Genomic DNA, 113,109 nt, shown 5'->3' on the forward strand with positions numbered 1-113,109 from the left:
ATTTCCCGCCCCGGTGGCTGAAGCTCTACGCCGATGAGTACCTGGTGGAGGCGACATCATGAACAAGATCCCGGACAACCGCGCCTGGTGGCTGGTACTGCCAGTATTGCTGCTGGTGGCTTTCTCGGCGCTGGTGCCGCTGATGACGGTGGTGAACTATTCGGTACAGGACATTTTCGGGCCAGGCAATGCCTACTACGTGGGCACCGAATGGTTCCGCGATGTGCTGCGGGATCAACGGCTGCAGGAGTCTCTGCTGCGGCAGTTCGGCTTTTCCGCTGCAGTGCTCGCCATCGAGATACCCCTGGGTATCGGTGTCGCGCTGCTGATGCCCAGAGGCGGTATTCGCGCCTCACTATGCCTGATTCTGCTGGCCATTCCGTTGCTGATTCCCTGGAACGTGGTGGGCACCATATGGCAGATCTTCGCCCGTGGCGACATCGGTCTGTTTGGCTGGGGGCTCAACGAACTGGGGTTCAGCTACAACTACACCGGTGATCCCGTGGCCGCCTGGTTTACCGTGCTGCTGATGGATGTGTGGCATTGGACACCCCTGGTGGCGCTGCTGTGCTATTCCGGCCTGCGAGCCATCCCGGAGGCCTTCTATCAGGCGGCAGAGATCGACCGCGCGTCTCGCTGGGCAGTATTCCGCTACATCCAGCTGCCGCGACTGCGCAATGTGTTGGTGATCGCGGTGCTACTGCGTTTCATGGACAGCTTCATGATCTACACCGAGCCCTTCGTGCTCACCGGCGGCGGCCCAGGCAGTTCCACCACCTTCCTGAGCCAGACACTGACCACGATGGCGGTGGGGCAGTTCGACCTGGGCCGGGCCGCGGCCTTCTCACTGGTGTACTTCCTGATCGTGCTGCTGGTGTCCTGGCTGTTCTTTACCGCCATTACACACATGGATAAGGAGCGCTAGGCCATGGCGATGCAGAAAACCTCCGGCGCCCGGGGCCTGGGCATGACGGTGTTCATCATCCTGCTGCTGACGCCCATCTACTGGCTGGTGAACATGTCGTTCAAGACCAACCGGGAGATCCTCAGCGGCCTGACCCTGTGGCCACAGAACTTCACCTTCGACAACTATGTGGTGATCTTTACCGACCCCAGTTGGTACTCCGGCTACATCAACTCCATGATCTACGTGGTGATGAACATGGCCATCACCCTGGTGGTGGCCCTGCCGGCCGCCTATGCCTTCAGTCGCTATCGGTTCATAGGGGACAAGCATCTGTTCTTCTGGCTGCTGAGCAATCGCATGGCGCCGCCAGCGGTGTTCCTGTTGCCGTTCTTCCAGCTGTATTCCTCCATCGGCCTGTTTGACACCCATGTTGCCGTGGCCCTGGCCCACTGCCTGTTCAACGTGCCCCTGGCGGTTTGGATCCTTGAAGGTTTCATGTCCGGGGTGCCCCGGGAATACGATGAGATGGCCTATATCGACGGCTACTCCTTTCCCCGTTTCTTCGTGAAGGTCTTCATGCCCATGATCAGCTCAGGCATCGGTGTGACGGCCTTCTTTATCTTCATGTTCTCATGGGTCGAGCTGCTGCTGGCGAGAACGCTGACGTCCGTGGACGCCCAGCCCATAGCGGCCATCATGACCCGGACCATGGGCGCCAGTGGTATTGACTGGGGGGTGCTGGCGGCCGCCGGGGTGCTGACCATCCTGCCCGGGGTTCTGGTGGTCTGGTTCGTGCGCAACCACGTGGCCCGGGGCTTCGCCCTGGGGCGGGTATAGGAGGTCGCCATGCTGGACTGGATGAACTGGACCCAACCCGTTGCCATCTTTTTTGCCGTGATTGCCACCATCCTGGTGGTGATGACGGTGTTCGAAATCGTCGCCCCCTGTACCGAGCGCAAGGGGTTCCTGCCCATCGCCACCACCCGTGGCGACCGGTTGTTTATCGGTCTGTTGTCGGCGGCCTACATTCACCTGGTCTTCCTGGGTGTCAGTGAGGTGTCGCTGTGGATCGCCCTGGCTGTTTCAGTTTTGTGGGGGCTGGTCCTGCTGAAATGGGGCTGATATCCGGCGATTGATACTGGAAAAACAATGAACAGGGAGGATCTGCCTATCGTGACAATTGAGCGAACCGGACTGGGGCGGTGAACCAGCTGCGCCAGACCAAGACGGCGGCGGGCCCAGGCCACGCCATGTGCAACAGGCGGTGTCAGTACGCAGTTGCTGACTTGTCGCCAACACGAACAACAAACGAGGTTGGATATGTTCAATAACAACAAACAGCCAAGGACCCTGTTGCTGGGGACCGCTCTGGCGGTTCTCACCGCGGGGCCATTCACCCTGGCCCAAGCAGACCAGTATGAAGACGCGGCCCGCAAGTGGGCCAAGGAGTTCTCTACATCCACGCTTGACGAGGAGCAACGACTGGAAGAGCTGTTGTGGTTCGCCAGAGCGTCGGAACCCTTCCGGGGCATGGACATCAACGTGGTGTCGGAAACCATTGCCACCCACGAGTACGAAGCTAACACCCTGGCGAAGGCCTTCCAGGAGATCACGGGTATCAACCTGACCCATAACCTGATCCAGGAAGGCGACGTGATCGAGAAACTGCAGACCCAGATGCAGTCGGGCCGCAATATCTACGACGCCTACATCAATGACTCGGACCTGATCGGTACCCACTGGCGCTACGGCAAGGTGGTGCCTGTGTCCGACATGATGGAAAACGAGGCCAAGGACCTGACCCTGCCAACCCTCGACCTGGACGATTTTATCGGCCTGGATTTCACCACCGCTCCGGACGGCAAGCTCTACCAGTTGCCGACCCAGCAGTTCGCCAACCTGTACTGGTTCCGGGCGGACTGGTTCGAGCGTGAGGACCTGAAGAAGCAGTTCAAGGAAATCTACGGTTATGAGCTGGGTGTGCCGGTCAACTGGTCCGCCTATGAGGACATCGCCGAGTTCTTTACCGAGCACGTCAAGGAAATCGACGGCGAGCGGGTCTATGGTCACATGGACTATGGCAAGAAAGACCCGTCCCTGGGCTGGCGCTTCACTGACGCCTGGTTCTCCATGGCCGGCGCCGGCGACAAGGGGCTGCCCAACGGCCTGCCGGTGGACGAGTGGGGCATCCGGGTCGAAGAGTGTCACCCGGTGGGTTCCAGCGTTACCCGTGGGGGTGCGGTCAACGGCCCGGCGGCGGTTTATGCCACCACCAAGTACCTGGACTGGATGAAGCAGTACGCGCCGCCGGAAGCCCAGGGCATGACCTTCTCAGAGGCAGGCCCCGTGCCGGCACAGGGCAACATTGCCCAGCAGATCTTCTGGTACACCGCTTTCACCGCCAGCATGATCGAAGACGGTCTGCCGGTAGTGAACGAGGACGGTACCCCGAAATGGCGCATGGCGCCGTCGCCCCACGGTCCCTATTGGGAAGAGGGCATGAAGCTGGGCTATCAGGACGTGGGTTCCTGGACCTTCTTTGATTCCACCCCGGAGGAGCGTCGTCTGGCTGCCTGGCTCTATGCCCAGTTCACGGTGGCCAAAACCGTCTCCCTGGAGAAGACCCTTGCTGGCCTGACGCCGATTCGGGAGTCTGACATCAACTCTGACGCCATGACCGAAGCGGCTCCGCGACTGGGTGGCCTGGTGGAATTCTACCGCAGTCCCGCCCGGGTCCAGTGGAGCCCCACCGGCACCAACGTACCGGACTATCCGAAACTGGCCCAGCTGTGGTGGCAGTATATCTCCCAGGCCGCCAGCGGTGAGGCCAGCCCCCAGGAGGCCCTGGACGGCCTGGCGGAAGCCCAGGACAACATCATGATGCGCCTGGAGCGCGCCAAGGTAATGGAAACCTGCGGGCCGAAGCTGAATGAGCCGAGGGAAGCCCAATACTGGCTGGACCAGCCTGGTGCTCCCAAGCCGAAGCTGGATAACGAGAAGCCCCAGGGTGAGACAGTACCTTACGACGAACTGCTGAAAACCTGGGAGGAAGACAGGGAAAGCTGAGACTTTACCGGGAAAACAAAAAGGGGGGAGGCGCCAGGCCTCCCCCCTTTTTTTGTCACTAGGTTTCTTAACTGGCGGCTTTCAGCGCCTGGTCGATATCCGCAATGATGTCGTCCACGTGCTCGATGCCGATGGACAGCCTTACCAGATCTTCACTGACGCCGGCACTGCGGAGTTCGTCAGCGTTCAGCTGGCGATGTGTCGTGGTGGCCGGGTGACAGGCCAGGGACTTGGCGTCACCAATGTTCACCAGGCGGTAGATCAGCTGCAGGGCGTCGATAAATTTCGCTCCCGCCTCAAGACCACCCTTGATACCAAAGCTCAGAATGCCGGAAGCCTTGCCGCCGCAGATTTTGTCGCAGGTGGCCTTGTAGGGGCTGCCGGGCAGGGCTGCGTAGTTCACCCATTCCACGAGAGGGTGATCCTGCAGATACTGGGCGACCTTCTCGGCATTTTCGCAGTGGCGTTCCATGCGCAGGGCCAGGGTTTCCAGCCCCTGCATGATCAGGAACGCATTGAACGGTGACAGGGCGGCGCCGGTATTCCGCAGGGGCACCACCCGACAGCGGCCGATAAAGGCGGCTTCGCCCAGGGCCTCGGTGTAGACCACGCCGTGGTAGGACGGGTCCGGTTCGTTCAGCATTGGGAATTTGTCAGCGCTGGCCTTCCAGTCGAACTTGCCGGAATCAACCACGACACCGGCCACTGTGGTGCCGTGTCCGCCAATGTACTTGGTCAGGGAGTGCACCACGATATCCGCGCCATGCTCGAACGGACGGCACAGGAAGGGCGTGGCCACGGTGTTGTCCACGATCAGCGGAATGCCATGGTCGTGGGCGATCTTCGCCCAGGTCTCGATATCCACCACATTGCCCGCCGGGTTGCCGATAGACTCGCAGAACAGCGCCCGGGTGTTCTCGTCAATGGCGGCAACAATATTGTCGTAGTCGTCGTGGGCCACCATGCGGCAGTTGATACCCTGGTTGGGCAGCGAGTGGGCAAACAGGTTGTAGGTGCCGCCGTAGAGCTGGCTGGTACTGACGATGTTGTTGCCCACCTTGCAGATGGTCTGCAGGGCGTAGGTGATGGCTGCCATACCTGAGGCCACCGCCAGGGCACCCACGCCACCTTCCAGTTGCGCCATGCGCTCTTCCAGCACCCCATTGGTGGGGTTCATGATGCGGGTATAGATATTGCCCTGAACCTTCAGGTCGAACAGGTCGGCACCATGCTGGGTATCGTCAAAGGTGTAGGACGTGGTCTGGTAGATGGGGGTAGTGGCTGCGTGGGTGGTGGGGTCGCCACTGAATCCTGCATGCAGCGCTAGGGTTTCGGGTTTCATGAGCATAGACTCCTTTATTGGTCTTTTGGGGTGCCTTGGGCATGGTTAGTCTGGGGCAAGAGTATGGCACAGAAACGGGTCAGAACGAGATTGGAGCAGCCTCAGAGCATCGTAGAACCGATTGTCTTGCTCACGTATAGTAGCCGATGAATTCGGTAAGCCGGATTCCTACAAAAACAATTGCAGGAGTACCCCCAAGATGAGCACAACCAAGATAGGAGTTGCACTGGCGATAGCAGGCGGCCTCTCGACTCTGTCAGCCCATGCCACAAACCTTACCTTTGCCTCAGGTTATCCACAGGGTAGCATCACCAGCGATGCCCTTGCTGTATTTGAGAGCCGTCTGGACGAGCTGTCCAACGGGGAGCTCGGAGCCCGGGTCTTCGAGCTGTCGCTGTTGAACCTGCGTGAGACTCCGGCTGGCATTCGTGACGGCATGGCCGACATGGGCGTAGTGCTGACCCCCTATTTCCCCGCCGATTTTGCCCACACCAACATGGTCGCTGAAGTGTCCATGTCCATTGAACTTACCGACGGTGGTTCGGACCAGGCAGGGCTGGTCTACACGGGAGCCATGTCCGAGTTCATCTTCCTGAACTGCAAGGAATGTCGTGATGAGTTCTCGGCTCAGAATCAGCTGTTCCTGGGCAGTGCTGCCACGCCGCCGTATTCACTGCTGTGTCGGGAAAAGGTGGATAGCCTGGAAGCGCTGGAAGGCAAGAATCTGCGCACCTCCGGGGCGCAATGGGCCCGATGGGCTGAATCAGTTGGCGCCAACCCGATTACTATGTCTGTTAACGAAATCTATGAAGGGCTGAGTCAGGGCGTGGTCGACTGTTCGGTTCAGTCGACCTCCGAGCTGTCTGTGTTCAATCTGTTCGAGGTGGTGGATGACATCACGGTGAACTACCCCAGTGGCGTTTTCAGCGGCGTGGGGTCGGCCAATATGAACCTGGATACCTGGCGTTCGCTCACCGATGCCCAGCGTCAGGCGTTGCTGGAAGCCACTGCGATACTGTCTGCGGAGTTCAGTTGGGGTTATGAGAAAGGAGCTGTCGACAATGAGGCAACCGCGCGGGATCAGGGCATTGGCATTACCCAGGCAACCGATGCCATGAATGCCGATAACCGCGAGTTCATCGAGGCTGACCTGAAGACTATTGCCGAGGCCTATTCCGAGCGCTACGGCATTGAGAACGCCGAGGCAAAGATCGCGACCTTCCGTGAGTTGCTTGGCAAATGGCAAGGGTTGATTAACGATGTGCAGAGCAGCGAAGAGCTGGCCGACATCTACTGGAAGGAAGTCTTTTCCAAAGTCGACGCCGCTCAGTACGGGCTCTGATTATAGGCGGAACAGGGCCATTCTGCGGTCCTGATGTCCCCCCTGGTGCCACCATGGCATCAGGGGGGTATCACGCTCAGCTCCCGAGGCCAGGCAGGAATAGCACGACTTCAGGGAAGGCCATCAATACGAACAGCACCAGCAGGTCCATCATCAGGAACCAGAATATGCCCCGGAACACCTGACCGGTTGAGACCAGGTTGCCGACCACACTCTTGATCACGAAGACGTTCATACCTATGGGCGGTGTGATCATGCCTACCTCCAGAAGTTTTGTCAGCACCACACCAAACCACAGCAGACTCAGGCCGAGATCGTTGATGATGGGCAAAACGATAGGCAGTGTCAGAAGCATCGCGCCAATCGGCTCGAGAAACATTCCGAGTAGAATGTAGATCACCACGATGGCCAACAGTATCACGACGACCGAGGCATCCATGCCGATGATCAGTTCGGACAGGTAAACACCCGCGCCGGAGAGAGCGAGGAATCGCGTCAAAAGGCTGGCCCCGACAGCGATGATGATCAGTGCGCTGGTCGTGAGCAGAGTTTCAAGAATGGCGTTCCGGAATCGCTCCCAGGTGAGACTGCCTTTTATCGCGGCCACAGCCAGCGACAGGGAGGCACCGACGGCGCCGGCTTCCGTTGGGGTAAACACCCCGCCAAATAGACCCCCGAAGATTCCGACCATGATCATAATGACCGGCCAGGTGTCTCGTAGAGCCCAAACCTTGTCGGAAAGCGGAATGGTTTCGTTGGTGTCAGGCGCCAGGTTCGGATTGATCTTGACGCGGATAAGAATAACCAGGATATAGCCGATGGCCGTTAATATGCCTGCGGAGATACCCCCCAGAAACAACCCGCTGATCGACTCCTGGGCGATGATGCCGTAAAGGATCATGATGATTGATGGCGGGATGAGAGCGCCAATTGTGCCAGCGACGGCCACTGTGCCGGTGGCAAGTTCCGGGTCGTAGCGATACTTCACCATTTCCGGAACGGCGATACGTCCCATGGCGGCTGAACAGGCCACTGATGAACCCGACACAGCGGCAAAGCCGGCCGAACCGAATACGGCCGCAATGGCCAGTCCACCAGGAACGCCGGAAAGCCACATGCGCGCGGCACGAAACATTCCTTGTGTCAGCTGCGTGTGATAGCAGATGAATCCGAGCAGCAGGAACATGGGAACGGAACTGAGTACCCAGTTGGCTGCAAACTGATAAGGGACAATCCCCAGCGATCCCCAGGCAACGTTGAATCCCATCAGGTACCACAAGCCGCCAAAGGATACGCCGATCAGCGACACGCCGATAGGAATCCGCAGGGCTATCAGAGTCACCAGAAGGACGAGTCCGGATAAACCAATCTGTACATCTGTCATTGTGTGCCCCGCTCTTCAGTCCTGTTGGTCGATGTCGTCAGCCTGGGCCCTCTCGGTATCCAGGCCGGTTTCCTGAGGCAGAAAGCTGCTGATCAGTTTGTAAGCGACTACCAGGACCATCAGGAGGCAGCCCAGCGGCAGGACGAAGTAGGTCAGCCAGATTGGGATCTCGGAATTGCCCTGGACGATGGAGGCACCAGAGCTGAACTTTCGTTGTGCCTCCAGAAAGGAGCGAACCCCCAGAAAACCAAACACCGTCAGTGAGCACAGGAGCGCAAGCCGTTCGAGATTGTGCTGCATCCATCTGGGCATTCTTTCGGTGATGACCTCCACAGAGATGTGGGCGTCCTTTTGCTCGGCAAAGGCGAGGGGGATAAAGGCCGCGATCGACATGTAGTAGTAAGAGACCACGGTGATGGTTCCCGGCATCGGTGAATCAAAAATATAGCGCCCGGCAACATCGGCAGTGATATGGAACATCATCAGAGCGATGGCGAGGCCACCGATGATGGAGACAAAGTTGGTGATCTTTGAGAGATACTTTCCTATGGCAAACATGGGTGCACCTATGAGCTGTCTGACCGGTCGTTCGCGCTGGCGAGAGACCGGTTTGAACGATGTATTCCGGAAGCGGTACGTCAGGACGCTACTTCATCGTAAAGCGCTTTCTTGGAAAGCTTGCCGACCGGTGTCTTTGGCAGTTCATCGCGCACTTCCATGTCGCGGATCATTTCATGCTTGCCAAGCCGCGATTTGAGGAACGCCTGGAGTTCCTCGAGAGAGGGGGCATTGTGCTCATGTCTGATGGTTATAAAAGCTTTCGGGCTCTGGCCGCGATAGTCGTCCGGAATGCCGATAACGGATACCTCTTCAATCGCCGGGTGCTCATGAATGGCTTCTTCGATGTTGCGCGGATAGACGTTGTAGCCGCTGCAAATAATCATGTCCTTGGTGCGGTCCACGATGTATATGAAACCGTCCTCGTCCATGTAGGCAATATCACCCGTGCGGAAAAAACCGCTGCTGGTCATTGAATCATCGGTGGCATCATCGCGTTTCCAGTAGCCCCGCATCATGTTGGAGCCCTTGATACAAAGTTCGCCCCGTTCCCCGGTGCCCAGCAGGGTTTCCTCGTCGTCCAGCGACAGGATCTGCAGGTCAACGCCAGGCACTGGCAACCCGCATGAACCCGGGGGTGGTGTGACGCCTTTGGGTGTAATCGTTCCGACTGAACAGGTCTCGGTCATTCCCCAACCTTCCTTGACCGGGCATCCGGCCAGATCAAGGAAACGTTGCTGCAACTCGACCGGGAGCGGGGCGCCACCAGAGTTGCAGAGTTTCAGCGAGCTCAGCCGGTATTGCTCCAGCTCAGGGTAGGTGAGCAGAGCCGAGAGCATGGTAGGTACTGCGGGGAAAACGGTGATTTCTTCCGTTTGAATCAGTTCCAGGGCCTCTTTCGGGTCAAAACGCATCATCTGGTAGAGGGTGGCTCCATTTCTGAGGCCCAGAAGCATGTTCACCACGATGGAATAGATGTGAAAGGGGGGCAGTACGGCCAGAAGTCGTTCTTCCCCCGGGATGATGGTGGAGCTCAGTGCTGCGCCATATTGGTCAGCGGCGTCAGCGATACTGCCGTGCGTCAGAATGGCACCTTTGGGGGCGCCGGTAGTGCCGCCGGTGTACTGAAGTACTGCCAGGGTCTCGAAGTCCTCAGCGTCCGGGTAGGCATGATAGCCCCCGTTATTGTCCAGCAGCTGGGCAAATGACGAGATCCGTCCATCGGATTCCTGCCAGGTGGCTGTTTCACCCGCCTGGTCGAGGGCGTTCTTTACCGACTCGGGGGAGCCTGACATTTCTTCCACAGACCCCACGACCAGCCGCTTCAGGCGGGTCGTTTCCAGCAGGTCAATCATCTGGGGCAGCAGGGCATTCAGTCCAAGGGTGACAACCATGTCGGTGTCACTGTCCCCGATCTTATGCTCAAGCGTCTGCGGGGCGTCGAGAGGTGAATAGTTGACCACCACACCGCCCGCTCTGAGCACACCAAAAAAAGCAATGATGCCGTGAGGCGTGTTTGGCAGATAAAGGCCAACATGCACGCCGGGCCTGACGCCCATCGACTGAAAACCGCTGGCCGCTCGGGAGACCAGGTCGTTCAGATCTTGGTAGCTGATGCTTCTGCCCATGAAGGCGATGGCACTTCGTTGAGGCCATCGTTTTGCCGAGTTCTCCAGCATGCGGTGAACTGGCATGCCAGACAAATCCGGTGAACCCGGAATGTCGGCGGGATAGGATTTCAGCCAGGGCATAGAGCTTGTTGACATTATTGGACTCCATTGGGGGTTGTTTTTGTGTTTTGTGTGCAGAATGATAAATTTTTTACATTCAATGACGTACCAGGGCTCGCCATCTTCTGCATCATTTAGTTATTGTGGTGCATTATTCAACAAAAAAGGGAAATGATGCAATCTCGCACGCCGCTGTCTAACGCTCTGACAACGAATGAAATGGTGAGTCAGGTGACGCCTCTGGATGCGCTCAGAGTTGGACGCAGGCTGTGGCTTGATTGCGAACGAATCCACATGAGTGCCCTGGCCAGTGAGTTGGGTATCAATCGCGCGACGCTGTTTCGTTGGGTGGGCAACAAGGATTTGTTCACGGGAGAGGTGATCTGGTCCTTCTATACGGAGTCGCTGGAAAAAATCCGGGATGAGGCGACGTTCGAGGGTGCCAGTTACCTTGTTTTCGTCTGCGAGCAACTGGTGTCGCGGATGATGAAGAGCCGTCCTTTGCATCACTTCATTTCGCAGGACCCGGAATACGCCATCCGCATACTGGCCTCCAAGGATAGCGTGGTTCAGGCCCGTTCCATTAACGCGATCGAAGAGCTCATGACTGAGCAGGAGAAAAAGGGGACATGGCAACCGCCGCTACCCATCAAAGACCTTGCCTACCTCACTGTACGCATTGCCGAATCGTTCCTCTACGGCGAGGTCATCAGCGATCAGGAACCGGGTATTTCTCATATTGGCAAGGCATTTCGCCTGATCCTGGCGGACCGCCGCTGAGTCTTTCAGGTCACTTGCTCAACGCTGCTTTGCCGGTAAGCATCTGGTCCATCATCAGGGAAGAGTGGGGGGGGGGCGGGAAGCGACCATCCATCCGGATGGGCGCTAAAGACTGAAGTTTCGCGTTGGCCGCTGACAGGATAGCCAGGGGTGCCCACCGACACCTCGGCATTATGGCTTGGGTCGATGCATCTGGAACTTCTGGTCCGGCCCCACCGTAAAGTAGTCCGCCGGCCCGCCACCACGAAGCACCGGCTCCGCTGCGGCGGTATCGTAGATGCCATCGTGGATCAGGTGCCGGGCGATGTGAACGCCGACCACTTCGCCGAAGACCATCCAGGTGTCCACCTTCTGCCCGTCGGCGCCGGCAAGCTGAAGTACCTGGGATGTGCGACATTCCAGGGCCACGGGACTCTCCGCCACATGAGGCGCGGAGATGACACGGGATGACTTCGGCGTCAGCCCGCCCAGCGTGAATTCGTCCACTTCTGGCCCGACATGGGCACAGGTTTCGTTCATGGCCTCGCTCAGGGCACGTGTCACCAGGTTCCAGCAGAACTCGCCGGTTTCCTGGGCATTGCGGACCGAGTCCTTATAGCCGATGCTGGAAAAGCCGACGATGGGCGGGTGGTAGTTGAAGGCATTGAAGAAACTGTAGGGGGCCAGGTTCAGCACACCATTCCCGTCCCGGGACGAAATCCATCCGATCGGCCGTGGGGCCACCAGGGCATTGAAAGGATCGTGAGCCAGGCCGTGGCCGTTGGCGGGTTCATAGAAGTGAATATTATCGGTCATACAGCGTACCTGATCATGAATGTCACGGAACGATACGATGGCAAGCACCGTTCCGGTCAACCGGCAAACAGACCGATCAAATATAGCCCAGAAGGCCCATTACGCCGAAGATAATCAGGTAGCCGGCGATGATGTAGTTCAGCAGGCGCGGAAACACGAGGATGCCAACACCGGCGGCGATGCTGATCAGGGGAGCGAGTTCAAGGTGAAGCGTCATAGTTGTTGTCTCCCGGGACAATGATGGGTTCGTATGTCTGGCATGCATGGGTATGACAGGCCAGATCAGAGAATGAGTCGCAACCAATTACGGTTATAGACTAGCAAAACAATGAGCTATCGACAGTTCGGTATGCAGGAATAGGCGTTCGAGCTGACCCGATTTGACGGGGCGAAGGAAGGGCAAGGGGCGTTCGATGACTGACCTGTATGTGGTTAGCGCCAGCCATTAAAAAAGCCCGGCTCTTGCGAGCCGGGCTTTTCGAATACTGGTAGCAAGGGGCGGAGTTGAACCGCCGACCCCGGCATTATGAGTGCCGTGCTCTAACCAACTGAGCTACCTTGCCATTTCGGCCAGGAATGCGTCCTGAACGAGGCGCGTATTTTCAGTATTTGGGCCCTTGGTGTCAAGGCTTCGGGCCCGATTTTCCTGAAAAATTACACGTTGAAACGGAAGTGGATAACATCGCCATCCTGCACGATGTAGTCCTTGCCTTCCAGGCGCCACTTGCCAGCGTCCTTGGCCCCCAGCTCACCGTTATACTGGACGAAGTCTTCGTAACCGACCACCTCAGCGCGGATGAAGCCCCGCTCGAAATCGGTATGGATCACGCCGGCGGCCTGGGGCGCGGTGGCACCGATGCGCACGGTCCAGGCGCGGACTTCCTTCTCGCCGGCGGTGAAGTAGGTCTGCAGGCCCAGCAGCTTGTAGCCGGCGCGGATAACCCGGTCAAGGCCGGGTTCTTCCATGCCCATCTCGTCCAGGAACATGGACTTTTCGTCGTCTTCCAGTTCTGCGATCTCGGCTTCGATCTTGTTGCAGATGGGCACCACTACAGCGTTTTCCTCGGCGGCGATCTCCAGAACCTTGTCCAGGTGGGGGTTGTTCTCAAAGCCGTCCTCGCTGACGTTGGCAATGTACATGGTGGGCTTGACGGTCAGCAGGCACAGCTCACGGATCAGGGCCATCTGGTCATCGTCCAGGCTCATGCTGCGAACCGGCTTGCCTTCGTTCAGCACTGGCAGCAATTGTTCGAACATCTCCTGCTGGGCCTTGGCGTGCTTGTCGCCGCTCTTGGCAACGCGCTGTACCCGCTTGATGGCTTTCTCAGCGGTGTCCAGGTCGGCCAGGGCCAGTTCGGTATTGATGATCTCGATATCGGAGGCCGGGTCAATCTTGTTGGCCACGTGGATCACGTTCTCATCCTCGAAGCAGCGCACCACATGGGCGATGGCATCGGTCTGGCGAATGTTGGCCAGGAACTGGTTGCCCAGGCCTTCGCCCTTGGAGGCGCCTTCCACCAGGCCCGCAATGTCCACGAACTCCATGGTGGTGGGGATCGTTTTCTGGGGCTTCACAATCTCCGCCAGCTTGTTCAGGCGCGGGTCCGGCATCGGCACCACGCCAGCGTTCGGCTCGATGGTACAGAAAGGGAAGTTCTCGGCGCCGATTTCCGCCTTGGTAAGTGCGTTGAACAGGGTGGATTTGCCGACGTTGGGTAGGCCGACAATGCCGCAATTGAATCCCATGGAATGCCTCTGGTGGAACAAAAATGTGTGCGCGGATTATACCGGGGAGCGCTAGCAGGTGCGAGGGGCAGGCAGCACATGAGTCCTCCGGAAAAAGTTATGCTTGTGAGCAGACGCTAAGCCGGCTCTCTGTAGCTAGATCCATCAAATGGTGTCGGTGCACCCGCTGCTGTTATCTTTCTTTGGCGGGGGCGGGGCAGGCATGGATATCCATGTATTTCAACTGTTTCCAGGGATTGTGAACACGGGTTTTCAAGGAGCTAGTGATAGTGCGGATGGTTTTCTTCAGTCTGTGCCTGATTGTTTCCGCTCAGGCCTTGGGGGCAAGTCTGGTAGCTCAGTTAGAGGTTTTCGAGGCGGGAGAGTACCGCTTGACGGTTCTGGATCGAACAGGTCTGGATGTCGGTTCCTACCTTCTACCATTCGGCGACAGGGCGTTTTTGTATTCAGAACAGTCTGAGCGTCTTGAATGCCGAGACGAAACGTTCAATGTTATTCGTGTCCATGGGTTTCAGGGTGAGGCCGACAACTACGATCGTCGGGAGCACTTCCTGATATTTGGGGTTGAGGGAGAGCTAAGGACGTATTTGACGATTCCCGAATCGGTGGTCGATGAATCTGGTTTTCTGACCGAAGGAGGTGAGGTTCGATCTGAGATTTGCCCGGAGATTGATTCATCCAGTGAGTATGAACTACCACGTCCTGAACAGGAATCCGCTGACGCTCCAGGGGTAGCCGATTTGTTGAGGATAGAGGGCCACGAGTATTTGTTGTACTTTTCAGGGCTCTCCAGTCCGAAAATTCTTGTGCAGGCTGATGGAGGCGCCGAGTTGAGGTTGATGGATTCCCGTGGATTCCAGTGTGGTGGCAGGCAATTAGTGGCTGTGCCGGTTATGTTCAACCTTCCGGCCCAAGGTGGCACGAAGTTCTATCGTTACTTTATCTTCCATGACAAAGGCGAGGCACTCCAGGTAAAAGGAATGCTGATGGCGACGGATAAAGTCGAGTGTGCAGAGATATGTGCCAGGATCGATACTCTGGATCCTGTGGAGACATTGTGAGGGTTCTGGTGGAGCTCGATGGCTCGCAGGCAGGTCGCTATTCGGCCGGCCTGAAGCTGTGCAACCGGTTCATGGCTGCGGGCAGCTTTCCGGTGGCTGCATCCGGCAGAACCCGGATGATCTCTTCGATAACCGCATTCAACTCTTCGGTTTCCTGCTTGCCGAGTCTGCCCAGCACATAGCCGGTAACCTTGCGGCTGTCGCCGGGGTGGCCGATGCCAATGCGCAGGCGCTGAAAATCGTTGGTGCCCAAGTGGGCAATGGTGTCCCGCAGGCCGTTGTGACCGCCGTGGCCGCCGCCTTTCTTGAGCTTGGCGGTGCCGGGGGGCAGGTCCAGTTCGTCGTGGGCGACGAGGATCTGGTCCGGGGTAATCTTGAAGAAGTCCGCCAGTGACTTGATGGATAGGCCGCTGCGGTTCATGAAGGTGGTGGGGTTCAACAGGTGCAGGTCGAGACCCTGCCAGTGGATGCGGGCGTAAAGCCCATGATACTTCCTTTCGGGGCGGAGCGTCTGGCCCGCGTGGCGGGCCAGCGCTTCGACGAACAGGGCGCCGGCGTTATGACGGGTATTCTCGTAGTCGGCCCCGGGGTTACCGAGGCCCACCACCATGACGATATCCTGTGCCATAAACGCCAACTCCCCCGAGTGTCCCGATTGGTCGACTAGCTGACCAATCGGGATACTAAGGATTACTCCTTGTCTTCGCCTTCTTCCTCGCCGCCTTCTTCGGCGCCTTCGTCATCCGTCTTCGCGCCACGTGGCAGGTGAACGGAAGCGACCGCCTGGTCATAGTCCTCACCGTGCTGCAGGGCAGCGGAGCGAACGCCTTTTGGCATCTGCAGGTCGCTCAGGTGGATGGTCTGGTCCAGTTGCAGGTCCATCACGTCGATTTCGATGAACTCGGGCAGGTCCTGGGGCAGACAGATCACTTCCACTTCGTTCAGCTGGTGGGAGATGATGCCGCCCTGCAGCTTGACGACCGGAGCCTTGTCTTCGTTCAGGAAGTGCAGCGGTACGTTGACGTGGATCTCGTGGTCCTTGTCGACGCGCTGAAAGTCAGCGTGGGTCAGGATCGGCTTGTACGGGTGGCGCTGCAGATCCTTCAGGATAACGCTTTCTTTCTTGCCCTGAATGTCGATGGTCAGGATGTGAGAGAAGAAGGCCTCGTTTTCCAGGTCTTTCTTCAGCTCGTTGTGCCAGATGGCGATAGGCGTAGCTTCCTTGTTGCCACCGTAGATAATGGCAGGAATCTTACGCTCCTCGCGACGCAGGCGGCGGCTCGCACCCTTCCCCTGGTCGTCGCGAGGAAATGCTTCAATCACGAATTCCTTCTTGGACATGGTTATTACCTCGTTCAATCATCCACCGGGCCCGCGACCAGGCTTGCGGCGATGAGTGTGGTGAAGGCCGGTTTGCCCGGCACTTAAATAAGAACTGGAGCCCCGCAAAACAGGGCTCCAGTTCCGGATGCTTCAGAGTATTTCTCTGGATGTCTGGCGTTACCCTCAAGCAGGGAAACAGGGGCTCAGACGTTCTCGAACATGGCGCTGATGGACTCTTCGTTACTGACACGACGAATGGATTCGGCCAGCAGTCCCGCCATTCCGAGGGGGCGGATTCTATCACAATTCTTTGCTTTGTCACCCAGCGGGATGGTATCGCAGACCACCAGCTCGTCCAGTTGTGACGCATTGATGTTATCAATGGCCGGGCCGGACAGTACCGGGTGGGTGATATAGGCAATGACCCGGGAAGCGCCGTGTTCCTTGAGGGCGTTGGCCGCCTTGCACAGGGTGCCGGCGGTATCGACGATGTCGTCCACCAGGATGCAGGTCTTGTCTTTGACATCACCGATGATGTGCATGACCTGGGATACATTGGCCTTGGGGCGACGTTTGTCGATGATGGCCAGGTCGGCGTCGTCCAGGCGCTTGGCAACGGCCCGGGCGCGAACCACGCCGCCCACGTCCGGTGATACGACAATAAAGTTCTCGAAACGCTGCTTCTCGATGTCTTCGAGCATGACCGGCGTGGCGTAGATGTTGTCCACCGGAATGTCGAAGAACCCCTGAATCTGGTCGGCGTGAAGGTCAACGGTCAGTACCCGGTCCACGCCGATGGAGGAGATCATGTCTGCCACCACCTTGGCGCTGATGGCTACCCGTGTGGAGCGCACCCGACGGTCCTGGCGCGCATACCCGTAATAGGGGATAACGGCGGTGATTCGCGTGGCGGAAGCGCGGCGCAGGGCGTCGGCCATCACGATCAGTTCCATCAGGTTGTCATTGGTGGGGTAGCAGGTGGGCTGGATAATAAAGACGTCGTGACCGCGGACATTCTCGTTGATTTCGACAGTGGTCTCACCGTCGCTGAAGCGGCCTACGGTCGCCTGTCCCATGGGGATATGAAGTTTCTGGGCAATGGCCTTGGCAAGTTCCGGGTTGGCATTGCCGGCGAAAATCATCAACTTGGACACGGCGGTATCCTTCTGTAACTCAGCTTTGGATTCAGAGGAAGAGGAAGAAAGGTGGCTGGGGTGGCAGGATTCGAACCTGCGCATGACGGGATCAAAACCCGTTGCCTTACCACTTGGCGACACCCCAGTATCGTGCTGCTCTTTCGGCATCATGTCAGCTCTGTCAGCTTTTTGTGAAGTGGTGAACGATTCACCCCTCTAGCTACGAACCCCGTGATGCCGGTGGGTTTTTCCGCCCAAACACTCCGGGCTTCAGCTTCTGATGGGAAACGTCCGAAGATGCAAGCCCCGGTCCCGGTTAATCGTGCGGGTCCGAATCTGCTCAGCCAGTCCAGGCTGCTTTTTACCTCTGGATACAACTGCTTGACGACGTCTTCGCAATCGTTTCGGTAACCGGAGGCGTCTCCCTCAAAAGCGGGCGCTATTGTGATTCGGGGGGTATTTCTTGTCAACCCTGGATTCGAAAAAATATCTGCAGTGCTGATCTCAACCTCTGGTTTCAGTACCACAAACCAGTCCTCCGGTGGTGTCGCAGGGGTCAGTTTCTCGCCCACACCTTCGCCCAGGGCGGCGCGGCCCCGGACGAAAACGGGCACATCGGCACCCAGCGCCAGGCCCAGTTCAGCAAGCCGCTCTTCCGTCAGTGCGGTTTGCCACAGGTGGTTCAGCCCCAGCAGGGTGGTGGCGGCATTGGAGCTGCCGCCGCCCAGGCCTCCGCCCATTGGCAGTTGTTTGTCCAGGGTGATGTCGGCACCCAGGCTGGTGCCGGTGGCGGCCTGCAGGCGCTCGGCAGCGCGGATGATGAGGTTCTGGCCATTGGGTACGCCGGGCAGCTCGGGTTGCAGGCTGATAAGGCCGTCATCGCGCAGGCGAAAAGTCAGGGTGTCGCCGTAGTCGAGGAACTGGAACAGCGTCTGCAGCTCGTGGTAGCCGTCTGCCCGTCGCCCGGTGATATGCAGGAACAGGTTGAGCTTGGCCGGCGAGGGGAGTGTGATTTCTGTCATCAGGGCGGTCCGCTGTATTCAGTTGTCGCGACGGGATTGCCAGGAAGACACCACCAGGCGCACCAGCTTCTCGCCTTTGCGGGCGGTCAGGCGGGCCGGCAGCGATGGCTGTCCGTCCACGAAATCCTGCCAGCGCTCGTAGCGGATAGTCCAGCCTGCCTGCTCGATCTGGGCCAGATCACCCTGTGGGTCAAAGGCCAGCCGGAAGTCACCTTCGGGCGATGGCAGACCGCGGACCCACCAGACCAGGGCATCAATGGGCAACTCCCAGCCGGTGGCGGCGTAGATCAGCCCCTGGGGATCACTGGACGAATAGGTCTCGCCGTCAGGCAGTTCCAGCGTGATGAAGCCGGGAGACCCCTCCAGTCGGGTGCTGCCCATGCCCAGAAAGCTGGAGGACAGGGCCAGTTGGTACTGTTCACTGTCCTGAAACCACTGGTTAATAACGGCAGAGGCGCTTTCACCCGGCTGGCGAACGGCGAGCTTGCCGGCCAGCTGCCACTGGTCAAAGCGTTGCAGGCTGGCCTGTCGATCGGCCCAGTTCGCCGGTGGCTGCTCGGTCAACCCGGCTGGCAGCGGTTCCTGACGGATTGTGGCGCAGCCAGTCATGGCAAGTGCGACCACCATGGCCAGTAGCGGTTTCCAGTTAGTGGTGGTTAACGTGCTCACAGGTCGTCAATGCCCAGCCGGTCCAGGGTTTCGAGCAACAGTTCATGGTCTGGTGCTTCGTCCACGGCGCGCTCCCATACCACACGGGCCTGGGCCCGCTGGCCGGACGTCCACAGCACTTCACCATAATGGGCGGCAATCTCCGGATCCGGGTAGATCTCGTAGGCCCGGCGCAGGTAGTTCAGGGCGCCTTCGTTGTCGCCCTGGCGAAACAGTACCCACCCCATACTGTCCAGTATGGCGGGGTTGTCCGGGTCCATGGTCAGTGCCTCTTCTATATAGCCGCGAGCCTCGGACAGCCGGTCGGTGTGAACGGTGAGCACATAGCCCAGGGCATTCAGCGCCGTGGGGTTGTCCGGCTGCAGCTCCACCATGCTGCTGAGGTCTGCCAGTGACTGGTCAATATTGCCCAGGCTTTCATGGCTCATGGAGCGGGCATAGAGCAGGCTCTGGTTTTCCGGGTGGGCCTGGAGCGCCTTGCTGGCGGCCTCGACGGCCTGCCCGTGCAGGTCCAGTGCCTGGAACAGGTTGATCTCGGCCAGCCAGAGGTTGGCGCCATCGTCCGGATTGGTCTCACGGGCCGAGCGGATTTGCGCCAGGGCGGAGTCCAGGTCGCCTTCCCTGGCTCGCAGTTCAGCGGCACGGGTCAGTGCCGGATAATAGAGGGAGCCTTCTGATACCTGCTCGTACAGTGTGATCGCCCGGTCGGTATTGTTTTGCTTTTCAGCGATCTGTCCCAGGTAATAGTTGGCCTGGCTTTGGTACTGAGGCAGGTTGGTCAGGCGTTGCAGTTGCTTGCGGGCAAGATCCAGTTCGCCATTCTCAGTGGCTACCAGAGCCCAGGACAGCCGCAGGCCATGCTCCTCGGGAAAGCGTTCCACCAGCCGGGCGAATTCGTCCTGGGCGGCCCGCAGTTCGTCCTCACTGACCAGCACCCGGGCATAGAGAGTGCCTAGCTGACGATTGTCCGGGTAGCGTCGTGAACTGGTTTGCAGGTGTTTCAGGGCTTCAACGATTCGGCCCACCTCATGGAGCAGCTCGCCCTGTAGTACCAGTGCGGGCTGGAACTCCGGCTCCCGCTCCAGCAGCGGGGCCAGCGAATCAAGGGCGTCCTCCGGAGAGCCGCTCAGTTTCTGGAGCAGAGCGGTGCTGTAACGGATCTCTGCGTTGTCCGGATGGCGGTCCTGCATTTCCCGGAACAGGCGCAGCAGTTCCTGTTGCTGGTCGGGCGGCATTCGGGGTGCCATGGCCGCCAGACTGTCGAAATTGGCATCGCCACCGAGGTTCAGGATCTGCTCAAGCTCGGTCAGGGTCGCTTCCATATCGCCGTCACGCAGGGACTGGATAGCGGCGGCACGCCGGGCGTCCTCGCTGTAGGGGGCGACTTCAACCCAGGTGTCGGTCAGGGTGCGTACGGCACGTTCGCTGTTCAGGGATTCGGCAATCAGCAGCGCGCGCCGGATTACGCCCACATCCCGTGACTGGTGGGCGGCCTCCACATAGTTGGCCAGCGTGATGTCGTACTGGCCACGTTGGGCGGCAATCTCGCCGGTGAGCAGCAGATAGAGTTCTTCTGGCCGGAAAGACCTCTCCTCTACCACCGGTGTCGCCTCGGACAGCTCCGGTTCCGGGGCGGGGGCGGTCTCTGTGGTGGGTTCCGCCGGTACCGGTTCGTCCCGGTCAAGGCTGGCGCAACCGGTGAAGGCCAGAATACTGATGGCGAGATACAGGGCTTTTCTTGGCATTAGGCTTCCTGACGTCTGGGGCATGGACACGCTACCTGTGCCGCTGATTCCGGAGCCGCCGGAAAATGCCGGGTTCGTCACGGGGTGAGAAGGCATGCATGAGCGGCTCTTTGGTCTATGATGGCACAAGCCGTTCATGGGCCCAAGTTATCGAGAGCGTTGCCGGGATTGCCGCCCGTTTCAGCAACCTTTCAGGCCCATTCAGAAGATATTCCTCACAGAGTAAGGGGATATACCTCTCCTGTCGGGTGGCAGTACTCCGGTTGCGCCGGTAAAATGACCGGTACGACTGATTATTCCCGGCTTTTTTCCGGCTTCGGAGCTTCCCCGCTGACTATGGCACTGATAACACTGGGCATTAACCACCGCACAGCGCCACTGGAGATCCGTGAGAGGGTCGCCTTCACGCCGGACCGCATGCCGGACGCATTCCGTGAGCTGCGGCTGGCGACAGGCGCCACCGAAGCGGCCATCCTGTCCACCTGCAATCGGACCGAACTGTACCTGGCTGGTGATGATGACTGTGCCCCGGCCGTGCTGCGATGGCTGGCCGGTTTTCACGAGGTGGCGCCGGCGGACCTGGAGAACTCCATCTATGTGTTCCGTGACAGCGAAGCCGTCCGGCACATGATGCGTGTCGCTGCCGGGCTGGACTCCATGGTGCTTGGCGAGCCGCAGATTCTCGGTCAGCTCAAGGATGCCTACGCCCTGGCGCGGGAGCATGAGGCCAGCGGTTCGTTCCTGTCGCGTCTGTTCGAGCACACCTTTTCGGTGGCCAAGCGGGTACGGACCGAAACCGCCATTGGGGAGAACCCGGTGTCGGTGGCCTATGCGGCAGTCAGCATGGCCCACCACATCTTTTCCGACCTTTCCCGCAACCGTGCGCTGCTGATCGGCGCCGGCAAGACCATCGAGCTGGTGGCACGCCACCTGGCGGACGCCGGTGTAAAAGACTTCATTGTTGCCAACCGCACCGTGGAACGGGCCCAGGCACTGGCGGAGGTTCACGGAGGCAGGGGGATTGTGCTTTCCGAGATTCCGGATTACCTGCGGGAGGTCGATATTATCATCTCGTCCACGGCCAGCCCGTTGCCTATCCTGGGTAAGGGCGCTGTCGAGCGGGCGCTGAAGAAGCGCAAGCACCGTCCTTTTTTCATGGTGGACATTGCCGTTCCCCGGGATATTGAACCGGAAGTGGCCCGGCTCGACGACGTCTACCTGTACACGGTGGACGACCTGCGTCAGGTGATCGAGGAAAACCTGCGCTCCCGAGAGGGCGCGGCCCGGGAGGCCGAAAACCTCATCGTGGCCGGCACCCAGGATTTTCTCAGCCAGATCCGGGCTCTGGATGCAGTGTCCACCCTCAAGCAGTACCGTCAGCGTGCCGAGGACCTGCGCGACCAGGAAGTGGCCAAGGCGGTCAAGGCTCTGAACAATGGTAACGATCCGGAAACTGTCCTGCGGAGCCTGGCCCGGGGCCTCACCAACAAGTTATTGCATGAACCTTCGGTGCAGGTGCGCAGGGCCTCCGCCGAGGGGCGCCCCGAGGTGGCGGAATGGCTGCGGGAGCTACACCAGCTGGAAGCCCTTGATCCCCGGGACGCACCTATCACTCTGGAAAAACTATGAAAGCATCCATTCAGGCCCGCCTCGAACAGCTGGTTGACCGCTTCGAGGAGGTCAGCGCGTTGCTGAGCGATCAGGGCGTGATTGCCGATCAGAAACAGTTTCGTGAATTGTCCAAGGAATTTGCCGAGATCGAGCCTATTGTCCATTGTTTCCAGGCGTGGAGAGGCGCTCTGGACGACATTGCCACCGCCGAGGAACTGGCCGGCGAAGGCGACGCCGACATGCGCGAGATGGCGGAGGAGGAGATCGAAACCGCCCGCCACAAACGCGATGAACTGGACGAAGAGTTGCAGCGCCTGATGCTGCCCAAGGATCCGGACGACGGCAAGAACGTGTTTCTGGAGATCCGCGCCGGTACCGGTGGCGACGAGGCAGCCCTGTTCGCAGGCGACCTGTTCCGCATGTACAGCCGTTACGCCGAAACCCGTCGCTGGCAGATCGAGGTGATCAGCGCCAGCGAAGGTGAGCATGGTGGCTACAAGGAGATCATCAGCCGGGTAAGCGGGGATGGCGTCTACGGCGCACTGAAGTTCGAATCCGGTGCCCACCGGGTGCAACGGGTGCCGGAAACCGAATCCCAGGGGCGTATCCATACCTCGGCGTGTACGGTGGCGGTAATGCCCGAAGCCGATGAGGCCGAAGCCATCGAGATCAACAAGGCGGATCTTCGCGTTGATACCTTCCGGTCTTCGGGGGCTGGTGGCCAGCATGTCAACAAGACCGATTCGGCGATACGTATTACCCATATTCCCACCGGCATTGTGGTGGAGTGCCAGGAAGAGCGTTCCCAGCACAAGAACCGGGCCAAGGCCATGAGTTTCCTGCAGTCCCGCCTGAAGAACATTGAGGCGGAGAAACAGGCCCAGACCAAGGCCGCCACCCGCAAGAGCCTGGTGGGCAGCGGCGACCGGTCCGAACGTATCCGCACCTATAACTTTCCCCAGGGGCGGGTCACCGATCACCGCATCAATCTGACCCTGTACAAGCTGGATGAAGTGATAACCGGCGATTTGTCCCCGGTTATCGGGCCCTTGCAACAGGAGCACCAGGCCGACCTGCTGGCCAGTCTGTCGGATGAGTGAGTCGTCACTGACCTGTGGGGAGGCGCTGGCTGAGGCCTGTGCCCGGATTGATGGGGAATCTCCCCGACTGGATGCCGAGCTGTTGCTGACGGAAGTCACCGGCTGGCCCCCTGCCCGTTTCCGCGCGTTTCCAGAGGCGACGCTGGAGCCCGGGCAGGTGGTGGCGTTCCGGCAGATGGTTGAGCGCCGCTGTGCCGGCGAACCGGTGGCTCACATCCTTGGCCACCAGGGCTTCTGGACGCTGACGCTGGAAGTCACTCCCGATACCCTGATTCCCCGCCCGGACACGGAATGCCTGGTTGAGGCAGCTTTGTCACTGCCGCTTCCGGACAAGGCTCGGGTAATCGACCTGGGCACCGGCACCGGCGCGATCGCCCTGGCCCTGCTCAGCGAACGCCCCGACTGGGAAGTGCAGGCGACGGATCTGGTGCCCGAAGCCGTGGCCCTTGCGCGCCGCAATGCCGAACATTGTGGCTTGCCCCTGACGGTGACCCAAAGTCACTGGTTTGCAGGCCTGGCGCATCAGCACTTCAACCTGATCGTTTCCAATCCGCCGTATATAGAGGAAGGTGACCACCATTTGGCCAGTGGTGATGTCCGTTATGAGCCTGATTCGGCCCTCGTATCAGGCTCGGACGGTCTCGACGCCATACGCCACCTGGTGCATAAAAGTCAGTACTGGCTTACCCCCGGTGGCTGGCTGGTGCTGGAGCATGGCTACAATCAGGGTGAGGCGGTACGGTTGCTGTTCCGGGCAGGGGGCTATTCCAATGTCGAGACCCGGAAGGATTATGGTGGTAACGATCGCCTGACCTTGGGGCGCTGGCACTGATTTTTTTGCCACTAAATTCACGAAAGAACACTAAAAAATGACAACTAACAAACAGTCTTTGGTTTTTAACGTTCGTGTTCTTTCGTGGATTTCGTGGCTAAAAGTCTTTTCATCTTTTCCTTCCGTGTTTTTCCGTGGATTCCGTGGCTAACAAGGAGTCATTTTTATGCTCGACGACAACGAACTCCTCCGATACAGCCGTCAGTTGTTGCTGCCCCGTTTTGATGTGGACGGCCAGCTGGCCCTGAAACAGGCCCGGGTGTTGGTGGTCGGCAGCGGTGGGCTGGGGTGTCCGGTTGCCCTCTATCTGGGCGCGGCGGGCGTGGGCGAGTTGGTGCTGGTTGATGACGATGAGGTGGAGCTGGCGAACCTGCAGCGGCAGATTGCCTTCGACCAGCAGGCTATCGGCCAGTCAAAGTCGGAAACGCTGGCAGCGCGGATTCGTGCAATCAACCCGGATATCGCCGTGACGGCCCGAACGGATCGCCTGGAGGGTGAGGTGTTGATGGAGGCGGTGGCCGGAGTGGATCTGGTGCTGGACTGCACGGATAACTTCAACACCCGTTTCGCCCTGAACCGGGCCTGTGTCGCAGCGAAGGTGCCGTTGGTGTCCGGCGCGGCGATTCGTGGGGAAGGTCAGGTGACCGTCTACGATTCACGTGATGAAGCCAGCCCCTGTTATCACTGCCTGTATCCGGAGCAGGGCAATGAGGATCTGACCTGTTCCGAGGCCGGAGTGATTGGTCCTCTGGTAGGCATGATAGGCGCCACCCAGGCGATGGAGGCCATCAAGGTGATTTCCGGAAAGGGCCGGACGCTGGTAGGCAGGTTGTTGATTCTGGATGCCTGGCAGATGGAGTGGCGGGAGATGAAATTGGCGCGGGATCCGAATTGTCCGGTTTGTTCTTGAGTTTTTTGATCTCGAATCTTTGAGAAGGTGATGCCGCTTACGACGCGAACAGCACCGCAGATCGAGCGCGTGAGGTGATGCCCTTTTCCGGGACCTTCAAAAACAGGGACGTTTTTGAAGAGCCTACAGGGATGTATTCACGGCGTGTCCCGGAAAAGGGCATCGCCTTGCGCGCCAAGCAAGGAGTTGAAGTCCTACAGGAATGCTGACTCCGTGGGTGGGCCCGTGGTGCGATATCTTTTTCCGAGACACGCCCCGCAAGTACATCCATGGCCGATTTTTGCTCCTGCAAAATCGGCATTTCCGCCATCCATGGCGGTAATAGATCTCGACGAGCGCCGTCCATGGCGCTCGACGGTCTCGGAAAATGATCTCACCCCACGTGCCTCGAACCTTTGTGCTACTCGCTGGATAGCAATCGTTCTTTTAATCAGAATTTTTCAATGCCTGAAATTTCGCAATAGCCTCTTTTCGGCTTTCCTTAAGATCCACAATCGGTCGCGGATACCCCCCGGGAATAACCCCACCCACACCAGGATTATGAATCCGTTTGTTGTCCAGCGTCGCCAGCTCAGGCACCCAGCGGCGGATGAATTCCCCCTTCGGATCAAACCGCTCACTCTGGGTCACCGGGTTGAACACCCGGAAATAGGGCGCCGCATCGGTGCCGGTGGAGGCACTCCACTGCCAGCCGCCGTTATTGGACGCCAGGAATCCATCCACCAGATTCTGCATGAACCAGGCCTCGCCCTTGCGCCAGTCGATGAACAGATTCTTGGTCAGAAACATGGCCGTCACCATGCGCAGGCGGTTATGCATCCAGCCGGTTTCCCGGAGCTGACGCATGGCGGCATCCACAATGGGAATGCCGGTGCGGCCCTCCTTCCAGGCCTCGAAATGTTCGCCTGCAGGGTTCCAGCGAAGCTGCTCCGTTTCAGGCTTGAACGCCTTGTGCATGCTCACTTGCGGGTAGTGGTAAAGGATATGGATGTAGAAATCCCGCCAGGCAATCTCATTCACCCAGGTGGCGAAACCCTCCTGATTACCGCCCCTCCCCTGGGCCTCGCGGGCGGCCAGCAGGCACTGGCGACCGGAGAGAGCGCCAACGGCAAGATAGGGTGACAGGACACTGGTGCCATCCACGGCCGGAAAGTCTCGCTGGTCCTTGTAGTCACCACAACGCTCGTCAAGGAACAGGTCAAGCTGGCTGTGAGCAGATTCCTCGTCAGGACTGACCAGTTCTGGCGGAGGCGTGCCGAAACCAAGATCCGCTGCCGAGCCATTGTATGGTGTCCACGATACCGGCTTCGCCACTGCTTCCGGTATTGGCAAAACGGTCGGTGAAGTTTCATCCACCCACTGCCGCCAGCGGCGGGCGAAAGGCGTAAAGACCGAGTAGGGCTCTTCCTTTCCCGTGCGGATACTGCCAACGGGCGCTACCGTCTGATCCCGGTACTTGCTGACCTGAATGTCGCTCCGGGCAAGGCTGTCACGAATGTCCCGGTCCCGGCGCCGCTCGTTGATGCCGTATTCGTCATTGAAATGGACCCGTCGGATGCCATGCTTGTGGCAGTGATCCTCAAGAACCCTGATGCTGGCGGCAAAGTCATCGCTTTCGACGATATCCAACGCAATGCCCAGGCCGGCCAGTTGGCGGCCGAGGTCATCAAGGTGACCGAGCATCAGTTGTACCCTGGCGGGCGACCAGTCATGTTGCCGCCACTGCGCGGGCGTGGTGAGAAACAGTGCCCTTACCGGCTCACCCTGACCACAGGCAGCGGTCAGGGCCGGGTTGTCAGCGGTGCGAAGGTCGTTGCGAAACCAGACCAGTTGGGTCATGAACAATTCCTGAAACGGTGTGGCTAATGGGTTTGGCTCCCATTTATTCGCCGCATAGGCAGAGCTGGATTATAGTGAGTGTAGATTATTGATTCATTGATGGTTCCGGGTTGGCAATTATGCGTATTGAGTGCACGAGCTTTGCCACTTCTAATGCGCCCCACGTAAAGAGGGGTGCGAACCGGTTACCACCAGAGAGGAGCCAGAATAATGCCCGGAAACGTTGCACCAGAGCCGGATGCTGTCGAAACACCCAAGCAGGCCCCCGGCGAGGGCGTCAGCAAGCGGGTTCCCCTCGGCTGGCGGGAGTGGCTGGCACTGCCCGACCTGGATATTGCGCTGATCAAGGCGAAAGTGGACACTGGGGCACGTACCTCCTGCCTGCATACTTTTCGCACCGAGCCTTACACTCTGGACGGTCAACGCCGCGTGAAATTCTGGGTGCATCCGGAGCAGCACAACCTTCACCAGGTGGTGGCGTGTGATGCTGAGGTGATTGACGAGCGGTCTGTCACCGACTCTGGTGGCCACAAGGAGTTGCGGCTGGTTATAGAAACGCGGGTGCTGTTGGGTGACCAGATCTGGCCCATTGAAATGACCCTGACCAACCGTGACACCATGCGTTTTCGTATGCTACTGGGTCGCACGGCCATGGCCGGCCGTTGCACCGTATTGCCTGAAGCCTCCTACCTGGCCGGAAATCCGGCATTAAGGACTGTTGAATGAAAATAGCGATTCTCTCCCGTAACAGGCACCTGTATTCCACACGTCGCCTGGTGGAAGAGGGTATTAACCGGGGTCACGAAGTGCGGGTGATCGACGCCCTGCATTGCTCCATGAACATCACGTCTGCCAAACCGCAGATTCATTACCATGAAGAGGTGCTGGAGGATTTCGATGTGGTAATCCCCCGCATCGGCGCCTCGGTGACCTTCTACGGGACGGCGGTGCTGCGCCAGTTCGAAATGATGGGCGTGTTCCCGGTGAATGAGTCCGTGGCGATCACCCGCTCCCGGGACAAGCTGCGCTCACTGCAACTGCTGGCCCGCAAGGGCGTGGGCATGCCGGTTACCGGTTTTGCCAACAAACCGGATAACGTGCCGGAACTGCTCAGCATGGTGGGTGGTGCACCGGTGGTGATCAAGCTGCTGCAGGGTACCCAGGGCATTGGCGTGGTGCTGGCGGAAACCCGCAAGGCCGCCGAAAGTGTGATCGAGGCCTTTATGGGCCTGAAGGCGGACATCCTGGTGCAGGAATTCATCAAGGAAGCCGGTGGTGCCGACATCCGCTGCTTCGTCATTGGTGACAAGGTTATCGCCGCCATGAAGCGCCAGGGCGCCGAAGGGGAGTTCCGCTCCAACCTGCACCGTGGTGGCACCGCCTCGCTGATCCGAATCACGCCCGAAGAGCGCCGCACCGCCATCATGGCCGCCAAGTCCATGGGGCTGAACGTGGCCGGTGTGGATCTGCTGCGCTCCTCCCGCGGGCCGCTGGTGATGGAAGTCAACTCGTCGCCGGGCCTGGAAGGGATCGAAAACGCCACCGGCAAGAACGTGGCGGGCATGATCATCAACTGGACCGAAAAGAACCAGCAGCCCTGGAAAACCCGAACCAAAGGAAGAGGCTAGACATGGCCCGCGCGCCGTTCACTATCGCGGACACCGAGATCAAGGCAGGCACCCGCCAGACGGTGGAAGTGCCCGTTGCCAAGCTGTACACCCATACCCCGCTGCACATCCCGGTGGAAGTGATTCATGGCCGTCGGGATGGCCCTGTGCTGATGGTGTGTGGTGCCATTCATGGTGACGAGATCAATGGGGTGGAGATCGTTCGCCGTGTGCTGAAGAACTCGGCCCTGCGCCACCTTCGGGGTACCCTGCTGGCTGTACCTATCGTCAATATTTTCGGCTTTGTACAGCGTACCCGCTATCTGCCTGACCGCCGGGACCTGAACCGGTGCTTTCCGGGTAGTGAAAGCGGTTCCCTTGGCGGTCGTATCGCCTACCTGCTGCGCACCCAGATCATGGAGAAGGTCACCCACATTATCGACCTTCATACGGGGGCGATTCACCGCTTCAACCTGCCGCAAATCCGCGCTGAGCTGAAAAATCCGGAAACGGTGCGCATGGCAGAGGCCTTTGGTGCGCCCATTATCCTCAACGCCGGTCTGAGGGAGGGCAGTTTGCGGGCCTATGCCGATTCCCAGGATATTCCGGTGATCACCTTCGAAGGTGGGGAGGCGTTACGGTTTGACGACGTGGTCATCACCAGTGGTGTGAAAGGTGTGGTCCGGGTCATGCGGGCACTGGAAATGATCCCCAGCAAAAAGGGCCCGAAAGCTCCCCGCAAGCGCTCGGAAACCGCGGCCATGTCCCTGTGGGTTCGCGCCGATATCGACGGCATCATGCGCCCGGTTGCCAGGCTCGGCCAGAAAGTGCGCAAGGGCCAGCGCCTGGCGATGGTGGCGGACCCGTTTGGTGAAACCGAGGTGAGCGTGCTGTCTCCCATTTCCGGCATCGTCATCTGCGTCAACAACCTGCCGCTGGTGAACGAAGGCGAGGCGATCTACCACGTGGCCCGGTTTGATGAACTGGGTGAGGCCGAAAAGGCGATGGACTATTTCCGCTCGTCCCTCGACCCGGAAGTGACCGAGGCGGTACTACCTGTGCATCCATGGGATAATGACTCCAAGTAAGTTACTTTTGCTGATAGCGGCAGTAATGGTTGGCGGTAACTGAAGGGCCTGCTCGGCTGGTGTGGCGGGACAGGTTTTCGTAGCAGGGCCAGGGACACGGCCCGGAGCAAGGCGGGCGCCAGGGATGGCCCCTGAATTGCGGCGAAGAAAACCTGTCCCGCCACACCAGCCAGCCCCCGGAACCAAAAACACGAAATTCACCAGGCTTATCAGGAAGGACCCAAAATGATCTGGGACCAAACAATGATCCAGCTGCAGGAATACCCCCGTGGCGTTCACCTGATCACCAATGAAGTGCTCTCCAATGGCCCGGAACTGGTGAACTGCCAGGTAGGCCTGCTGCACCTGTTTATCCAGCACACCTCCGCCTCCCTGGCCATTAACGAGAACGCCGACCCTGATGTACGCGGCGATGTGGAACGCCACCTCAATGTCATGGTGCCGGAAAACGCCCCCCACTATGAACACACCCTCGAAGGCCCCGACGACATGCCGGCCCACATCAAAAGCATCCTTGTCGGCCCCAGCCTGACCATCCCCGTCAGCGACGGCCATCTGGCCCTGGGCACCTGGCAGGGCATCTACCTGTGTGAACATCGCAACCGGGGCGGCGGCCGCCGGATTGTCGCCACCCTGCAGGGGCGCTGGTAAGCGCCTCTGGATGCGTACCAGTGCCTTGAGCTGATCCCATGGTGGATTACAATAACGCCTCGCCATGACAGGAGGCAGTTCCGTGGCTCAGTCACAACAAACAACAAGACCCGATCCGACGCTGATTCAACGCCTGGCGATGAAGCTGATCAACCTGGCCGGCTGGCGCGTACCCCCATTTCCCGACGTGGAAAAAGCCATTGTGGTAGGCGGCCCTCATACCTCCAACTGGGACGGTGTCATTGGTCTTAGTGGTGCCGTCGCCCTGGGCCTCAATGCCCGCTTCCTGATCAAGCACAGCGCGTTCAGGGGACCGCTGGGTTGGGTGCTTCGCAAGCTCGGCGGCATACCGGTAGACCGGAGCAAGGCCGGCGGCGTGGTGGGACAGGCGGTTCAGGAACTCCGGCAGAGCGAGCGGCTGATTCTGGTGGTCACCCCGGAAGGCACCCGCAGCAATGCCAGCCAGTGGAAAACCGGCTTCCATCGAATCGCCCGGGAAGCCAGTGTACCTATTGTGGTGACCGTAGCGGACTACGGCACCCGGGAGCTACGCTTCCCGTTGGTTCTTGAGGCTACCGGTGACCTGGAATCGGATCTTGAGCAACTCTACGATTGCTTTGCCAGCGTGACCCCGAAACACCCGGAAAAACTGTCTGCCCCCGTGCGCGAGAGGTTTGTGTCCCGCCATTCCAACTGAACTATCGATGCCTGAAATGTGATCTGGTGGGCATTTTAGGTGAGCGCCAATCCGTACTATTCCCGGGTTCGTTACACGGACGTCATCCCATCAAACTCAAGGAGATAGAGAGTGAACCTGAACACACGTCTTTCCGTTGTCAGTGGTGTCGTTGCCTCCCTTATGCTGGCGTCAGCCGGGGCCCAAGCCAGCTGTGAAATGCCCAACGTTGGCCACATGTACATGTCTTTCGTCAAGCAGATTACGCTGGAAGACAGTCCCGCCGAGGCGTTCAAGGCGGCCAGGACAGAGCTCCGGGAGCTGGCCGAGGCCCAGAAGGTGGAAAACTTCGCCATTACCTCCTCCGACATGTCCATTGGCGCCGGAGGCTACGGCAGTCGCGGCCTGAGCCTGCACATTTCTATTGGCGCCCAGATGGCCCCGAATCCGGACGTGATTGACGTCGTCTTCCGAGAAACTCAACCTGAGAGCTTTTCCTATTCGGAATCTGTTTGCGTTGACTACGAGGCGGAACAGGAATCCGGGGAGTCGGCTACCGAGACCCAGGCTAGCTGATCCGTTGACCGCAAAGGATCCGGCACCATCCCGGTGCCGGTGAATCGTCCATGACCGAGCACAAGCAGCCCATCCCGGCTGAACAGGCCTACCTGGCCGCGCAGGATCTCGAGGTTGCCGGGCGTACGGAAGAGGCGCTTGCGGCCTACCAGTCCATCATCGACGACAACGGCTCATCCCTGTGGTCGGATTCCGCCGCACAAGCCATGAACCGGATTGCCGAGGGTGTTCCTCTGACGACGAGTCTTAGACAGGCCCGTGACCCTTCATGCAAACGCTTCACCCGTTCCCTGTCACCAGGGCATGCCCTTATCACCGCAGTGATTGTCGCCCTGATGGCGGCAGCGGTCGGGCCGCTCGTTGCAGGTAGCTGGGTGGTCCTGGTGACAATGGATCTCATGCCGGTGCCCGTGATTTACATGGTGGGAGCCATGCCCGCCGGGCTGGCGGGGCTGTTATTCGCCGCCTGGGTATTGGGCCACTGCCATCTCAAGGGGTATATGCCGGAGCGGGTCAAATTGGCAGGCACCATTTGTGGCGCGCTGGCAGTCGCTGTATCGGGCTGGGTGCTGGTGCCGATGGTGTCTGCCCACTCCCTGCCTGACGGGGCAGTCGTGTTCCTGATCGTCCACGGTATGGTTGGCGGTATGTTCATGGGCTGGCTCGGAGGAAAGCTGGTCTGGTATCGAGTGGATCGAGATGCTCCCCCTTATTCAACGAGGCAGAGTCGATGAGTGCAAGAAAGTACTGCCCCACCTGTGACCATGCGCCCCTCAAAGTCCATGACTTCCACGGTGAAGAAGTGGATGTGTGTCGCCGCTGTCAGGGCGTGTGGTTCGAAAAGAGTAACCTCGACAATATCATTGCGGCCAAATGCGACCAGGTGGAAGAAGCGGATTACACCGACAATCTCGGTTCACATCAGCGTCCCGCCCGCTGTGACTGTCCGGACTGCGGAAAACGGCTTCAGGTCTTTCATCTGCTGGAAGACTATCACCTGGACCTCAAGGTGTGTGTGGCCTGTGCCGGTGCCTGGGCACCCGGTGAAACCGTGTCCAGGGTGGCGAACTCCTCGGCCATCAAGCTTGCCCTTGAGGACATGAACCAGAGTACTTCCTGGAAGACCTGGGTATTCGAGTTCTTCCTGCGCATGCCGGTGGAGTACAACATGCGCCCCCGGCGCCTGCCCTGGGTCACCTACGCCCTGATCCTGATCAACACCCTGATATTCCTGGGCTACTTTTTCGATGAGCGCCTGACCTGGCTGGCCATCGACCACTTCGCCGCGATGCCGGCGGAGATCCAGTCGGGCCAGTCACTGTGGACCCTGGTGACAGCCACGTTCCTTCATGGCGGCTGGCTCCATCTGGCCGGCAACATGTACTTCCTCTGGATGACCGGTGACAACCTGGAGGATGCCCTGGGCCACTGGCGCTTCCTGGGGCTTTACCTGCTGTGCGGCATCCTGGCGGGGCTGGTCAGTGTACTGGCCAACCTGGGCGGCACCATTCCCTCCGTGGGTGCCAGCGGGGCCATCGCCGGGCTGTTCGGCATGTACCTTCTGTGGTTCCCCAATGCCAGCCTGACCTTCATGTTCTTCTTCTGGCAGAAGAAGCTGGCGCCCGCCTGGTACTTTGCCCTCTGGCTGGGGTTGAACTTCCTGGGCATGCTGCTGGGCGAGCAGGGTGTGGACTACTGGGCCCATATCGGCGGCTTTGTTGCCGGGCTGGCCATTGGTGCAGCCCTGCGGGGCAGGGTGTGGCGGTCCAACCCGCTGCTGGCGCATCTGGCAGGTCCGGAAGTCCAGGTTCGGCGCTAGTGCCTGATCGGGGCCCGTGCGTGTCTGGCGGGTTCGCTGAATCGTGACTCAGTCCGTTCCGGCGGTTGGACAAAATTCCATGTGTAGTCAATAGTTCCCTACAGGTGGTCGGTGTGCTTCACGGACCACCGCAACTACAAAAACAACAGAAATACTCCACCTGCAGCAACGGCAGGGGAGTGAGGGAGAAACGAATGAAGCACTTTCTGTCCCGCCTGACGGCCGTCGGGCTGGCGGGTTTGTGCGCGTTGTCGGTGCAGGCCGGGGATGCGGACGATAACCCTGCCGCTGGAATCGATACGGCCGCTATCATCGCCAACGACAATACCACCCGAAACTGGCCCAGTTACGGCCTCAACTACTCGGAAACACGCTTTTCCCGCCTGGACCAGATCACTGCTGATAATGTCGGCAAACTTGGCCTGGTCTGGTCTTACGATCTGAAGTCACGCCGGGGAGTGGAAGCGACCCCGCTGGTGGTGGACGGTGTGATGTATGTGACTGCGTCCTGGTCGGTGGTCCACGCCCTGGATGCGGCCACTGGTGAGCCGCTCTGGACCTACGATCCGGAAGTTCCCCGGGAATGGGGCGTAAAGGGCTGTTGCGATGTGGTGAACCGGGGCGTGGCCATCCATGATGGCAAGGTTTATGTCGGCGCCTTTGATGGTTACCTCCATGCCCTGGACGCCGCCACCGGCGAACGCCTCTGGAAGATCGACACCCTGATTGATCGTAGCAAGCCCTACACTATTACCGGCGCGCCCCGGGTCATCAATGACCGCGTCATTATCGGTAACGGCGGCGCCGAATACGGCGTGCGCGGCTACCTGACGGCCTATGACGTGGAAACCGGCAAGCAGGCCTGGCGCTGGTTCTCGGTGCCAGGCAACCCGGATGAGCCGTTCGAGAATGACAGCATGAAGAAAGCCGCCGAGACCTGGGATCCCGCCGGAAAATGGTGGGAAGAAGGGGGCGGAGGCACCATGTGGGACTCCATTGCCTATGACCCGGAACTGGACCTGATGTATGTGGGTACCGGTAACGGTACCCCCTGGAACCAACTGCAGCGCAGCCCCGCCGGCGGTGACAACCTCTACCTGGCCTCGGTGGTAGCGCTGGACCCGGACACCGGCGAATACCAGTGGCACTACCAGCATACGCCCGGTGACTCCTGGGACTATACCTCCACCCAGCATATTATCCTGGCGGATCTGGACATCGACGGTAAGACCCGCAAGGTGCTGATGCAGGCGCCAAAGAATGGCTTCTTCTTCGTCATTGATCGCACCGACGGCGAGTTCATCTCGGCGGAACCCTTCGTCCAGGTAAACTGGGCCGAAGGCTATGATGATAATGGACGCCCCATCGAGGTAGCCGGCGCGCGCTCACGCACCGATCCATGGGAGACCATCCCGTCTCCCTATGGCGCCCACAACTGGCACCCCATGTCCTTCAACCCGGACACCGGCCTGGTCTATATCCCGGCCCAGGGGGTGCCCCTGGTGGTGCAGAACAACCCCGGTTACGAGTACAACAAACCCACACCCGGCAGCCCCAACGCGGGTCTTGGCTGGAACACCGGGTACTTCTTCGCCAACGTGGCGCCGGAAGCAACCCCTTTCGGCACATTGCTGGCCTGGGATCCGGTGAAGCAGGAGGAAGTCTGGCGCGCGGAATACGTTTCGCCCTGGAACGGCGGCACGTTGACCACGGCTGGCAACCTGGTGTTTCAGGGCACCGCTGATGGCCGCTTCCTCGCCTACGATGCCAGCACTGGCGAACTGCTCTGGCAAACGCCGGTAGGCACCGGTGTGGTGGCGGCACCGTCCACCTGGGAGTACAACGGTAACCAGTACGTCTCCATTGCTGTTGGCTGGGGCGGGGTTTACGGTATCACCCAGCGTGCCACGGACAAGATCGGCCCTGGCCGGGTGTTTACCTTCCGCCTGGGAGGTGAGGCCAACATGCCCGAATCCATGGTGCTCCGGCAGCCCTCCGACTTGCTGAAGGGGGTCAGTTACGATCCGGACGACGTGCCTGCCGGTGGTGCCCTGTATATGACCAACTGCCTTCTCTGCCATGGTGTGCCGGCGGTGAACAATGGCGGCAACCTGCCCAACCTGGGCTATTCCCATCCTGAGGTGATCCGCAATATTGAGGACATCGTGTTCACCGACGCCCGTGCCGCTCTGGGCATGCCCAACTTCAAGGGCAAACTGACCGAACGGGAAGTGGAGCAGATTCAGGCGTTTATCCAGGGCTCCGCTGATGCTGCCCGGGCGGCGATGGCGGAACAGTCGAAGGCTGCCTCATCCGGGGAGTGAACGGGAACGTCCAAAAACAGGGCGCTGGCGCACCGCTCGTGTGCGCCGGCGCTTTGTTCTGCCCCTACCTGGTGCGCGCCGGTGTGCTTTACAGGGAACACAAAGCGTCGCAATTGCCCTGATTGACGACGTCAGGCTCAGTTGGAACCGTTCTTGCAGCCTTATAGCCGTTCAAGAAAACCGGTTACGGCTGCTGGCAATGGTGTCACCGCTGAAGAACTGACGCCTGCCAGCGTCTCCGTAACAGCCTCCAACCCCTTCAGCGTGATGCCTATTGCTGCCTGACCGGAGATCGTTCATCCGTTTACAGGGCAGGTTTATGTCAGAACAGGCATTTCGCTTTTTCTCCTTTCAGGGACGCACAAGAATTCTCCACCTCAGTTGGGTGGCCTTCTTTATCAGCTTCCTGGTGTGGTTCAACCATGCGCCATTGATGTCCGCCATTCGCGAGCAGTTCGGGCTGACCACCTCGGAGGTCAACACCCTGCTGTTGCTGAACGTTGCCCTCACCATCCCCGCCCGCATCCTGATCGGCATGGCGGTGGATGCACTGGGGCCCCGGCGCGTTTACAGCCTGGTGCTGGTGTTATCGGGGATCTTATGTCTCGCCTTCGCCATGGCCGATTCCTTTGCGCAACTGGCGGTTACCCGATTCCTGCTGGGGTTTGTCGGCGCTGGCTTCGTGGTGGGCATCCGCCTGATCAGCGAGTGGTACCCGGCCCGTGAGGTGGGCTTTGCCGAAGGCATCTACGGCGGCTGGGGCAACTTTGGTGCCGCCTTTGCCGCGCTCTCGCTGCCGTCCCTGGCGCTCGCTTTTGGCGGCGACGATGGCTGGCGATACGCGGTGGGCAGCACCGGTGTCATTGCTATCCTGTACGCCGGTGTGTTCTACCATCAGGTGCGCGACACGCCCAAGGGATCCACGTACTTCAAACCCAAGAAGGGCGGGGCCATGGAGGTCACCTCGAAGGGGGATTTCCTGCTCTATGGCGTGATGAACCTGCCGCTCTTCCTGGCCCTGGCACTGATCGTATGGCAGCTCAGCCCGGCCCGTCTGGGCCTGCTGGGGGATGTAACCTCCTTTGTCCTTTATGGTGTGGTGCTGGTGATGGCCGTCGTGCAGTTCCTGCGAATCTGGCAGGTCAACGGCCATGTGTTCACCGAAACGGTTCCGGAGTTCGATCGGTATCCGTTCAAGCAGGTAGCGCTGCTGAACCTGGTCTACATGGCGGCCTTTGGTTCAGAGCTGGCGGTGGTGTCCATGCTGCCGCTGTTCTTCCTGGATACTTTCGATATTACGCCGCTGATGGCCGGTGCCCTGGGCGGCACCTTCGCGCTGATGAACCTGATTGCCCGGCCCGGTGGTGGTTATATTGCCGACCGGTTCGGCCGCAAGTTCACTACCGGGTTGATGCTGTGTGGTATCTGTGTCGGTTATGGCGTGATGTCCCGCATCGATGGTAGCTGGCCGCTGCCGCTTGCCGTTGCCCTGGTGGTGGTCTGCTCGCTGTTCGTGCAGGGCGCCTGTGGCTCTGTCTATGCCTCGGTGCCGCTGGTCAAGCGGCGGCTGACCGGCCAGGTGGCCGGCATGACCGGAGCCTACGGTAACGTGGGTGGGGTGGTCTTCCTGGTAGTGCTGGCGGTGGTGACGCCGGCCCAGTTCTTCCTGGTGCTCGGTGGTATTGCCTTCCTGATCCTGTTATTGGTATCCATCTTCATGGAAGAGCCGGGGCCCCAGACCAGTGAGGTCATGCCTGACGGCACGGTTCGTATGATCGAGGTACCCTGATGGATCTGGTTCGCCCCCAGCCTCACACCCCCACACTGGAAAAACCGGCACAACCAGACCGGATGCTGGTCCGGTATGGTCAGTATACGGACGCCGGCCGCAAGGCGGACAATCAGGATTGCCTGGGCGTCCATATCCCCGAGGGCGATACCATGCGCATGAAGGGGCTGGTGGCGGCTATCGCCGATGGTGTCAGCGCCGCGGAGGCGGGCCGGGAAGCGGCGGAAGCCTGTGTGCGGGGCTTTGTCAGCGACTACTACAGTACCCCGGACTCCTGGACCGTGGAAACCTCCGCCAGCCGGGTGCTGGGCGCGCTTAACCGGTGGCTCCATGGTCGCGGTCATCAGCGCCATGGGGATACCTCGGCGCTGGTGACCACCTTCTCGGCGGTGGTGATCCGTAACCGCATTGCCTACCTGTTCCATATCGGTGACAGCCGCATCAGCCTGGTGCGCAATGGCCGCCTGGAACGCCTGACCCGTGACCATCACGCTGCTCTTGGCAACCAGCGCTTTGCCCTGGCCCGGGCCATGGGCGTGGAGCTGAACGTGGAGATTGACGTGCACCGGGTCACCCTGCAATCCGGTGACCGCCTGGTGATGACCACGGATGGCATTCACGGCGTTCTGGATGACAAAGCCATGGTGCGGTTCGGTGGTGACGGTGATCCGGCGCAGGCGGCGGAGAGCCTTGGCAAGGCAGCCTACCGCCGTGGCAGTGACGACAACCTGACCGCCCTGGTGCTGGTGGTGGACGAGCTGCCCCGGGAGGATCTGGCCTCCCACTATGAACGCCTGACCAACCTGCCGTTCCCGCCCCTCCTCAAGCCCGGTCACGTACTGGACGGGTACCGTATCATCCGCGAGATTCACGCCAGCACGCGAACCCAGGTCTACCTGGCAGAGCCACCGGGTGGCGGCGCCACCGTTGTCCTCAAGACGCCATCCCCCAATTATGTGGACGACCCGGCCTATATCGACCGTTTCCTGAACGAGATCTGGGTCAGCCGCCGGGTCAACAGCCCCCATGTGGTCCAGGGCCTGGCGTTGCCCGATGACCGCCAGTGCCTGTATGCCCTGACCGAACACGTCCAGGGGCAGACACTGCGGGAGTGGATGCAGGATAACCCGAAGCCGTCCCTGGCGCGGGTCCGGGATCTGGTCAGGCAGATTGCCCTGGGTCTGCGGGCCCTGCACCGCCTGGAGATGGTGCACCAGGACCTGAAGCCGGAAAACATCATGGTCGACCAGCGTGGCACGGCCAGGCTGATCGACCTGGGATCGGTGCGCATACGGGGTGTCGAGCAGATCGCCGGTCCCTGGGCCAACGGTGCCTGGGCCGGTACGGCCAGCTACGCCGCGCCCGAATGCCTTAATGGTGAGCCCGGCACTCCGGCGTCAGACCGGTACTCCCTGGGCGTAATAGCCTACGAGATGCTGACCGGGACGTTGCCCCGCCAGACATCCGACAGACCTGGTCGCCGGCGCCGGCCGGATTATCGCAGCGCCCGGGATCTCAATCCGGGAATCCCGCCCTGGGTGGATGCCTGCCTGCGCAAGGCGGTCGCGGAACGTGCCGCCAACCGCTACCAGGCCCTGTCTGAATTCCTGCAGGACCTGGAACATCCGAACCCGGAGCTGATGCCGTCATCCAGTGCGCCACTGATTGAGCGGGTGCCGTCGGATACCTGGTGTTTCGTGGCCACCCTGTCGATTCTGCTGAATGTTGTCCTGTTGATGATCCTGTTTCAGACCTGGCCGTGAGGCTCCCCTGCCAGTACTGAAGTACCGTTGTCGCGGGCGATCTCCACGGAGTCTGGCAACGCAGGTTGCTCCCGGATCAGCCATTCGTCCAGATCATGACGGATGTGGGTCAGCCAGGCCCGTGATGGCGAGATGTCCGCGATAATCTCCAGTGCCAGTGGCCAGTCATTGTGGCCCTGCGGTTCCGGACGGGGTGGGAAGGTGCAGTCCAGCGCCAGCCCATGGGGGGGCTGTTGACGGAGGAATTCACTGGTCTCCGGCGGCAGTCCACAGGTGTCCGTCAGGTAGCTGAAACGCGCATGGTCCAGATCCTGGAAGTGGTAACCGAAGGTGGGTTTGGAGTGGGCCAGGGGCACCGGGGTAATGGTGAGTGGGCCAATGCGAAAACCGGCAAAGGCTTTTTGTGGCCTGAAATCCAGCAGGCCCGGGTGCTTGAAAAGATCGGAAAATCCTTCCTCGTCCGGCGGAATGAATACGGGTATCCGCTCACCGCGTCCCCAGCGTATATGGAGTAGCCCCTGGACATGGTCCGGGTGGAAGTGGGTCAGCAGGATCGCATCCAGATCGCCGGGGTTGAATCGACGATGCAGATCCATAAGCCCGGCGTCGATCAGTATCCGGGTATCGCCGGACTCAATCAACGCTGAGCAGGGTTCACGGCGGTAGGCGTCATCGCCGGTCGCACGCTTGCAGGCAAGGCAGTCACAGCCGAATAGCGGAACGCCGCCGGCGGCAGCGGTGCCCAGAAACGTTACTCGCATAGCCATCCCCCTGTGTCAGTCTCACCCAGTAGATCAGCGAATGAACCAGACGGGCCACTGGTCACCCACTGACCAGTACCCGGTCCGACAACTGGTTATTGATTACCGCCAGCAGTTGATGAGTGGCATATGCCAGAGTGCCGTCGTTACGGATCGTGATAAACCGGTCCTCCATGTCTGACTGAAGGCGCCGGGACCGTTCAATACGGGCGTCTATCTCTGCCGGGGTTTCCCTTCCGCGGTTGAGCAGGCGTTGCCGCTGGTTTTCCGGGTCAACGCAGATCAGCACCGGTACCACCAGGTCCGCATAGCGTTCCAGGGCCTGGTCCAGACGGGCCCGTGAGCCATTCACCAGCACCACATCGCCGTCTGCCAGCCACTGGTCCACTTCGGTACCAATGCCATAGTGCTGGCCGTTGGCCTGCCAGTGCAGGGCAAAACGACCGCTATCGCGATACTGCCGGAAGGCCTCCGGGGTCAGGGCGATATGGTCCTCACCCACCGAGTCCTCCTGGCGGGTGATATACCGGGGCGCGATTCGCAGCCTGTGGCCGGCCACCCGCCGGCCCCGACAGGCATCCAGCAGGGAGTCCTTGCCGGCACCGGAAGGCCCCATCAGGTAGAACAGGCGTCCACCACTATCCTGTTGCTTTGCAGCTGTCATCAGTAGACCCGTTGCCCTTTGCTCCACACGGTATCAATCACCGGCAGTTGGTCCCGTACCGCAACCAACACCAGGTCCGCTCGCTTGCCTGTTTCAATAGTGCCCCGGTCTTCCAGATTGGCACAGCGGGCCGGGGTGGCAGTGACGGTGGCGATGGCCCGGGGCAGGTTGTAGTCATTGTCTTCCATGGCGGCCACACGGAAAGCCGCGTCCAGCATACTGGCAGGATAGTAGTCGGAGGAGAGGATATCGAGCACCCCCTCCCGGGCAAGCTCCGCAGCGGCAATGTTACCGGAATGGGAGCCACCCCGGACAATATTGGGGGCGCCCATCAGCACGGCCAGGCCATGGTCGTGGGAAGCCCGGGCGGCTTCCCGGGTGGTGGGAAACTCGGCAATGCTCATGCCGAAGCCGGCGGATTCGGTGACGTGTTCCAGGGTGGCGTCGTCGTGGCTGGCCAGGGGAATACCACGCTCCTGGCAGATGCCGACAATCGCCTTGCGGTTACGTTCACTGTGTAGTCGGGCGGCCTCCTTACGGTCGCGAGTGAAGGCAGCCATTTCCTGGTCGTTCAGGCCGTATTTACCCTGGTAGTACTCATGGTACTTGTCCTCGTTCACGAACTGGCGCTGGCCGGGGGTATGGTCCATCACCGAGACCAGTTGCAGCATGGGGTGGTCCACCAGCTCCCGGAAAAGGTCCAGGGTATCCGGATGGCTCACCTCGCAGCGCAGGTGCAGCAGGTGCTGGGCCCGCAGCAGGTCCTTGTTCCGTGTGGCCGCCAGGGCCTCGAGCAGGGTCTGCAGGTGCTTGATGCGGGTGCTTTCGGTGGCCACATCACCCACGCTCAGGGCGTCAAAGACAGTGGTGATGCCGGAGGACACAATGTGCGCGTCGTGGGTAATCACCGCCGGCTGGCTCGGCCAGATGACACCGGGGCGGGGTGAGAAGTGTTTCTCCAGGTTATCGGTGTGCAACTCCACCAGGCCGGGGATCAGGTAACGGTCCTGGCAGTCGTGGGCGCCGGGCAACTGGCTGCGGCCGCGGTCGACACTGTCGATCAGGCCGTCCTTCAGCCTGACGGTACCGGAGAAACTCTCGTTTTCGGTGACGATGCGGGCATTGGTCAGCACCTGTTCCCGACTGGCCGTTACAGGCGGTTGCCGGGTCAGTTCGGCGGTGGTCATGCGGCATACTCCCTGTTGCTGTTGCCTACCGGGATGGTCCGGTCGGCCAGGTGATCGCGAACGTCGGCGTCGTGGAAGATGCCAACAATGGCGGCGCCTCGCTGCCGGGCCTGGTGGATCAGGGTGATCACCACGTCCCGGTTCTGGGCGTCCAGCGAGGCGGTTGGTTCGTCCAGCAGCAGTACCGGGTAGTCCACCACAAAACCCCGGGCGATATTGACCCGTTGCTGCTCGCCGCCGGAGAAGGTCGAGGGTGGCAGGTGCCAGAGGGTTTCCGGTACGTTCAGCTGTTGCAGCAGGCTGGCGGCCCGCTGGCGGCAGGTGTCCCGGTCCACGCCCAGGTTACGCAGTGGTTCCATGACCACCTCCAGGGCAGACACCCGGGGGATCACCCGCAGGAACTGGCTGACGTAGCCCAGTGTCTGCCGGCGGATGGCCAGCACCTCCCGGGCGCTGGCCGTAGTGAGGTCGATCAGGGCGCCCTGGTGCCGCATTCGGATGTGCCCGGACTGGGGCTTGTAGTTGGCATAAAGTGAGCGCAGCAGGGTGCTCTTGCCGCTGCCCGAGCGACCGTCCAGTACCACGCACTCGCCGGCGTTCACCTCGAACGAGACATTGTTGAGCACGGGGTAGGACACGCCGCCCTGGTTGTGGAGGGTGAACCGTTTGTTGAGGTTCTCCACCTGAATCATGACAGTCATCCTGGATCTCCTTTCGACGTGTCAGGGTGTCAGTACTGACGACACCAGCAACTGGCTGTAGGGATGCTGGGGATCATCCAGCACCTGGTCGGTCAGGCCCTGCTCGACGATCCTGCCGCCCTTCATCACCATCAGACGATGGGACAGCAGCCGTGCTACGGCCAGGTCGTGGGTGACCAGGATCACCGACAGGCCCAGATCCATCACCAGGTTGCGCAGCAGGTCCAGCAAACGGGCCTGTACTGACACGTCGAGGCCGCCGGTGGGCTCGTCCATGAATACCAGCCGCGGCCGGGTGACCAGGTTGCGGGCAATCTGCAGTCGCTGTTGCATGCCGCCGGAGAAGGTCCGGGGCAGGTCATCCATGCGACCGAGGTCGATTTCGACCGCGTCCAGCCAGTTCTCACCGGCCTGGCGCAGGCGACCGTAGTGGCGCTCGCCCACGGCCATCAGCCGCTCCCCGATATTGGCGCCGGCACTGACCGACATCCGTAAACCATCCCGCGGGTTCTGGTGAACCACGCCCCACTCGGTGCGCAGTAGTTGCCGGCGATGGCTCTCGGAAAGCTCGTAAAGTGCCAGCGGCTTCCCGTGTTCACCGAGGTAGCGGATCTCGCCGCTGTCGGGCGGCAGCAGGCCGGACAATGTCTGCAGCAGCGTGGTCTTGCCAGAGCCGGACTCCCCGACGATGCCCAGAACCTCGCCGGGCCAGAGTTCGAAATCCACACCGTCGACCCCCTTGCCCGGGGCGTAGAGCTTGCGGAGCCCGCTGACGTTCAGCAGTGGCTGATCCACCGCTGTCTCGATGGCGTGTGCGTGTGCAGGCTGGTTCATAAGGCCTCCTGGTTGTAATCGGCACTGGCAGCCAGCCGCTGGCGGCAATAGTCGGTATCGGAGCAGACGAAGATGCGGCTGCCCTCGTCGTCCACCACCACTTCATCGAGGAAGGAATGGTCGGAACCACAGAATTCACAGGTCTCCTCCCACTCCTGTACCTCGAACGGATGGTCCTCGAAGTCCAGGCTGGCCACCCGGGTGAATGGCGGTACCGCGTAGATGCGCTTCTCACGGCCGGCCCCGAACAGTTGCAGGGCCGGGCTAAGGTCCATCTTGGGGTTGTCGAACTTGGGGATGGGCGAAGGATCCATCACGTAGTGGCCGTTCACCAGCACCGGATAGGCATAGGTGGTGGCGATGTGGCCGAAGCGGGCGATGTCTTCATAGAGCTTTACGTGCATCACCCCGTATTCCTGAAGGGCGTGCATCTTACGGGTCTCCGTCTCCCGGGGTTCGATAAACCGTAGCGGTTCGGGGATGGGCACCTGGTAGACCAGGATCTGGCCCTGCTCCAGGGGCGTTTCCGGAATCCGGTGACGGGTCTGGATAACGCTGGCTTCGGTGGTGACCTCGGTGGTCTCGACGCCGGCGGTACGGGCGAAGAAACGGCGGATGCTGACCGCATTGGTGGTGTCGTCGGCGCCCTGGTCGATCACCTTGAGCACATCGTTCTCGCCGATGACCGCGGCCGTCACCTGCATGCCGCCGGTGCCCCAGCCGTAGGGCAGGGGCATCTCGCGGCCACCAAAGGGCACCTGGTAGCCGGGGATGGCAACCGCCTTGAGCAGGCTCCGGCGGATCATCCGCTTGGTCTGTTCGTCCAGGTAAGCGAAGTTGTAGCCCGTGGCGGTGGGCTGTTGTTCCGTGGTGGTTGTCATGCCTGACGGGCCTCCTGTGCCTGCTGAGCATCTTGCTGAGGGTGCTCCGATGTCTGCGCCTGTTGCCGGCGTTGCTCATGCTCCCGCCGCAGCCGTCGCAGCAGCACCAGTTCCGACTGGAAGTCCACGTAGTGGGGCAGCTTGAGATGCGAGACGAACCCCGAGGAATCCAGGCTGTCACAGTGGGCCAGCACGAATTCCTCGTCCTGGGCCGGTGAGGTCTGGTCCTCGCCCAGTTCCCGGGCACGCAGGGCCCGGTCCACCAGCGCCATGGACATGGCCTTGCGTTCGCAGTGGCCGAAGGTGAGGCCGTAGCCCCGGGTGAAACGGGGGTCCAGTTCTTCATTGCCGGCGAACTGGTTGATCATGTCGCATTCGGTCACCGCCAGGTCGCCGATGACCACCGGGAAGCCCAGTTCCTCCGGTTCGATTTCCAGCGCCACATCGCCCTGGCGGATTTCGCCGGCGAACGGGTGGTTGCGGCCGTAGCCACGCTGGGTGGAGTAGGCCAGGGCCAGCAGGAAGCCTTCATCGCCCCGGGCCAGGGCCTGCAGGCGCAGATCCCGGCTGGCGGGGAATGACAACGGGTCGCGGGTCAGGTCTGCCGGTTCCTGCTCCTCCGGTTCCTGCAGGCCGTCGGGCGCCTCGATCAGGCCCTCCTGATCCAGCATGTCCAGTACCCGGGGACAGGGCTGCACCGGCTCGTCGGCTGCATCCACACCGGAGCGGGGTTCGCCGTCGGCCATCAGGGTGAAGTCCAGTAGCCGGTGGGTGTAGTCGTAGGTGGGGCCGAGAATCTGGCCCCCGGGCAGGTCCTTCCAGGTGGCCGAGATGCGTCGGCGAATGGCCATGTTGCTGGTCTGGATGGGGCAACTGGCCAGAAACCGGGGCAGGGTGGTGCGATAGGCCCGTAGCAGGAACACGGCCTCGACCACATCGCCGCTGGCCTGCTTCAGTGCCAGGGCTGCCAGTTCCGGGTCGTAGAGGGAGCCCTCGGTCATTACCCGGTCGACAGCCAGTCCCATTTGTTGGCGGATCTGTTCCACCGTGAGTTCGGGCTGGTCCGGATTACCCCGGCGGGTTTCATCCAGCCATTGGTGCGCCTGGTCGATGGCTTTCTCGCCACCCTTGACGGCTACATACATGATTCCACCTCCACGAGGGTTGTGCGGGGGAGCCCCATCAGTGAGTTACCGTCGGTCAGCAGCAGGTCGACCCCCAGGGGAAAGCTGGCCCGATTGCTCCGCAGCCAGGCTGGCCAATGATTGGCGAGACCTTCGATGCCTACCTGCTTCGGTTGCTCGATGCCGGGACCGGAGAGCCGCCAGGGGCCGGTGCTGTGAAGGTGATCGACCTGCAGGATGACCGTGGTGGAGCGGTCAGGGTATTCGTGGCTGCCCGGGCTGAAGCCCGCGATACTTTCGAGGTCGCCGGGAGACGCAACGGCAAAGATGGCTTCCTCGCGCCGGTGGGTAACCCGACAACCGCAATGGAACCGCAGGCTGTTGAGTAATGAAGGCGTGGCCAGGCTGTCAGAAACCCACAGCGGGGTATCCGCATCCAGCAGTGCCAGGCACACCTGATAGGCGGCGCTGTGTATGCCCTTTGGGGCGGGCACTGGCGCCAGGGTCAGCCGGGTGCCGGGTTCCGACAGGGCGGTCAGCACCTGCCGGAAGATCTGCTGTGACTGGCTCACCGGCTCGGCAAGCCCGGTGCAAAGCTCATCCAGGGGTAGCCCGGAGCGGGTCTGTTGATTCAGGTTCTCCACGGGTCAGCTTCCTCTTACCATGGTCATGAAATCCACGCGGGTGGCGGCGGCCTTGCAGGCGGCTTCTTCACGCTGCTGCTGCCAGTGTCGATGCAACGGGTCGATCAGGGCCGGGCCATGAACATCCGGAGACTCCTGCATGAGAGCATCTAACAGTGCGGCCAGCTCGGCGTGCCGGCGGCTGCGGCCGCGTACATAGCCGAACCCCCGGGTGCCTGAGGACAGTTCAATCACGCACCGGCTCAAGGTTACCTCTCCCAGGTTGAACGGCGTGCCGGTGCCGCCGGTGCGTCCCCTCACCATGGCCAGCCCGGTTTCAGCAGCCCGCAGGCAGCGATAGTCCGGCCTTTCCGGCAATTCAGTGCAATAGTGTTGGAGTGCCTCCTCTTCAGCCCTTGCCAGTACGGCCATCCAGTGCTGGCGTTCACTGACGGAGGGTGAGGAGGTTTGGGGCGATGGCTGGGTCATGGCGCGAAGCCTCCTTCATCGGTACGGTTGAGATGCGGCTCAATGCGGAATTCAAAGCAGTCGCCGCGACTGCGTGACACGCTGTATTCCAGCACCTCGTCGGTATTGGCCAGCACGTTGCGGGAGCGAATCACCAGCACAGGCATGTGGCGGGGCTGGCCCAGCAGTTCGGCTTCCTGCTGGTTGGGCAGGGTGGTGCTGATCAGCGCCTCGCGACGTTCCAGTAGCAGGCCGTGGTGCTGTTCGATATGGCTGTGCAGGGAGCCACTACGGTAGTCCCGCTCCAGGCCCGGCAAGCGCTGCCGCTTGAGGTAGTGGCTGATGATGGTCACCGGGCGGCCGTCCATGTGTCTCAGGGTGTCCACCTGCAACAGTGCGGTTCCCGCCGGAAAGCGGCTCTTGCTGGCGAAGGCTTCATCGGCCACCAGCACCCGGCGGCTGATCACGTCACAACAGGGTTCATGGCCCTGGGCGGCCAGGGATTCACTGAAGCGGGCGCGGGCGCCAATGTTGTATTCCATGGCCTGTTCCACCACCAGTGTGCCCTTGCCCTGCTGGCGCAGCAGCATGCCGGCCTCCACCAGCTGATCCACCGCCCGGCGGAGGGTATGGCGATTAATGGCAAAGCGCCTGGCCAGTTCCGCTTCCGAGGGCAGGTAGTCACCACAACTGAGGGTCTGGCGGATCTCCTGTTCCAGCGTATGGGCCACATCCTGATAAACGGGCATTCTCGTTCCTCTTGTCTAGACAACCTGTTGCTCAAAAAAACGCGGCCAGGCCGCGCGATCAGATAAAGCGTTTACGGATCCACTGGGAGGCAAGGTCGAGGGCGGTCACCACCAGAATGATCACAATCATCACCGCACCGGTCTGGTCGAACTGGAAGCCACGGATGCTCTCCCAGAGGATCACACCGATGCCGCCGGCCCCCACCATGCCCACCACCGTGGCGGACCGGACATTGGACTCGAAACGGTACAGTGAGTAGGAAATCCACAGCGGCAGCACCTGTGGGATAACCCCGTAGATCACCTCCTGAAGGCCACTGGCACCGGTGGCCCGCACGCCTTCCACCGGGCCGGGGTCGATGGCTTCCACCGCTTCCGAGAACAGCTTGGCCAGGACCCCCGTGGTATGGATGAACAGGGCCATGACACCGGCAAAGGGCCCCAGCCCCACCGCCACCACAAACAACATGGCGAAGACCATTTCGTTGATCGCCCTGAACGAATCCATCAGGCGACGAACCGGCTGGCATACCCACCAGGGCACCAGGTTTTCGGAGGACAGCACTCCTAACGGAATGGCCAGCAGGATCGCCAGCACGGTTCCCCAGACGGCAATCTGGACAGTGACCACCATTTCCGTGAGGTAAAGGTCCCAGTGGCGGAAGTCGGGCGGGAAGAAGTCCGCCGCAAATTCCGCCATATTGCCGCCGTCGGCGAACAGTGCTGCCGGGTTCATTTCGGCACCCTGCCAGGACCAGGCCAGCACGGCGCAGGCCAGGCCCCATGCCGCGAGGGAGCCCCAGTTGCTGACCAGAAGCGACCGGGCACCGGTGGCCTGGGGTGATTGGGTGGAAGCGGTTTGCATGGACGAACACCTGTCGCTGAAGGTTTATGCAGTGGGAGGTGCCCGGCGGGTTGACCTCCCACTGACCAGGGTGATGGTTATTCGGCCTTGGCCTTTTCCTCATCGATGGCTGCCATGCGCTGGTCCAGTGCGGCCAGCTTGGCATCGATCTCCGACATCAGTTGCTGCTTCTCTGCCGCGGAATAGCTGTCGTCGGCCTCAATCATGGAGCGTTCACGGAACAGCGCCAGCTGGCGGATGGGCAGCAGCTGATCGTTGCTGGACTCCCGGAATGGTGCCCACTGAAGGTCGGCCAGGATCTGCACTTCCCGCTCGTCGCCGGTGGTGCCGTAGGTCATCAGGAAGTCGCGGACTTTCTCCCGGGTCTGCTCGGGCAGATTGCTGCGGATCACAATGGGGTCAGACGGAATCAGCGGTGACTTCCAGACAACCTTGAGTTTTGCAGCCTGTTCCGGGGCGGTAATCTCGAGGCGTTCCATGCTTTCGGTATTGAAGGTCGCCACATCCACCTGGCCGTTGGCGACCGCCAGGGCGTTGGTTTCATGGCCCGAGTTGAGGGTGCGCTTGAAGATTTCCTTGGCCATGACACCGTTCTTGCCGAACACGTAATAGCCGGGCACCAGGTAGCCGGAGGTGGAATTGGGGTCGCCGTTACCGAAGGTGAGCTCAGAGGCGTTTTCCAGGATATCGTCCACGTTGTTCAGGTCGTCACGGTCCTTGTGCACGATCATCAGGCTCCAGTAGCCTGGTGAGCCGTCAGCGGCAACCGTCTGGGCGATGATCTCGCCACCGGCACGATCTACCGCCTCCATGGCGGACTTGTTACCGAACCAGCCGATATCCACCTTGTCGAAACGCATGCCCTGGATAATGCCGGCGTAGTCCGGGGCGAAGAAGCCCTTCACTTCCATGTCCAGCTGGCGGGACATGTCCGCCAGGAACGGGTCCCAGACAGACTTGAGATTCTGGGTGGATTCGGTGGAAATAATGCCGAAGTTCAGGGTGTCCATTTCCTCGGCCTGCAGGCCGGTGGCACCGAAGGCGATTGTGGCTGCCAGTGTGACCTGGCCGATCCATTGCTTGATCATGTCTCTTGCTCCTGCACAGTGATTGGGTGTTGCGAAGTGACTCGGTTGGTTAGCGAATGTCCCGGACGCGGCCTAGCCGGCGGAAGCCAGCGCCAGTCCTGCGGCCGGCCTTTGCGGGGGCATGGTCAGTGCCGGGGCGTCGTCATCGTCAAATGACGTGGTTCCGTAGATCCGGCCCAGCAGTGCCGGCGTCAGTTCTTCGGACGGCCCGTCGAACACCACGACACCTTCCTTCAGTGCGATGGCCCGTTGGCAATACTCCCGGGCGTATTCCACCTGGTGCAGCGTGACCACCACGGTGCGGCCGTCCTTCTGGTTGATGTCGGCGAGAATATCCATGACCTGGCGGGCGGATTTGGGATCGAGGGAGGCGATGGGTTCGTCGGCCAGGATGATCTCGGCCTGCTGGGTGAGGGTGCGGGCGATGGCGACCCGTTGTTGCTGGCCACCGGAAAGCAGCGACGCCCGTTGGTTGGCCCAGGCTTCCATGCCAACCCGGGCTAGGGATCGCCGGGCCAGCTCTCGTTCCTGTGCGTTGAACAGCCCCAGGCAACCGCGCCAGCGAGGTGCCCGCCCCAGCAGCCCCGTCAGCACATTGCCGAGAACCTTCATGCGCCCCACCAGGTTGAATTGCTGGAAGATATAACCAATGCGGGCGCGGCTCTTGCGAACGGCTGGATGAAGTTTTCCCTGGTGCTGGATGGGGCTGCCCAGGACACTGACCTCGCCGCTGTTGCTGTCGCCGCAGCAAAGCCCCGAGAGATGTCTGAGCAGTGTTGACTTGCCGGAGCCGGACGGGCCGATCAGGGCGACCATCTCGCCGCTGCGGATCTCCAGGTCGATAGTGTCCAGCGCCTTGCGTACCTGATCCCCTTTCCTGCCGAAGGTCTTCGACAGGCCTGTGACCGTGATCTCTGAGCTCATGAGTGCGCTCCCACCGATGCATTCCGTTCGTGTGCGGGGCGTGACGGGTCACTTCCCCACAGCGTGCCAGCGAACGGTGGCTACCGTATCGCCAGGTCGTATAGACAGGATGGGGTGAGTATGTGACGACGGCGTGTCGTCAAAATGACGCTGGAGTGAAGAGTTGAAGTCGCTTGTGTGGCAGTCCGGTGACAGGGTGGCCTGGGGCCGCCAGTCCAGGGCTCAGCCCTGGACGGCGGTAACCACCCGTTGCTGGCTTTTCCGGCTGTACCAGCAAAGTACGACACCAAAAGCCATCAGCGAGGCGGTGATGGCAAAGGCCCGGCTGAAGCCACCGGCGGATTCCACGATCAGCCCGGCCACCGCCGGGCCGATAAGCTGCCCCACTGCGAAGAACAGGGTGACAAAGCTGACGGCCACTGGCGCCAGCCGTGGGTGGACGGTTTCCGTGGAGGCCGCCAGCACGGATGTGAACAGCCCGGACACACACAGCCCCATGATGATGTAATGCACGGCAAAGGCCGGCAGTGTGGGGGAGACCACCGGCAACGCCATGGCCGCGGAACAGGACCCCATGGACAGCACCAGCGCATTGGACCGGCCCAGTCGGTCGGAGATCGAGCCCCAAAGCGGGCCGGCTATCAGCCCCAGCAGCCCCATGGCGGCCGCCAGCCGACCGGCGATGAGGGAGGGGATGCCGGACTCCAGGGCAAAGCTGTACATGAAGATGGTCTGCACGATATAGGTCAGACCGACGATGCCGTAGATCAGACCCACATTGATGACATGGGCGTTGCGATACACACCGGCGCGGGCGGCCGGAACCGGATCGGCGGGGCCGCCGCTGCCGCCGCCCTGGGGTGGGTTGCGCAGGAACAGCCCGACCACCAAGCCGGCGAATACGGCGGCGGCGCCGAAAACCGCCCATACCATACGCCAGCCCTGGTCCGGCCAGGTCGTGCTGAGCCAGGGTACCAGCACCCCCGCCAGGAAGAGCCCAAGGCCGACGCCGCCATTGGCGAAGCCGATGACAGCCCCCCGCTTTTCCGGGTACCAGCTGCCCAGTAGCGAGATCAGTGGTGTATAGCCGAAGGCCGTGCCGAAGCCCAGCAATGCCATCATGGCCATACTCAGCCAGTAGTTCTCCGACAGGGCGAGGCCGGTAAAGCCGGCCGACGCAAAGCAGAGCCCAATGAAGATCGCCTGCTTGCTGCCATAGCGGGAGGCAAAGATACCGGCCACCATCAGCATCGTCAGATACCCCAGGGCGGTTACCGTGCCCAGGTTGGCGCCTTCGCGATAGTCCAGCCCGAGACCTTCCAGCATGCCAGGCATCACGAGGCCATAGGCCAGGCGCGCAAAAACCACCAGAGTGATGGTGCACAACATGCCGATGGCGATCATCAGCAACAGGGGAGGTCGGCTGGTCTGAGTCATGGATGTAATCTGGTGTTGTTAGAAGACTATTGGAAAGTAGGCGAATCGTCCCTGCTGGTCAACTGTGACCACTTGGATGTTGGTCGGGCCTGACTGTCTGTTTACGTTGACTGACAGGGACTGACCGAAGATTGCGGTTGCGTCACCTTGCTATACATTCCGGCAGGTGTGGTCCATTATTGATGGCCGTATGTGGTTTTGTCCGGTTGGACAAATCTGCCTTGAAATCATGAGCTTTGGCAATGAAGGATGCAGCTATGGATATCAGTAAAAGCCTCCGTCGCCCTGTGGCGTTGATCATGATTGTTCTGATGAGTCTGACCACCACCGGCATGGCCTTTGCCCAGGGTGGCAGCACCCCGACTGAGCCGGTCTCCACGGCCGAAGTGCTGCAGTCTGAGCAGGTCCGCGTTGACCGGGCGGAACTCAAGGCCATGCTGGCCACAGGTGAAGTTCAGGAAAAGCTCGCTTCCCTGGGGGTCGACCCCGATCAGGTGGAGGAGCGCATTGACAACCTGACCGCCGAGGAACTTTCCGAATTCAACCAGGCCCTGGACGAGTCGCCGGCCGGCGCTGGTGTCGGGGGTGTGGTTGGTGTGATTGTGCTGTTCCTGTTGGTGTTTATTGTCACCGACATGCTGTGTGCCACGAATATCTACAGCTTCGTTAACTGCATCAACTGACCCCGATGGGCATTCCCACCGCCGCCGGCCCTTTACGGGCCGGCCTTCTGCTGCTGTTCACGCTTTTTGCTGGTTGTGCCGGCCATGGCCAGTACCCCCGCACGGATACCTTTGCAGGAAGTGAGGTTGCACAAAAAGCCGTGATCGGCTCTGTGCCGTTCTACCCCCAGGAGGCCTATCAATGCGGCCCGGCCGCTCTGGCCATGGTACTGAACCACAGAGATGCCGGAGTGACGCTGGACGAGACCATCGACAGGGTCTATCTGCCCGGCCGGCAGGGCAGCCTGCAGGTGGAGATGGTCGCCGCCGCGCGGGCGGAGGGCATGCTGGTCTATCCGCTGGATGGAGACCTGGAAGCCATTATCCGGGAGGTGGACGCCGGCAACCCGGTGCTGGTCTTCCAGAACCTGCGTTTTGGCTGGTGGCCCCAGTGGCATTTTGCCGTGATCGTAGGCTATGACCTTCAGCACCAGGAGTTCCTGTTGCATTCGGGAACCGAGGAGCGGACAACCCTGCCATTCCGGGTGTTCGACAACACCTGGGCCAGGGCCGAGCGCTGGGCGAGGGTGGTGCTGCGCCCGGGGGAGCTACCCGCCACGGCGGAACCGGTAACCTACGTGCGCGCGGCCCATGATCTTGAGGAGGTGGGACAGGCGGAAGCGGCCCGTATCAGCTACCAGGCGGCGCTGAATGCCTGGCCCGACAGTCTGGCCGCCGGGTTTGCCCATGCCAACCAGCTCCTGTCCCGGGAACAGTGGCAGCAGGCGGAAGACGCCTTTCGTCAGTTGCTGCTCTTTCATCCCCGCTCAGCGCCGGCCTGGCACAACCTGGGGCTTGCGTTGGAGCGCCGTCAGTGCCCTGTCGCGGCCCGTCAGGCACGCCGTTGTGCCGGCAGGCTGGCGCCTGATGATGACCGTTTCGCCACTGGATCAGTGGAGTCCGGGGCGGAGGTGTCCACGGCCTCCTGCTCGGTGACGACACTGTTGGCTGAGGCAGGGTGTGCGACATCAGAGCAGGGGGTATTACCCGGCGAAGAATGAGCAACGCCCCTGTCCACTCATCAACAGCAGATATCCTTTGCGCTCCCTTGATACCCTTCCATTTAGCCGCAGAGAAGTGATAAGTGCATAAGTGGAACGGAGGGAGCCATGAAGTTGCCAATACCCAATCGTGAGGAAGCGGGCCGTGAGCTGGCCGCTGCGTTGGCGTCCAGGCCGAAGGGTGCCCGGCCGCTGGTGCTGGCGCTGCCAAGGGGCGGCGTGCCGGTGGCGGCACCGGTTGCCGAACGCCTTGGCGCCCCCCTCGACCTGATGGTGGTTCGCAAACTGGGCTTTCCCGGTCACGAGGAATTTGCCATGGGGGCCATCGCCAGTGGTGGGGTCCGGGTCATGAACGACGCCATGCTTCGGCGCCAGCCGGTCTCCCCACAGTCTATTGAGGAGGTTGCGCGAACCGAGTTGACCGAACTGGAGCGTCGGGAACGGACCTACCGGGGCGACCGACCCGCCCCGGAAATCAACGGGCGCGATGTCATCCTGGTGGATGATGGCCTGGCCACAGGCGCCACCATGCGGGCTGCTATTCAGGCATGCCGGGAGCAGGATGCCGCGTCGGTTTGCGTGGCGATTCCGGTGGCGCCGGTGGACACCGTGGAGCGATTACGCAAGGAAGCCGACGATGTCGTGTGCCTGGCGACTCCCGAGCCGTTCACTGCAATCGGTGAATGGTACCGGGAGTTCGGCCAGACGGACGACGACGAGGTCCGCCAATTGCTGGCGGCAGCCTGGCGCCGGGAGGCGGAATAATCTCCCGGTCCTCGTTCGGAGCCTGTTCGGTTTGGCGCGTACCATTGGTCATGATCGCTCCTCCGCCAGTCTGCGCGATGAGGTGGTATTTCAACCGCCTGGCACCAGGCAACTGGCGGTACCGGCGTTGGGTTCTGCCGGGGCCTATGGTTTAAGCTGTCAGATAGTAATCCATTGTGAAGGGGAGCAAGCCATGTCGAACGAACAGCGTCACCTGTTGGTGGAAGGCCACGTTCAGGGCGTTTCCTTCCGGGCCTACACGGAACAGAAGGCCAGCGAACTGGGGCTTGAGGGTTATGTGAGAAATCTGACGGACGGTCGTGTTGAAGTGGTGGCCGAAGGGCCCGAAGACCGGCTACGGCAGTTGGAAGACTGGTGCTGGCAGGGGCCCCCGGCAGCCACTGTGAGCCTGGTGAGGGGCGAAGCCCGGCCTGCCAGTGGGGACTTCAGCGGTTTTGCCATCCGCTGAAGCCTTACAGTTTACAGGTTGGCTTCGGCAAACTCCGCCAGCACCGACCGGGGCACACCCTGCAGGTGGATGTGGGCGCCATGGCGGAAGCGCTTGAAGCGCTCGGTCATGTAGGTTAGGCCAGAGCTGAGTGCGCTCAGGTAGGGGGTGTCGATCTGAGCCAGGTTGCCCAGGCAGATCACCTTGGAGCCATTGCCGGCCCGGGTGATGATGGTCTTGATCTGGTGGGGTGTCAGGTTCTGGCACTCGTCGATAATGATCAGGCTGTGCTGGAAGCTGCGCCCGCGGATGTAGTTCATGGACTTGAAGTGCAGCGGGACCTTGCTGAGGATGTAGTCCACGCTGGCGGTCATGTTCTCATCGTCCTCGTGGAGCGCCTCCAGGTTGTCCACGATGGCCCCCAGCCAGGGCTCCATCTTCTCTGCCTCGGTGCCCGGCAGGAAGCCGATATCCTCGTCCAGCCCCTGGGTTGAGCGGGTGGCGATGATGCGTTTGTACATCTTGCTGGCTACGGTCATTTCGATACAGGCTGCCAGCGCCAGGATGGTCTTGCCGGAACCCGCCGAGCCGGTCAGGTTGACCAGGTGTACTTCCGGATCGAGCAGCAGGTTCAGGGCCATGGCCTGGTAGATATCCCGGGGCACCAGACCCCAGACTTCCTCGTCCATCAGGTCCTGACGGTGCATGTCCTGCAGCACCAGGGTGTCGTCGTCGATGTCCGACACCTTGCCGATAAAGCCCTGTTCGTCGATTACGAACTCATTGATGTTCAGCTTTGCCAGTTCGCCTTCCCGTTTGAGGAGGTGCTCGGTGACGGCCTCCCGCTGGACGGTCTCCACCTTCTGGATCTTGTCCCAGAAAGAGTTGGGAAACTGATGATAGCCCTTGGGCAGCAGATCGATGTCATCCAGCAGCTGGTCGTTGTGGTAATCCTGGGCCTCGACACCAAAACCACGGGCTTTCAGCCGCATGTTGATGTCCTTGCTGACCAGGATGATATCCCGGGATTTGAAGCGGGACTGCAGCTCCGCCAGGGTGTTGATGATCTTGTTGTCGTTGAGGTGCTCCGGCAGTGAATGGTTACCGGCATGCCCCGTGGTCATCAGGATGGTGAGCGTGCCCAGGGGTTTCGCCTTCTTTGCCCGGACGATGGGCACGCCCTTCTCGATCTCCTTGGGGCTGGCATCCCCCAGCAGCCGGTCGATGTTGCGGATGGCCTGGCGGCAATCCGCGGCCACCGCCTGCTTGCCGGATTTCAGGCTGTCGAGCTCTTCCAGGACCGTCATCGGAATGATGACATCGTGTTCTTCGAAATTGAGGAGGGCGTTGGGATCGTGAATCAGGACATTGGTGTCGAGAACGTACATTTTGCGGCGAGCTTGCGGTGCTCTGGGCATAGGGTGCGATACCTCTCTGGCAGGCGACGTCTGGCGTTCTCAAATCCCCGTTGGCCAGGGGCCCGTGGCAGCGTCCGGTTCAGTCACCGTCCGCACAGCGCCGGGTCAGGGATTTGTCGGATATGAGTTTCAGCATGTCGTACGTTGTTATGATGCCGGTAATTTTCCCTTCCTTCGTGACGAAAATCCGGTGCAGGTGTTCCCCCATCATGATATCCGCAATGTCTCGCACCGGGGTCGACTCGTCAACTGAAAACACCTGCGGCGTCATGATATCGCGAACTTCTACCGGTAGCCGGGTCATTTCTTCCAGGAAGGCGAGGCGCAGCCGTCGCACCTCACGCTGTTCCTCGGGCGTCAGCCTGGCCCATGCCTTGGGCTTGCGGTCGGACGACCAGCGGAATTCGGCGATGTCCTTGAGGGTGGCAATGCCCACGATATCGCCGTGGTCGTCCACCACCGGGCTGCCGGTGATTTCGTTCTCGGTGAGGAATCGTGCAAGGTTGTCCATGGTCCAGGATTCCGACACTGCCTTGACGTTGGGCGTCATGATATCGCGGGCAATAACGGTCATGGAGCGCTCTTCCCTGTCAGTCACTGGCCCGGCAGTGCCGGGCGTTATGGGCCTATCGGCGTTCCGGCAGGGTGACGTTCAGCTCGAGCACCGAGCAGTCGTCATTCCGGTCCACCTCCACCTGAACCATATCATCTTCAATCTGGACGTATTTTCGGATTACCGCAAGCAATTCCTGTTGCAGTTCGGGCAGGTAATCCGGCTGTTCCCGCTTGCCCCGCTCGTGGGCAACGATAATCTGCAGCCGCTCCTTGGCAACGCTGGCCGAGCCGGTGTTCTTGCGGGACCGGAAGTAGTCGAGGAAGCTCATCCTGTTTACCCCTTGAACATCCGTGCGAAAAAGCCTTTCTTCTGGAGGTTCATGAAGCGATGTTCCCGCTCCTCCCCCAGAAGCCGTGCGACAGCATCGTCATAGGCCTGACCGGCATCGCTCTGCTCCTCCAGGATAACCGGAGTACCCTGGTTGGAGGCATTGAGCACCACCTGGGATTCCGGAATCACGCCCAGCAGGGGAATGGCAAGGATTTCCTCCACGTCGGCCACCGACAGCATTTCGCCTCGCTCCACCCGTTCCGGGTTGTAGCGGGTGAGTAGCAGGTGCTCCTTTACCGGGTCCTGGCCCATTTCGGCGCGGCGGGACTTGCTCTGCAGGATGCCCAGAATGCGGTCCGAGTCACGCACCGAGGACACCTCGGGGTTGGTGACCACAATGGCCTCGTCGGCATAGTAGAGGGCCATCTGGGCACCATGTTCAATGCCTGCAGGCGAGTCGCAGACAATATAGTCGAAGGTTTGTGACAGCTCGTTGAGGATTTTTTCAACGCCCTCCTTGGTCAGGGCTTCCTTCTCGCGGGTCTGGGAGGCGGGCAGGATATACAGGCTTTCTACCCGCTTGTCGCGGATCAGTGCCTGGTTGAGGGAGGCGTCCCCCTGAATGACGTTGACAAAGTCATACACCACCCGCCGTTCGCAGTTCATGATCAGGTCGAGGTTGCGCAGGCCAACGTCGAAATCAATCACCACGGTCTTGTGGCCACGGCGGGCCAGGCCCGTACTGATGGAGGCACTGGTGGTGGTCTTGCCGACCCCGCCTTTTCCTGATGTGACAACAATGATTCTAGCCAAGGTTGCGATCCTGTCTGCTGATAATGGATTTGCGGGAATAACGGCCTTCAGGAACGCTCCAGTGGTGTCACCACCAGCAGGTCGTCCCTGAGCTGGACCTGCACAGCGGTTTTCCAGCCGCTTTCCTGCAGATCTTCCGAGATTTTATAGTGACCGGCGATAGACACAAGCTCTGCTTCCAGAGACTGGCAGAATACACGGGCGCTTTCCAGCCCGTGCACCCCGGCGAGGGCGCGTCCACGCAGGGGGCCGTACACGTGGATGTTACCTGCGGCCAGCACTTCCGCGCCAGCCTGCACCGGCGCCAGGATGATTAAATCGCCTTCAGGGGCCACAATCTGCTGGCCCGACCTGACCGGCTGCGAGATAACACGGGCGGGCGCTGGTCCGGCAGGTGTCGGTGCGGCAGCTTCGGGCACGGGTTCCGGTGTTACCTCGGGCGACGGATCACGATCCTGGCGGCTATTGCCCGGCAGGATGGCCAGGGCCGCATGGCGGGCCAGCCGGCGCTGGTCGTCGTTGCCACCCCGGACGCCGATCACATGTATGTTGTGGCGGCGGCAGATGCCCAGCAGCTTGAAGAAGTCGAGCTCGCTGCTGAGGCCTTCATAATGGTCCAGGCTCACGATAACGGGAATATCCCTGAAAAAACCGGGAGCCTGGCGAATCTTTTCCCGCAGTGCGGCTTCGAAGGAGTCGTCGTCGAAGTAGGCCAGCTCCAGGGCCATGAGTGAAACCGTGGTGCTCTTGAGCTGGAAGGCGGGCCTTTCGGTGGCCTGCGGGGCGTCTGTCATGCTGGAGTATCCTGATTTTGAAAGGAGGGCGTCTGTCGGGGCCGCAGGGCAGGGCCGTCAAAGCGAATGCCGGACCAGCCGGTGGTCATGAACTGGCGGATATTGCCATGGGCAGTGCCGGCGGGGTCGTCGAGTACGCTCTGGTAATGGCGACCGAACAGTGTCAGGGCCTGGGCTTCTGAGAGGTTTCCCAGTTGAGCGAGGGCGAATACCTTGCATGAGCCCTCGTTCTCACCGGCGGCGTTATGCAGCGGACCATTGTGGAAGCCGGTCGGGTTATAGTCGAAATGCCGCTCCACCAGGGCCAGGGTGTCCTCGAAATCGGAATGGCCGGCATCCAGCGAGGCCAGGTGGATTCTCAGGGCTTCATGGATTTTCATCCCCGATGCTCTCCCTCGTGGGGCTGCTTGGGGCCCTGCTGGTACCTGGCTTTCCATTGCTCGTAGGGCATGCCGTAGACGTGCTCCCGGGCCTCGGGGTCGGACAGTTCCACGCCACGTTCGGCGGCTTCTGCCCGTACCCACTTTGACAGGCAGTTTCGACAGAATCCGGCCAGGTTCATCAGGTCGATGTTCTGCACCTCGGTATGTTCCTGCAGATGGCTGACCAGCTTGCGGAAGGCGGCGGCCTCGATTTCGGTTCGGGTCTGACCGGAGAATTCGTTACTCATCGTGGTGGCTCCATCCTGTAAATGTCTGACATTCTCGGCAAGACAACGTAATATACAAGGCTGTACATTTATACAGAAGTCATTTATACGAGCCATGCAGCGCAAGATCATCCACATCGACTGCGATTGTTTCTACGCCGCAGTGGAAATGCGTGACGACCCTACCCTGCGGGACGTGCCCATTGCCGTTGGCGGGCAGGGCGGTCGTGGCGTGGTGACAACCTGTAACTACCGGGCGCGGGCCTTTGGTGTGCGTTCTGCCATGCCCGGCGGTGAGGCTCGACGCCTGTGCCCCGACCTGGTCATGGTACCCCTGGACATGCCCCGATACCGTGACGTATCCCGCCAGGTGATGGCCATTTTCCGTGAAGTAACCGATCTGGTGGAGCCCCTGTCGCTGGATGAGGCGTTCCTGGACGTGAGCGAGGTGGACGCCTTCCAGGGCAGCGCCACCCTGATTGCGCGGCATATCCGTGATCAGGTCCGTGATCGTATCGGCATTACCGTATCAGCGGGGGTGGCACCCAACAAATTCCTCGCCAAGATTGCCAGCGACTGGGAGAAGCCTGACGGCCTGTTTGTGATCACGCCGGATCAGGTGGAGGGATTTGTCGAGAGGCTTCCCGTGGAAAAGCTGTTTGGCGTGGGCAAGGTGACCGCCGGCAAACTCCACGACCGGGGCGTGCAGACCTGTGGCGACCTGCAGCGGGTCGGTCAGGTGGAACTGGTCAAGGCTTTTGGAAAACAGGGCCTGCGTCTGTGGGATATGGCCCATGGCCGTGACGAGCGACCGGTGGTGGTGACCCGGGTTGCGAAGTCGGTGAGCGTGGAGCGGACCTTCTCCCAGGACCTGCCGGGGAAGGCCGCCTGCCAGCAGGTAATGTCAGGCCTGGTGGATGATCTCAACCGGCGTCTGGAGCGCAAAACCAGCCGCAAGCCCTTACACAAGCTGTTTATCAAGATTCGCTACAGTGATTTTTCCACTCATACCCTCGAGCGGGTGCGGGACCCCGGTGCCGGATCTTTGGTGGAGGCCGGCGAGTTCCTGCCCCTGCTGGAAGAACTGGTCACGGATGAGCAGCGCCCGGTACGGCTGTTGGGCGTGGGTGTCCGCTTTCGGGAGGATGGCGCCCCGGTTACCCAGCTACGCCTGTTTGAGTAGCCGTCATCAGCATCAATGTCTCCGCCCCCCAGGCCGTTGCCATCAGCCCCACAACACCTCCGATGAACGCGCCGGCCAGCACATCGCTGGGGTAGTGCAGGCCCAGCACCACCCGCGATGCCGCGACCGCCAGGGTGAAGGGCAGTACCAGGATGGCAAGAGGTGGCAGTGTCAGGGCCAGTACCGTGGTAAAGCAGACCGCATGCAGGGTATGCCCCGACGGAAAGCTGTAGCGGTCCAGAGGTGGGGTGCCACAGTGGATGACCGGGAAGGAGATAAAGGGCCGCTCGCGGACGAGCCAGCGCTTGAGCAGCTTGTAGGTAACGGTGCACGCCAGCCCGGTGCCGGTCATCAATAGGGCGACAGCAAGTCCCTCGTGAGGGTAGACCAGTGGCAGGGACAGAATGAGTACGTACCACAGCCAGCCGTCACCCAGGCGGCTTACCACCTTGAACAGTGACAACACCGGCCGGTAGCGAAGGCTACGGTTGATGGACCGGCAAAGCGCAAACTCCACCTGGTCCACCTGGCTAAAGAAGCGGGATACCCTGGGTGACGGCATGACAGCGGTCTCTCCTGTTGAGCTTCAGTGTGAGTTGCTCGAATTGTTCCACCTGACCGCTCCAGTCCAGATCCAGCGCGTCCAGCCTGGCCTGATGCCGGATGTTGGCCAGCAGCGTGTTTTGCTGGGCCAGGGTCAGGGCGTGTTCTACAAAGGCTTCGTCGTCGTCCAGCCGTGCCAGCATGCCGTTCTCCCGGTGGCGTATGTGCTCGCTGGCGGCGGCGTCGTCAAAGGCCACCACCGCCAGTCCGCTGGCCATGGCTTCGGTGACCACGTTGCCGAAGGTGTCGGTCTTGCTGGGAAACAGGAACAGGTCACCAGAGGCATAGTGCCGGGCCAGGGCTTCACCCTCCTGGACGCCGCAGAACACGTACTCGGGATGTCTCTGCTGCAGTCGTTTGCGCTGCGGGCCGTCACCCACCAGAACCAGTCTGGCTCTCGGGTGCAGGGCGTGAATCCGCTCGAAGCAGGAGACAGCCAGTTGCAGGTTTTTCTCCGAGGCGAGCCTGCCTACGTAGAGCACCGCCCGGTCCTGGGGCTGAAGGCCCCAGCTGGCACGGAGCTCCTGGTCCCGCTTGTGGGGTGAAAAGCGTCGACAATCCACGCCACGGCTCCACAGCCCGACGGGGTGGATGCCCATGGCGCTCACCCGGGCGGCCATGCGACGGGTGGGGACCAGGGTCAGGGCCGTGCGGTTGTGAAACCAGCGGCCGTAGCGTTTGAGCAGGCGTTCCAGGAAAGCGGCGTGGTAGTGGCGGCTGTAGCTGTGAAAGTTGGTGTGGAAGCCCGAGCAGACCGCAATGCCAAGCTCGCGGGCAACGGTGACCGCCGTGACGCCAAGGGGGCCCTGGGTGGCGACATAGATCAGGTCGGGGCGCTGCCGTGTCCAGAGCGCGCGCAAACGCTTCTGGCGGGTAAGGCCGAATTGCAGAGCCGTATAGCCTGGCAGGGGCAGGCCCGAGACCCTTACCAGTTCGTGGAACAGCCGGGGTTGGCTGTCGGAGGCCGGTGCCACGTTGCGGTCGGATTTCTGGGCCGGCCTGACCACCTGTACCTGGTGCCCATTCGCGCTCAGCCCCTGGCAAAGGTACTTCAGGGTATTCGCCACGCCGTTGACCTCTGGCGGGAAAGTCTCAGAGACAACGGTAACGCGGCGATTCAGGGGCTGACTGATGACTTCACTCATTCAATAACCTTGCTGGATGATTCCTGACGTTGCGGGTAACCTCTTGCATCACTGGTTTTCCGTTATTCCACTATGGAAACGGAATATGACAGTCAGACTTCACATTTGTGACATTCCCTTGAAACCCGCGTCCTGACTGAATTTCCGGGCGTGAACCTGTAACCGGAACAAGCCGTTGGAGGAAGGATGGAGATGCGAAAACTGGGTCGCAGCGACCTGGACGTCAGCCTGATCTGCCTGGGTACCATGACCTGGGGGCAGCAGAACACTGAACAGGAAGCGTTTGAACAACTGGATTACGCCGTGGGCGAAGGCATTAACTTCATCGACGCGGCGGAGATGTATCCGGTGCCTCCGCGGCCGGAAACCCAGGGGCTGACCGAGCAATACCTGGGCAATTGGCTGGCGCAGCGTGGTCGCCGTGACGATCTGGTCATAGCGTCCAAGGTCGCCGGGCCGGGTAATGGTCTGACTTATCTGCGTAATGGTCCTCGCCTGACCCGCGACCATATCCGGGAGGCCTGTGAGACCAGCCTGAAACGCCTGCAGACAGACTACATCGACCTTTATCAGGTGCACTGGCCGGATCGCAGTACGAACTTCTTCGGCCAGTTGGGATACCGGCACCGGGACAACGAGGATTACACGCCCATCGAGGAAACCCTGGGTGCTTTGCATGAGCTGGTTCAGGAAGGCAAGATCCGCCACGTCGGCCTGTCCAACGAAACACCCTGGGGCGCGATGAAGTATCTGCAGCTGGCCGAGAAGCATGGCTGGCCAAGGCCGGCGACCATCCAGAACCCCTACAACCTGCTGAACCGGACCTTTGAGCAGGGCCTGGCGGAAGTGGCCCACCGGGAAGATATGGGACTGCTGGCCTATTCGCCACTGGCGTTTGGTATGCTGACCGGCAAGTATCTGGACGGCAAGCGTCCGGACAATGCCCGCATGACGCTTTTCAAGCGGTTTGTCCGTTACCAGGGTGAGCGTGCCGAACAGGCAACCCGGGCCTACTGTGATCTGGCCCGGGCCCATGGCCTGACTCCGGCCCAGATGGCTCTGGCCTGGGTGAACAGCCGCCGGTTTGTGACCAGCAACATCATCGGCGCCACGACCATGGAGCAGCTTCGGGAGAACATCGGCTCAGCAACAGTGGAGCTGAATGATGAGTTGCTCCAGGCCCTGGAAGAGCTGCACCGGGAATTCACCTATCCCTGTCCCTGAGCATCGTCCTGACCCGCCCCGACCGGGGCGGGAGTTCATTTACGTGGTGTTACCGTTAATCACCCTCATCGACTCTTCTCGCCTCCGGATACATTCTGTTACATGGAATAACAAATCGCTTCAAAAGTTGGGGCCTGCTGTGCAAGAAATCACAGAGTTCCATGAGCAAAGGTTTAGACTCTAGCCATAAATGTAAAACGAATTTTACAAGTACCTTTGCAGGCCGGATATTATGATTACTCGCATCTTCCTCGCATTGCTGATATTGAACACGGTGGCTTTTGTCGTTCGTGCTGAGGCGGGCGAACGTGAAACCCTGCCGAATGAGATCTACACCGGGGATCCTCATGAGATTCAGGATCGCATGTCAGGCGATTTCATCTACGACGATGAAGATGCCCTGATGGACCTGGGGTCGCGGCTGTTGAGCTGGCGGCTGTCCAGTGCCCCTGAGCATCCCGGGCGCCGTTACGCGTCGGAGTCCGCCCAGGCCGATCACTCCGTTGCGCTGATCAACGAGGGTGCGGCACTCAACCTGCGCTGGAGATTCTGAGATCACCAGGTCTCCGCGCTGCATTTCCCCTTCTTTGCTGACGTTCTCCTGAATTTCCTCAATTGTCACTGCCCTGCCGACGTGGGATCATCATCTCATCTATACCGCAGCAGGGAGACTGATCAACACCATGTCGGACAGACCGGAAAGGTTCAGGGAAACGACCGCTGACGCCTGCGTCGATGGGATTATCCGGCGGGTAGGCAAGACCATAGTGCTGGGGTTGCCCCTGGGCCTGGGCAAGCCCGTCCGTCTCGTGAATGCGCTATATGAGCGGGCCCGTCAGGACCCGTCCATCGACCTCCATATCCTGACCGCCATCTCGATGCTGGCACCCCGGGGCAGCTCTTTCCTGGAACGACAGTTCCTTGATCCCTTCGTAAGACGGCTGTACGGCGATGTACCCGAACTTGCCTATGCCCGCGACGTCCTGGACAAGCGCCTGCCGCCGAATGTGAAAGTCTCCGAGTTTTTCTTCAAGGCCGGCAGTTTCCTCCATAATGAGGATCAGCAGCGCAACTACATCTGTACCAATTACACCCACGCGGTTCGAGACCTGGTGGCCCAGGGGGTCAATGTGATCTGTCAGATGGTGGCCCCCGAAAGGGAGCCCGACGGTGACCTGAGCCTGAGCTGCAACCCGGACCTGACCCTGGATCTGGTGCCGTTGCTGAGGCAGCAGGAAGCCGCCGGCCAAAAGGTTGCTGTTGTGAGTGAGCTGAACCGTAACCTGCCCTGGCTCGGTCATCACGCTGCGGTACCGGTATCCGATTTTGACCTGCTGCTGGAGCATCCCGATACCGACTACCCGCTGTTCCCGGTGCCCCAGGGGTCGATCAGCCCCGCAGATCACCTGATCGGTTTCTATGCCAGTAGCCTGCTGAAGGATGGCGGTACGCTGCAGGTGGGCATCGGCTCGCTGGGGGCTGCGGTGGTTCATAGCACGATTCTTCGTCACCATCACAACGATCAGTGGAACGCTCTCTACGAGCGACTACGGATTGCCAGCCGGTTCCCGTTCATTGCCAGAGAGGGCGACACCGGGACTTTCCGGGAAGGGCTGTATGGGTGTAGCGAGATGATGGTGGATGGCTTTATGCACCTGATGAAGGCCGGCATCCTCAAGCGTGAGGTTTACGACGACCTTGAAACCCAGGAAAGAGCAAATCGTGGCGAGTCGGTCAGCGAGTCCGGCGTGGTGATTCACGGAGGGTTCTATCTGGGGCCGGCTGATTTTTACCAGCAGCTGCGTGACCTGGACGAGCAGGAGCGGCGCCGGATCGCCATGACCAGTGTGAATTTCATCAACGACCTCTACGATCACCGGTTCGGCAGTCAACGGTTAAAGGCGGCCCAGCGACGGCATGCCCGTTTCATCAACTCGGCGATGATGCATACCCTCTCTGGCGCAGCGGTATCCGATGGGCTGGAGGATGGCCGCGTGGTCAGTGGCGTGGGTGGCCAGTACAATTTTGTAGCCATGGCCCACGACCTGCCGGAGGCTCGTTCCATCATCACCCTGCGCAGTACCCGCGAGAGCGGCGCAGAGACGGTTTCGAACATTGTCTTCAGTTATGGGCATTGCACTATTCCCCGCCATCTGAGGGATGTCGTGATCACTGAATACGGTGTGGCGGATCTGCGTGGCAAGTCGGATGAGGAGGTCTACCTGGCGCTGATTCGCATTGCCGACGCCCGTTTCCAACCCTCATTGCTCAAGCAGGCCCAGAAGGCCGGAAAGGTACGCAAGGATTTCAAACTGCCGCCCTCCTGGCGGGACAATACGCCGGCGCATGTCCGCGAGGTTCTTGGCTCGGTGGGAGAAGGGGAAGCCTTCCCGCCATTCCCGTTCGGCTGTGATCTGACCTCTGAGGAGCTGGTCCTGGCGAAGGCACTGCAGGGACTGAAGTCGGCGACAGCCGGAACCCGTGGTAAGCTGCGCACCTTCGCCAGGGCCATGAGAGCCAATGTCGGGCGCCCGGACCTGCAACCTTACCTGGAGCGCATGGGACTATTGTCCCGTAAAGGCCCTTCCGCCTGGCTTAACCGCCGGCTGCTGACGGTTGCCCTGGAGCAGTCCGGCGCCATCGAATCACCCGAAGAGTCTCGTCACTGATGCAACGACCAATGATCTACACCGTTCACTACCGCCTCAAGAACAAGGTCGGGGAGGTGGTGGACACGTCCGAAGGGGGAGAGCCGCTGCAGTTCCTTGAAGGCTCCGACAATGTCATCGAGGGCATCCAGAAGGCCGTCAAGGGGCGCTCGCCGGGCGATTGCCTGGAGGTTACCGTGCCGCCGGCCCTGGCCTATGGAGAGCATAACCCGGAGCTGGTGCGCAAGTTACCCCGGTCCGCGTTTGAAGGTGTGGAGAACCTGCAGGTAGGCATGAAATTCCAGACCAATACCGGGGATGAAGCCCAGGTGGTCCAGGTGGTGGGTATCGACGGCAACCTGATCCGGGTGGACGCTAACCATCCCCTGGCGGGTTTCACGCTCTACTTTGATCTGGAGATCATTTCCGCCCGGGAAGCCACTGATGATGAGGTGGCAGCAGGGGCGCCCCTGACACCGGCTTCCTGATGGCTGCGGCGCAGTCCCTCGACAATGACCTCCCGCACGCGGTTGCTCAGGTCGCGGGCGCTCTCGCCGGGTAATGGTGCCACCGGTTGATGCCAGGTCACCCGCACTTCCGGCGCTGGCGCCGCCAGCATACGTATCAGGTGATGGGTGAATTCGTCATCCCCGATAAACGGTGCTACATGGCACGGGTCATCTTCCCGCACGTAGGCAATACTGACCGGCACGATAGGGGCACCAGCTGCCGTGGCGGCACCGATCAGCCTCGGGAAAAACGGCAGCACCGTCAGGCCGGCAGACGTGGTGCCCTCCGGGAAAATCAAGACTGACTGGCCTGCTTCCAGGGTTTCCCTGATATCGTTGCGCCGCTGTGCCGCCTCGCCACCGCCACGGCGGATAAACAGCGTGCCTGCCTGGCGGGCCAGCCAGCCCACCAGTGGCCATCGCGCTACCTCGGCCTTGGACAGGAAGCGGGTTTGCGTCAGCCCGCCCAGCACCGGAATGTCACTCCATGAGATATGATTGCTTACCAGCAGGGCAGGGCTCCGGGGTGTGGGTCCTGTTTGCCGGATTCGCAGGCCCAGGCAGCGGTAACAGCACACGAAGCAGAGTTGTGCCAACCGGGTGCGGTCGTACCGGCGTCGGGTCACCCCTTCGGCCAGCAGGAACAGCAAGGCAACCAGGGCCGTCACGCTCAGCACAAGCATCAGCAGGGGCAATCTGAACGCCAGGCGCAATGCTGCCATGGTTTTCTCCGCAACAGGTTTTGGGGCAAGGTACCAACCACGCGTTTTGAGCGCTTTGCCCCCGTTTCAGGGCGCTACTCAGGGGCGCTGCTCCTGCGCATGAAATGCCGGCTATAGCGGGCCGACAGCTCACTGACCTCCAGCAATACCAGCACATCGGCACAGCGGAACTCCGGATCCCAGCATGGCTCCCCACATACCCGGGCGCCCAGGCGCATGTAGGCGCGGATGAGGGCAGGGATGTCCACCGGCCGGCCGGAGTCCGCCCGGGTCAGGTGGGGCAGTGAACGCCGTGGCCAGACCCGATCTTCACCAGAAGAAAGATACCGGTCCTGGAGGTGGCGGGCAATACGCCAGGCCTTCAGGCCACCATCAGACATGCTGATACTGGCGCATCCGATCACCCGGTCAACCCTGTGTTCGGTCAGCCAGGCTGCCAGGGTGGCCCAAAGCAGACCTATGGTGGCGCCAGTACGATAGTCCGGGTGTACACAGGTGCGGCCCAGTTCAGCCACCCGTCCGGGGCGGGACAGCAATTGCGAAAGATCAAACTCACTTTCGGAATAGAAGCCTCCGGTATGAACAATCTGGTCCTGTCGCAGAATCCGGGTAGTGGCTACCAGTTCGCCGGTGGTGCTGTCGGTCACCATCAGGTGATCGCACCATTGATCAAACGGATCGGCGTCCAGTCCGGGAATCTCGGCCCCCAGGTCCGAATCATATTCGGCGGAGAAAACGTCGTAGCGGAGTCTCTGGGCCTGCAAAACCAGTTCCGGGTCGCGGGTAACCTGGGTCAGCAGGCGTCGGGAAGCAGCAGCGCGTGCGGTTTGGGCGGTCATGGCAAACTCTCTTGTTGTCCATTTCAGGACAAGGTTATGAAGAGCCTGTGACACCCCCATGACTTCATAATGACGACTTGATGACCGTGCTGACGCGCTGATGCGTGGCGACGGGGCGAGAAGCTGCTATCTTTTGTGACTGAAGGTAACAGCGAGTGGCATCATGTATTTCCCGCGACAGTATGTATAATCAATGTTACAAGATTCGGGTAAGCTGCTGAGTTTGCTAAAGGCCAGTGAAGCCCGCGTTCCGGCCCCGGAGCCGGAACGGATGCAAGGCAAGGGTGCACCCGGAGACAGGGGCGCTCTCTGACGGATAACAACACAAATAGAGATGGACGGCGTGGAACAGACAAACGAAGGCTGGCGAATCCTCATTGTCGAGGACGATGAACGTTTGGCAGACCTCACAAGGGAATACCTTGAGAGCAACGGTCTGGTGGTCACTCACGAAAGCCACGGAGGTAATGCCGTTGAGCGTATCCGCAATGAACGGCCGGATCTCGTGGTGCTGGATCTGATGTTGCCGGGGGAGGATGGACTGTCCATCTGCCGGCGGGTTCGTCCATTCTACCAGGGCCCGATCATCATGCTTACGGCCCGTAGTGACGACCTGGACCAGGTGCTGGGTCTGGAAATGGGGGCGGATGACTATGTTGGCAAGCCCGTAAAGCCCCGGGTTCTGCTGGCCCGTATCAGGGCCCTGTTACGTCGTGCAGGCGGCCCCGCCGGGGCAGAGGGAGAGAGTGACAAAGAGTCCGGCGATGAACCTTCTAGGCTTCAGTTCAATGACCTTGTGGTGGACCGTTCCATGCGGGAAGCCTGGTTGGATGGCGAAAGCATTGACCTGACCAGCGCCGAATTCGACCTGCTCTGGCTGCTGGCCCGCAGCGCTGGCCGTGTGCTCAGCCGTGAGGAAATATTCACTGCCCTGCGAGGTATCGAGTACGATGGTCAGGACAGGTCTATTGACGTCAGGGTCTCCCGTATCCGTCCCAAGATTGGTGACGACCCGGTGCACCCGCGCCGGATCAAGACCGTTCGGAGTAAGGGCTACCTGTTCGTCAGGGAAGCCTGACCGACGACCGGGCAGTGTTAACGGGCAGTGATACTGCCCCTGTCAGGGCCGCTAATGCCTTTTACTTTTACGATCAAGTTATTCGCCCGTCTGGCCGGTCTCGCGGTGCTGATTACCCTTGTCTGCTCGCTGATCTGGTGGGGGTTGGCATCGGTACGTCACCAGGCATGGCAGGAGCAGCTTGCAGAGCCGTTGATGACATGGCTTGCCCGTACCCCTTCACCCGCACAGCAGTACCACTGGCTGTCTCCCCTTTATGATTTCCAGATTACCAACGCTAAGAGGCTCTCACTGGGCCCGGTGATCAGCGAGCGCCTGCACTATGGGCAGACGCCAGTGATTTCCGATCAGGTTGGTCCGCAGGCGTTGATCGCCAATGACTCCGGAAGCGTCCTTTCACTACGTTTGCGGGAACTATACCGTGGCATCGCCGAGGCCACTGCGTTAACGGTGCTGTGGCACCTGAATCAGGCCACGCCAGAGGACAGGGACGAGATGGCCCGTGTACTGGCGGAGGAACTCAACGTCACCCTGGAGGTGGTCGACCGCGCCGGACAGTTGCCACCACCGGAGGTGCTCGAGCGGGTCTCGGGGCAGAATATGGTGTTCTTCGGCGGCGAGCGGCAGGGGCAGGTCGTGCTCCGACTGGAAAATGGCTCGTTGATGCGGATGGCGATGCCGGCGGGTTTCCAGTCGCTGACCTGGCCGGTGGTTGCGCTGCTGGTCGCGCTGGCGGGACTGGTGCTGATGGTTGCCGTGCGCCTGCTGATGCGCGACCTGGAGCAGAACCTTAGAACCGTGGAGTCGGTGGCGGTCCGCATTTCCCGGGGCGAGCTGGAGGCCCGGGTTGAACCGGGGCAGGGCAACCTGGTGTCCCGGCTGTCCCGTTCCTTTAACGGTATGGCGGACCAGATCCAGCGCCTGGTGGAAGTGCAGCGGGAAATGATCCATGCGGTATCCCATGAATTGCGTACGCCGGTCGCCCGTATCCGTTTTGGCGTGCAGATGGTCGAGACGGCCAAAGACGAGCAGACTCTGCAGCGCCAGCTTGACGGCATCGATAATGACATCCAGGAGCTCGACGAGCTGATTGACGAGATACTTACCTATGCTCGCCTGGAGCAGGGAGGGCCAGTGTTCAGCCTGCGCCCTGACCGTGTCACGGACATCGTGCGTCAGGTAGTGGAAGAGCAGCAGGTGATCCATCCCGGGGCCAATATCGAGGCGGTGATTCCCGAGTCGTCCGAGGTGTTTTCCGAAAGCGATATCGAGCCCCGATACATGCACCGGGCCATACAGAACCTGGTGGGCAATGCCTGCCGTTACGCCCGTCGGGAGGTGAGGGTCCGTTGTCTTCTGGATCAGGAAAACTGCCGTATTGACGTTGAGGATGATGGTCCTGGCGTGCCGGAGCAGGACTGGGAGAAGGTGTTCAGCGCTTTTGCCCGGCTGGACGACAGTCGTACCAGAAACTCCGGTGGTTATGGCCTGGGGCTTTCCATCGTCCGTCGCATCCTGTTCTGGCACGGTGGTCAGTCGTTCGTGGGCCGCAGCGCGGAGCTCGGGGGGGCCCGCTTCAGCCTGGTATGGCCCCGCCGCCAGTAAGCCGGGCTCACTGGTCCCTTTGCGTGAAATGCCCTACAAAACCTTACAAAGGTATACCAAAGGACAACTGACGCTGTCGCTACGATCGCTAGTATGAGAGGTGTAAGGCAGGCTGGATTGGCCGCGATGTATGCAGTTCGGGTAAGCGCAGTCGATCTGCCAGAGTGTTGTCAGTACGAACTTTCCTTGTTTCATTCGTCATTGTACGGCCGGTCATCCCAGATGACCGGCTTTTTTTGTTGCGCACTTTCTTTTGCCGGAGCGGGTGGGGCCTGCCGCACCTCAGGTTCGCTGGAAGGCAATCAGATGGTCGGCTTCGACCCGCACGGGCACATGTTCCCCCAGCCGGAAATCGAGGTGGCTGCGGAACAGTGCCTCGAACTCTGTGTCGTCGGACAGGCGGAAGCGGTAAAGCGTTGATGTACCTGCGAAGGTCTTCTCGATGACTCTGGGCCTGAGGTCTGAGGCCGGGTCATGGACAATGTCATCCGGTCGGATAAGTACGTCCAGCAAGGTGCCCGCCCGCCACTGGCGGTTGCGTTTTCCCACCAGGCTGCCCAGTTCGGATTCGATGGTATCCGCCCCGCTGGCCTGCCCGGGAATAAACGCGCCCTGGCCCACGAAGCCCGCCACAAACCGGTTTGCCGGCTCGTGATAGAGATTGTAGGGAACGTCCCACTGCTGGATCTGACCATCCTTGAGCACAGCCACCTGATCACACATGGCGAAGGCTTCCTGCTGATCGTGGGTCACCAGCAGGGCGCTGATGCCCAGCTCCTTGAGAATATCCCGCACATCCAGGCTCAGGCGTCGGCGCAGGTCAGCATCCAGATTGGAAAAGGGTTCATCCAGCAGGATCAGCGTCGGTTCCGGTGCCAGCGCCCGCGCCAGGGCAACACGTTGTTGCTGACCGCCGGACAATTGGTGGGGATACTGGTCTGCCAGGTCCTGGAGATGGACCAGCTCCAGCAGTGAGGCGGTCTTGGTACGTTTTTCGCTGCGGCTCAGGCCCTTAAGGCCAAAGCCGACGTTCTCGGCAATGGTCAGATGAGGGAACAGGGCGTAGTCCTGGAATACCATGCCAATCCGACGCTGCTCGGGGGGCAGGGTAAAACCCGGTACACTGATGGCCTGGTCGTTGAGACGGATTTCGCCCTCGCTGACCGGCAGGAATCCGGCCAGGGCCCTCAGGATTGTGCTCTTGCCACAGCCGCTGGGGCCCAGCAGGCAGCCAATATCGCCATGGCCCAGGGCAAAGCGTACATCGGAGACCACGTTGCCGGACCCGTAGCCACAGCCCAGTGCCCTGACATCGAGAAGCCAGCTGTCGGGCGGCAGATTGGGTGGCGGCATGTCGCTACTCCGGTCAGGGTGAATGGCTGGCTATTGCTCCAGCTTTCCCAGAATCAGAAACTCCAGCAGAGCCTTCTGTGCGTGCAGCCGGTTTTCGGCCTCATCCCAGACTACCGAGCCGGGCTGGTCCAGCATGTCATCGGAAATTTCCTCGCCCCGGTGGGCCGGAAGGCAGTGCATGAACAGGGCATCCGGCGCGGCCAGGTCCATCAGTGCGGGGTTGACCTGGTAGGGGGCGAAGATCTTCCGGCGTTCCTCGGCTTCCTGTTCCTGACCCATGGATGCCCACACATCGGTGACAATCAGGTTTGCGCCGCGAGCCGCTTCCCGGGGATCGTCGAATACGGTAACGCAACTCTCGTGTGCGCTCAGCAGGTCGTTGTCCGGAGCGTAGCCTTCCGGACACGCTACATTCAGGTGGAAACCGAAAATGCGGGCCGCATTGATGTACGAATTGCACATATTATTGCCATCGCCCACCCAGGTCACTGTCGCGCCGGCGATGCTTCCCCGGTGTTCCCGGTAGGTCTGCATGTCTGCGAGCAGCTGGCAGGGGTGGAAGTCGTCCGTGAGCGCGTTGATCACCGGTACCCGTGATACCTGAGCAAACCGGTCTACCTTTTCGTGGGCGAAGGTGCGGATCATGACAGCGTCCACCATGCTCGAGATGACCCGTGCGGAGTCCTCGATGGGCTCACCCCGGCCAAGCTGGGTATCACGGGGGGACAGGAACATGGCGCTGCCGCCAAGCTGTGACATGCCGGCTTCGAAAGACACCCGGGTACGTGTTGACGACTTCTCGAATATCATTGCCAGCACCCGGTTGCCAAGGCTGTTACGGACCTTTCCGGCTTGCCACTCACGGCGCAGGAAACTGGCATGGTCCAGCAGGTCGCTCAGTTCATTGATAGTCAGGTCATTGAGTGTCAGAAAGTGTCTTGCAGCCATGGCGATGCCCGTTGTTTTCCCCCGGCCGACAGCAAATAGAAAATACGCCGGAATGCGGTTTTCGCACCGGCTGTACGGCCTTGATTGAGAAGCCCCCGGGAAAGCCCTGGCAGCGGACTGTCAGGATTTTCCGAGGGGCTCCCGAAGGTCCCTGAGGACGAAAAGCAACAAGTCTATAGGGTTCCCGGGGGGATGACAATCCAGTGTCCCGCATGTCGATATACCCGAGTATGTTGGTCGGGATTGGGGTTCCCGTGTACAATGACTCGTAGTCCGATACCGATTGCATGAGGTGAAATTGTGGATATCAATGAGCAGATCAAGAGCCAGCTGGAAGAGAATCCGATCATCATTTACATGAAGGGCACTCCCCAGGCGCCCCAGTGCGGTTTTTCTTCCCGCACCGTCCAGGCGCTGATGGCTTGCGGTGAGCGGTTTGCGTTCGTGAACATCCTGGACAATCAGGAGCTGCGCGAGGGCCTCAAGACCTACTCCAACTGGCCGACCTATCCCCAGCTGTACATCAATGGGGAATTGGTAGGTGGTTGTGACATCGTGCTGGAAATGTCTGAATCCGGCGAGCTGGCCGAGATGGTCAAGGCAGCCGCCAAGGAGCAGGAAGCCTGATTCCTGGCCTGTCATGAACGAAAAAGCGCCCTCCGGGGCGCTTTTTTTTTGCGAGACTGGATGACCCGCTCAGGCCTGCTTGCGAAGTGTGCCTACCACCGCATCCAGGGCCCGGTCGATCAGGGCGCCCTGTTCCAGCACTGTCAGCCGCCCACGGCGCATCTCGTGGGCGAGGTCGACACGGGTCTTCTCAATGACTTTCAGGCCCATGCGGTTGACGAAGACAAAACAGTCGGCCTCGTCAATAATGGCGGAGAGTTTGCAGCGGAAGCTGGACCCGTTGACCAGGCGGAACTCCACCCACTGGCCGACGTTGATTGCATCGATGTCGGACAGGTATTCAGCGACCCCGGCCTCCAGTGGCTCTTCGGGCTCGACGGCTTCTTCCAACACCGGTTGTTCGGGTTCCATATCGTCGGGTTCCCTGGCCTCTGCGAGGGCGAGATTACGGAATGCTTCGGTCAGTTCGTGCTTGAGCTGCGCCATCATCTCGTCAAGACGGGAGGAATTGTAGGAGACCTCCTCCAGACCCGCACGCAGGGCCTTGAGCAGGCGTGGCACTACCCGCACCCACTGGTCCCGTTCGTCGTCGTCCAGATGCGGGTGCAGGCACCAGATGAGGTCGTCCACCACGCGGACCGACTGCTCCCAGCGGTGTTCCACGTCGTTGCGCAGGTAGGCCAGGAACATCACCCGGCTCCAGCCGTTCACCAGGATATCGTGAATGGCAGGCGGCACGGGGCGCCGGGCCAGCTTCTCTTTGAGCAGATGGTCCACCGTGTCCTGAGCTTTCTGTGACTTGATGCGGCCACGCTCGGATTCGCGAGTACGCTGTTCCACCAGGGAGGCCTTGCGGTTCTCCCGGGTCAGGAACTGGTCGAATTCTTCGCCCAGCGTCTCGAACAGCTGAATATCGCCATCGAACTCATCCAGGATCCGGGCAACGATGTTGTGGATCTGCTCGTAAAGTTTGTCGCGGGACTTCTCGTCTGCATTACTCCAGCCGATTCCGGCCCGGGCCAGGGAATTGAGGAGTTTTCTGGCGGGATGATTGGCGCGGCTGAAGAACGACTTGTCCTTGATGACCACTTTCAGAATGGGAATCTGAAGCCGGCTGATCAGAACCTGGATTGGTGCTGACAGGTTGTAGTCGTCAAGGATGAACTCGAACAGCATGGAGACGAGGTTGATGAGATCCTCGTCCATTTCCTGAAGGGCAGGTTGCTTGCCATCTTCCGGTTCATGGGTCTCAAGGACATGCTCAATCAGGTCGCGCAGGTCTACAGTAACCGGCTCACCGGCACTCAGGTTGTCCTGGGCGGCATTCTGCCGGGCGGTGTTGGCGGAGGCCTGAGATAACATGTGTAGCAGTTCCGCACCGCCGACAATATGAATTTCGGTGCCGCCATGACCATGGCTGCTGCCATAATGGCTGGTGCTGTAGCTGCGGTGGCCACGCTGCTCAGCCAGCAGCTGGCGGATCTGCTGGAACAGGGCGTCATTCTCCCTGACCTGATAGCTTTCCTGAGCTTCCGCGGCGTGACTGCCAGCCGTATTCTGGCTGGAGGAGGCCGGGATTTCCGAACTCTCTTGGCGGTTTTTGCCATGGTAGCGGAAGTTGGGCACGATGCCCGCCTGGATGAGGATGCGGTTGGCCTCATCCATCAGCATGCCGAGGTTGGCCACGACATAGCGGTCAAACTGCTTGAGGACAATCAGCCGTTCGCGAATCTGGATCTCGAAGGCGCCGGCGGCCTCGGCAAAGGCGCGACAGATGTAGTCCGGCAGCAGCGGGTTGACCGGGCGTTCTTCGGAAGCGCTGGGGTAGATAACCGTGAATCGTGTCTGTAGTTGCAGCAGCGGCCCCTGGAAATAGGAGCGGGCCTTGGAAATCATTGCACTCAGGGCGACCTGTTCTTCCAGATCGTCGTCCTGTACCAGAGAAAGGCTCTCGGGCGAAGCCGTCTCCTGGTTCTGAAGCTGGTCCTGGGATTGCTGGTCGGCATCTGCCAGGGGTGGGTGATTGAACAGAGCTCCCACCGAATGCTGGAACTGCTTCTCGACGCCCTTGCGCTTGATGCGAATCTCCCGCATTGCCTCAAAGTAGCGGTTTTGTTCGTTATTGCTGCGGGCGTTGTTGGCCAGCTCAAACAGGGAGTCGTCGACAGCATCGAACGCTCCCTGCAGCAGATCGCCCAGCCCAGCTACCACCGTGTCCCTGATGCGGGTGACCTCCGGAGGAACTGATACCGGCGACCCTGCACCCGGGCGGTCGTGCAGGTAATGTATGCCGGATTGTCTGTTCATGGCTGACTCCTGATACGCCTCAACCGGATACTTTACCGAGCTTACTCTGGATTGGTTCTTTATACGCGTAATCTATCGCAAAAGATGCCAGGGTTACACGATTAATTATTGTTAATTGGGTGGTCAGTTACAATAAGACATCCAAAGATGTGGGCTCGTCATCCCTGACAAACAGGCCGGCCCTAATGGGTCGGCCTGTTTCCAGAGGTTGGATTGGCAGGTTTAACTGATGTATTGCGGCCCTATACCCATACTCCAGATGACAACGCTGATCGCGAGCAGGCCGACGAACATCACCAGGCCAACCGTCAGCACGGATGAGGCGAACATGAAGCCCCTCTCTTCAGGAATTTTCATGAGTATTGGCAGCCCTTCATAGAGCAGGTAGACCGCATAGGCAATGGCCGCCGTACCCACTGCCATATTGACCCAGATATTGGGATAGACGGCGATAACGCCCAGCAGAAAAATCGGTGTTGCCGTATAGGCAGCCAGCGTGACGCCTCTTGGTGTGTTTTCCCTGACATCATAGGTGGCAGCAAAGAAGTCAATGAACTTGCCGATGATGAATACGCCCACAAGCATTGCGATATAGGCCAGGGCGCATAACTGCAGGGCGCTGGCAGTAGTCAGTTTTATCAGTTGACTGCCGCCCACCTGCCAGCCCACCTGGGTGGTGCCGTAAAAGGCTGCAGCGGTGGGAATCAATGCGAGTAACAGGATATGACCGAAATACAACTTGCTGACGGACTCGGATTCCTCGCGAATCGCTTTCCATTCTTCGTCGGGGTGTGTGAACAAACCCACGGTATGTGAAAGGCTCATGGACCTTCTCCTCTGGCGTTACCTTTATTGTTGTTGGATGCGGCAAACGAGTCGCACACTGACAGTCTTGGGCAGAGGAGCTGGTCCGGTCAAGAAATCGGTTAAATCTTAATCTTTCTAAAAAGCGTCAGTTAGATCTTGCCGGTATAAGGTGTCAGGAGGCCTTTTTCCGTCTGAAGGTTTTCTTCTTCGGTATTGGGTGGACAATGGCTGCTTTCACCACATTGTCCTTGATCTGCAGGACCTCGGTCCGGTGGCCATGGATGACAAGGCACACGTTGGTTTCCGGAATGGATTCCAGGGTTTCCGTAATCAGGCCGTTGAGGGTTTTGGGTCCGTCGATAGGCAGTTTCCAGCCCAGGTCCCTGTTGATGATACGAACCGCTGCGCTGCCATCAATGATGAAGGTACCGTCGTCCTGGGGGATGATATCCGGGCTCGTTTCCGAGTAGTCGGTGGTGAAGTCACCGACGATTTCCTCAAGTATGTCCTCAAGTGTGGCGATTCCCAATACATCCCCGTATTCGTCCACCACGATGCCAAAGCGACGCTTGGCTTTCTGGAAGTTGATCAGTTGGGTGTTCAGTGGTGTGCTTTCCGGAATGAAGTAGGGTTCCCGCGAGAGCTGCATCAACATGGCCTTATTGATGTCTTCCTGCATAAGCAGGCGCGAGATGTTGCGCAGGTGCAATACACCCTGGATGTTATTGATGTCTCCCTTGTAGATCGGGAGCCGGGTGTGTTGGCTGGTGCGGAGCTGGCGCAGGATGGTGTCGATGTCATCCTCGAGATCCACGCCCACGATCTCGTTGCGGGGAACAATGATGTCGTTCACCGTGACTTTTTCCAGGTCGAGGATGCTGACCAGCATGTCCTTGTGCTTGGACGGGATCAGTGATCCGGACTCATTGACCAGGGTTCGGAGCTCCTCCCTGGACAGGTGGTCCGAGCTGGCATCCTCTGTGGAAACCCGCAGCATTCGGAGTATCGCAGTGGTGAACAGATTGACCGCCCACACTACCGGGTAGAGGATCTTCAGCAGGGGGCCGAGTACGTGGCTGGCGGGAAAGGCGATCTTTTCGGGGAACAGCGCTGCCAGTGTCTTGGGGGTTACCTCCGCAAATATCAGGATGACAATGGTCAGCGCGACGGTGGCGATGGCGATGCCGGCGTCACCCCAGAGCCGGATGGCGATGACCGTCGCGATGGCCGAGGCAAAGATATTGACGAAATTGTTGCCGATCAGGATGACGCCGATCAGCTGGTCCGTGCGCTGTAGCAGTGACTGGGCTCGCCGGGCACCGCGGTGACCGGTCTTGGCCATGTGCTTGAGGCGGTACCGGTTCAGGGACATCATCCCGGTTTCCGAGCTGGAGAAGAACGCCGACAGTACAATCAGGCCGGCAAGGAGGATGAACAGCGCCGTGAGCGATGCCTCGTTCAAGAGATGGGGTCCTTTTATTGCTGATAAACGGGAAAAATAGGGGGCGTGGTATCCGGTGTCAACCGGCCCGGTGGAACACCAGTTCCAGCACGAACTTGCTCCCATAATAAGCAAGCATCAGCAGGATGCAGCCCGCCAGGGTCCAGCGGCTTGCGGTGATGCCTCGCCAGCCCTGGGTCTGCCGTCCAATCAGGAGTGATGCGAATACCGCCAGGGAAATCAGCGAGAACACGGTCTTGTGGGCCAGGTCCTGGGCAAACAGGTCGCTGACGAACACAGCGCCAGTGACAATGGCCAGCACGAGCAGTATGACACCCGCCCACAGCAGCTCGAACAGGAGTGATTCCATGGTCTGCAGTGGCGGCAGGTTGCGCACAAGCGGACTGTTGTAGTTGTGCTTGAGCTGGCGGTTCTGAAAATACAGCAGCAGGGCCTGGCCCGCCGCCAGGGTAAACAGGCTGTAGGCGGTGACCGACAACGCGATGTGGGACAGAATGCCCCAGTCGTCCCTTTGTATGAAGCGCGGTGGTGTGTGGGTCAGCAGGGCAAACACCACCGTCAGTCCGGCCAGCGGATAAGCGCCCAGGAACAGGCTGGCTACCGGCTTGGCGTGGTTCATTACCAGCAGGATGGCGACCACCAGCCAGGAAATCAGCAGCGAGCTCTGGAAAAATCCGAGGTTAAGGGCCCCGTCGACGAACAGTGTCTGCCACAGCAGCAGTCCGTGGGCCACCAGGCCCAGAGCACCGATGACGGCGACCACATGCCGATTGATCTCAATCCGCCCGCGAAAGCCCAGCGCCTGCAGGGCTGTACCAATGCTGTAGAGGAGCAGGGTGGTTACGGCGAGAATCAGCGTTCCCATGGCATTCCTGGCTGGTGGTTATGTGATAAGGTCCGGGCTTCCTGCTTAAACAGGCGGTGGAATTTGCCGGGTTGGTCGTTTCAGCGCGTTAGTCTGGTTATAATGTCGCGATTGTGCAACCGGAATCAACCGGTTTGCGTTTGCAGTCATGCTCTTGGGTCGGTTTCGGCGGCCCGCATGATGCGGACGTCTCAGCAATTCATTCTTCAGGGCTTACGGATACCATCATGTTTGAAAACCTGACAGATCGACTCTCGGGGAGTCTCAGGAAAATTTCCGGCCAGGCCAAGCTGACCGATGACAATATAAAGGAAACGCTGCGCGAGGTTCGCATGGCCCTGCTGGAGGCCGACGTTGCCCTGCCGGTGGTGAAGTCCTTTGTCGAGGGTGTGCGTCAGCGCGCGCTGGGTCAGGAGGTGCAGCGCAGTCTTTCTCCGGGCCAGGTGTTCGTGAAGGTCGTCCAGCAGGAGCTTGAACAGGTGATGGGCTCCGGCGACGAGAGGCTGAACCTGTCCGTGCGCCCGCCGGCCGTGATCATGATGGCCGGCCTGCAGGGTGCGGGTAAGACCACCACGGTGGCCAAGCTCGCCCGCCTGCTGAGGGAGCGGGAAAAGAAATCCGTTATGGTGGTGAGCGCCGACGTCTACCGGCCGGCGGCCATCAGGCAACTGGAAACCCTGGCGGGTGAAGTGGGGGTGGAATTCTTCCCCAGCTCTGCCGATCAGGACCCGGTCGCCATCGCTGAGGGCGCCATCGATGCCGCCCGCAAGAAGCACATTGATGTGGTGATCCTGGACACTGCCGGCCGCCTGCATGTGGACGAGCAGATGATGGGTGAGATCGGCCGCCTGCATAAAGCGGTCAGCCCGGCGGAAACCCTGTTCGTGGTAGACGCCATGACCGGCCAGGACGCCGCCAATACCGCCAAGGCATTCAGCGATGCATTGCCATTGACCGGTGTGGTACTGACCAAGACGGATGGCGATGCCAGGGGCGGCGCGGCATTGTCCGTGCGGCATATCACCGGCAAGCCCATCAAGTTTATGGGTGTGGGCGAGAAATCTGATGCCCTGGAGCCATTCCATCCGGACCGGGTGGCGTCGCGGATCCTCGGCATGGGTGACGTGCTGTCCCTTATAGAGGAAGCCGAGCGCAAGCTGGACAAGCAGAAAGCGGAAAAACTCACCAAAAAGATCAAGAAGGGCAAGAGTTTTGATCTGGAGGACTTTCGTGACCAGTTGCAGCAAATGAAGAGCATGGGCGGTATCGGCGGCATGCTGGACAAGCTGCCCGGCATGGGGCAGATGGCCCAGATGGCGCAGAGTCAGGTCAACGACAAGTCCTTTGGGCAGATGGAAGCCATTATCTGTTCCATGACACCCAAGGAGCGTCGTTACCCGGACAGCATTAACAACTCCCGCAAGCGCCGTATTGCCTCCGGCTCCGGTACCCAGATCCAGGATATAAATCGTCTTCTCAAACAGCACAAGCAGATGCAGAAGATGATGAAAAAGTTTGGCAAGAAAGGCGGTATGCAGAACATGATGCGGGGCATGCAGGGAATGATGCCACCGGGCGGTGGCGGCGGAGGCATGCCGCCTATGGGCCGTAGGTAGAAATCGACAGCGGTTGGCTGTTTTCTTTGCCGGGGAATTAGCATAGAATAGCGCCCCTTTCGAGTATGGGTCGACGTGCCACCGCAGTCGTGGTTGGTGCGCATCGTATAAAGTTCGCACAACAGAACAGGATATTGGTCGAAATGGTAACAATCCGTTTGGCTCGTGGCGGCGCCAAGAAGCGTCCCTTCTACCACCTGGCAGTCACAGACAGCCGTAATGCACGTGATGGTCGTTTTATCGAGCGTGTAGGTTTCTTCAACCCGGTAGCCCGTGGTCAGGAAGAGCGCCTGCGCGTTGACCAGGAGCGCGTGGATCACTGGATCAAGCAGGGCGCCCAGCCGTCCGAGCGTGTCGCACAGCTGTTGAAGGCTGCCGCCAAGTAACAGACTTACCGGGGTTCGGGCATGGCACAGCATCCGCAGGAAACTGTGATCGGCCGGATTACCTCGGTCTTCGGGGTCAAGGGGTGGCTCAAGGTCTACTCCTATACTGACCCTGTTGACGGCATACTGAACTACCGCCACTGGACATTGCTCCAGGATGGCAAGCGTATCGCCGCCGAGCTTGAGACCGGTCGCCGCCAGGGGCAGGGGATTGTGGTCAAGCTCAAGGGAATTGATGATCGGGACCTCGCCCGAACCTACGGTGGTGCCGAGATCCGGGTGCCGCTGGAGGAGTTGCCGGAACTGCCGGAAGGCGAGTACTACTGGTATCAGCTGGAAAAGCTGGACGTGTTTACGGTTGAGGGTGAGCGCCTGGGTAAGGTGCATCATCTGCTGGAAACGGGGTCCAACGACGTTCTGGTTGTCAAGGCAGACGACGCCTCCATTGACCAGCGCGAGCGCCTGATTCCCTATCTGCCGGACCAAGTGGTTCGTGAGGTGGATCTGACGGCCGGGCGCCTGGTCGTGGACTGGGACCCGGAGTTCTGAGGGGTGTGGATAGGCGCGATCAGTCTGTTCCCCGACATGTTCGGTGCGGTCACCGATTACGGTATTACCGGCAGGGCAGTGCGTGACGGGTTATTGACCCTTCAGAGCTGGAACCCGAGGGACTTTACCCATGACCGGCATCGCACGGTGGATGACCGGCCATACGGTGGCGGTCCCGGCATGCTGATGAAGATTCAGCCGTTGCGGGATGCTATCCATGCCGCCCGCAAGGAGGCACCGGGCAAGGCCTGTGTGGTTTACCTGTCGCCCCAGGGCGAGAGAATGAGCCAGCAGGTGGTGGAGTCACTGGCTTCACAGGACAGTCTGATTCTCGTGGCAGGTCGCTACGAGGGTGTTGACGAACGCCTGATCTCGACGGAAGTCGATCGGGAAGTGTCACTGGGAGATTTTGTTCTTTCCGGTGGCGAACTGGCGGCCATGGCCGTCATTGATGCGGTGGCACGCCTCATCCCCGGAGCGCTGGGTCATGCGCAGTCAGCAGAGCAGGATTCCTTTGCTGATGGTCTGCTGGATTGTCCGCACTACACCCGGCCCGAGATTTACGAGGGTCAGGCGGTGCCGGATGTATTGTTGGGCGGTCACCACGAACAGATCCGGCGCTGGCGGCTGAAAGAGTCGCTGAGGCGAACCCGGGAGCGACGCCCCGACCTGCTGGAGCAGCGGGTGCTGACGGACGAAGAGCGTGAGCTGCTGGACGAGATTTTAAACGAACCGGGTGCCTCTGATTGAATCAGGGCATTATGAGATTGGGTATCAGGAGCACATAACGATGAGTGGCAAGAACGACATCATCAGTCAGATTGAATCAGAACAGATCAACAGGGAAATCCCGGAGTTTGCACCGGGCGACACCGTGGTTGTCCAGGTCCGCGTGACCGAGGGTAACCGTGAGCGTCTGCAGGCCTTTGAAGGCGTGGTTATCGGTAAGCGTAACCGTGGCATCAACTCTTCCTTTACCGTTCGCAAGGTGTCTTACGGTGTGGGTGTTGAGCGTACTTTCCAGACGTTTTCCCGTCTGATCGACAGCATTTCCGTGAAGCGTCGCGGCGATGTTCGTCAGGCCAAGCTGTACTACCTCCGCGAACTGTCCGGCAAGGCCGCACGGATCAAGGAAAAGCTGGGCTGATATCAGTCTGGTGGAACAGGCTGCGACGGGTTTGCAAACCGGTGGCAGCTTTCCTGAAAAGGGCAGCTCCGGCTGCCCTTTTTTGCGTCAGGCGGCCGCAGTAGACTCTGCGAAACACGCCGTCAGGGCATGTAAGCCTTCTGGAGGTCTGGGGTCATGAGCACCCGTGTGCCGAAAAGCGCAATCAGGGATGAGGATGACCAGGTTATCCAGCGATTCCTGGATGCGTTGTGGCTGGAAGATGGTCTGGGCGAGAAGACTCGCGCCGCCTATGGCAGTGATCTTCGCAAGCTGGCCCATTGGCTGTCGGTGAGGCCGGCGGCTCCGCTTCTGCAGCAGGCTGCCCGCGACGATCTTCTGGGCTGGATCTCCGCGGCTTTCGCCGAAGGTCGAAAGAATGCCACAGCGGCCCGTCGCCTGTCGGGACTCAGGCGGTTTTACCGTTATTTGCTGCGGGAACACCTGATCACCGAAGACCCCACCCTGCGTATCGAAAGCCCCCGCCTGTCTCGCCGTTTGCCGGAATCCCTCTCTGAGGCGGACGTGGAAGCATTGCTGGATGAACCCCTGGGAGACCAGGTGCAGGATCAGCGCCTGGAGCTCCGGGACCGGGCCATGCTGGAGATCCTCTATGGGTGTGGGCTGCGGGTCAGTGAACTGGTCTCGCTGCGGGTTGATCAGGTCAATCTGCGTCAGGGCGTGGTCCGGGTTACCGGCAAGGGCGACAAGGAGCGCCTGGTGCCGCTGGGGGAGGAGGCGGTGGACTGGCTGCTGCGCTATATGAATGAAGCCAGGGGTGAGCTGCTGCGTGGCCGTGTCTCCGATGACCTGTTCCCCGGTAACCGGGGCACCGCCATGAGCCGCCAGGCGTTCTGGTACCGGGTCAGGCATTACGCCCGGCGGGCCGACATCCGCAAGAAGTTGTCGCCGCATACGCTGCGCCATGCCTTTGCCACCCATCTGCTTAACCATGGTGCCGACCTGAGGGTGGTGCAGATGCTGCTGGGGCATGCGGACCTCTCCACCACCCAGATCTACACCCATGTCGCGCGACAGCGTTTGCAGGATCTGCACCAGTCTCATCACCCCCGGGGTTAGTGCCCGTCCGGGCGACCCGCTGAACTTTTTCATCCCATCCCAGTCACATTAGCGTGATCGGAAAATTGCCTCGGCATAACGGCTCTGTTTTACTGAAGCCCTGATTACATCCAACCCATTTACCCAGTACACAGGAATATTCATGAGTCATACCTTCCCCCGATTGTTGCCGGCATCGGCAACGGGTCTGGCCGCGGGCCTGGCGCTGTCTCTGTTTGCCGTTGTACCCGTCGCTCAGGCCGAGAGTCCCGAGGAAACCATTACTGAACGTCTTAACCAGGCGGTTCCTGGGCTGCGGATTGACAGCGTGTCGGAGTCGGTCGTTTCGGGTCTGTATGAAGTCAGGACCAACAACCGGGACATGATCTACGCCACCGAAGATGGCGAGTACCTGATCGCTGGCGAGCTGATGCAGCTTACTGACGAAGGGGTGGTCAATGTGACCGAACAGGCCCGATCCGGTGACCGTGCCAAAACCATGGAGGCCTTCGGCGATGATGGTGTGATTGCCTTCAAGGCGGCGGGCGAAGAAAAGGCAGTGGTGAGCGTGTTCACCGATATCGACTGCCCCTACTGTCGCAAACTTCATGATGAGATGGGGCGCATCAACGAGCTGGGCATTACCGTGAACTACTACGCCTTTCCCCGTTCGGGTACCGGTACCCCGTCGTTCCTCAAGTACGAGTCGGTATGGTGTTCTGATGACCCGCAGGCCGCCATGAGCCGTGCCAAGGCGGGCGCGCAGATCGAAGAGCGTACCTGTGACAACCCGGTCGGTGAGCAGTACCAGCTTGGGCAGCGCATTGGTGTCACCGGGACGCCGGCCATCGTGCTGGAAGATGGCAGCATGATTCGTGGTTACGTGCCGGCGGACAAGCTGGCCGAGGGCCTGGGACTGCTGTGAGCTGCCGCCGGTTATGAGTCCGGTGGTGCTGTTCTGAGCCCGGCTAATCGGTATACTATGCCCGCAAAACATTCAGCGGGCATTGAGGTGAAAGCTTGAAAGAAGTCAGGGTCGGAATCTGCGGATTGGGAACCGTCGGTGGCGGGACATTTAACGTGTTGGCCAGGAATGCCAGCCTGATTTCCGGTCGTGCTGGCTGCAGTATCCGGACCGCGCGGGTGGCGACACGCACCTGGCGGGATGATATTGATCTGGGGGACATTCCCTTCAGCACCGATATCATGGACGTGGTCAACGATCCCGATGTGGATGTCGTGGTTGAACTGATCGGTGGCTACGAGACGGCCCGTGAACTGGTCCTCGCCGCCATCGCAAAGGGCAAGCACGTGGTCACCGCCAACAAGGCCCTGATTGCTGTCCACGGCAACGAGATCTTCGAGGCCGCTGACAACGCCGGTGTTGTGGTTGCCTACGAAGCCGGCGTTGCCGGTGGTATCCCCGTTATCAAGGCAATCCGTGAAGGCATGGCAGCCAACCGTATTGACTGGCTGGCCGGCATCATCAACGGTACCGGCAACTACATTCTCACGGAGATGCGCAAGGGCCGGGCCTTCAACGAGGTGCTCCAGGAAGCGCAGGACCTGGGCTACGCGGAGGCGGATCCGACCTTTGATGTGGAAGGGGTGGATGCAGCCCACAAGCTCACCATCATGGCTTCCGCCAGCTTCGGTGTGCCGCTTCAGTTTGAACGGGCCTACACCGAGGGTATCTCCCGTCTGACGCCTTATGATATTGCCCACGCTGAACTGCTGGGCTACCGCGTCAAGCACCTGGGTATCGCCCGTCGTCGGGAAGGCGGTATCGAACTGCGTGTGCATCCCACCCTGGTACCCCAGAGTCATCTGATTGCGCAGGTGGATGGTGTGCTGAATGCCGTATTGATGGATGGCGACGCCGTTGGCCAGACCATGTACTACGGCCCGGGGGCCGGTGACGAAGCGACTGCTTCGGCTGTTATTGCCGATATCGTGGACGTGGCCCGGGCTGTCCAGGGCGGCAAGGAGGGCCGCGTGCCCTACCTGGGCTTCGCGCCCGAGGCCATCGAGAACCTCGAAGTGTTGCCCATGGAGTTCACCCAGTCGGCTTACTACCTGCGCATCCAGGCGTTGGACCGTCCGGGTGTGCTGGCCAAGGTGGCCTCCATTCTCAGTGAGCATGGCATCAATATCGAATCGATCATGCAGAAGGAATCCGAGGTCCATGACGGCCGGATTCCGGTCATCATCCTCACCCATACAGTACAGGAGCGCCAGGTCAATCAGGCCATTGAGGAACTGGAAGCCCTGGACGAAGTGGATGACCAGGTTGTTCGCATCCGCGCTGAAAACTTCAACTGACAGGTAAGCACGTGAGATACATCAGTACACGGGGTGAAGCCCCGGCCCTGGGCTTTGAGGACGTTCTTCTGACCGGTCTGGCAACGGACGGCGGGCTTTACGTACCGGAATCGCTGCCCCATTTCAGTCTTGAGGAGATCCGCAGCTGGCGGGGGCTGTCTTACAGCGAGCTGGCGTTCAACGTCATGTACCCGTTTGTGGACGATGCCATCCCTGAGGCGGAATTCCGCCAGATGCTGGAGGAGACGTATGCCGTCTTCGCCCACAAGGCTATCGCCCCCCTGGTCCAGCTGGACAGTAACGAATGGGTGCTTGAGCTGTTCCGGGGCCCGACCCTGGCGTTCAAGGACTTCGCCCTGCAACTGCTGGGGCGCCTGCTGGATTACGTGCTGGAAAAGCGTGGAGAGCATGCGGTCATCATGGGGGCTACGTCGGGCGATACCGGTTCTGCCGCCATTGAGGGCTGCCGTCGCTGCGAGCACGTGGATATCTTTATCCTGCACCCCCACGAGCGGGTATCCGAAGTCCAGCGCCGCCAGATGACTACTGTGCCTGGCGACAACATCCATAACATTGCCGTGAAGGGCAATTTTGATGACTGCCAGCGCATGGTCAAGGCCAGCTTTGGTGACCAGTCCTTTATGGGTGGCAAGGTCCGGCTGGCGGCGGTGAACTCCATCAACTGGGCCCGGATCATGGCCCAGATCGTATACTACTTCCAGGCATCTCTCTCCCTGGGTGGGCCTGACCGCTCCATGGCGTTCTCGGTGCCCACCGGTAACTTCGGAGATATCTTTGCCGGCTACCTGGCGAAGAAAATGGGGCTGCCCATCTCGCAACTGGTGATCGCCACCAACCGCAACGATATCCTGCATCGCTTCATGAGCGGCAACAAGTACGAGCAGCACCAGCTGGAGCATACTCTGTCGCCGAGCATGGACATCATGGTATCCAGCAATTTCGAGCGGCTGCTGTTTGACCTGCATGGCCGCGATGGCGCCGCCGTAAAGCGGTTGCTGGAGAATGCCGCCAAGGGGCCGGTCAGTATCGAGGACTATCGCTGGCGCCATGCCCGCAAACTGTTCGACAGTGAAGCGGTGGATGACAAGACCACCTGCGAGACCATCAGGCAGGTATATGACGACAACGAATACCTGCTGGACCCACACACCGCCATCGGCGTGAAGGCGGCCAGGGCCTGCCGAAGGGATAGCAGTGTGCCGATGATCACACTGGGCACGGCCCACCCCGCCAAGTTCCCGGATGCCATTGCTGAGGCCGGTCTGTCTGTCAAGCCGGAACTGCCTGCCCACATGGCGGACCTGTTCGAACGGGATGAGCGCTACACGGTGCTCGAGAACAATCTGACCGCCGTTCAGGACTTCATGGCAAAGCACTGGAAATACGCCTGATGAACCGGGAGGGGTTGCCCCTTCCGGCTACCACTGAGTGTCTATGACTCCCAAGAAAATTTTGCGCCGCCCTGGCTCCGAAACACCTCCGGACTGGGGCAGTGACCTGCCGCCGTTGCTCCGCCGACTCTACGCCTCACGGGGGGTCTCCTCAGATGAGGAGCTGAGCTATACCCTCAAGCACCTGGCATCTCCCATGCAGTTGCGGGGTATCGACCGGGCCGTGGAACTGCTGGCGGATGCCATCGAGCACCAGAAACGGGTGGTGATCCTCGGTGACTTTGACGCGGACGGGGCCACCAGCACGGCGGTGGCCATGCTGGGACTCTCCATGCTGGGACTGGGCCACATTGACTTTCGTGTGCCCAGCCGTTTTGCGGATGGCTATGGCCTGACACCGGGCATCATTCACCGGCTGGTGGAGGAGGGCGATACCCCGGATCTTCTGGTGACGGTGGACAATGGTATCTCTGCCCACGAAGGCGTGCTTGCTGCCCGGGAAGCGGGTATGAAGGTAGTGATTACCGATCACCACCTGGCCGGTGACAGGTTGCCGCAAGCGGACGCCATCGTGAATCCGAACCAGCCGGAGTGCCCCTTCCTGAGCAAGAATGCCGCCGGGGTCGGGGTGATGTTCTACGTACTGACCGCCTTGCGCAAGCACCTCCGGGAACTGGGCAGGCTACCCCGGCCGGAGCCCAACCTGGGCACCCTGCTGGACCTTGTGGCCCTTGGCACGGTGGCCGATGTGGTGCCGCTGGACCACAATAACCGCATCTTTGTGGAACAGGGCCTGCGGCGCATCCGGCAGGGTCTGGCCCGGCCGGGCATCCTGGCGTTGCTGAATGTGGCCGGGCGCGATCACACCGCGATCAGCTCCACTGATCTCGGTTTTGTTGTGGGCCCGCGCCTCAATGCCGCCGGACGCCTGGATGATATGAGTATCGGCATTGCCTGCCTGTTGGCGGATGACCCCGACGAGGCCCTGCGCCTGGCCCGGGAGCTGGATACCTTCAACCGGGAGCGGCGCACGATTGAGCGGGACATGAAGGCCCAGGCCCAGGAGTTGCTGGCATCCATGTCCCTTGACCTGGAGGGGTTGCCCTGGGGGCTGGCGTTGTTTGATCCGGATTGGCACCAGGGTGTCATTGGTATCCTGGCGGCCCGGATCCGCGAGCAGACCCACCGGCCCACCATTGCATTCGCGCCGGATGAGGATGGCCAGCAAATCAAGGGGTCAGCCCGCTCCATCCCTGGCCTTCACATCCGCGATGCCCTGACTGTAGTTGATGCCCGTCATCCCGGTCTGCTGAAGAAGTTTGGTGGCCACGCCATGGCGGCCGGCATGACCATTGCCGGCGACGATCTGGAGCGCTTCAGCAAAGCTTTTGATGAGGCGGTGAGAGAGGCTCTGACAGAAGACGACCTGGAGGCGGCTATTGTTACGGATGGCCCACTGAGTCCTGCCGAACTATGCCTGGAAACCGCGCACCTGCTGAAGCGGGCCGGGCCGTGGGGGCAGCATTTTCCGGAACCCCTGTTTGACGGCGACTTCCGGGTGATCAGCCAGCGCATCGTCGGCGAGAATCACCTGAAGCTGGTACTGCAACCGGTGGACGGTCGTGAGGCCATTGATGGCATTGCCTTCAACACCGGGCCCGAGGTGCCGGATTTCACCCGCTGTGGCGCCCGGGTAGTCTACAAGCCGGATGCCAATACCTTCCGCGGGCGCACCAGCCTGCAGTTGCTGATCGACTACCTGGAGCCCTGCTCTGTACCGAGTTCGCGTTAAACTTTCCCTCTCCCCTTGAGGGAGAGGGCCAGGGAGAGGGGGAGGTGCCCGCAGGGCGCCCGAGGTCGAACTGCGGGGTTAACCTCTCCCCCCTCTCCCCAGCCCCTCTCCCTCCAGGGGAAAGGGGCTAGTGGGAATCACCCGCTCCCGTACGAACACAATCAGTATCGCCACCAGGGTCAGTACCGGCCACGAGCCGGTCAGCATGAAGGGCGTATTGCCACTGACCGTGCGAATCTCGCCATCCATTACGGACCGTTCGAACTGGGGGATGCGCCCGGTGATCTGCCCTTTCTGATCAATCACCGCCGTTACCCCGTTGTTGGTGCCCCGTAGCATATAGCGACCGGTTTCCAGAGCACGCATACGGGCCATTTGCAGATGCTGGTGGGGGCCGATGGAATCCCCGAACCAGCCGTCGTTGCTGATAGTGACCAGCATATTGCCACGGCGGGCGTTCATGGCCACGAAATCCGGATAAGCCACCTCATAACAGATAGCGGGGGTCAGACGTGCCTCGCCGGCTGACAGTGGAGCCTGATATTGCGGGCCCGCGCTGAAGCTGGACATGGGCAGGTCGAAGAAGCCGATGATGCCCCGAAGCCACTGCTCCAGGGGAACATACTCACCAAATGGAACCAGCTTCTGCTTGTGGTACACCCCTTCACCCTGCTCGCCGATGGCCATGATCGAGTTATGGAAGGTGTAGTCCTCCCGGTCAGCACTGTAGGTGTACCAGGGGATGCCGCTGATCAGCGTGCTGTTCTCGCCAAGTTTGGACTGTATGTGCTCAATGATCGGCCCGGCCTGGTCCTGGGTGATGGGGATGGCCGTTTCCGGCCAGAGGATGATATCCCGGCTCCAGTCATCTTCGGTCAGGCCCAGGTAGATCACCAGTTGATCCCGCAGGAAGTCCGGGTCCCACTTCATCTGCTGGGGGATGTTGCCCTGCATGGTGGCGAAGCTCAGGGTATCTTCGGAAACCTCGGTCCACTGGATACGATTCAGTATCGGACCGGCCAGCCAGATGGCAAGGGTACAGGCGCCGACAATAGCTGCCCGGGTGGACTGCCTGGACCGGATCAGCCAGTACAGCCCATACAGGGCAGCGCCGGTGGCAATGACCATCAGGGTGATGCCGTGTACGCCGATAACCGGCGCCCAGCCGGCCAGCGGGCCATCCACGTGTGCGGTGCCCAGGTAGGACCAGGGGAAACCGGTTAACAGCCAGCCCCGAATCCAGTCCGCCAGCACCCATACCGCTGGAAAGAGAATCAGTCTCCGGGCCTGGCTGTGCTTTGCCAGTTTGCCCCAGAACCAGAAGGCCAGCCCGTGCACCAGGGCCAATCCGGCCACGAACAGCCCCATCAGTGTGACCGCAATGGGAATGGACGTGTTGCCATGTTCACTGATGCTGATATAGATCCAGGTGACGCTGGAGGCAAACAGCCCGAGGCCGGTCATCCAGCCGGCCAGGAACAGGTGCCTGGCCGCCAGAGGCAGTGCGGCAAATACGATCAGGGCGGCGGAGAGTGGCCCGACCCACCACCACTCCCAGGGAGACAGTGTGAGTGTCTGGAGTGCGCCCGCCAGCAACAGGGCCAGATTGTTGGCCCATCGTGGCGTTCTGGCCAGGGGGTTACTCGACATCGTCCCGCGTCACCTGCAGTAACCGGATAACCCGATTGTCGGCGTTGGCGATGGTAAACGTGAAGCCATAGAAGCTGATGGTTTCGCCCCGGCGGGGCAGGTGGCCGAACTCCTTGAGCACAATGCCACCAATGGTGTCGAACTCCTGCTCGTCCATTTCGGTGCCAAAGAACTCGTTAAAGTCTTCCACTGAGGTCATGGCTTTTACAGCCCAGGAACCGTCGCCGTGGGGTTTGATGTTGGTTTCCTCGTCGAAGTCATGCTCGTCCTCGATCTCACCAACAATCTGTTCCAGCACGTCCTCGATGGTAATCAGGCCGGCGGTACCACCATACTCGTCAACCACGATGGCCATGTGGTTGCGGGTTTCCTTGAATTCCTTGAGCAGCTGGTTGAGTCGCTTGCTCTCGGGCACGAAAGTGGGCGGGCGCAGGATCTCGCGGATGCGGTTCCAGTTCAGCTCGTTGTTGAGGGCCAGTGGCAGCAGGTCTTTCGCCAGCAGTACGCCGATGACATCGTCCTGGCTGTCGCCAATCACCGGGAAGCGACTGTGGGCGGAATCCATGATTTCCTTGAGGAAGGATTTGGGATCCTGGGAGCCCTTGACGGTCACCATCTGGGAGCGGGGGATCATGATTTCTTCGACGCGCATGTCGATCACCTGCATGGCGCCTTCGATGATGCTCATGGCATCGGTGTCGATGATGTTGTGTTCTTCGGCGTCGCGAAGGATCCCCAGCACGTCCTCAACGGACTCAGGCTCGCTGGAGAAAGCCTGGGATATTCGATCCAGCCAGGACTTTCTGTCCTGGCCGCGACTCGACTGATCGTCGCTCATGAGTGTGGTTCCGATTCCTCTGTCTCGTAGGGGTTGCCGTAGCCAAGTTTGGCCAGCAACCGGGTTTCCAGGGCTTCCATCACCTCGGCCTCATCATCTTCGATATGGTCGTAACCCTGAAGATGCAACAGGCCGTGAATGACCATGTGAGCCCAGTGTGCCTCGGTTGTCTTGTTCTGTTCCGTGGCCTCGCGGGCCACCACCGGCGCACAGACGACCAGGTCGCCGGCCAGAGGGACTGTTATACCGGCTGGCGCCTCAAATGGGAAGGACAGCACATTGGTGGGCCTGTCCTTGCCCCGGTACTGGTGATTCAGTGACCGGCTTTCGGTGTCGTCCACCAGGCGCAGGGTTACCTCGGAATCGTGCGTTTGTTGCCAGCCTGCCTGGGCCCAGCGGACAAGCTGATCGTCCGTGGGCAGGTCACCGGCGTCGGTGGCTCGCTGTATGTCCACGATCAGTTGGCTCATACCGGATCGCCGTCGCCGAAGGTGTCATAGGCTTCCACAATCCGTTGTACCAGCGGGTGACGGACCACGTCAGCCGACTCGAAGCGGGTAAAGCCGATTCCCGATACCTTGCTCAACACGCTGGCGGCATGAATCAGGCCGGAATTCTGCCCCCTTGGCAGGTCCACCTGGGTGGTGTCACCGGTGATCACCGCCGTGGAACCGAAGCCGATCCGGGTCAGGAACATTTTCATCTGTTCCCGGGTGGTATTCTGACTTTCGTCGAGAATGATGAAGGAGTTATTAAGGGTACGTCCGCGCATGAACGCCAGTGGAGCGATCTCGATCACGCTTTTTTCGATCAGACGGGTAACCTGGTCGAAGCCCAGCATCTCGTACAGCGCGTCGTATAGCGGCCGCAGGTAGGGGTCCACTTTCTGGGCCAGGTCGCCGGGCAGGAAGCCCAGTTTCTCACCGGCCTCGACAGCCGGGCGTACCAGCAGGATGCGTTTGACCTGTTCGTCTTTCAGGGCTTCGACGGCGCAGGCCACGGCAAGCCAGGTCTTACCGGTGCCAGCGGGGCCAATGCCGAAGTTGACGTCGTGGTTGCGGATATTGTGGACGTACTTCTGCTGGTTCTTGCCCCGGGGCCGGGCCTGCAGTTTTGGCGTTTTGATGACAATCTGGTTGCCGTCCCACTCGGAGGCCTGGGGCAGTCGCTCGAAGCCGGATTCCCGGATGAACAGGTGAACCGTCTCCGGGCTGATGTCGTCGGTGGCTTCGGTTTCCCGGTACAGGTGGCGGATGACCTCGGTGGCGGCGGTGGCGTTTTCCGGCGGGCCTTCGATGCGGAAATGATGGCCACGGCGGCCTACCCGGACGTCCATGCGGCGCTCTATATGCTTGAGGTGTTCATCAAACTGGCCGCACAGGACAGCCAGCCGGCGTTGGTCGGCCGGGCTCAGATCGAATTGTCGGGCTTCGGTGGTGGTAGTCAATCTTTCCTCTTTATCTGATTTGGGGGCCGGTCGCGGAGCTGGGTGATATTTCTTCCGGAAAAAGAACTCGCTGCGCTCAGACACCTTTTTCCTGCAGAAATATCACCCAGCACCACGACCGATCAGGCCATGGTTTTGATCCAGACCCTCAGTATAGTTCGTTGTTGACCGGCAAACCCCTCAGGGAGTTCGGTAACGCTTCCTTGATTTCCACATCAATAAAGTTGCCCACCACCTCGGGATCGTCGTGGCGGAAGTTGACGATGCGGTTGTTCTCGGTGCGACCGGCGTACTCGCCCGGGTCTTTCTTGGACAGGCCGGTGACGAGGATGCGCTGGGTGGTGCCAACCATCTTGCGGCTGATGTCCATGGCCTGCTGGTTGATGCGCTGCTGGAGGATAGCCAGGCGCTGTTTCTTGACGTCCATCGGGGTGTCGTCCGGCAGGTCGGCCGCCGGGGTACCGGGGCGGGCGCTATAGACAAAGCTGAAGGAGACATCAAAACCGATGTCGTTGATCAGCTTCATGGTGTCCTCGAAGTCTTTCTCGGTTTCCCCCGGGAAGCCGATGATGAAGTCGGATGAGAAGCTGATATCCGGGCGGATCTTGCGCAGGCGGCGTAGCTTGGATTTGTACTCCAGAGCTGTATGGCCACGCTTCATGGCAGCCAGGATGCGGTCGGAGCCGCTCTGGACCGGCAGGTGCAGGTGGCTGACCAGTTCCGGAACCCGCTCGTAGACGTCAATCAGGGCATCGGAGAACTCCACCGGGTGTGAGGTGGTGTAACGGATGCGGTCGATGCCATCGATGGTGGCGATGAGCTCGATCAGTTCCGCCATGTCCATAACGTCGCCGTCGTGGGTTTCGCCGCGGTAGGCGTTGACGTTCTGGCCCAGCAGGTTCACTTCCCGCACGCCCTGGCTTGCGAGGTGGGCGACTTCCACGATTACGTCGTCCACCGGGCGGCTGACTTCCTCGCCACGGGTGTAGGGCACCACGCAGAAGGTGCAGTACTTGCTGCAGCCTTCCATGATGGAAACGAAGGCGGACGGACCGTCGGCGCCCGGGGACGGCAGGTTGTCGAACTTCTCGATCTCCGGGAAACTGACGTCCACCACGCCGACGCCATCACCCTTGGTCTTGATTTCGGTGATCATGTCCGGCAGACGGTGCAGGGTCTGGGGGCCGAACACCATGTCCACGTAGGGGGCCCGGTCGATGATGGTCTGGCCTTCCTGGCTGGCCACGCAACCGCCCACGCCGATGATCAGCTCAGGCTTGTGCTTCTTGAGACTCTTCCAGCGGCCGAGCTGATGGAACACCTTGTCCTGGGCCTTTTCCCGGATGGAACAGGTGTTCAGCAACAGGATGTCGGCGTCTTCCGGTGTGTCGGTCATTTCCACCGCTTCGCCGGTCTTGAGCAGGTCCGCCATGCGGGCGGAATCGTACTCATTCATCTGGCAGCCGTGGGTCTTGATAAAAAGCTTCTTGGCCATGGGTCTCAACTAACGTAATGAATGTTGTGCCGGAGGACGGGGTGGCACCGGGCATTGGCGAAATTGGACCGGGTATTATAACGGTGTGGCTATTCATCAACCACCGTTGTCTCGGTTAGTTGGTAGAAGGTTGTGGTAAAATTCCGGGTTTTCCGGCAAACAAGCTTTCCGAACGCAGTAGAAGACCTGAATATGACTCCCGAACGCCTTGCCCGCATCAAGCAGATCCTGGACACCCGTCAGCCGGATCTCAGCGTACTGACCGATCAGGTCCACAAACCCCGCAACCTGTCCGCCATTATCCGCTCCTGCGATGCCTTTGGCCTGGCCAACATGCATGTGGTGTGGCCGAAGGAGGGCTTCCGGGCGTTCCGCAAGACCGCCGGCGGCAGCTATAACTGGGTGCGCACTCACACCCATCCGACCATGGGTGAGGCCATGGCCTCCCTGAAGGCCAGCGGGCACAAGGTCTACGCTGCGCAGCTTTCTGACCGGGCGGTGGATTATCGCGAGGTGGATTACACGGTGCCCTGCACGGTAATTATGGGTAATGAGGTGGACGGGGTCAGTGACAGGGCGTCGGACGAGGCGGATGAGCACATCATCATTCCCATGATGGGCATGGTGGAATCCCTGAACGTCTCGTCCGCCTGCGCCATCATCCTGTCCGAGGCCCAGCGCCAGCGAAAGCTGGCGGGCCTGTTCGACCAGCGCCGCCTGCCGGATGACGAGTACATGCGCCTGCTGTTCCAGTGGTGCCAGCCAACCGTCAAGCGCTACTGCGACGACCGCAAGCTGCCATACCCGCCGATTGATCCGGAGACAGGTGAGTTAATCGACGGGGTAGGGTGGATGAATGAGGTGCGGCGGCAGCGGCATCCGGATCTGGTTGAGGATTAATACCTATTGGTCTTCCAGTCGCTTTTGAGCTTTGTATGGGGTTCTTCTGGTATCGAGGATTGCCACAACACTGACTACGTCGTTTTCCATATCGTAGTAGATCAGAAACGGGAATCGCTTGGCTGGGCAGCAATAGTAGCCGAGCCGCTTTTGGTGGATGCCTGCGAAGAACTCAAGTGACTCGATATCGGTGGTCACGGAATCGAAGAAGTATCTCCCCAGCCCTTCCAATAGTTCGTCATAGAACATCGTGGCGTTATCGATGTCTCTGATGGCCTCATCCGTGAGTCTCACTGTCCTGGGTTTCATGTTTTTGGGCCGCGCTCCTTCAACTGGTCAAGACTCAGGTAGTTCACCTGGTTTTCCTGAATCCGGGAGGCTCGGCGCTGTAGTTCTTCTTCGTGCCAGTGGGGCGAAGCAGGCAGCTCACTGTCGCGGGTCAATGCGTCCCAGAGCTGTTCCATGGCCCTGATTTTCTCAAGACTGGTCATGCGGTCGACGTTGTCCATGGTTTTGTCCGTAGTCATGATGGTATGCCCTTAGTATGCATCAGATGCCGGACGGGTTCATAACACCTACACCTTCACTCGCTTTCGCGCCCTTCCAGATACCGTTGCAACTGCTCCCGCAGGGCTTTGGGCAGGCGGGTGATGGTCAGCGCGTCCTTGTCACGGTCGTAATAGACCGCCTGGTTCACCAGGTCGGAGGAGAATGACAGGCTCATGCCGCCGCCGGAACCGGCGATCCGGACCAGTTTCTTGACCTTGCGGTGGTCCGGGTGCAGCACGCCGCTTTCCGGGACCTCCGCGTTCTGGGAGGCGAATTCCCGGAATCGTTCCGGCTGGCTTTCGTCCAGGTAGCCTGAAAGGGCGCCGATCTCCACCGGTTCGCCCAGGGCGTGCTGTTCCTTGCAGAATTCGTAGGCCTTGGCGCGGACTTCGCCGGCCTTTTCCGGTTCCGAGGTCTTGGCGAAAGCCTCTACCGCGTCCAGGAAAGTGACCGTTTCTTTTTCCACGTCCACCTGGTTGGTGAAGCCGCACAGGCGGATGAACAGGTCGCCGCCTTCACCGGTACCCCGGCCATGGATCAGGGTCAGGTAGTTTTCCGCGGTTTGGTCGCCAAGCCAGTCGTCCAGTTCGATGCGAACCGCCAGGTTCAGGCGTGACAGGCTGAGCACGTCGGTAGCGTCCAGGGCCTGGTTGCCGTCGAAGCGCATGGCGCTGTCGGACTCCAGTACCAGCAGGTAGGCCACTTCACCATCCGCCAACGCCTCGTGCACCAGCATCAGGTGGCCGGCGAATTCCTCCTGGGCGCTATTAAGCAGGTCCTGGAACTGACCGAACAGGCGATCGGTGAGGGAGGCGAAGGTCTGCTTCTCCTCCATATAATCCTTCAGCCAGGCGCTGAACGGACTTTCGCCGATGTCCTCGGAGAAGCGCCCATATTTTTTCCCGGGCTTGCTGTTGAACAGTCGCTTCATCTGCTTGTGCAGCATCTCGTAGTCGCCACCGGGCTCCTGAAGGGGCTCTCCGGTCTGCAGGCGGGCGGGCTGGCCCGGCTGGTACTGGCTGGCAAAGGCGGTTCGGAGTTGCTTGATGGCCATAGAAGCACGAATCCTGATGGGGATAATTAATGGGTCATGATTTTGCCATGGAGAGGCGGCCAGTAACACGGGTGCAAACGAAAACAGCCCCGGTTTCCGAGAAAACCGGGGCTGTTTCTGTAACAGGTCAGTTGATCAGACCCGCTTGCCCCGCAACAATCCCTGAATTAGATCATTCACTGCTTCGGGGACGGCTTCTTCGCTGTCCGCACGGACGCTGACAGAGGCCACGTCAGTGCCAAGGTTGACGGCAACCGCAATCAGGCCATGGGCCGACAGCAGCTGCGCGGTACGGCGGCGGTCGTCGGCGGTGCCGGCGTTGTTCTCGGTGAGTACCACCGCGGTCTTGCCCTGGTCGAACAGGGCCCGCTCCACGGCAACGGCCAGATCGTCCGCTTTGCGGCCGTTACAGGCGACGATGGCCGGCTTCTGCGCCAGGCGTCGCTCACGCTCCTCGGCGGTCACCGGGTCAAGGGACTCAACCTCGCCTGCGGTACCAGCAACCATGCCGGCGCCGACGGTGACGTTGGTCAGCCGGTCGATGACGATAAAGCTGCCGGTTGCGTGGTTGCGTGGGTAGGCATCAAACGCGATGGGCTGGCTCAGGGTCAGCTCGCACAGGCCGATTTCGTTCAGGGCCAGCTGTGCAGGGTTGGCACTCTGTTCAAGCGTATTCACGTCGGTCTGGTGATGGATCTTTTTCACCGTGCCTGAGGTGTAGGTGGGCCCCAGCTTGATGTCATAGAGGCGACCGGTTTCCAGTGGCGCGTCGGTCATCCAGACGATGTTGGCGGTGAAACGGTTGCCCACCTCCGGCTCGTCTTCCACCTTGACCAGCATGTCGCCCCGGCTGACGTCGATCTCGTCATTCAGGGTCAGGGTAACGGCCTGGTCGATATAGGCTTCTTCAAGATTGCCATCGAACGTGACAACCTCTTTGATGGTGCTGGTGCGGCGGGAGGGCAGCGCCATCACTTCATCGCCCGGGCGGATCACGCCAGAGGCAATGGTGCCGCAGAAGCCGCGGAAGTTCAGGTTGGGGCGGGTGACATACTGCACCGGGAAGCGGAAGTGCTCGAGGTTCTTGTCACGGAAAACATCCACGGTTTCCAGGATTTCCATCAGCGGCTGGCCGGTGAACCAGGGCGTGTTTTCGCTCTTGTTCACCACGTTGTCGCCTTCCAGGGCGGAAATCGGCACGAAGCGGATGTCCTTCAGGCCCAGCTTGGCGGCGAAGGCCAGGTAGTCTTCCTTGATCTCGTTGAACCGTTCCTCGCTGAAGTCCACCAGGTCCATCTTGTTCACGGCGACCACCACGTGGCGGATGCCCAGCAGCGATGCGATGTAGGAGTGGCGACGGGTCTGGGTCAGCACGCCATAGCGGGCGTCGATCATCAGGATCGCCAGTTGTGCGGTGGACGCACCGGTGGCCATGTTGCGGGTGTACTGCTCATGGCCCGGGGTGTCGGCGATGATGAACTTGCGCTTGTCGGTGGAGAAGTAGCGGTAGGCCACATCGATGGTGATGCCCTGTTCCCGCTCCGCCTGCAAACCGTCCACCAGCAGGGCCAGGTCCAGCTTTTCGCCGGTGGTACCCATCTTGGCGCTGTCGGTCTTGAGACTGGCCATATGATCTTCGTAGATCATCTTGGTGTCGTGGAGCAGGCGGCCGATCAGGGTACTCTTGCCGTCATCCACGCTGCCGCAGGTCAGCAGGCGCAGCAGTTCCTTGTTTTCGTGCTGTTTCAGGTAGGCCTGAATATCTTCTGCAATCAGTTCAGACTGGTGTGACATGTTAGAAGTACCCTTCCCGCTTTTTCTGTTCCATGGAGCCGGCTGAATCGTGGTCGATCACGCGGCCCTGACGTTCGGAGCTGGTGGCCAGCAGCATTTCCTGGATGATGTCCGGCAGGGTATCCGCCTCGGATTCAATGGCACCGGTCAGTGGATAGCAGCCCAGGGTGCGGAAGCGTACCGATTTCATCATCGGCTCCTCGCCTTCCTTCAGGGGCATGCGGTCATCGTCCACCATGATCAGGGTGCCGTCCCGTTCGACCACCGGACGCTTGGCCGCATAGTAAAGAGGGACAATCTCGATATTCTCGAGGTAGATGTACTGCCAGATGTCCAGTTCTGTCCAGTTGGACAGGGGGAAGACGCGGATACTCTCGCCCTTGTTGATCTTGCCGTTGTAGATATTCCACAGCTCCGGGCGCTGGTTCTTGGGGTCCCAACGGTGGTATTCATCCCGGAAGGAGTAAACCCGTTCCTTGGCCCGGGACTTCTCCTCATCCCGGCGAGCGCCGCCGAAGGCGGCGTCGAACTTGTACTTGTCCAGGGCCTGCTTGAGGGACTGGGTCTTCATGATGTCGGTGTGTTTGGCGCTACCGTGGGTAAACGGCCCCACGCCCTGCTTCACACCTTCTTCGTTGATGTGGACGATCAGGTCGAGACCGTATTCCTTCGCCTTACGGTCGCGGAAATCAATCATCTCCCGGAATTTCCAGGTGGTGTCCACATGCATCAGAGGAAACGGCGGTTTGCCCGGATAGAACGCCTTGCGGGCCAGGTGCAGCATGACCGCGGAATCCTTGCCGATGGAGTAGAGCATCACCGGGTTGTCAAACTCTGCAGCCACCTCCCGGATGATGTGGATGCTTTCAGCTTCCAGCTGTTTCAGATGGGTCAGGTTGTACGTGGTCATAGTTCAGCTCACCGAGTGCCTGGGGTGTGCCCAGGAAGGAGTCAAATAGGTTCAAATTGAGGATGAACACTATATCAGGGAGCGATGCTTATAAGAAGGTGAGCTAGTAGAGTTTACGGCTATAACAATATGCAGCCAGTGTCAGGCTGGTTATAGCCGGAAGGGGCAGAACAGGGGGTGATCAGACGGTGCGGTCAGTGAGCAGTCGGTGGACGTACTGGTCGACATAATCGAAACCACGGCCGTCGAAATCCACGAACCGAACGCCCAGGTGAAACTCGTCCCTGGCCATGCGACGCAGGTGCGCGATATGGCAGCGGGCCGAGAGCTGTACGGACTGCTGAGCAAGCACCGGCACTTCGAAACGGGCGTTGACGTCGATCCAGTCGCCGGGTGCGGGAGCGCGTTTGCCGGGAATCAGGGTTTCGGTAATGGCGGTGGTGCAGCGGATCATCATGCCGGAGCGGGACAGGTTGCAGATGTCGCATTCGATGGGCGGCTGGCCGGGACGGTTGAGGGTGACCTTCATGTCAACGTCCACGCGCTGCTGGTCCCGAAGATTGGGTTCCGCGGCACGAGGCTTTACCCGCATTGGTTTGGCGGACTCGACGTCGAGTGGCTTTCCCATGGCTTCACCTTGTTCGATCATGCTACCTGTCGTTCCCCGAAGGCGGTAACGAATCTCTGAAAAAGCCCCTGGTTCGCGTCCTGCGATCCTGCCCACTGTCTCTCTGTCGGTGTGTCCTCGCCGGCTATAACATCAACCGGTGCCAGGCCTCCTTTTCAGAGGCTCGTAGAAACCTAACGTAACTTCGGACTGTGATTACGATTTTACATTTCCATGGCAGTGTAACTGGTTGATTACTGACCAGCAAGGTAGTGTGTCGTGATGTGTGTCATATAATTAAACATCTGTTTGAGTTTTGACTTGGGTGCATGGGTGCATGGGTGTTGGGCCGGGGGACCTTTTCTTCGCTGCAATTCACGGACCATCCATGGTCCGACCTTGCACCGCGCCATCCCTGGCGCTGCTACGAAAAGGTCCCCCGGCCCAACACCCTCGAGCCTGGGCGCTATCTTCGGGGACAACAAAGCGGTATGCCGCCTTACAGTGGGTCTAGCCCGCGATTGAAATCAAGGCTTGGTGTCGTCGTGTTTCTGCATAGCATTGACTAGCGTTTTTGAGAAAGCCGTTTTCAGGTGGCTTTGTTGGCGGTTTTCCCTCAGGTATGACGGGACCGGGGGTGGTACCCCTTTTGAAGCAGCGCCATGGATGGCGCGGTGCAAGGTCGGTACAGGACGTACCGTGAATTGCAGCGGAAAAAGGGGTACCACCCCCGGTCCCAGCCCGAAAACCTGAAGGCTGGGCCCGAGATCAGGGAGTAATCAACCGCCAAGTTTCTTCTGAAGAATCTCGTTAAACAGCTTGGGGTTCCCCTGGCCCTTGGACGCTTTCATCAGCGGGCCCATAAAGCCACCCAGCATCTTCTTCCGCTTCTTGGGGTCTTCCTCGTTCTGGTACTGGGCCACCTGATCCGGCATGCCGGCCAGGACCTCATCCACCATCTTCTCCAGCTCACCGGTATCGGAGACCTGCTTCAGGCCCTTGGCGTCGATGATTCCGTCGACACTGTCGTTCTCACCCGTCCAAAGAGCCTCAAACACCTTCTTGGCGCCCGCAGAGGATATTGTATTGTCCGCGATGCGGGTCACCAGCGCGCCCAGCTGGGCGCCGGAGATGGGTGAGTCGGCGACCGCCTTCTCCTCGGCGTTCAGGCGGGCGGAGAACTCGCCCAGAATCCAGTTGGCGGACAGCTTGGCGTCCTCGCCATGGCTCACGGTCTCTTCAAAGAAGGCGGCGAGTTTCGAATCACTGGCCAGCAAACCGGCGTCATAGTCATTCAGACCGTACTGCTCCTGGAAGCGGGCCTTACGGGCATCCGGCAGTTCCGGCAGGCTGTTGCGCGCCTCTTCGATAAAAGCCTCGTCCAGTTCCACCGGCAACAGGTCCGGGCAGGGGAAGTAGCGGTAATCGTTGGCTTCCTCCTTGGTGCGCATGGAGCGGGATTCATCCCGGTCACCGTTGTAAAGGCGGGTTTCCTGCACGATGGTGCCGCCGTCCTCGAGGATGTCCATCTGCCGCTCCACCTCGTGGGCAATGGCCTGTTCCATGAAGCGGAAGGAGTTGAGGTTCTTGGTCTCGGTGCGGGTGCCGAGCGTGTCGGAACCCCTGGGTTTGAGGGAAATGTTGACGTCAAAGCGCATGGAGCCCTGGGACATGTCCCCGTCGCAGATACCCAGGGAGGTGACGATGCCATGGAGCTTTCTGGCGAAGGCTACGGCTTCCTCGGCGTTGTTCATGTCCGGCTCGGTCACCACTTCGATCAGTGGCGTGCCGGCCCGGTTCAGGTCCACGCCGGTCATGCCGTGAAAATCCTCGTGCAGGGACTTGCCAGCGTCTTCTTCCAGGTGAGCGTGGTGAATGCGCACCCGCTTGGTCTCGCCATTGCCCAGGTCGATATCCACATGGCCGGGACCGACAATCGGCCGCTCCAGCTGGGTGGTTTGATAACCCTTGGGCAGATCCGGGTAGAAGTAGTTCTTGCGTTCGAAAACGGAGCGGCGTTCGATCTCCGCATTGACTGCCAGACCGAACATCACCGCGTAGCGGAAGGCCTGTTCATTGGGTACCGGCAGGGTGCCCGGCATGGCCAGGTCAACGGCATTGGCCTGGGTGTTGGGCTCGGCGCCATAGGCGGTGCTGGAGCCGGAAAAGATCTTGGTTCGGGTGGCGAGCTGAACGTGAATTTCCAGCCCGATTACGATATCCCATTGCATCTGAAGCTCTCCTTCGTCGGGCTTACTGTGGCTCACGCTGGTGCCAGTCGGTCACCTGCTGGAACTGGTGGGCGGCATTCAGCAGCCGGGCCTCGGAGAAGTAGTCCCCGATGATCTGCAGCCCTACCGGCAGGCCATCAACGAAACCGGCCGGTACCGACATGGCTGGTACGCCAGCCAGATTGACGGCAATGGTGAACACGTCTTCCAGGTACATGGTGACCGGATCGCTGGTTTTCTCGCCCTGACGGAAAGCGGGGGAAGGAGACACCGGGCTCATCAATACATCCACCTCTTTAAAGGCGTTGACGAAGTCCTGCTGGATCAGCCGGCGCACCTTCTGGGCCTTGAGGTAATAGGCGTCGAAGTAGCCGGCGGACAGGGCGTAGGTGCCCACCAGGATGCGGCGCTTGACCTCTGAACGGAAGCCTTCGGCACGGGTGCGGGTATACAGGTCCATCAGATCCTTCGGATTTTCGCAGCGGTAACCATAGCGCACCCCGTCAAATCGGGACAGGTTGGCGGAGGCTTCTGCCGGCGCGATGACGTAGTAGGCGGCGATGGCGAGCTTTGCGTTGGGCAGCGACACTTCCTTCACCGTGGCGCCCAGCTTCTCGTATTCACGAACCGCGTTGCGTACCTGCTCTTCCATGGCCGGACTCAGCTGATCGGAGAAGTACTCCTTGGGCAGACCGATTGTCAGGCCCTTCATGGGCTCGTTCAGGGTGGCGGTGTAGTCCGGCACATCCCGCTCGACGCTGGTGGAATCCTTCGGGTCAAACCCCGCCATGACGTTCAGCATCATGGCGTTGTCTTCCGCGGTGCGGGCCATGGTGCCGCCCTGGTCGAGGCTGGAGGCAAAGGCGACCATGCCATAGCGGGAAACCCGACCGTAGGTGGGCTTGAGGCCAGTGATGCCGCACAGGGCCGCAGGCTGGCGGATGGAGCCGCCGGTATCAGTGGCCGTGGCCGCCGGCACCAGGTGCGCGGCCACGGCCGCTGCGGAGCCGCCGGAGGAGCCACCGGGGACGCGGTTATCGCCCCAGGGGTTGATGGTGGCGCCAAAATAGCTGGATTCGGTGGAGGAGCCCATGGCGAACTCGTCCATATTGGTCTTGCCCAGGCACACGGCACCCGCCTTGCGGAAGTTGGCGGTGACGGTGGCGTCGTAGGGCGGCACGAAGTTCTCAAGCATTTTCGAGCCACAGGTGGTGCGTACACCATTGGTGCAGAACAGGTCCTTGTGGGCGAAGGGAATGCCAGTCCAGGGCGTGGCCTTGCCGGAGGCCCGTTGCTCGTCGGCGGCCTCGGCCTCGGCAAGGGCCTGCTCTTCGGTAACGGTAATGAAACTGTTGTATTTGCCGTCCTCGGTCCGGATGCGGTCGAGGAACTGCCGGGTGAGCTCCACGCTGGAAATCGTGCCGTTTTCCAGCTCGCGGGAAAGGTCTGCTACGGTTTTGTTATGCATGCTGCTTCCTGGTATTGCTGGTCGGTCACTCGATGACGCGGGGGACGAGGTAGAGGCCGTTCTCGGTGGCGGGGGCGATGGCCTGGAAGGCAGCCCGCTGGTCGTTTTCGGTAACCTCGTCGGGGCGTAACTTCTGGACCGCGTCCAGAGGGTGGGCCAGGGGCTCTACCGAGTCGGTATCGGCGGCGCTCAGCTGGTCGACCAGATCAAGGATGTTGCCCAGGTCTTTCTCCAGGGCGGACACCTGCTCATCATCCACCTGGATGCGGGCAAGCACCGCAACTTTTTCGATGTCTGTGCGGGAAATGGTCACGCATTGCCTCCGGGGTCGTGAAAAACAACCATGTTAACAGATTAGAAGTGTGTGGCAGTACCCTCACATCGCTGTAACAGCCTGTAAGGCGGCCGATCACGCCTTGCCTGTGGGGGTGCTCACTGCTAAAGTTGCGGCATCATTTCCCTACGGCATTTCTCAGGTTGAAATAACGCGAATGTTGAAACGTCTCCGAGGCCTCTTTTCCAGCGATCTGTCGATCGATCTTGGTACCGCAAACACCCTTATCTATGTTCGCGAGCGGGGGATCGTATTGAATGAGCCTTCGGTTGTGGCCATTCGCACCAACAATTCCCAGAAAACGGTCGCTGCGGTTGGTACTGAGGCCAAGCGGATGCTTGGTCGTACCCCCGGCAACATCACCGCCATCCGTCCCCTGAAGGACGGTGTGATCGCGGACTTCGTGGTCACCGAGAAGATGCTGCAGCATTTTATCCACAAGGTTCACGAGAACAGTTTTATCACCCCCAGCCCCCGGGTGCTGGTGTGTGTGCCCAGCAAGTCCACCCAGGTGGAGCGCAAGGCCATCCGTGAATCCGCCCTGGGCGCTGGCGCGCGCGAAGTGTTCCTGATCGAGGAACCCATGGCCGCTGCCATCGGTGCCGGGCTGCCTGTGGAAGAGGCCAGTGGCTCGATGATTGTCGACATCGGCGGTGGCACCACCGAAATTGCCATCATTTCCCTGAATGGCATTGTCTACGCTGAATCCGTCCGGGTGGGTGGTGACAAGTTCGATGAGGCGATCGTGACCTACGTGCGCCGTAATTACGGCAGCCTGATCGGTGACTCCACCGCCGAGCGTATCAAGCATGAGATCGGCTGTGCCTTTGAAGGTGTGGAGATTCGCGAAATCGACGTACGTGGCCGCAATCTGGCCGAGGGCGTGCCCCGTGCTTTCACCCTCAACAGCGAAGAAATTCTTGACGCCCTGCAGGAATCTCTCGCCCAGATCGTGCAAACGGTCAAGAGCGCCCTTGAACAGTCACCTCCTGAGCTTGCTTCGGACATTGCCGAGCGGGGTATCGTGCTCACCGGTGGTGGTGCGTTGCTCCGTGGCTTTGACAAGCTGATCAGTGAGGAAACCGGCCTGCCGGTGATTATTGCTGAAGATCCGCTGACCTGTGTTGCCCGTGGTGGCGGCAAGGCCCTGGAAGTGATTGATCGCAGCGGAATCGGAATGTTCTTCCAGGAGGGGTGATCATGGCACCAGGTGCCGGCCTGACGCCGCCGCTGGAGGGAAACCTCAGCGGCGGTCGTGCTATCGGGGCAGGGAGGCTGTGCCATTAAAACCATCTTCGTCCAGGGCCCGGTTCCCGGATTTCGGCTCCTGTTTGTGCTGGTATTGTCACTGGCGCTGATCGTTGCCGATGCCCGCTTCGATCGACTGGAGCCGGTGCGTAGCAGCATTGCCAGCTTCCTGGCCCCGGTCTTCTGGCTGGGGAACGCACCGGACCGGTTTGGTGACTGGTTTGCTGGCGTCATCACCCCTCGTGAAGATCTTCTCAGCGAAAACGAAGCCCTCAAGGCCCGCCTCATGATTCTTGAGCGTCGGGCGCTGAAGTACGGCGCCCTGGCGGCCGAGAACAACGAGCTGCGTGACCTGATGAACGCGTCCGATACCCTGGATGACCGGGTGGTGGTGGCGGAAGTGGTTGGCGTGTCGCCGGATCCCTTCTCCCACGAGGTCATCATCAACAAGGGAAAGCGCGACGGTGTGACTTCGGGGCAGGCGATCCTGGATGCCAACGGCCTGATGGGGCAGGTGCTGTACACGTCTGCCTTCACCTCCCGTGTGCTGCTGGTTTCCGACAGTAGTCATGCGGTGCCGGTGGAGGTGCTGCGTAATGGCCTGCGAGCGATCCTCCTTGGTAATGGCGATATCAGTCAGCTGGAGCTGGTGCATGTGCCCGACACGGCGGACATCCGGGAAGGCGATGTGCTGGTCAGCTCCGGTCTTGGCGGACGTTTTCCAAAAGGCTACCCGGTCGCGGAGGTATCATCCATCAGCAAGGAGCCCGGTGCGCCGTTCGTTACCATCCATGCGTCCCCGCTGGCCCGTTTGAGCCGAAGCAAGCTGGTGCTGGTGGTGTTCCAGGAGGCGGGATCCGCTGGTGCCGCCGAGCTCTATGACCCGCAAGGCACGGATGACCGGACAAGCGGCGGTACTTCTGACAACGATACTGGCGGGGAGGGTAACTGATGCTGTCGATTGTCAGCTATCCGGTCATGTTCGTCAGTATCCTGTTGTCGCTGGTATTGAGCATCTCCCTGTTTCCCACGGGCTGGTTTGAATTCCGGCCCGAATGGCTGGGGTTGATGGTGTTTTACTGGACCTTTCGGGCCCCGGCCCAATTCGGCATTCTGGCGGCCTGGGTGCTGGGTGTATTGCTGGATGTGCTGGAAGCCGCACCGCTGGGCGCCAACGGGCTGGGTATGGCGATGATTGCCTTTCTGGTGCTGACGGTGCACCAGCGGTTGCGGATGTTCCCCTTATTACAGCAGTGTGTGATTGTGTTTCTGTTGCTGGGCATCAACCAGATGCTGGTTCACTTTATCAAGCAGCTGCTGGGGGCCGAATCCGCGGGTTTTGCGTACCTCTGGCCGGCAGCGACCAGTGCGTTGCTCTGGGTTGTAGTGTGCCCCTTGCTGGACAGGTTGAATCTCAGGCTCGGCTGAACCGGACATCCGTGGAACAAAACCATGACCGAAAAAGTCATACTGGCCTCGGCGTCGCCCCGACGGGCTGAACTGCTCAGGCAGCTTGGACTATCCTTTGACGTGTTGCCCGTGGATGTCGACGAGGCGCCACATCAGGGCGAAGCCCCGGCGGATTACGTGCACCGGCTGGCCCGGGAGAAGGCTCTGGCCGGATACCAGCGTCAGGGCCGGGCGGATGCCCTGGTACTGGGCTCTGATACGACGGTGGTGCTGGACGACCACATACTGGGCAAACCGGCGGACGCGTCAGACGCAGGGGCATTGCTGCATAGGTTGTCCGGTCGCAGACATCAGGTCATGACGGGTATTGCCCTGGCCAGCGCAAGTGGCGTTGAGGCCAGGGTCAGCGTGACGGAAGTCAGGTTCCGCAATCTGGATCAGCGCGAGATTGATGCCTACTGCGCCACGGGCGAGCCCATGGATAAGGCTGGTGGTTATGGTATACAGGGCCGCGGTGGTGCCTTTGTCACTGGTATACGTGGCAGTTATAGCGCGGTGGTCGGTCTGCCACTGGATATCACGGCCAGCCTGCTGGCAGATGCCGGCCTGCCGGTCTGGGATTACTGGAACTCTTGAACGGAGAATGACATGAGCGAAGAAATCCTGATCAACGTTACCCCCGTGGAAACCCGGGTGGCACTGGTTGAGAACGGGATGCTTCAGGAGGCTTATGTCGAGCGTACCAGTCGCAAAGGCATCGTCGGCAATATTTTCAAGGGCAAGGTCGTGCGGGTGCTGCCGGGTATGGAAGCGGCGTTCGTCGACATTGGCCTGGAGCGAGCCGCTTTTATTCACGCGTCTGACGTGATGCCGGTGGACTCTGACAGTGACAACGGCCAGCCCCAGGATGGCCCGCGTACCGTGCCGGACATTCGCACACTGCTGCGGGAGGGGCAGTCGCTGGTGGTTCAGGTGACCAAGGATCCCATCGGAACCAAGGGCGCGCGGTTGACTACCCAGCTGTCGATTCCGTCCCGCTACCTGGTGTTCATGCCGGGCGTTCACCATGTCGGCATCTCCCAGCGAATCGAGGACGATGACGAACGGGCACGCCTCAAGCAGACTCTGGAAAGTGCCATGGGCGATCAGGAACACTGTGCCGGCGGCTTTATCATCCGTACTGCCGCCGAGGGTGTCGCCGAGGATGATCTCCTGGCGGACATGGTGTACCTGCAGCGCCTCAACTATTCCATCATTGAACGCATTGAGCAGGTCAAGGCTCCGGCCATCGTCTACCAGGATCTGCCACTGTTTATCCGTACCATTCGCGATCTTATTCGTCCCCAGACCGAAAAAGTGCGCATCGATTCCCGGGAGAGTCATCAGCGGGTCATGGACTTTGTCAGGGAGTTCGTGTCCGAGTTCGAGAACAAGGTGGAGTACTATCCTGGCGAGCGCCCCCTCTTTGATCTCTACAGCGTTGAAGACGAGATCCAGAAGGCTCTCAGCCGAAAAGTGCAGCTCAAGTCCGGCGGTTACGTGATCATTGACCAGACCGAGGCCATGACCACGATTGACATCAACACCGGGGCATTCGTGGGCCACCGTAACCTGGAAGAAACCATTTTCAAGACCAATCTCGAGGCAGCCCGGGCCATCAGCCGGCAGCTGCGACTGCGTAACCTCGGCGGTATCATCATTATCGATTTTATTGACATGGAAGATCCGGAACACCAGCGCCAGGTGCACCGCATGCTGGACAAGATGCTGGAACGGGACCATGCCAAGACCAAGATTACCGGGGTTTCCGAGCTGGGGCTGGTGGAAATGACCCGCAAGCGGACCACCGAAAGCCTGGGTCAGATCCTGTGTGAGCCGTGCCCGATCTGTGACGGGCGTGGCTTCCTCAAGACCGCGGAAACCGTATGCTACGAAGTCTTCCGCGAGATACTGCGGGTCAACCGAGCCTACGAGGCAGAAAGTTACCTGGTGATGGCGTCCCAGAAGGTGGTCGACAGACTTCTGGATGAGGAAGCCGACAATGTGGCGGACCTGGAAACCTTTATCGGCAAATCGATCCGGTTCCAGGTAGAGCCCTTTTACAGCCAGGAACAGTACGATGTGGTCCTGCTCTGAGTGTGATGTCCAAACAATCCCCTCCCCCTGCTGGCCAGAGTTCTGAGCGCAACCGGCGTGCCGGGGCCTCCAGCCTGCTTTTGACAGCAGCCACCTGGCTGCTGGTCCTGCTGCTGATCATCGTCGCCGCTGGTACGACCTGGGCCAGATACGTGACCCGGCATATTGATGATTATCGCCCTGCTATTGAGGCGCTGCTCAGCGACCGGTTGGGCCAGGATGTGACCATCGGTAGCCTGTCGGCAAGCTGGCAGGGGCCGGATCCTGTGCTGCAGGTCAGCCATCTCGATATTGCCCACGACTCACGGGCGGACCACAGTGCGGTTGCCCTCCAGCATCTCCTGTTGCGTCTGGACGGCCCCCGTTCACTGTTGCGAATGGGGTTGGTGTTCCAGCGTATCGAGGCGGACGGCCTGGACGTGATCGTTGCCCGCGACCCGGATGGTGGCGTTGCGATTGACGGTCTGACCCTGCCCGAATCCGGCCCGGGGCTCTCCGCAGTCGGAGACAGCTCCGGGGAGCGATGGCTGCAACCACAGCGATGGCTGAACGAGCTGGCGGGACGAATATCAGACCCGCAAATTCGCCTGACCCACCTGACGGTCGGGCTGCGTACGCCGGACTCGGAAACGCTGTTCGTGGACGTACCCCAACTGGAGCTGGCTTATGATGATGGTCGTATGTCGGCTACCGGTCGTGCCATGCGGCAGGGCACCCTGGAACAGCTGGTCACCTTTTCCATTCAGGGAAGCGGCTTCTTCGAAGGCCGCTTTACCGGCCGGGTCTGGGCCGATATTACTCCCGGTGGCCTGCTGGAGGGTATTACCCGGGGTCTGGAATGGCGCAACTTCCGGCTGCAGGAGCTCAATGCCAGCGCCACTACCTGGCTGACTTTCGACAATGGCCGGCTTGATCGGCTCAACGGTCGGATCAACATGCCCCGTTTGCGCCTGGATGGCGACCTGATAGCTCCGCCGACGGTTGAGGCTCTGACGGCTCGGGTCGGCTGGCGCCGGACCGAAGAAGGGGGCAGTCTGCATATCCGGGATCTGGGGTGGCGCTGGCAGGATGACACCGTTACCGGAATGTCGGTGAAACTTGAGCATGAACGGCTCCGTTTCCACCTGGCGGCAGCCAATGTGTCGTTGGGCCCACTGGTACGGATGCTGGTAGCGTCTGACATACTCTCGGCGAGGATCGAGCCGGAAGTCGTCGGGCTGAGACCGGAAGGACGCGTGTCAAACCTGCATCTGACGATGCCTCGCGGCCATCCCGGCGATTTTTCAGTATCGGCGGTACTGGACGGAGTCAGTGTTCAGCCGCACCGGGGAGCGCCCGGTGGCAGCAATCTGCAGGGGCAGGTGTGGGCGAATCGTCATGGCGGCCGGATAAAAGCCCAGGGTAAGGACATGACGCTAACTGCTCCCAACCTGTATGCCGAACCGCTCACCTTCAGTCACACCGAAGGTGAAGTGAGCTGGCGCGATGAGGGGGGCATTACCCGCGTGTTTGGCCAGGACCTGAAGGCAACCTATGGCGAAGCGACTCACATTAATGGTGCTTTTGACCTGCGCCTGGACCGCTACGGCGAGGACAACCTGGGGCTGAGAATCGCCGTGGCCGACGCCCCGGCCAGCCTGCTGCCGGAGGTCCTGCCAGCAAAAGCATTGGAACCGCAGCTATATGACTGGCTGACCACGGCGATTACGGCCGGTGAAGTCGTCAGTGGCGAATTTTATGGCCATGGCCAGGTTGGTGACGGACGCCCTCCGGGCAGTTTCAATACGGCCATGGAATACCGTTTTCGTGACGCCACTGTTGCCTATGATCCGTCATGGCCTGTGGTCACCGGGGCCAGGGGTTCCGTCACCATCCATAATCGCCATGCCCGGGTGGTGCTGGATCAGGCCACCACTGGTGGAGTCCAGTTGGGTGGTAGCAAGGTTGAGGTGATCCAGGGCGCCGGCACCCCGACCGTGCAGGTAGTAACCAGCGCCATGCTTACGGGTGAGCAGGCAGGATACTGGCTCAGGGAGACCCCCCTGGGCCGAATGGCCGGAAACGTCAGTCAGACGCTTTCGCTGACTGGCGACTACGATCTGGACCTGACCTTGTCGATGCCGCTCGCGGCAGCGCAGGATGTTGACGTTGAGGCAAGCCTGCAAACGGATAATGGCAGCCTTTACTATTCGCCGGCCAGGCTGAGCTGGCGGAATATCAGTGGCGCGCTCCAATACAGCAGCCAGAATGGTTTCAGCGAGGAGCCCCTGTCTGCCCGTTTCCTCAATCAACCGGTCAGTGTGCGCTTCCGTGCGGACCCGGCGCGGGGAGCGCTGACAGTGATTCAGTCCGGGCGGACCGATGTCGCTTCACTGAGCGGGATGCTCATGTCGCAAGAGCAGGCATTGCCTGGATTGACAGGCCCCTTACCCTATACCGCTCGCCTGGATGTCGTGCCCGGAGCCGATGCGCGCTTGGCGGTTACGGCTGGTGGTGCGGGACTGCGCTCGGAATGGCCCGCGCCACTGGCCCGGGAACCCGGTACCGGGGAAACCATCGAAGCCCTGTTGCGTTGGCCGTCGGGCGATCAACTGCTGCTGGAAGCCCAGTGGGGGGAGCGACTGTCCGCGGCGCTGGAATGGCAGGGCGAAGAATTCCTCGGTGGTCAGGTTGTCATTGGTGACGGTTCCGCGCGTTTTACGGTTGAAGAGGGCCTGATGATCCGTGCCGCGTTAGATCGATTTGCCCCGGCTCAATGGCAGCCATGGCTTGATCGCCTGGGCGTGGACGTGGGTGGGACCTCATCCGGTGCCGGAGAGGATGGTACCAGCGAACGATTTGGCTGGTTGAACAACATTGACCTGAGGATGGATGAGCTGGTGCTCGGTGGTCACTCGGTTCCGGGGATCAGGGTTACCGCAAGACCCCAGCCGGATGGCTGGCTGCTGACCACAAACTCGGAACGTGCCGCCGGGCAGGTCAGGATTCCGGACAGCGGAGATCGTGTGTGGGTGGACCTGGAGCGCCTTCGGCTGGCACGGGACCAGGAGCCCGGCACCGAACCGGATGATGAGCCCCTCCTGCTCACGCCGTCAGAACAGCTGGATGCCTTTCAGGATATGGCGGCCGGTCAGTGGCCGGAGGTGGAGGTTCGTATTGCGTTGCTGGAGATCGGCGATGATCAGGCAGGTTCCTGGTCATTTGTGCTGTCTCCGTCCCCGGACCAGGTAACCCTGATGGATCTTCAGGGCCGTGTGGGGTCGCTGGCATTTGATGGCCAGCTCCGCTGGGGAATCACCTCCGGCGAGCAGGTAACCGTGGTACAAGGCGTGCTCGAGGGCGGCGGGCTTCAGGACCTGGCCAGTCTGCTGGGACAGCCGATGCCCCTGACCAACAAGAGCTCGGTGATTGACCTGAACATCGCCTGGCCGGGACGGCCGGACCAGTTTGACGCCGGGCGCCTGAACGGCGAGTTCAGCGTCCGTCTGGACGATGGTGTGATCCTTGAGAGCAATGAAACCGCGCAGCTTTTCCGCCTGTTCAACCTGCTCAATACCGATACCCTACAACGCCGGCTGCAATTCGACTTCTCGGACCTCTATGAAGCCGGTGTCGCCTTCGACGCAATTTATGGCAAGGCAAAGCTGGATCACGGCGTCCTCACCTGGGACCCGGACCTGCAGCTGGCGGGCCCGTCCGGTGCGCTAAGGCTGTCGGGCCTGACCAACCTGGCCGATGAAACCCTCGAGATGCGGCTGGTGGTGATATTACCCCTGACCCAGAACCTGCCCCTGGCGGCCATCCTGATGGGCGCTTCGC

The 113,109-nt window shown here is 60.4% G+C and carries 111 protein-coding genes and 2 tRNA genes (2 of these 113 running past the window's edge); 52 read left to right on the top strand and 61 right to left on the bottom strand.

All coding sequences use genetic code 11. The features are described from left to right. From ACFOZ5_RS10445 to ACFOZ5_RS10465, 5 genes are all read left to right on the top strand, one after another. A protein-coding gene (locus tag ACFOZ5_RS10445) for an ABC transporter ATP-binding protein (protein ID WP_379887005.1) crosses the window boundary here: on the top strand, positions 1-62 show its final stretch. The gene continues 1,036 nt to the left of window position 1, outside the view; only the last 62 of its 1,098 coding nucleotides appear in the window; the start codon falls outside the window, past its left edge; its stop codon occupies positions 60-62. Next, positions 59-925 carry a carbohydrate ABC transporter permease gene (locus ACFOZ5_RS10450; protein ID WP_379887007.1) on the top strand — a complete coding sequence of 289 codons (867 nt, stop codon included), beginning with the start codon at positions 59-61 and terminating at the stop codon, positions 923-925. The genes ACFOZ5_RS10445 and ACFOZ5_RS10450 overlap by 4 nt, the downstream gene beginning before the upstream one ends. Before the next feature lie 42 nt (positions 926-967). Beyond that, positions 968-1,744, top strand: a complete 777-nt coding sequence (locus ACFOZ5_RS10455; protein ID WP_379887308.1) for a carbohydrate ABC transporter permease — start codon at positions 968-970, stop codon at positions 1,742-1,744. A gap of 9 nt (positions 1,745-1,753) precedes the next feature. Beyond that, on the top strand, positions 1,754-2,029 hold the full coding sequence (locus ACFOZ5_RS10460) for a DUF2160 domain-containing protein (RefSeq protein ID WP_379887009.1): 276 nt from the start codon (positions 1,754-1,756) through the stop codon (positions 2,027-2,029). Positions 2,030-2,227: 198 nt separating this feature from the next. Next, positions 2,228-3,973 (top strand): ABC transporter substrate-binding protein, encoded by a 1,746-nt coding sequence (locus ACFOZ5_RS10465; protein WP_379887010.1) that lies wholly within the window; start codon positions 2,228-2,230, stop codon positions 3,971-3,973. Positions 3,974-4,040: 67 nt separating this feature from the next. On the opposite strand, the gene ACFOZ5_RS10470 is transcribed toward ACFOZ5_RS10465, so the two are convergent. Next, positions 4,041-5,315 (bottom strand): O-acetylhomoserine aminocarboxypropyltransferase/cysteine synthase family protein, encoded by a 1,275-nt coding sequence (locus ACFOZ5_RS10470; RefSeq protein ID WP_379887012.1) that lies wholly within the window; start codon positions 5,313-5,315, stop codon positions 4,041-4,043. A gap of 199 nt (positions 5,316-5,514) precedes the next feature. Here ACFOZ5_RS10470 and ACFOZ5_RS10475 point away from each other — a divergent pair, with 199 nt between their 5' ends. Then, positions 5,515-6,657: a C4-dicarboxylate TRAP transporter substrate-binding protein gene (locus ACFOZ5_RS10475; protein ID WP_379887014.1), complete on the top strand. Its 1,143-nt coding sequence runs from the start codon at positions 5,515-5,517 to the stop codon at positions 6,655-6,657. Between the two features lie 76 nt (positions 6,658-6,733). Here ACFOZ5_RS10475 and ACFOZ5_RS10480 read toward each other — a convergent pair whose 3' ends face one another. From ACFOZ5_RS10480 to ACFOZ5_RS10490, 3 genes are all read right to left on the bottom strand, one after another. After that, positions 6,734-8,041 carry a TRAP transporter large permease gene (locus ACFOZ5_RS10480; protein ID WP_379887016.1) on the bottom strand — a complete coding sequence of 436 codons (1,308 nt, stop codon included), beginning with the start codon at positions 8,039-8,041 and terminating at the stop codon, positions 6,734-6,736. Between the two features lie 15 nt (positions 8,042-8,056). Then, entirely contained in the window at positions 8,057-8,599 is a 543-nt protein-coding gene (locus ACFOZ5_RS10485) for a TRAP transporter small permease (RefSeq protein WP_379887018.1), read from the bottom strand. Between the two features lie 80 nt (positions 8,600-8,679). Further along, positions 8,680-10,365, bottom strand: a complete 1,686-nt coding sequence (locus tag ACFOZ5_RS10490) for a long-chain-fatty-acid--CoA ligase (protein WP_379887019.1) — start codon at positions 10,363-10,365, stop codon at positions 8,680-8,682. Between the two features lie 258 nt (positions 10,366-10,623). On the opposite strand from ACFOZ5_RS10490, the gene ACFOZ5_RS10495 reads away from it, so the two are divergent. Beyond that, positions 10,624-11,109 carry a QsdR family transcriptional regulator gene (locus ACFOZ5_RS10495; protein ID WP_379887021.1) on the top strand — a complete coding sequence of 162 codons (486 nt, stop codon included), beginning with the start codon at positions 10,624-10,626 and terminating at the stop codon, positions 11,107-11,109. A 171-nt stretch (positions 11,110-11,280) separates the two neighbouring features. Here ACFOZ5_RS10495 and ACFOZ5_RS10500 read toward each other — a convergent pair whose 3' ends face one another. The 4 genes from ACFOZ5_RS10500 to ychF form a co-directional block, all read right to left on the bottom strand. Continuing rightward, complete coding sequence (locus ACFOZ5_RS10500) at positions 11,281-11,904, bottom strand: flavin reductase family protein (RefSeq protein WP_379887023.1); 624 nt, start codon at positions 11,902-11,904, stop codon at positions 11,281-11,283. Between the two features lie 76 nt (positions 11,905-11,980). Beyond that, positions 11,981-12,121, bottom strand: coding sequence for a DUF3096 domain-containing protein (locus tag ACFOZ5_RS10505; protein ID WP_379887025.1), 141 nt, complete (start codon positions 12,119-12,121; stop codon positions 11,981-11,983). A 269-nt stretch (positions 12,122-12,390) separates the two neighbouring features. After that, positions 12,391-12,467: transfer RNA gene (locus tag ACFOZ5_RS10510), tRNA-Met, on the bottom strand. A gap of 91 nt (positions 12,468-12,558) precedes the next feature. Next, positions 12,559-13,650: a redox-regulated ATPase YchF gene (gene ychF, locus ACFOZ5_RS10515; RefSeq protein ID WP_379887027.1), complete on the bottom strand. Its 1,092-nt coding sequence runs from the start codon at positions 13,648-13,650 to the stop codon at positions 12,559-12,561. 269 nt (positions 13,651-13,919) lie between these two features. On the opposite strand from ychF, the gene ACFOZ5_RS10520 reads away from it, so the two are divergent. Continuing rightward, positions 13,920-14,711, top strand: a complete 792-nt coding sequence (locus ACFOZ5_RS10520) for a hypothetical protein (RefSeq protein ID WP_379887030.1) — start codon at positions 13,920-13,922, stop codon at positions 14,709-14,711. A gap of 37 nt (positions 14,712-14,748) precedes the next feature. Here the strand turns inward: ACFOZ5_RS10520 and pth are convergent, their stop codons facing one another. The 7 genes from pth to ACFOZ5_RS10555 all read right to left on the bottom strand — a co-directional run bounded on the left by pth (position 14,749) and on the right by ACFOZ5_RS10555 (position 20,606). Then, entirely contained in the window at positions 14,749-15,339 is a 591-nt protein-coding gene (pth, locus tag ACFOZ5_RS10525; protein ID WP_379887032.1) for an aminoacyl-tRNA hydrolase, read from the bottom strand. A 62-nt stretch (positions 15,340-15,401) separates the two neighbouring features. Beyond that, complete coding sequence (locus ACFOZ5_RS10530) at positions 15,402-16,052, bottom strand: 50S ribosomal protein L25/general stress protein Ctc (protein ID WP_379887034.1); 651 nt, start codon at positions 16,050-16,052, stop codon at positions 15,402-15,404. Between the two features lie 185 nt (positions 16,053-16,237). Further along, positions 16,238-17,188 carry a ribose-phosphate diphosphokinase gene (locus ACFOZ5_RS10535; protein WP_091849287.1) on the bottom strand — a complete coding sequence of 317 codons (951 nt, stop codon included), beginning with the start codon at positions 17,186-17,188 and terminating at the stop codon, positions 16,238-16,240. 52 nt (positions 17,189-17,240) lie between these two features. Beyond that, a tRNA-Gln gene (locus ACFOZ5_RS10540) sits at positions 17,241-17,315 on the bottom strand. A gap of 22 nt (positions 17,316-17,337) precedes the next feature. Beyond that, complete coding sequence (gene ispE, locus ACFOZ5_RS10545; RefSeq protein ID WP_379887036.1) at positions 17,338-18,192, bottom strand: 4-(cytidine 5'-diphospho)-2-C-methyl-D-erythritol kinase; 855 nt, start codon at positions 18,190-18,192, stop codon at positions 17,338-17,340. 18 nt (positions 18,193-18,210) lie between these two features. Beyond that, a complete protein-coding gene (gene lolB, locus ACFOZ5_RS10550; protein ID WP_379887310.1) occupies positions 18,211-18,819 on the bottom strand; it encodes a lipoprotein insertase outer membrane protein LolB in 609 nt (202 codons plus the stop codon). 38 nt (positions 18,820-18,857) lie between these two features. Beyond that, positions 18,858-20,606, bottom strand: a complete 1,749-nt coding sequence (locus tag ACFOZ5_RS10555) for a tetratricopeptide repeat protein (RefSeq protein WP_379887038.1) — start codon at positions 20,604-20,606, stop codon at positions 18,858-18,860. 336 nt (positions 20,607-20,942) lie between these two features. Here ACFOZ5_RS10555 and hemA point away from each other — a divergent pair, with 336 nt between their 5' ends. The 4 genes from hemA (at position 20,943) to ACFOZ5_RS10575 (ending at position 25,059) form a co-directional block, all read left to right on the top strand. Then, the gene (gene hemA, locus ACFOZ5_RS10560; RefSeq protein WP_379887040.1) at positions 20,943-22,235 is read left to right on the top strand and encodes a glutamyl-tRNA reductase; all 1,293 of its coding nucleotides are present in this window, start codon (positions 20,943-20,945) and stop codon (positions 22,233-22,235) included. After that, complete coding sequence (gene prfA / locus ACFOZ5_RS10565; RefSeq protein WP_379887042.1) at positions 22,232-23,317, top strand: peptide chain release factor 1; 1,086 nt, start codon at positions 22,232-22,234, stop codon at positions 23,315-23,317. Before hemA ends, prfA begins: the two co-directional genes overlap by 4 nt. After that, positions 23,310-24,149, top strand: a complete 840-nt coding sequence (prmC, locus tag ACFOZ5_RS10570; RefSeq protein ID WP_379887043.1) for a peptide chain release factor N(5)-glutamine methyltransferase — start codon at positions 23,310-23,312, stop codon at positions 24,147-24,149. The genes prfA and prmC overlap by 8 nt, the downstream gene beginning before the upstream one ends. Before the next feature lie 166 nt (positions 24,150-24,315). Beyond that, positions 24,316-25,059: a HesA/MoeB/ThiF family protein gene (locus ACFOZ5_RS10575; protein WP_379887044.1), complete on the top strand. Its 744-nt coding sequence runs from the start codon at positions 24,316-24,318 to the stop codon at positions 25,057-25,059. A 426-nt stretch (positions 25,060-25,485) separates the two neighbouring features. On the opposite strand, the gene phrB is transcribed toward ACFOZ5_RS10575, so the two are convergent. After that, the gene (phrB, locus tag ACFOZ5_RS10580) at positions 25,486-26,898 is read right to left on the bottom strand and encodes a deoxyribodipyrimidine photo-lyase (protein ID WP_379887045.1); all 1,413 of its coding nucleotides are present in this window, start codon (positions 26,896-26,898) and stop codon (positions 25,486-25,488) included. A gap of 210 nt (positions 26,899-27,108) precedes the next feature. Between phrB and ACFOZ5_RS10585 the strand changes: the two genes are divergently transcribed. From ACFOZ5_RS10585 to ACFOZ5_RS10635, 11 genes are all read left to right on the top strand, one after another. Continuing rightward, positions 27,109-27,624, top strand: a complete 516-nt coding sequence (locus tag ACFOZ5_RS10585) for an ATP-dependent zinc protease family protein (protein ID WP_379887046.1) — start codon at positions 27,109-27,111, stop codon at positions 27,622-27,624. Continuing rightward, positions 27,621-28,526: a 30S ribosomal protein S6--L-glutamate ligase gene (gene rimK, locus ACFOZ5_RS10590; protein WP_379887047.1), complete on the top strand. Its 906-nt coding sequence runs from the start codon at positions 27,621-27,623 to the stop codon at positions 28,524-28,526. Before ACFOZ5_RS10585 ends, rimK begins: the two co-directional genes overlap by 4 nt. Before the next feature lie 2 nt (positions 28,527-28,528). Continuing rightward, a complete protein-coding gene (locus ACFOZ5_RS10595) occupies positions 28,529-29,593 on the top strand; it encodes a succinylglutamate desuccinylase/aspartoacylase family protein (RefSeq protein WP_379887048.1) in 1,065 nt (354 codons plus the stop codon). 225 nt (positions 29,594-29,818) lie between these two features. After that, complete coding sequence (locus ACFOZ5_RS10600; protein ID WP_379887049.1) at positions 29,819-30,244, top strand: secondary thiamine-phosphate synthase enzyme YjbQ; 426 nt, start codon at positions 29,819-29,821, stop codon at positions 30,242-30,244. 82 nt (positions 30,245-30,326) lie between these two features. Further along, on the top strand, positions 30,327-30,941 hold the full coding sequence (locus ACFOZ5_RS10605; protein ID WP_379887050.1) for a 1-acyl-sn-glycerol-3-phosphate acyltransferase: 615 nt from the start codon (positions 30,327-30,329) through the stop codon (positions 30,939-30,941). Positions 30,942-31,052: 111 nt separating this feature from the next. Next, the gene (locus tag ACFOZ5_RS10610) at positions 31,053-31,496 is read left to right on the top strand and encodes a hypothetical protein (RefSeq protein WP_379887051.1); all 444 of its coding nucleotides are present in this window, start codon (positions 31,053-31,055) and stop codon (positions 31,494-31,496) included. A gap of 50 nt (positions 31,497-31,546) precedes the next feature. After that, positions 31,547-32,230: a hypothetical protein gene (locus tag ACFOZ5_RS10615; RefSeq protein ID WP_379887052.1), complete on the top strand. Its 684-nt coding sequence runs from the start codon at positions 31,547-31,549 to the stop codon at positions 32,228-32,230. Beyond that, entirely contained in the window at positions 32,227-33,315 is a 1,089-nt protein-coding gene (locus ACFOZ5_RS10620; RefSeq protein ID WP_379887053.1) for a rhomboid family intramembrane serine protease, read from the top strand. Before ACFOZ5_RS10615 ends, ACFOZ5_RS10620 begins: the two co-directional genes overlap by 4 nt. Positions 33,316-33,509: 194 nt before the next feature. Continuing rightward, complete coding sequence (locus tag ACFOZ5_RS10625) at positions 33,510-35,639, top strand: PQQ-dependent dehydrogenase, methanol/ethanol family (RefSeq protein WP_379887054.1); 2,130 nt, start codon at positions 33,510-33,512, stop codon at positions 35,637-35,639. Between the two features lie 319 nt (positions 35,640-35,958). Next, positions 35,959-37,428: an MFS transporter gene (locus ACFOZ5_RS10630; RefSeq protein ID WP_379887055.1), complete on the top strand. Its 1,470-nt coding sequence runs from the start codon at positions 35,959-35,961 to the stop codon at positions 37,426-37,428. Then, entirely contained in the window at positions 37,428-39,191 is a 1,764-nt protein-coding gene (locus ACFOZ5_RS10635) for a protein kinase domain-containing protein (RefSeq protein WP_379887056.1), read from the top strand. Before ACFOZ5_RS10630 ends, ACFOZ5_RS10635 begins: the two co-directional genes overlap by 1 nt. Here the strand turns inward: ACFOZ5_RS10635 and phnP are convergent. The 14 genes from phnP to ACFOZ5_RS10705 form a co-directional block, all read right to left on the bottom strand. Beyond that, positions 39,176-39,952, bottom strand: coding sequence for a phosphonate metabolism protein PhnP (phnP, locus tag ACFOZ5_RS10640; RefSeq protein WP_379887057.1), 777 nt, complete (start codon positions 39,950-39,952; stop codon positions 39,176-39,178). The two genes, ACFOZ5_RS10635 and phnP, sit on opposite strands and share 16 nt — an antisense overlap. A gap of 61 nt (positions 39,953-40,013) precedes the next feature. After that, positions 40,014-40,616, bottom strand: a complete 603-nt coding sequence (gene phnN, locus ACFOZ5_RS10645) for a phosphonate metabolism protein/1,5-bisphosphokinase (PRPP-forming) PhnN (protein WP_379887058.1) — start codon at positions 40,614-40,616, stop codon at positions 40,014-40,016. Continuing rightward, positions 40,616-41,803 (bottom strand): alpha-D-ribose 1-methylphosphonate 5-triphosphate diphosphatase, encoded by a 1,188-nt coding sequence (locus tag ACFOZ5_RS10650; RefSeq protein ID WP_379887059.1) that lies wholly within the window; start codon positions 41,801-41,803, stop codon positions 40,616-40,618. The genes phnN and ACFOZ5_RS10650 overlap by 1 nt, the downstream gene beginning before the upstream one ends. Then, positions 41,800-42,504 (bottom strand): phosphonate C-P lyase system protein PhnL, encoded by a 705-nt coding sequence (gene phnL / locus ACFOZ5_RS10655; protein WP_379887060.1) that lies wholly within the window; start codon positions 42,502-42,504, stop codon positions 41,800-41,802. The genes ACFOZ5_RS10650 and phnL overlap by 4 nt, the downstream gene beginning before the upstream one ends. 21 nt (positions 42,505-42,525) lie before the next feature. Continuing rightward, on the bottom strand, positions 42,526-43,338 hold the full coding sequence (phnK, locus tag ACFOZ5_RS10660) for a phosphonate C-P lyase system protein PhnK (RefSeq protein ID WP_379887062.1): 813 nt from the start codon (positions 43,336-43,338) through the stop codon (positions 42,526-42,528). Then, the gene (locus ACFOZ5_RS10665; protein WP_379887064.1) at positions 43,335-44,219 is read right to left on the bottom strand and encodes an alpha-D-ribose 1-methylphosphonate 5-phosphate C-P-lyase PhnJ; all 885 of its coding nucleotides are present in this window, start codon (positions 44,217-44,219) and stop codon (positions 43,335-43,337) included. Before ACFOZ5_RS10665 ends, phnK begins: the two co-directional genes overlap by 4 nt. Further along, positions 44,216-45,364, bottom strand: coding sequence for a carbon-phosphorus lyase complex subunit PhnI (locus tag ACFOZ5_RS10670; RefSeq protein WP_379887066.1), 1,149 nt, complete (start codon positions 45,362-45,364; stop codon positions 44,216-44,218). Before ACFOZ5_RS10670 ends, ACFOZ5_RS10665 begins: the two co-directional genes overlap by 4 nt. Next, complete coding sequence (phnH, locus tag ACFOZ5_RS10675; RefSeq protein WP_379887068.1) at positions 45,355-45,987, bottom strand: phosphonate C-P lyase system protein PhnH; 633 nt, start codon at positions 45,985-45,987, stop codon at positions 45,355-45,357. Before phnH ends, ACFOZ5_RS10670 begins: the two co-directional genes overlap by 10 nt. Before the next feature lie 3 nt (positions 45,988-45,990). After that, positions 45,991-46,455: a phosphonate C-P lyase system protein PhnG gene (gene phnG, locus ACFOZ5_RS10680; RefSeq protein ID WP_379887069.1), complete on the bottom strand. Its 465-nt coding sequence runs from the start codon at positions 46,453-46,455 to the stop codon at positions 45,991-45,993. After that, positions 46,452-47,183, bottom strand: coding sequence for a phosphonate metabolism transcriptional regulator PhnF (gene phnF, locus ACFOZ5_RS10685; RefSeq protein ID WP_379887071.1), 732 nt, complete (start codon positions 47,181-47,183; stop codon positions 46,452-46,454). The genes phnG and phnF overlap by 4 nt, the downstream gene beginning before the upstream one ends. A 58-nt stretch (positions 47,184-47,241) precedes the next feature. After that, positions 47,242-48,048 carry a phosphonate ABC transporter, permease protein PhnE gene (phnE, locus tag ACFOZ5_RS10690; protein WP_379887073.1) on the bottom strand — a complete coding sequence of 269 codons (807 nt, stop codon included), beginning with the start codon at positions 48,046-48,048 and terminating at the stop codon, positions 47,242-47,244. Positions 48,049-48,125: 77 nt separating this feature from the next. Further along, a complete protein-coding gene (gene phnD / locus ACFOZ5_RS10695) occupies positions 48,126-49,136 on the bottom strand; it encodes a phosphonate ABC transporter substrate-binding protein (protein WP_379887074.1) in 1,011 nt (336 codons plus the stop codon). 72 nt (positions 49,137-49,208) lie between these two features. Then, positions 49,209-50,060: a phosphonate ABC transporter ATP-binding protein gene (gene phnC, locus ACFOZ5_RS10700; protein WP_379887076.1), complete on the bottom strand. Its 852-nt coding sequence runs from the start codon at positions 50,058-50,060 to the stop codon at positions 49,209-49,211. Positions 50,061-50,282: 222 nt separating this feature from the next. Next, entirely contained in the window at positions 50,283-51,497 is a 1,215-nt protein-coding gene (locus tag ACFOZ5_RS10705) for an MFS transporter (RefSeq protein ID WP_379887078.1), read from the bottom strand. Positions 51,498-51,754: 257 nt separating this feature from the next. On the opposite strand from ACFOZ5_RS10705, the gene ACFOZ5_RS10710 reads away from it, so the two are divergent. The 4 genes from ACFOZ5_RS10710 to ACFOZ5_RS10725 all read left to right on the top strand — a co-directional run bounded on the left by ACFOZ5_RS10710 (position 51,755) and on the right by ACFOZ5_RS10725 (position 54,454). Beyond that, positions 51,755-52,180: a PA2779 family protein gene (locus tag ACFOZ5_RS10710; protein ID WP_379887079.1), complete on the top strand. Its 426-nt coding sequence runs from the start codon at positions 51,755-51,757 to the stop codon at positions 52,178-52,180. 5 nt (positions 52,181-52,185) lie between these two features. After that, positions 52,186-53,220, top strand: coding sequence for a PA2778 family cysteine peptidase (locus tag ACFOZ5_RS10715; RefSeq protein WP_379887081.1), 1,035 nt, complete (start codon positions 52,186-52,188; stop codon positions 53,218-53,220). A 108-nt stretch (positions 53,221-53,328) separates the two neighbouring features. Beyond that, entirely contained in the window at positions 53,329-53,985 is a 657-nt protein-coding gene (locus ACFOZ5_RS10720) for a phosphoribosyltransferase (protein WP_379887083.1), read from the top strand. 193 nt (positions 53,986-54,178) lie between these two features. Next, positions 54,179-54,454: an acylphosphatase gene (locus ACFOZ5_RS10725; protein WP_379887085.1), complete on the top strand. Its 276-nt coding sequence runs from the start codon at positions 54,179-54,181 to the stop codon at positions 54,452-54,454. Positions 54,455-54,465: 11 nt separating this feature from the next. Here ACFOZ5_RS10725 and ACFOZ5_RS10730 read toward each other — a convergent pair whose 3' ends face one another. The 7 genes from ACFOZ5_RS10730 to ACFOZ5_RS10760 form a co-directional block, all read right to left on the bottom strand. Beyond that, on the bottom strand, positions 54,466-55,851 hold the full coding sequence (locus ACFOZ5_RS10730) for a PhoH family protein (protein ID WP_379887087.1): 1,386 nt from the start codon (positions 55,849-55,851) through the stop codon (positions 54,466-54,468). A gap of 79 nt (positions 55,852-55,930) precedes the next feature. Next, the gene (locus tag ACFOZ5_RS10735) at positions 55,931-56,425 is read right to left on the bottom strand and encodes a CBS domain-containing protein (RefSeq protein ID WP_379887089.1); all 495 of its coding nucleotides are present in this window, start codon (positions 56,423-56,425) and stop codon (positions 55,931-55,933) included. Between the two features lie 52 nt (positions 56,426-56,477). Next, positions 56,478-56,735, bottom strand: coding sequence for a cell division topological specificity factor MinE (minE, locus tag ACFOZ5_RS10740; RefSeq protein ID WP_379887091.1), 258 nt, complete (start codon positions 56,733-56,735; stop codon positions 56,478-56,480). 5 nt (positions 56,736-56,740) lie between these two features. Next, positions 56,741-57,550, bottom strand: coding sequence for a septum site-determining protein MinD (gene minD, locus ACFOZ5_RS10745; RefSeq protein WP_379887093.1), 810 nt, complete (start codon positions 57,548-57,550; stop codon positions 56,741-56,743). Positions 57,551-57,597: 47 nt separating this feature from the next. Next, positions 57,598-58,344, bottom strand: coding sequence for a septum site-determining protein MinC (gene minC / locus ACFOZ5_RS10750; protein ID WP_379887095.1), 747 nt, complete (start codon positions 58,342-58,344; stop codon positions 57,598-57,600). After that, positions 58,341-58,724, bottom strand: coding sequence for a HopJ type III effector protein (locus ACFOZ5_RS10755; RefSeq protein WP_379887097.1), 384 nt, complete (start codon positions 58,722-58,724; stop codon positions 58,341-58,343). The genes minC and ACFOZ5_RS10755 overlap by 4 nt, the downstream gene beginning before the upstream one ends. Further along, positions 58,721-59,014: a DUF1244 domain-containing protein gene (locus tag ACFOZ5_RS10760; RefSeq protein ID WP_379887098.1), complete on the bottom strand. Its 294-nt coding sequence runs from the start codon at positions 59,012-59,014 to the stop codon at positions 58,721-58,723. Before ACFOZ5_RS10760 ends, ACFOZ5_RS10755 begins: the two co-directional genes overlap by 4 nt. Before the next feature lie 94 nt (positions 59,015-59,108). On the opposite strand from ACFOZ5_RS10760, the gene dinB reads away from it, so the two are divergent. Beyond that, positions 59,109-60,176, top strand: a complete 1,068-nt coding sequence (gene dinB, locus ACFOZ5_RS10765) for a DNA polymerase IV (protein ID WP_379887100.1) — start codon at positions 59,109-59,111, stop codon at positions 60,174-60,176. Here dinB and ACFOZ5_RS10770 read toward each other — a convergent pair. Together ACFOZ5_RS10770 and ACFOZ5_RS10775 are read right to left on the bottom strand one after the other, a co-directional pair. Beyond that, positions 60,151-60,738, bottom strand: a complete 588-nt coding sequence (locus ACFOZ5_RS10770) for a phosphatase PAP2 family protein (protein WP_379887102.1) — start codon at positions 60,736-60,738, stop codon at positions 60,151-60,153. The two genes, dinB and ACFOZ5_RS10770, sit on opposite strands and share 26 nt — an antisense overlap. Next, on the bottom strand, positions 60,707-61,924 hold the full coding sequence (locus ACFOZ5_RS10775; protein ID WP_379887104.1) for a glycosyltransferase family 4 protein: 1,218 nt from the start codon (positions 61,922-61,924) through the stop codon (positions 60,707-60,709). The genes ACFOZ5_RS10770 and ACFOZ5_RS10775 overlap by 32 nt, the downstream gene beginning before the upstream one ends. A gap of 186 nt (positions 61,925-62,110) precedes the next feature. Here ACFOZ5_RS10775 and ACFOZ5_RS10780 point away from each other — a divergent pair, with 186 nt between their 5' ends. The 4 genes from ACFOZ5_RS10780 to ACFOZ5_RS10795 all read left to right on the top strand — a co-directional run bounded on the left by ACFOZ5_RS10780 (position 62,111) and on the right by ACFOZ5_RS10795 (position 66,284). Beyond that, positions 62,111-63,148: an NADP(H)-dependent aldo-keto reductase gene (locus ACFOZ5_RS10780; protein WP_379887106.1), complete on the top strand. Its 1,038-nt coding sequence runs from the start codon at positions 62,111-62,113 to the stop codon at positions 63,146-63,148. A gap of 232 nt (positions 63,149-63,380) precedes the next feature. Then, positions 63,381-63,701, top strand: coding sequence for a hypothetical protein (locus ACFOZ5_RS10785; RefSeq protein WP_379887108.1), 321 nt, complete (start codon positions 63,381-63,383; stop codon positions 63,699-63,701). 130 nt (positions 63,702-63,831) lie between these two features. Further along, a complete protein-coding gene (locus ACFOZ5_RS10790; RefSeq protein ID WP_379887110.1) occupies positions 63,832-65,817 on the top strand; it encodes an acetyl-CoA hydrolase/transferase C-terminal domain-containing protein in 1,986 nt (661 codons plus the stop codon). Continuing rightward, entirely contained in the window at positions 65,817-66,284 is a 468-nt protein-coding gene (locus ACFOZ5_RS10795) for an FKBP-type peptidyl-prolyl cis-trans isomerase (RefSeq protein ID WP_379887112.1), read from the top strand. The genes ACFOZ5_RS10790 and ACFOZ5_RS10795 overlap by 1 nt, the downstream gene beginning before the upstream one ends. Here ACFOZ5_RS10795 and ACFOZ5_RS10800 read toward each other — a convergent pair. Together ACFOZ5_RS10800 and ACFOZ5_RS10805 are read right to left on the bottom strand one after the other, a co-directional pair. Beyond that, positions 66,200-67,027, bottom strand: a complete 828-nt coding sequence (locus tag ACFOZ5_RS10800) for a lysophospholipid acyltransferase family protein (RefSeq protein WP_379887114.1) — start codon at positions 67,025-67,027, stop codon at positions 66,200-66,202. The two genes, ACFOZ5_RS10795 and ACFOZ5_RS10800, sit on opposite strands and share 85 nt — an antisense overlap. 74 nt (positions 67,028-67,101) lie before the next feature. Beyond that, positions 67,102-67,866: a GNAT family N-acetyltransferase gene (locus tag ACFOZ5_RS10805; RefSeq protein ID WP_379887116.1), complete on the bottom strand. Its 765-nt coding sequence runs from the start codon at positions 67,864-67,866 to the stop codon at positions 67,102-67,104. Positions 67,867-68,200: 334 nt separating this feature from the next. On the opposite strand from ACFOZ5_RS10805, the gene ACFOZ5_RS10810 reads away from it, so the two are divergent. Together ACFOZ5_RS10810 and ACFOZ5_RS10815 are read left to right on the top strand one after the other, a co-directional pair. Next, positions 68,201-68,944, top strand: coding sequence for a response regulator (locus tag ACFOZ5_RS10810; protein WP_379887118.1), 744 nt, complete (start codon positions 68,201-68,203; stop codon positions 68,942-68,944). Between the two features lie 54 nt (positions 68,945-68,998). Further along, the gene (locus ACFOZ5_RS10815; RefSeq protein WP_379887121.1) at positions 68,999-70,549 is read left to right on the top strand and encodes an ATP-binding protein; all 1,551 of its coding nucleotides are present in this window, start codon (positions 68,999-69,001) and stop codon (positions 70,547-70,549) included. 282 nt (positions 70,550-70,831) lie between these two features. Here the strand turns inward: ACFOZ5_RS10815 and ACFOZ5_RS10820 are convergent, their stop codons facing one another. Together ACFOZ5_RS10820 and argF are read right to left on the bottom strand one after the other, a co-directional pair. After that, positions 70,832-71,902: an ABC transporter ATP-binding protein gene (locus ACFOZ5_RS10820; protein ID WP_379887123.1), complete on the bottom strand. Its 1,071-nt coding sequence runs from the start codon at positions 71,900-71,902 to the stop codon at positions 70,832-70,834. Positions 71,903-71,932: 30 nt separating this feature from the next. Then, positions 71,933-72,850 (bottom strand): ornithine carbamoyltransferase, encoded by a 918-nt coding sequence (gene argF, locus ACFOZ5_RS10825; protein ID WP_379887125.1) that lies wholly within the window; start codon positions 72,848-72,850, stop codon positions 71,933-71,935. A gap of 300 nt (positions 72,851-73,150) precedes the next feature. On the opposite strand from argF, the gene grxD reads away from it, so the two are divergent. Then, positions 73,151-73,477 carry a Grx4 family monothiol glutaredoxin gene (grxD, locus tag ACFOZ5_RS10830; RefSeq protein WP_379887127.1) on the top strand — a complete coding sequence of 109 codons (327 nt, stop codon included), beginning with the start codon at positions 73,151-73,153 and terminating at the stop codon, positions 73,475-73,477. Between the two features lie 69 nt (positions 73,478-73,546). Here grxD and ACFOZ5_RS10835 read toward each other — a convergent pair whose 3' ends face one another. From ACFOZ5_RS10835 to ACFOZ5_RS10850, 4 genes are all read right to left on the bottom strand, one after another. Beyond that, positions 73,547-75,784 carry a DUF1631 domain-containing protein gene (locus tag ACFOZ5_RS10835; protein WP_379887129.1) on the bottom strand — a complete coding sequence of 746 codons (2,238 nt, stop codon included), beginning with the start codon at positions 75,782-75,784 and terminating at the stop codon, positions 73,547-73,549. A gap of 222 nt (positions 75,785-76,006) precedes the next feature. After that, positions 76,007-76,609, bottom strand: coding sequence for a Yip1 family protein (locus ACFOZ5_RS10840; RefSeq protein ID WP_379887131.1), 603 nt, complete (start codon positions 76,607-76,609; stop codon positions 76,007-76,009). 154 nt (positions 76,610-76,763) lie between these two features. After that, positions 76,764-78,053: an HlyC/CorC family transporter gene (locus tag ACFOZ5_RS10845; RefSeq protein ID WP_379887133.1), complete on the bottom strand. Its 1,290-nt coding sequence runs from the start codon at positions 78,051-78,053 to the stop codon at positions 76,764-76,766. A 58-nt stretch (positions 78,054-78,111) separates the two neighbouring features. Beyond that, entirely contained in the window at positions 78,112-78,918 is an 807-nt protein-coding gene (locus tag ACFOZ5_RS10850) for a cytochrome C assembly family protein (RefSeq protein ID WP_379887135.1), read from the bottom strand. A gap of 227 nt (positions 78,919-79,145) precedes the next feature. Here ACFOZ5_RS10850 and ffh point away from each other — a divergent pair, with 227 nt between their 5' ends. The 10 genes from ffh (at position 79,146) to recJ (ending at position 89,219) form a co-directional block, all read left to right on the top strand. After that, complete coding sequence (ffh, locus tag ACFOZ5_RS10855; RefSeq protein ID WP_379887137.1) at positions 79,146-80,534, top strand: signal recognition particle protein; 1,389 nt, start codon at positions 79,146-79,148, stop codon at positions 80,532-80,534. A gap of 143 nt (positions 80,535-80,677) precedes the next feature. Then, a complete protein-coding gene (rpsP, locus tag ACFOZ5_RS10860) occupies positions 80,678-80,920 on the top strand; it encodes a 30S ribosomal protein S16 (RefSeq protein ID WP_379887139.1) in 243 nt (80 codons plus the stop codon). Between the two features lie 21 nt (positions 80,921-80,941). Further along, a complete protein-coding gene (gene rimM, locus ACFOZ5_RS10865) occupies positions 80,942-81,469 on the top strand; it encodes a ribosome maturation factor RimM (RefSeq protein ID WP_379887141.1) in 528 nt (175 codons plus the stop codon). A gap of 3 nt (positions 81,470-81,472) precedes the next feature. Continuing rightward, positions 81,473-82,219, top strand: a complete 747-nt coding sequence (gene trmD, locus ACFOZ5_RS10870) for a tRNA (guanosine(37)-N1)-methyltransferase TrmD (RefSeq protein ID WP_379887143.1) — start codon at positions 81,473-81,475, stop codon at positions 82,217-82,219. Positions 82,220-82,259: 40 nt separating this feature from the next. Continuing rightward, a complete protein-coding gene (rplS, locus tag ACFOZ5_RS10875) occupies positions 82,260-82,616 on the top strand; it encodes a 50S ribosomal protein L19 (protein ID WP_379887145.1) in 357 nt (118 codons plus the stop codon). A gap of 156 nt (positions 82,617-82,772) precedes the next feature. Then, positions 82,773-83,714 (top strand): site-specific tyrosine recombinase XerD, encoded by a 942-nt coding sequence (gene xerD, locus ACFOZ5_RS10880; RefSeq protein ID WP_379887147.1) that lies wholly within the window; start codon positions 82,773-82,775, stop codon positions 83,712-83,714. 142 nt (positions 83,715-83,856) lie between these two features. Beyond that, positions 83,857-84,618, top strand: a complete 762-nt coding sequence (locus tag ACFOZ5_RS10885) for a thioredoxin fold domain-containing protein (protein ID WP_379887149.1) — start codon at positions 83,857-83,859, stop codon at positions 84,616-84,618. 95 nt (positions 84,619-84,713) lie between these two features. Beyond that, a complete protein-coding gene (locus ACFOZ5_RS10890; protein WP_379887151.1) occupies positions 84,714-86,015 on the top strand; it encodes a homoserine dehydrogenase in 1,302 nt (433 codons plus the stop codon). A gap of 11 nt (positions 86,016-86,026) precedes the next feature. After that, the gene (gene thrC, locus ACFOZ5_RS10895; RefSeq protein ID WP_379887154.1) at positions 86,027-87,427 is read left to right on the top strand and encodes a threonine synthase; all 1,401 of its coding nucleotides are present in this window, start codon (positions 86,027-86,029) and stop codon (positions 87,425-87,427) included. A 43-nt stretch (positions 87,428-87,470) separates the two neighbouring features. Further along, the gene (gene recJ / locus ACFOZ5_RS10900; protein ID WP_379887156.1) at positions 87,471-89,219 is read left to right on the top strand and encodes a single-stranded-DNA-specific exonuclease RecJ; all 1,749 of its coding nucleotides are present in this window, start codon (positions 87,471-87,473) and stop codon (positions 89,217-89,219) included. 78 nt (positions 89,220-89,297) lie between these two features. Here the strand turns inward: recJ and lnt are convergent, their stop codons facing one another. The 5 genes from lnt to miaB form a co-directional block, all read right to left on the bottom strand. Beyond that, positions 89,298-90,869, bottom strand: coding sequence for an apolipoprotein N-acyltransferase (lnt, locus tag ACFOZ5_RS10905; RefSeq protein ID WP_379887158.1), 1,572 nt, complete (start codon positions 90,867-90,869; stop codon positions 89,298-89,300). Beyond that, a complete protein-coding gene (locus ACFOZ5_RS10910) occupies positions 90,859-91,707 on the bottom strand; it encodes an HlyC/CorC family transporter (protein ID WP_379887159.1) in 849 nt (282 codons plus the stop codon). The genes lnt and ACFOZ5_RS10910 overlap by 11 nt, the downstream gene beginning before the upstream one ends. After that, on the bottom strand, positions 91,704-92,177 hold the full coding sequence (gene ybeY, locus ACFOZ5_RS10915) for an rRNA maturation RNase YbeY (RefSeq protein ID WP_379887161.1): 474 nt from the start codon (positions 92,175-92,177) through the stop codon (positions 91,704-91,706). Before ybeY ends, ACFOZ5_RS10910 begins: the two co-directional genes overlap by 4 nt. Then, positions 92,174-93,154: a PhoH family protein gene (locus ACFOZ5_RS10920; protein WP_379887163.1), complete on the bottom strand. Its 981-nt coding sequence runs from the start codon at positions 93,152-93,154 to the stop codon at positions 92,174-92,176. Before ACFOZ5_RS10920 ends, ybeY begins: the two co-directional genes overlap by 4 nt. Before the next feature lie 148 nt (positions 93,155-93,302). Then, a complete protein-coding gene (gene miaB / locus ACFOZ5_RS10925) occupies positions 93,303-94,649 on the bottom strand; it encodes a tRNA (N6-isopentenyl adenosine(37)-C2)-methylthiotransferase MiaB (protein WP_379887165.1) in 1,347 nt (448 codons plus the stop codon). 192 nt (positions 94,650-94,841) lie between these two features. Between miaB and trmH the strand changes: the two genes are divergently transcribed. Continuing rightward, the gene (trmH, locus tag ACFOZ5_RS10930; protein WP_379887167.1) at positions 94,842-95,549 is read left to right on the top strand and encodes a tRNA (guanosine(18)-2'-O)-methyltransferase TrmH; all 708 of its coding nucleotides are present in this window, start codon (positions 94,842-94,844) and stop codon (positions 95,547-95,549) included. A gap of 3 nt (positions 95,550-95,552) precedes the next feature. Here trmH and ACFOZ5_RS10935 read toward each other — a convergent pair whose 3' ends face one another. From ACFOZ5_RS10935 to gatC, 9 genes are all read right to left on the bottom strand, one after another. Then, entirely contained in the window at positions 95,553-95,858 is a 306-nt protein-coding gene (locus ACFOZ5_RS10935) for a type II toxin-antitoxin system RelE/ParE family toxin (RefSeq protein WP_379887169.1), read from the bottom strand. Beyond that, on the bottom strand, positions 95,855-96,076 hold the full coding sequence (locus ACFOZ5_RS10940) for an addiction module protein (protein ID WP_379887171.1): 222 nt from the start codon (positions 96,074-96,076) through the stop codon (positions 95,855-95,857). Before ACFOZ5_RS10940 ends, ACFOZ5_RS10935 begins: the two co-directional genes overlap by 4 nt. 56 nt (positions 96,077-96,132) lie before the next feature. Continuing rightward, a complete protein-coding gene (locus ACFOZ5_RS10945; RefSeq protein WP_379887173.1) occupies positions 96,133-97,152 on the bottom strand; it encodes a nucleoid-associated protein in 1,020 nt (339 codons plus the stop codon). A gap of 135 nt (positions 97,153-97,287) precedes the next feature. Next, a complete protein-coding gene (cysN, locus tag ACFOZ5_RS10950; RefSeq protein WP_379887175.1) occupies positions 97,288-98,946 on the bottom strand; it encodes a sulfate adenylyltransferase subunit CysN in 1,659 nt (552 codons plus the stop codon). 1 nt (position 98,947) lies between these two features. Further along, on the bottom strand, positions 98,948-99,856 hold the full coding sequence (gene cysD / locus ACFOZ5_RS10955) for a sulfate adenylyltransferase subunit CysD (RefSeq protein ID WP_379887177.1): 909 nt from the start codon (positions 99,854-99,856) through the stop codon (positions 98,948-98,950). Between the two features lie 181 nt (positions 99,857-100,037). Beyond that, entirely contained in the window at positions 100,038-100,505 is a 468-nt protein-coding gene (locus tag ACFOZ5_RS10960) for a PilZ domain-containing protein (protein ID WP_379887179.1), read from the bottom strand. 737 nt (positions 100,506-101,242) lie between these two features. Continuing rightward, positions 101,243-102,694, bottom strand: a complete 1,452-nt coding sequence (gene gatB / locus ACFOZ5_RS10965; RefSeq protein ID WP_379887181.1) for an Asp-tRNA(Asn)/Glu-tRNA(Gln) amidotransferase subunit GatB — start codon at positions 102,692-102,694, stop codon at positions 101,243-101,245. Between the two features lie 22 nt (positions 102,695-102,716). Further along, a complete protein-coding gene (gatA, locus tag ACFOZ5_RS10970) occupies positions 102,717-104,162 on the bottom strand; it encodes an Asp-tRNA(Asn)/Glu-tRNA(Gln) amidotransferase subunit GatA (protein ID WP_379887183.1) in 1,446 nt (481 codons plus the stop codon). A 25-nt stretch (positions 104,163-104,187) separates the two neighbouring features. Further along, positions 104,188-104,475 carry an Asp-tRNA(Asn)/Glu-tRNA(Gln) amidotransferase subunit GatC gene (gene gatC / locus ACFOZ5_RS10975; protein ID WP_379887185.1) on the bottom strand — a complete coding sequence of 96 codons (288 nt, stop codon included), beginning with the start codon at positions 104,473-104,475 and terminating at the stop codon, positions 104,188-104,190. Positions 104,476-104,653: 178 nt separating this feature from the next. Between gatC and ACFOZ5_RS10980 the strand changes: the two genes are divergently transcribed. From ACFOZ5_RS10980 to ACFOZ5_RS11005, 6 genes are all read left to right on the top strand, one after another. After that, complete coding sequence (locus tag ACFOZ5_RS10980) at positions 104,654-105,694, top strand: rod shape-determining protein (RefSeq protein ID WP_379887187.1); 1,041 nt, start codon at positions 104,654-104,656, stop codon at positions 105,692-105,694. A 93-nt stretch (positions 105,695-105,787) separates the two neighbouring features. Then, complete coding sequence (gene mreC, locus ACFOZ5_RS10985) at positions 105,788-106,696, top strand: rod shape-determining protein MreC (protein ID WP_379887312.1); 909 nt, start codon at positions 105,788-105,790, stop codon at positions 106,694-106,696. Further along, positions 106,696-107,172: a rod shape-determining protein MreD gene (gene mreD, locus ACFOZ5_RS10990; RefSeq protein ID WP_379887189.1), complete on the top strand. Its 477-nt coding sequence runs from the start codon at positions 106,696-106,698 to the stop codon at positions 107,170-107,172. Before mreC ends, mreD begins: the two co-directional genes overlap by 1 nt. A 24-nt stretch (positions 107,173-107,196) precedes the next feature. After that, positions 107,197-107,790: a Maf family protein gene (locus ACFOZ5_RS10995; RefSeq protein WP_379887191.1), complete on the top strand. Its 594-nt coding sequence runs from the start codon at positions 107,197-107,199 to the stop codon at positions 107,788-107,790. A 12-nt stretch (positions 107,791-107,802) separates the two neighbouring features. Beyond that, positions 107,803-109,290, top strand: a complete 1,488-nt coding sequence (gene rng / locus ACFOZ5_RS11000) for a ribonuclease G (RefSeq protein WP_379887193.1) — start codon at positions 107,803-107,805, stop codon at positions 109,288-109,290. Positions 109,291-109,295: 5 nt separating this feature from the next. Beyond that, positions 109,296-113,109: the 5' portion of a YhdP family protein gene (locus tag ACFOZ5_RS11005; protein WP_379887195.1), read on the top strand. It continues 149 nt past the right edge of the window; the window shows 3,814 of its 3,963 coding nt (coding positions 1-3,814); it begins with the start codon at positions 109,296-109,298; its stop codon lies off the right edge, out of view.

It is taken from the genome of Marinobacter lacisalsi (assembly GCF_042651045.1).
Classification (GTDB): Bacteria; Pseudomonadota; Gammaproteobacteria; order Pseudomonadales; family Oleiphilaceae; genus Marinobacter; species Marinobacter lacisalsi.

Bases quoted from the DNA above. Each gene is read 5' to 3' on its own strand.
- ACFOZ5_RS10450 (WP_379887007.1), top strand. From the start codon at position 59: ATGAACAAGATCCCGGACAACCGCGCCTGGTGGCTGGTACTGCCAGTA.
- ACFOZ5_RS10455 (WP_379887308.1), top strand. From the start codon at position 968: ATGACGGTGTTCATCATCCTGCTGCTGACGCCCATCTACTGGCTGGTG.
- ACFOZ5_RS10460 (WP_379887009.1), top strand. From the start codon at position 1,754: ATGCTGGACTGGATGAACTGGACCCAACCCGTTGCCATCTTTTTTGCC.
- ACFOZ5_RS10465 (WP_379887010.1), top strand. From the start codon at position 2,228: ATGTTCAATAACAACAAACAGCCAAGGACCCTGTTGCTGGGGACCGCT.
- ACFOZ5_RS10470 (WP_379887012.1), bottom strand. From the start codon at position 5,315: ATGAAACCCGAAACCCTAGCGCTGCATGCAGGATTCAGTGGCGACCCC.
- ACFOZ5_RS10475 (WP_379887014.1), top strand. From the start codon at position 5,515: ATGAGCACAACCAAGATAGGAGTTGCACTGGCGATAGCAGGCGGCCTC.
- ACFOZ5_RS10480 (WP_379887016.1), bottom strand. From the start codon at position 8,041: ATGACAGATGTACAGATTGGTTTATCCGGACTCGTCCTTCTGGTGACT.
- ACFOZ5_RS10485 (WP_379887018.1), bottom strand. From the start codon at position 8,599: ATGTTTGCCATAGGAAAGTATCTCTCAAAGATCACCAACTTTGTCTCC.
- ACFOZ5_RS10490 (WP_379887019.1), bottom strand. From the start codon at position 10,365: ATGTCAACAAGCTCTATGCCCTGGCTGAAATCCTATCCCGCCGACATT.
- ACFOZ5_RS10495 (WP_379887021.1), top strand. From the start codon at position 10,624: ATGAGTGCCCTGGCCAGTGAGTTGGGTATCAATCGCGCGACGCTGTTT.
- ACFOZ5_RS10500 (WP_379887023.1), bottom strand. From the start codon at position 11,904: ATGACCGATAATATTCACTTCTATGAACCCGCCAACGGCCACGGCCTG.
- ACFOZ5_RS10505 (WP_379887025.1), bottom strand. From the start codon at position 12,121: ATGACGCTTCACCTTGAACTCGCTCCCCTGATCAGCATCGCCGCCGGT.
- ychF (WP_379887027.1), bottom strand. From the start codon at position 13,650: ATGGGATTCAATTGCGGCATTGTCGGCCTACCCAACGTCGGCAAATCC.
- pth (WP_379887032.1), bottom strand. From the start codon at position 15,339: ATGGCACAGGATATCGTCATGGTGGTGGGCCTCGGTAACCCCGGGGCC.
- ACFOZ5_RS10530 (WP_379887034.1), bottom strand. From the start codon at position 16,052: ATGTCCAAGAAGGAATTCGTGATTGAAGCATTTCCTCGCGACGACCAG.
- ispE (WP_379887036.1), bottom strand. From the start codon at position 18,192: ATGACAGAAATCACACTCCCCTCGCCGGCCAAGCTCAACCTGTTCCTG.
- lolB (WP_379887310.1), bottom strand. From the start codon at position 18,819: ATGGTGGTCGCACTTGCCATGACTGGCTGCGCCACAATCCGTCAGGAA.
- ACFOZ5_RS10555 (WP_379887038.1), bottom strand. From the start codon at position 20,606: ATGCCAAGAAAAGCCCTGTATCTCGCCATCAGTATTCTGGCCTTCACC.
- hemA (WP_379887040.1), top strand. From the start codon at position 20,943: ATGGCACTGATAACACTGGGCATTAACCACCGCACAGCGCCACTGGAG.
- prfA (WP_379887042.1), top strand. From the start codon at position 22,232: ATGAAAGCATCCATTCAGGCCCGCCTCGAACAGCTGGTTGACCGCTTC.
- prmC (WP_379887043.1), top strand. From the start codon at position 23,310: ATGAGTGAGTCGTCACTGACCTGTGGGGAGGCGCTGGCTGAGGCCTGT.
- ACFOZ5_RS10575 (WP_379887044.1), top strand. From the start codon at position 24,316: ATGCTCGACGACAACGAACTCCTCCGATACAGCCGTCAGTTGTTGCTG.
- phrB (WP_379887045.1), bottom strand. From the start codon at position 26,898: ATGACCCAACTGGTCTGGTTTCGCAACGACCTTCGCACCGCTGACAAC.
- ACFOZ5_RS10585 (WP_379887046.1), top strand. From the start codon at position 27,109: ATGCCCGGAAACGTTGCACCAGAGCCGGATGCTGTCGAAACACCCAAG.
- rimK (WP_379887047.1), top strand. From the start codon at position 27,621: ATGAAAATAGCGATTCTCTCCCGTAACAGGCACCTGTATTCCACACGT.
- ACFOZ5_RS10595 (WP_379887048.1), top strand. From the start codon at position 28,529: ATGGCCCGCGCGCCGTTCACTATCGCGGACACCGAGATCAAGGCAGGC.
- ACFOZ5_RS10600 (WP_379887049.1), top strand. From the start codon at position 29,819: ATGATCTGGGACCAAACAATGATCCAGCTGCAGGAATACCCCCGTGGC.
- ACFOZ5_RS10615 (WP_379887052.1), top strand. From the start codon at position 31,547: ATGACCGAGCACAAGCAGCCCATCCCGGCTGAACAGGCCTACCTGGCC.
- ACFOZ5_RS10620 (WP_379887053.1), top strand. From the start codon at position 32,227: ATGAGTGCAAGAAAGTACTGCCCCACCTGTGACCATGCGCCCCTCAAA.
- ACFOZ5_RS10625 (WP_379887054.1), top strand. From the start codon at position 33,510: ATGAAGCACTTTCTGTCCCGCCTGACGGCCGTCGGGCTGGCGGGTTTG.
- ACFOZ5_RS10630 (WP_379887055.1), top strand. From the start codon at position 35,959: ATGTCAGAACAGGCATTTCGCTTTTTCTCCTTTCAGGGACGCACAAGA.
- ACFOZ5_RS10635 (WP_379887056.1), top strand. From the start codon at position 37,428: ATGGATCTGGTTCGCCCCCAGCCTCACACCCCCACACTGGAAAAACCG.
- phnP (WP_379887057.1), bottom strand. From the start codon at position 39,952: ATGCGAGTAACGTTTCTGGGCACCGCTGCCGCCGGCGGCGTTCCGCTA.
- phnN (WP_379887058.1), bottom strand. From the start codon at position 40,616: ATGACAGCTGCAAAGCAACAGGATAGTGGTGGACGCCTGTTCTACCTG.
- ACFOZ5_RS10650 (WP_379887059.1), bottom strand. From the start codon at position 41,803: ATGACCACCGCCGAACTGACCCGGCAACCGCCTGTAACGGCCAGTCGG.
- phnL (WP_379887060.1), bottom strand. From the start codon at position 42,504: ATGACTGTCATGATTCAGGTGGAGAACCTCAACAAACGGTTCACCCTC.
- phnK (WP_379887062.1), bottom strand. From the start codon at position 43,338: ATGAACCAGCCTGCACACGCACACGCCATCGAGACAGCGGTGGATCAG.
- ACFOZ5_RS10665 (WP_379887064.1), bottom strand. From the start codon at position 44,219: ATGACAACCACCACGGAACAACAGCCCACCGCCACGGGCTACAACTTC.
- ACFOZ5_RS10670 (WP_379887066.1), bottom strand. From the start codon at position 45,364: ATGTATGTAGCCGTCAAGGGTGGCGAGAAAGCCATCGACCAGGCGCAC.
- phnG (WP_379887069.1), bottom strand. From the start codon at position 46,455: ATGACCCAGCCATCGCCCCAAACCTCCTCACCCTCCGTCAGTGAACGC.
- phnF (WP_379887071.1), bottom strand. From the start codon at position 47,183: ATGCCCGTTTATCAGGATGTGGCCCATACGCTGGAACAGGAGATCCGC.
- phnE (WP_379887073.1), bottom strand. From the start codon at position 48,048: ATGCAAACCGCTTCCACCCAATCACCCCAGGCCACCGGTGCCCGGTCG.
- phnD (WP_379887074.1), bottom strand. From the start codon at position 49,136: ATGATCAAGCAATGGATCGGCCAGGTCACACTGGCAGCCACAATCGCC.
- phnC (WP_379887076.1), bottom strand. From the start codon at position 50,060: ATGAGCTCAGAGATCACGGTCACAGGCCTGTCGAAGACCTTCGGCAGG.
- ACFOZ5_RS10705 (WP_379887078.1), bottom strand. From the start codon at position 51,497: ATGACTCAGACCAGCCGACCTCCCCTGTTGCTGATGATCGCCATCGGC.
- ACFOZ5_RS10710 (WP_379887079.1), top strand. From the start codon at position 51,755: ATGGATATCAGTAAAAGCCTCCGTCGCCCTGTGGCGTTGATCATGATT.
- ACFOZ5_RS10715 (WP_379887081.1), top strand. From the start codon at position 52,186: ATGGGCATTCCCACCGCCGCCGGCCCTTTACGGGCCGGCCTTCTGCTG.
- ACFOZ5_RS10720 (WP_379887083.1), top strand. From the start codon at position 53,329: ATGAAGTTGCCAATACCCAATCGTGAGGAAGCGGGCCGTGAGCTGGCC.
- ACFOZ5_RS10725 (WP_379887085.1), top strand. From the start codon at position 54,179: ATGTCGAACGAACAGCGTCACCTGTTGGTGGAAGGCCACGTTCAGGGC.
- ACFOZ5_RS10730 (WP_379887087.1), bottom strand. From the start codon at position 55,851: ATGCCCAGAGCACCGCAAGCTCGCCGCAAAATGTACGTTCTCGACACC.
- ACFOZ5_RS10735 (WP_379887089.1), bottom strand. From the start codon at position 56,425: ATGACCGTTATTGCCCGCGATATCATGACGCCCAACGTCAAGGCAGTG.
- minE (WP_379887091.1), bottom strand. From the start codon at position 56,735: ATGAGCTTCCTCGACTACTTCCGGTCCCGCAAGAACACCGGCTCGGCC.
- minC (WP_379887095.1), bottom strand. From the start codon at position 58,344: ATGACAGACGCCCCGCAGGCCACCGAAAGGCCCGCCTTCCAGCTCAAG.
- ACFOZ5_RS10755 (WP_379887097.1), bottom strand. From the start codon at position 58,724: ATGAAAATCCATGAAGCCCTGAGAATCCACCTGGCCTCGCTGGATGCC.
- ACFOZ5_RS10760 (WP_379887098.1), bottom strand. From the start codon at position 59,014: ATGAGTAACGAATTCTCCGGTCAGACCCGAACCGAAATCGAGGCCGCC.
- dinB (WP_379887100.1), top strand. From the start codon at position 59,109: ATGCAGCGCAAGATCATCCACATCGACTGCGATTGTTTCTACGCCGCA.
- ACFOZ5_RS10770 (WP_379887102.1), bottom strand. From the start codon at position 60,738: ATGCCGTCACCCAGGGTATCCCGCTTCTTTAGCCAGGTGGACCAGGTG.
- ACFOZ5_RS10775 (WP_379887104.1), bottom strand. From the start codon at position 61,924: ATGAGTGAAGTCATCAGTCAGCCCCTGAATCGCCGCGTTACCGTTGTC.
- ACFOZ5_RS10780 (WP_379887106.1), top strand. From the start codon at position 62,111: ATGGAGATGCGAAAACTGGGTCGCAGCGACCTGGACGTCAGCCTGATC.
- ACFOZ5_RS10785 (WP_379887108.1), top strand. From the start codon at position 63,381: ATGATTACTCGCATCTTCCTCGCATTGCTGATATTGAACACGGTGGCT.
- ACFOZ5_RS10790 (WP_379887110.1), top strand. From the start codon at position 63,832: ATGTCGGACAGACCGGAAAGGTTCAGGGAAACGACCGCTGACGCCTGC.
- ACFOZ5_RS10795 (WP_379887112.1), top strand. From the start codon at position 65,817: ATGCAACGACCAATGATCTACACCGTTCACTACCGCCTCAAGAACAAG.
- ACFOZ5_RS10800 (WP_379887114.1), bottom strand. From the start codon at position 67,027: ATGGCAGCATTGCGCCTGGCGTTCAGATTGCCCCTGCTGATGCTTGTG.
- ACFOZ5_RS10805 (WP_379887116.1), bottom strand. From the start codon at position 67,866: ATGACCGCCCAAACCGCACGCGCTGCTGCTTCCCGACGCCTGCTGACC.
- ACFOZ5_RS10810 (WP_379887118.1), top strand. From the start codon at position 68,201: ATGGACGGCGTGGAACAGACAAACGAAGGCTGGCGAATCCTCATTGTC.
- ACFOZ5_RS10815 (WP_379887121.1), top strand. From the start codon at position 68,999: ATGCCTTTTACTTTTACGATCAAGTTATTCGCCCGTCTGGCCGGTCTC.
- ACFOZ5_RS10820 (WP_379887123.1), bottom strand. From the start codon at position 71,902: ATGCCGCCACCCAATCTGCCGCCCGACAGCTGGCTTCTCGATGTCAGG.
- argF (WP_379887125.1), bottom strand. From the start codon at position 72,850: ATGGCTGCAAGACACTTTCTGACACTCAATGACCTGACTATCAATGAA.
- ACFOZ5_RS10835 (WP_379887129.1), bottom strand. From the start codon at position 75,784: ATGAACAGACAATCCGGCATACATTACCTGCACGACCGCCCGGGTGCA.
- ACFOZ5_RS10840 (WP_379887131.1), bottom strand. From the start codon at position 76,609: ATGAGCCTTTCACATACCGTGGGTTTGTTCACACACCCCGACGAAGAA.
- ACFOZ5_RS10850 (WP_379887135.1), bottom strand. From the start codon at position 78,918: ATGGGAACGCTGATTCTCGCCGTAACCACCCTGCTCCTCTACAGCATT.
- ffh (WP_379887137.1), top strand. From the start codon at position 79,146: ATGTTTGAAAACCTGACAGATCGACTCTCGGGGAGTCTCAGGAAAATT.
- rpsP (WP_379887139.1), top strand. From the start codon at position 80,678: ATGGTAACAATCCGTTTGGCTCGTGGCGGCGCCAAGAAGCGTCCCTTC.
- rimM (WP_379887141.1), top strand. From the start codon at position 80,942: ATGGCACAGCATCCGCAGGAAACTGTGATCGGCCGGATTACCTCGGTC.
- rplS (WP_379887145.1), top strand. From the start codon at position 82,260: ATGAGTGGCAAGAACGACATCATCAGTCAGATTGAATCAGAACAGATC.
- xerD (WP_379887147.1), top strand. From the start codon at position 82,773: ATGAGCACCCGTGTGCCGAAAAGCGCAATCAGGGATGAGGATGACCAG.
- ACFOZ5_RS10885 (WP_379887149.1), top strand. From the start codon at position 83,857: ATGAGTCATACCTTCCCCCGATTGTTGCCGGCATCGGCAACGGGTCTG.
- recJ (WP_379887156.1), top strand. From the start codon at position 87,471: ATGACTCCCAAGAAAATTTTGCGCCGCCCTGGCTCCGAAACACCTCCG.
- lnt (WP_379887158.1), bottom strand. From the start codon at position 90,869: ATGTCGAGTAACCCCCTGGCCAGAACGCCACGATGGGCCAACAATCTG.
- ACFOZ5_RS10910 (WP_379887159.1), bottom strand. From the start codon at position 91,707: ATGAGCGACGATCAGTCGAGTCGCGGCCAGGACAGAAAGTCCTGGCTG.
- ybeY (WP_379887161.1), bottom strand. From the start codon at position 92,177: ATGAGCCAACTGATCGTGGACATACAGCGAGCCACCGACGCCGGTGAC.
- miaB (WP_379887165.1), bottom strand. From the start codon at position 94,649: ATGGCCAAGAAGCTTTTTATCAAGACCCACGGCTGCCAGATGAATGAG.
- trmH (WP_379887167.1), top strand. From the start codon at position 94,842: ATGACTCCCGAACGCCTTGCCCGCATCAAGCAGATCCTGGACACCCGT.
- ACFOZ5_RS10935 (WP_379887169.1), bottom strand. From the start codon at position 95,858: ATGAAACCCAGGACAGTGAGACTCACGGATGAGGCCATCAGAGACATC.
- ACFOZ5_RS10940 (WP_379887171.1), bottom strand. From the start codon at position 96,076: ATGACTACGGACAAAACCATGGACAACGTCGACCGCATGACCAGTCTT.
- ACFOZ5_RS10945 (WP_379887173.1), bottom strand. From the start codon at position 97,152: ATGGCCATCAAGCAACTCCGAACCGCCTTTGCCAGCCAGTACCAGCCG.
- cysN (WP_379887175.1), bottom strand. From the start codon at position 98,946: ATGTCACACCAGTCTGAACTGATTGCAGAAGATATTCAGGCCTACCTG.
- cysD (WP_379887177.1), bottom strand. From the start codon at position 99,856: ATGACCACGTACAACCTGACCCATCTGAAACAGCTGGAAGCTGAAAGC.
- ACFOZ5_RS10960 (WP_379887179.1), bottom strand. From the start codon at position 100,505: ATGATCGAACAAGGTGAAGCCATGGGAAAGCCACTCGACGTCGAGTCC.
- gatB (WP_379887181.1), bottom strand. From the start codon at position 102,694: ATGCAATGGGATATCGTAATCGGGCTGGAAATTCACGTTCAGCTCGCC.
- gatA (WP_379887183.1), bottom strand. From the start codon at position 104,162: ATGCATAACAAAACCGTAGCAGACCTTTCCCGCGAGCTGGAAAACGGC.
- ACFOZ5_RS10980 (WP_379887187.1), top strand. From the start codon at position 104,654: ATGTTGAAACGTCTCCGAGGCCTCTTTTCCAGCGATCTGTCGATCGAT.
- mreD (WP_379887189.1), top strand. From the start codon at position 106,696: ATGCTGTCGATTGTCAGCTATCCGGTCATGTTCGTCAGTATCCTGTTG.
- ACFOZ5_RS10995 (WP_379887191.1), top strand. From the start codon at position 107,197: ATGACCGAAAAAGTCATACTGGCCTCGGCGTCGCCCCGACGGGCTGAA.
- rng (WP_379887193.1), top strand. From the start codon at position 107,803: ATGAGCGAAGAAATCCTGATCAACGTTACCCCCGTGGAAACCCGGGTG.